This window comes from Pedobacter glucosidilyticus (assembly GCF_002483235.1).
Lineage (GTDB): Bacteria > Bacteroidota > Bacteroidia > Sphingobacteriales > Sphingobacteriaceae > Pseudopedobacter > Pseudopedobacter glucosidilyticum_B.
Map to the genome: position 1 here is coordinate 1 of NZ_DLHN01000006.1, position 115,343 is coordinate 115,343.

The window sequence follows — 115,343 nt, forward strand, 5'->3', positions numbered from 1 at the left end:
TTCAATGCCAAGATAAAAGCTTTCCGATCGCAGTTCAGAGGCGTAAGAAATGTGAAGTTCTTCCTTTTTAGACTAGCTAAAATATATGCTTAACGTCTCTCCCCAACTTTTACGCTTGATCCGGATTATATAAGCAGCTGTAAAGGCTGCTTTTGTTGTTCAAATAAGTAGAAGAACAAAAAAGCCCGATATTTTCATACCGGGCTTTTGTACTGAAGGCGGGAATCGAACCCGCACTCGCTTTAGGGCGAACAGGATTTTAAGTCCTGCGTGTCTACCAGTTCCACCACTTCAGCAGCTTTAAAAGCTGTAAAATAAAAACCTTCCTGGTAGGGAAGGTTTTATGGAGCGAAAGACGAGATTCGAACTCGCGACCCCAACCTTGGCAAGGTTGTGCTCTACCAACTGAGCTACTTTCGCATAAATTATATTCCTTACTTGCTAAAGAACAACAATCAAAGCCTTTTGATTGATTTTTTGTACTGAAGGCGGGAATCGAACCCGCACTCGCTTTAGGGCGAACAGGATTTTAAGTCCTGCGTGTCTACCAGTTCCACCACTTCAGCTTGTGTTTCCACAAATCAGGGTTTTCATCCCTTAGAGCGAAAGACGAGATTCGAACTCGCGACCCCAACCTTGGCAAGGTTGTGCTCTACCAACTGAGCTACTTTCGCATGATTTATTTATTAAAGAACGTTTTCCGTTTGAACGGAGTGCAAATATAGGCAGAAAAAAAGAGTTTGCAAGTCCTCTTTGCAAAAATTTTCAATTATTGCTTTAAGCCATTCTTATTCAGTACAAAAAAAATTAAATCATACTCGAAGCCTCTGCTTAAAGCATATTTTATCAGCTTATTTTTGGTGTTATAATCATCTTTAAATTGATATTCTTTATGTTTTTTCACAAGAACATCCTCAAGCTTATCTGCATACTCTTCTTTATTTATTTTTTGTAAGGCAGATTTGATAATCGGCACAGAAACACCTTTAGCTACCAAGCCCTGTTTAATTTTATTTCTTCCCCAGCCTTTCATTCTTAGCTTTCCTTGTGAATAAGCTTGAGCAAAACGAGCTTCATTCAAAAAATTATTTTCTATCAAAGCAGTAATTACTTCTTCTAGTTCTTGAAACTTTAAGCCCAGATTTAAAAGTTTTGTTCTCACTTCGTATTGACTTCTTTCCTGATAAGCACAATATGCTTCTGCCTTTTGTAAAGCTGTTTTTTTATCAATGAATTTGGATGGTTTTTCTTTTTCCATGATGAAGCATAAAATTAGTGTTATTCACATATAATCGCCAAATTTGCTGCAAATGAATTCAGAAATATATTCAATTCAGGAAATAGCTAGTTTGATAGGAGAAGGTGATAACCATTTAGATCAACCTCATCAAATTATTCATCATATTTTAACAGATAGCAGAAAGGTTACAGATGCCTCTTCTTCTGTTTTTTTCGTTTTAAAAGGAAGTAAAGATGCTCATCAATTCATCCCAACTTTATATCAAGCTGGTGTAAAAGCCTTTATTTATTATCAGAAAGATTTTAATATTAACGATTTTCCTGAAGCAAATTTTATTTATGTAAACGATACCTTACATGCGTTACAACAATTAGCAGCTCATCATAGAAGCAAATTTAATTACCCTGTAATAGGTATTACCGGGAGTAACGGAAAAACCATTGTTAAGGAGTGGCTTTTTCAGCTATTAGCCCCAGATTATCATGTGGTTAGAAGTCCTAAAAGTTATAACTCGCAAATAGGCGTACCATTGGCTGTTTGGCAAATGGATAAACAGTATGATTTTGCTGTTTTTGAAGCAGGCTTATCATTACCTCATGAAATGGCTAAACTTCAAAACATCATCAAGCCTGATATTGGTATACTAACCAATATTGGAAGTCCGCATGATGAAGGCTTTAAAAACAGGACCGAAAAAATAAAAGAAAAATTTGAGCTTTTTAAAGAAGTAAAATTGCTTATTTGTAATCAAGAATATGTTTCTTTTAAAGCTTCTCAGGTAAATGTCTTTACATGGAGTTTTAGTGAACATGCTGATTTAAGGATCAAAAATCAAACTATCATTGATCAACATACATGCTTAAATTGTACTTATCAGCAAGAAGATTTTGACATTCAAATTCCATTTACAGACAAAGCATCTATAGAGAACGCTATTACTTGTTTGGCAACTTTATTGGCTTTAAAAGTATCAATACCTGTAATTTCTATAAGATTAGCGAGGCTGCATCAAGTTAAGATGAGGCTAGAGCTTAAAAGCGGTATTAACCAAACTTCTATTATTGATGACAGTTACAACTCAGATGTTTCTTCCTTAGAGATAGCTTTAGATTTTCTTAACCAGCAAAATCAGCATCCTGTAAAAACGCTTATTTTATCTGATATTCAACAATCGGGTTTAAAGAGTGAGGTGCTTTACAGTAAAGTTGCTAAGCTTTTAAAAGCTAAACATATAGATAAATTGATTGCTATTGGCCCTCAATTAACAAGTTTTAAAACACTTTTTAATACAAGTAGTCAATTTTTTTTAGATACCGATACCTTTATTGAACATTATAATCTGGATAGTTTTAACAATGAAACCATTTTATTAAAGGGAGCAAGGCAGTTTGAGTTTGAGAAGATTTCTAAGATTTTAACCCAAAAGGTTCATGAAACTATTTTAGAAATAAACCTCAACGCTCTGGAGCAGAACTTAAATTACTATAAATCTAAACTGCAGCCAGGTGTAAAACTAATGGCTATGGTTAAAGCTTTTGCTTATGGTAGCGGGAGTTATGAAATAGCCAATTTACTTCAATATAATAAAGTAGATTATTTAGCGGTTGCTTACGCTGATGAGGGTATAGCGCTTAGACAAGCCGGAATAACGTTACCAATTATGGTGATGAGCCCAGAAGTTTCTTCTTTTGAAGCCATAGTGAAATATAATCTGGAACCAGAGATTTTTAGTTTTACGGCTTTATCATCCTTACATCAATATCTTAAAACGCTCAATAAAACACAATACCCAATCCATCTGAAGCTAGACACAGGTATGCATCGTTTAGGTTTTGAGGAGAAAGATTTATCTGCTATTAAATCATTTTTATTAGACAACGATACTGTAAAAATTAAAACTGTTTTTTCTCATCTAGCAGCCAGCGAAGCACCACAGCATGATGATTATACAAAGTCTCAAATTCATAAATTTGATAGTTTTTGTAAAAACCTGGAAGCAGAAATTGGTTATACCTTTATCAAACATATTTGTAACACGTCAGCCATAAGAAGATGGCCGAAAGCACAATTTGATATGGTACGTTTGGGAATTGGTTTATATGGTATTGATAATTTATCTAAAGACGATGTAAGTTTACATCAGGTAGCAACCTTAAAAACTACCGTATCACAAATAAAGGAATTAAAAAAAGGCGATACTATTGGTTATGGTAGAGTGGGCGTGATGCAGCAAGACGGTAAAATAGCCACGGTTAAAATTGGCTATGCCGATGGTTACCCGAGGGCTTTGGGTAAAGGTTTAGGTAGTATGTTTATCAATAACCAAGAAGTATTTACCATAGGAAATATTTGTATGGATATGTGTATGCTTGATATTACAGATAAAGACGTAAAAGAAGGAGATGAGGTTATTATTTTTGACTCGCAGCCACAGCTCTACAAAATGGCAGAACAGTTACATACCATTCCTTATGAAGTGCTTACCAATATATCACAAAGGGTTAAACGTGTTTATTATTACGAATAAGTTATGAAAAGATTAATTAATGCTTTGCTGAGATATTTTATTAAAGGTTTATTGCTGATTTTACCTATGGGGGCTGCAATTTTAATCTTATTCTGGGCTTTTACCTCTTTAGATTCTATTTTAAATTTTAGTGATAGCTTTATAACCGACCCTAATACAGGTAAGCCACTTTACATACCAGGTCTGGGTATACTATCTGTCATCATCATTATTCTATTTTTTGGAATTATAGCTACTTATCTCATTACAGAACCTATTTATAATTGGTTTGGGAAATGGCTTAACAAAATACCTGTTTTTAAATTCTTATACTCATCTGTAAAAGATATTACAGAAGCAATAGTTGGTGATGAAAAAAAATTAAATGAACCTGTTTTGGTAGAAGTTGCAGACGGCACAAAAAGAATTGGCTTTTTAACACAAAAGGATTTAAAGGTTTTAGGTTTAACCGATGAAGTAGCTGTTTATTTTCCGTGGTCTTATTCTTTTGCCGGCGAATTGGTTATTGTAAAAGCAGAAAAAGTTAAGCCATTACCTATATCGTCTTCACAAGCAATGAAATTTATAGTTTCTGGTGGGGTAAGCGCTTTACATGATTAATTTTTGAGCATATATTGATCAAAAAACTCTTTAGAAGATAAAACTTCTATCTCAGAAAAATAGAAATCTTCTTTATTTTCTGTAATGATGCATGAGCATTTTTTTTCTAAAGCTGCATAATATTCTAAGCCGTCTTCAAAATCATGTGATGCTTTGTTGATAAGTGCTTTCTGTACTGCTTCTGAAGTATTATCTGCAATTAAAATATACTCGCATAAAGTAGCTATCTTTTGTTTGGCTAAAGCAGATTTAGATTTTTTCTCAGCAAAGTAAAATGCTATTGCTAAGCAAACTGGAGATGTGTAAAGTTTGTATCTAGGCAGATTAGCCAAACTTAGAATCCGAGAAGAATAGGTAAATAAAGGATATTCTTTATTCAATACAGAAACTAGAATATTAGCATCAAGAAATATATTCATTTTCTTGATGCAAAAAAATCATCTTTAAGTTTTTTTCTGGAAGCTTTTTTTGTTTGATAGATAGCCTCACCTTCTGCAACGGCAGAAACCCAATCTGCAATGGGATAATCCTCTAATGATTTGTATTCTTTAGTGGTAATTTTTGTAAGTAAAAATTCTATTAGCCTTGATAAACTGATGTTGTTTTCAGCAGCATAAGCTTTAGCTTTTTTGATGATTTCTTCATCAAAAGAGAGTGTTATTTTTGTATCCATAACTTAGTAGAATAATAAACTCCCACAAAAGTAATACTTTATACGTGAAATAAAAATATCTTATACGTAAAATTTAATAAATCTCTCTTTTAGCTGCCGCTAAAGTATTTTTTAGTAAGCTCACGATTGTCATTAAGCCTACACCACCAGGTACAGGTGTAATATAAGAGCTCTTTGGCGCAACTCCATCAAAATCAACATCGCCAAATAATTTATATCCCGATTTAGTGGTTTCAGAGCTTTCTCTGTTCATGCCTACATCAATAATTACAGCACCTTCTTTAACCATATCGGCAGTAATAAAATTCTTCTTACCTATTGCAGCAATCAGAATATCAGCTTTTAAAGTAAAATCTTTAAGATTTTGCGTTCTGCTATGAGTTAAGGTAACCGTACAATTTCCAGGTTTAGCGTTTCTAGCCATCAAGATACTCATGGGGCTGCCTACGATATTACTTCTGCCAACAACAACACAATGTTTTCCAGCGGTTTCTATACCGTAATATTCCAACATCAGCATAATACCGTATGGTGTTGCAGGTAAAAAGCAAGGTAAATTACGCTGCATTCTGCCTAGGTTAATCGGATGAAAGCCATCCACATCTTTACGGTAATCAATAGCTTCCGTAATCACATCTGGGTTAATGTGTTTTGGCAAAGGAAGTTGAACGATAAAACCGTCTACTTCTTTGTCTTGATTTAATTCCTGTATTTTATTGAGTAACTCGGCTTCTGTTACTGTATTATCATATCTGATTAAAGATGATTTAAACCCAACTTTTTCGCAGTTACGCATTTTGCTGGCTACATAAGTTTCACTTCCTCCATCATTACCAACTAAAACAGCTACTAAATGCGGTTTACGACCAGTTTTTTCTAAAAGTTCTGCTGCTTCTACAGCTATTTGTTTTTTAAGTTCTTCAGAAACTAATTTTCCGTCTAATAATATCATTTTAGTATTGGGTATTGAGTATTGGGTATTGAGTTCATCGCAATACTCAATACGCAAATCTATGTACTAATCTAGTTTTAAAACCGCCATAAACGCCGATTGTGGGATTTCTACGTTTCCAACCTGGCGCATACGTTTTTTACCTTTCTTCTGCTTTTCTAATAATTTACGTTTACGAGAAATATCACCACCATAACATTTTGCGGTAACGTCTTTCCTTAATGCTCTAACGTTCTCACGAGCTATAATTTTAGCACCTATAGATGCTTGTATAGCAATTTCAAACTGTTGTCTTGGGATAAGTTCTCTTAATTTTTCGCATATTTTTTTACCAAAATCATAAGAATTACTTCTATGGATTAAAGAAGATAAAGCATCAACATGTTCTCCGTTAAGCATAATATCTAACTTCACTAAGTCCGATTGTTTGTAGCCAATCTGATGATAATCAAAAGAAGCGTAACCTTTAGAAATTGTTTTTAATCTATCATAAAAATCAAATACAATTTCTCCCATAGGCATTTCAAAAATCAGCTCAACACGGTCGGAAGTTAAATAGTGCTGGTTAACAATAACACCTCTTTTTTGGATACAAAGAGACATAACCGGGCCAACAAATTCTGCTTTTGTGATGATATTAGCTTTGATGTAAGGTTCTTCAACAAAATCAAGTTTTGAAGGGTCTGGTAATTCTGAAGGGTTGTTAACAACAATTGGGTCTCCTTTAGTAGAGTGTGCTATGTAAGAAACGTTAGGTACAGTTGTAATAACCGTCATATCAAACTCTCGCTCTAAACGTTCTTGGATAATTTCCATGTGTAGCATTCCTAAAAATCCACAACGGAAACCAAAACCTAAAGCTGCAGAAGATTCTGGCTCGAAAACCAAAGAAGCATCATTAAGTTGCAACTTGTGCATAGCTTCTCTAAGCTCTTCAAACTCATCCGTATCAACAGGGTAAATACCAGCAAAAACCATTGGTTTTACTTCCTCAAAACCTTGTATACCTTCAACAGGTTTATCTTTTAAAACAATGGTATCACCAACTTTAACTTCTCTTGCTTCTTTAATTCCAGAAATGATATAACCTACATCACCAGTTTTAACGACATCTTTAGCTTGTGGGGTTAATTTCAGTATACCTACTTCATCAGCAATATATTCTTTGCCTGTAGCCACAAATTTTACCCTGTCATTTTTTCTAATTTCTCCGTTAACAACTTTAAAATAAGCTATAATACCACGGAAAGAGTTAAAAACAGAATCGAAAATAAGCGCTTGAAGTGGTGCTTGAGGATCGCCAACAGGAGCAGGAACACGATTAATAACTGCTTCTAAAATAGCTTCAATACCTAATCCGGTTTTACCAGATGCAGGAATAATCTCATCTCTATCACAACCTATTAAATCAACAATCTGGTCTTTTACTTCTTCTGGCATAGCACCAGGCAAATCCATCTTGTTTAAGATAGGGATGATATGTAAGTCTTGCTCTAAAGCTAAATAAAGGTTAGAAATGGTTTGTGCTTGAATACCTTGTGAGGCATCAACAATTAACAAAGCGCCTTCGCAAGCAGCAATAGAACGGGAAACCTCATAGGAAAAATCCACGTGACCCGGAGTATCAATCAGGTTTAAGATGTATTCTTGACCACCATACAAATAGTTCATTTGTATAGCATGACTTTTAATGGTTATTCCACGTTCTCTTTCTAAATCCATATCATCTAGCAATTGGGCTTGCGCTTCACGCTGTGTAATGGTTTTAGTATATTCTAATAGTCTATCGGCCAGAGTACTCTTGCCATGATCTATATGTGCAATAATGCAAAAATTACGTATATGCTTCATATTGGAGAGCAAAGATAGATTTTTAGCTTCAAATAAATTATACAATTATGTTTAATAATCAATTAACTATTCTTGAGCTGTAAACTTTACAACTATGGGTAACTCGATATCTATATTTAAGCTTTCTATATATTTTTCCTGCGGCAAATCATCATGACTTAAATACCTGTATTTTGAGGTAAATATCTCTCCGGGTTTTATGGTAAAAGCAGCATTTACCATAGGAGAGAAGCTAAAATAAGGCATTGTAGGATGTAGTCTAATAGGTTGAGGGTAGGCTAAATTCTGTGGAAAGCCAAACACCGTTAAACCAGCAGTTTTTCCATTCAATAATCCAAACGCCGATACATATTTAGCCGCCTTAGCATTTGCTGTAGCAACACCATCGCCATTATTGGTTTTAATTTGCCATTTGTTTTGGTAATGTAAGCTGTCATCTATATTCCAGTGTTTAGATGCCCGGTAAGCCATCCCTCCATAATGGTATTTGTTTACAAATAAAGTATCTGTGGTAATATTTTGCAGTTTTGAAGTGATATCAAACAAGAAATAATTTTGAAAAGGATATACCGTTATTGTCCATATTTCGTCTAAAACGGCACCATGTTTTAGACTATAATGTTGATGTTTTACTTTAAAAGTACTAAATACATGACCTTCCTCAATACTCAAAACTTCACTATGTTTTACATTAGCCAATTTGCTGTGTTGATTCCAAAAATCATGTTTTTCACCTTTAAAAGTGGTATGGGTTAAGGCCATCATGATACCATGCTGATGCATGTGTCCTTTAGGGAAATCATCAGTTAAAATACTTCCATTGGGGCTATATAATGGATGAATAAAGCCACTTCTGGCATAATAATCAGGAAAGCCTTCTGGCGGATAAGCTGTTTGTATGTGGTAATCAAAAAGTTTTTTATTGGCTATTTTAACTTCTACTTTCTCGATACCTTTCAAAATAGAAACAGATTTTTTTAGCTTTTGCTCCTTTTTAATCGGGCTTATATTAAACAGAGCTGTGGTTTGCGCTTGCAAATCATCAGACAAGATAAAAGTATAATTGCTGTCTTCGTTTTGTTGAATGATGGTTTTTTTACCTGTTTTAATGTTTTTAAGCTGGTAATATTTTTGTTTATAAGAAGATGGTAAAGAAATATTTATGATACTCTGCTTTCTTGAATAGGCGCCTGCTTCAATTTTTATTTGTGATTCTTGAGCAAATATAGCTGATGTAAAAAAGATAAATCCTAAAAATCCAAATAGCTTATTTTTAATTTTCATGATGATTTTTGTTAATCATCAAATTAAGTAGAAATTCTTGTAAAAAAAGAAAATGGATAGATAAGTCTGATTAAGGTCAGCTTAAATATCCATTTCTTATGTCTGGTTTACTTAAAAACCAAATCCTATTGCAATACCAGCTCTTAAACCAAAACCATCTATTGCACCATTAACTTCGGGTTCTCCGCTACCATCATCTGCTTTAATTTTACCAGCATTGTAACTAGGTCCAAAGAATAAATCTAAAGTAAAACCGCTTTTGTAAACCCACTGACGACCCAAAACTGCTCCTCCGCCAAACGAAGTGTAAGAGCCTTCATTTACATCATCTTTAACTGTATAGTTTTGATAGCGTAAAAAAGGACCAAAATATAAGCCATTTAAAGCATTTGCTTTAGGATAATACCTAAGTTCGGGCGTAGTAGAAAAGCCGGAAAATTTGGTTTCATCTAATTTTAAGCCTGTATAAGCAACACCCAATTGAAGCGATAAATTATCACTCATTTTGCGCTCATAAAATACAGATCCAATCCTGAAAAGAGCACTTAAAGGATTAATTTTAACAGTGTTGTTTACTTCCTGTGCAGAAAGTTTAGATGTTAGCATTCCGGTAAATACCAGTGCAAATAGTAAAGTTTTTTTCATTGTATAATTATTGATTCCTCTTAAGACGAAGTAACATCCTGAAACGTTACAAAAGAAATCAATTAAAGGCTATGTAGTTTTTTCTTATAAACAATTATACAGGCTAATATCCTACAAAAGCTGGAGAACTTGATACAAATAAGTGTGTCTTTTCGATTTTATTTTTGTACAAACCTAAAGCTTGTTTTTCATAAGCACTTAAGATATAAACCAAGTTCTGTAGTATGGGTAAATTACTAAGCCTTATCTTCGTATTCATAAGTTTAGAGATAGGTGCACAACCTTTATTACAAATTTATGGACTTAAAGTAAATGATGCTAAACAACCAGAAGGTATAAATCCTAAGCATCTTTTTTTTAGCTGGAAATTATTAGCGCAACAAAGAAATACTATTCAAACATCCTATCATATTTTTGTTGCCGATGATTTAAAACTTTTAGAAGCTAACAAAGCTAATATTTGGGATTCTGGCGAACAGTTAAGTTCATCATCCATTCAAATCAAATACCTTGGTAAGCCTTTAGAGACTGTAAAAAGCTATTATTGGAAAGTTCAGATAAAAGATAATCATGGAAATATAGCTTGGAGCAAAGCTTCAAGTTTTTACACAGGTTTACATCAAACTCAAGATTGGAAAGGTGCTAAATGGATTGCTTATGAACGTCTAGCAGATTCTTTAATAGATGTTTTACCTCTTGATAATAAGAAGGATAAACATGTTGGTAGCAATGTTTTACCCTTGTTCAGGAGAGATTTTAAGGTGAAGAAGCCGTTAGCTTCAGCAAAGCTTTACATCAGCGGTTTAGGTCATTTTGAAGCTCGTATTAATGGGGAAAAACAAGGAGATCATTTTTTAGATGCAGGTTGGGTAAAATATCAAGATGAAGCACTTTATGTAGCTTTTGATGTAAGTAAAGCACTAAAAAATGGTAAAAATACCTTAGGTGTGATGCTTGGCAATGGTTTTTATTATGTGCCACCAGTTAGAGGCAGATTTAGAAAGTTAAAAACAGCTTTCGGATTTCCTAAAATGATGTGCCGTTTGGTGCTAAAATATCAAGACGGTACAGAAGAAAATATCATTAGCGATGAGAAATGGCAAACCAGCGCTAGTCCAATTACTTTTTCTAGCATTTACGGCGGAGAAGATTACGATGCCCGATTAGAACAAAAAGGGTGGGACAGTCCGCAGTTTAAAGTAAATAAAAGCTGGAAAAATGCTTTACTTGTAGATGGCCCAAAAAAGGTAAAACCCCAATTAGCAGAGCCTTTACGTGTTTTTGAGAATTTTGATGCTAAACTTCTTCACCAATTAAATGATAAAGAATGGGTGTATGATTTAGGTCAGAATGCTTCAGGTATCATCAGTATAAAAGTTCAAGGTAAGAGAGGTGATACGATTAGAATTTACCCTTCAGAATTGTTAAAAGACTCTAAAGTCAATCAAAAACCAACAGGCAGTCCTTTTTATTTCGAGTATGTTTTAAAAGGCGATGGTGTAGAAGAGTGGCAGCCTCGCTTCACTTATTATGGTTTTAGGTATTTGCAAGTTAAAGGTGCTGCACCTCAAGCAACAACTACTTCTTTACCTCAAATTATAGCTTTAAAAGGTTTACATGTAAGAAATTCGGCATCTCAAGCAGGAAGCTTTAGCTCATCAAATACATTGTTTAATCAAACCCATACTTTAATAGATTGGGCTATCAAAAGTAATATGATGAGCGTTTTTACCGATTGTCCTCACCGAGAAAAACTAGGCTGGTTAGAGCAATCGCACCTCATGATATCCTCAGTCATGTATAAATATGATGTAGCAACTTTAGCTTCTAAAGTAGTGGATGATATCATTTCGGCACAATTGCCCAATGGTTTAATACCAGAAATAGCACCAGAATATGTGCAGTTTACTTGGGGTGGCGATATGTTTAGAGATTCGCCAGAATGGGGTAGTACAGGCATTATTTTGCCTTGGTATCTGTATAAATGGTATGGCGATACGCAAGCTATGGAAAAGGCTTATCCAACCATGCAGCGCTACATCCATTATTTACAAAGCAAAGCCGATGGACATATTCTAAAACAAGGTTTGGGAGATTGGTATGATATCGGGCCAAACCGACCAGGTTTATCACAACAAACTCCAAAGGGTGTAACAGGTACCGCTATTTATTATTACGATTTAAGCATTTTACAGCAAATAGCCATTTTATTGGGTAAACCCGATGATGCTAAGTATTATCAAGAATTGGCAAAAGAAGTTAAAGCAGCTTTTAACAAGACCTTTTTTAATAAAGAAACAAAGCAATATGCTACAGGCAGTCAGGCAGCAAATGCCATGGCTTTGTATATGAATTTGGTGGAAGAGCCTGATAAAGCAGCAGTTTTACAAAACTTAATCCAGGATATCCAAAATAGAAATTATGCTTTAACAGCCGGAGATATTGGTTACCGCTACGTTTTAAGAGTGTTAGAAGAAGCCGGACGATCGGATGTGATTTTTAACATGAATAGCCGTTCTGATGTGCCAGGTTATGGCTATCAATTGGCTAAAGGTGCCACAGCTTTAACAGAAAGTTGGCAAGCCTTGCCTGATGTTTCTAACAACCATTTTATGTTGGGGCATTTAATGGAGTGGTTTTACAGTGGTTTGGCGGGTATACAACAAAGCAATAGCTCGGTAGCTTTTCAGCAAATAAAAATTCATCCTGTTGTTGTTGGCAATGTTACATCCGCGGAAGCGAGTTATGAATCTCCTTATGGCCGTATCAAATCATCATGGAAAAAGAATCCTCAAAACTTTCAATTACAAGTAGAAATTCCGGTAAATACAACAGCGCTTATTTATTTGCCAAAAGGTAAAAACAATAAAATTGATGAGGGTGGAAAAGCTATTTCCACGCTTCCAGAGATGATAAATCAAGGAGTTGAGGGTGATCATGTGGTGTTAAAAGTAGGTTCAGGAAACTACCAATTTACAATCGAATGAGAAAGATAAGTCTATATATTTTAGTTCTAATATTTGGTATTGATGCCCTTCTAGCGCAAGATAAAGGTGTTTCAAAGGAAGAAATGCAAGCCATTTATGAGGAGGTAAAAACACCTTTCAAATATGGTTTAGTATTAACCACTTCTTCTAAAGAAAAGAAAATGGATTGCCCAACCATTTACCGTAAAGCGGGCAAGTGGTATATGACTTATTTAGTTTTTGATGGTACAGGTTACGAAACTTGGTTGGCAAGCAGCGATAATTTATTGCAATGGAAAAGTCTAGGTAAGCAGCTTTCTTTTAGTGATGATAACAGTTGGGATGCACACCAGAAAGCAGGATATAATGCTTTGGTTGATACCAAATGGGCTGGTAAATACAAATTAAACCGTTTTGATGGTAAATATTGGATGTCTTATTTCGGTGGAAATAGCAAAGGCTACGAGCCAGAGCCATTATCTATCGGGATGGCTTACACTTCTAAGAAACCAATAGAGGCGCATGAATGGAACAGGTTAGCAAAACCAGTTTTAAGCTCTTCTGATAGCGATGTGCGTTGGTGGGAAAACCGTAATAAACTATTCAAAAGCTCGGTTATTGAAGATAAAAAGCGTTTAACCGGACATCGTTTTGTGATGTATTATAACGCTGTTGGCGATTCTTTAGCTAACAATAAGAAAACCCGTTGGTACGAACGTATTGGTATGGCGGTTTCTGATGACATGCTCCATTGGAAGCGTTTTCAGAAAAATCCTGTAGTTCATCATCCGGTAGGAATTACAGGAGATGGTGTCATCCAAAAAATAGGAAATACCTACGTAATGTTCTATTTCGGGGCTTTTTGGAAGGATAGAAACGGAGCTTTTAACCGTTTTGCAGCATCTAAAGATTTAGTGAACTGGACAGATTGGGAAGGCGAGAACCTCATACAATCATCAGAACCTTACGATGAATTATATGCCCATAAATCTTGGGTTTTAAAGTATAAAGGCATTGTTTATCATTTTTATTGTGCCGTTAACAAAGCTGGCGATAGGGGTATAGCTGTGGCCACATCCAAAGATTTAGGGAAAAGTAACATCAATTTTAAAGCCGATTAATCTAGCATCATGAAGAAACTCTGTAGCCTTATTTTTATTCTGAGTTTATACTTACAAGTTTTTGCGCAGCCTCGTAGTTACATCAATTTTAACCAAGATTGGAAATTTTCTTTAGGCGATTTTCCAGAAGCTAAAAACGCAACGTTTAATGATGATGCGTGGCGAAGCTTAAACCTACCTCATGATTGGAGTATCGAGGCGGATTTTGCTAAAGAACACCCGGCAACTAATCAAGGTGGTGCTTTACCGGGTGGCATAGGTTGGTATCGTAAAACTTTTAAAACACCCGGAAACATAAAAAATAAGCAGGTTTATATCCAATTTGATGGTATTTATCAAAATAGCGAAGTATGGGTAAATGGTGCTTTCTTAGGTAAAAGACCAAATGGATATATTTCTTTCCAGTACGATATTACATCATATTTAAAGCCCGAAAATCAGGAAAATATCATCACCGTAAAGGTTAATAATAGCGAGCAGCCAAACTCTCGTTGGTATAGTGGTTCGGGTATTTACAGAAATGTAAAAATGCTCATCACCAATCCTATAGCTATTGCAGAACATGGTGTTTTTGTAACCACACCAAAGGTTTCTAAAGAGGAAGCCATCATCAAACATCAGCTTCAGCTAGAAAATACCGATGCTTTAACAACTCCATTAGAAATAGAGGTTAAAGTTTTAAATGCAAAAGGTAAATTGGTAGCTCATAGTACGCAAACAGTACCTGTTAAGCAATTAAGTGGAATCGTTACACAAAATTTAAGTATAAAAAATCCTGCTTTATGGTCGCCACAAACTCCTCATTTATATCAAGTTATGACCAAAGTCTACCAAAACCAAACTTTGGTTGATGAGCTAAAGACCACTACAGGTATTAGAAGTTTTAGGTTTGATGTTAAAAACGGTTTTTATCTGAATGATGTACCTACCAAAATTTTAGGGGTTTGCTTACATCATGATTTAGGTGCTATTGGCGCTGCCGTAAATGTTAGGGCTATGGAAAGGCAGTTGGAAATGCTGAAAGCCATGGGTGCAAATGCCATCAGAACAGCACATAACCCACCAGCTCCTGAGTTTTTAGATTTATGCGATAAAATGGGCTTTTTAGTAATGGATGAAGCTTTTGATATGTGGAAGAAGCGTAAGAATAAGTTTGATTATCACCGAGATTTTGAAGAATGGCATGAACGCGATTTAGCCGATTTAGTGAAAAGAGACCGTAACCATCCATCGGTTTTTATGTGGAGTATTGGTAACGAAATTAGAGAGCAATTTGATAGTACCGGGACTAAAATAGCGGCTAAGCTGAGCAAAATTGTAAAGCAATATGATGATACCAGACCCGTAACTACTGCTTTAACAGAAACAGAGCCATCAAAAAATTTCATTTGGCAAAGTGGTGCTTTAGATGTTTTAGGCTTCAATTATAAGTATTTCGATTATGATAGTTTGCCTCAACGTTTCAAAAACGTTCCTTTAATTGCGGCAGAAACCACATCGGCCCTACAAACCCGTGGTGTGTATGATTTAGCCGATACTTTGCGTTTATGGCCAGCAAGTTCTAAAGACAAATTTGTAGTAAATGGAAATGCAGATTATACCGTAACCGCTTATGATAATGTTGCCGCTTATTGGGGTACCAGTCATGAAAAAGCATGGAAAGCCGTTAAAGACCGAAATTTTATATCGGGCATTTTTGTGTGGACAGGTTTTGATTATTTAGGCGAACCCGTTCCTTATGATTTCCCGGCAAGAAGCTCTTATTACGGCATTATAGATTTAGCAGGTTTTCCTAAGGATGTGTATTACATGTACCAAAGCGAGTGGACAAATAAGCCTGTTTTGCATCTTTTACCGCATTGGAATTGGGAAGAAGGGAAAGTAGTAGATGTTTGGGCCTATTACAATCTAGCCGATGAGGTTGAGCTATTCCTGAACGGTAAATCTTTAGGTAGAAAAAGCAAAACTGCTGATGATTTACATGCTTCATGGAAAGTCCCTTTTGAAGCAGGTGTGTTAAAGGCCATTTCTTATCAAAATGGGAAGGTTGTTTTAGAGAAAGAAATCCGTACGGCTGGCGCTCCACATCAATTGGTTTTAAAGGTAGATAGAAATAAGCTTAAAGCTGATGTAAACGATTTAGCTTTTGTTACTGCCACTTTGGTCGACGAAAAAGGTACCATCATCCCTCAGGCAGATCATCTCATTAAATTCAGCATTGTCGGAGAGGGTAAAATTGCAGGTACTGATAATGGCTATCAGGCCGATTTAAGCTCCCTAATTCATCCTAACCGTAAACTTTGGAAGGGTAAAGCTTTAGCGATAGTAAAAGCTGGTGATAAAGCAGGTAAAATAACTTTAACTGCTCAGGCGGATGGTTTTAAACCGGTAAGTATCAACATCAAAACCAAATGAAAAAGATGATTAAAATGAAATTCATAGCATTTCTTGCGGTATTAAGCTTACATCATCAAATCCTTTGGGCTACCGAGATTTTTGTATCTCCGAAAGGAAATAACCAAAATAAAGGAACTAAAGAACAGCCTTTAGCGAGTTTAGATGCTGCTTTAAGACAAGCAAGAGAACTCAGGCGATTGAAAAATCCGGCTATTAAAGACGGTATCACGATTTATTTAGAAGGAGGCGTTTATCCGTTAGCGCAGCCTGTTTTTATTCGCCCAGAAGATTCTGGAACGCTACAATCGCCAACCATTATCAAGTCTTTTGGTAAAGAGCAGGCTATTTTAAGTGGTGGTATCAATATCCAAAACTGGAAAAAAGTAACTAGTAAAATAGCAGGATTACCAGCAGTAGCACAAGGGAATATTTATGTTGCTGATGTACCTACCATTGCTGATAATGCCATAGATTTTAGGCAGTTATGGGTAGGAGGAGAGAAAGCCATTAGAGCAAAAAGCACACCGGGAGTTAAAATGGATAGAATTTTAGCTTGGAATAAAGCTACAGAAAGTTGTACCATAGAAATTCCAAAATCAGGTTTAAAATATACTCCCGGAATGGAAATGTTTATCCACCAATGGTGGGCCATTGCGGTATTAAGAATTAAAGAAATAAAAACCAAAGGCAATCAGGCAGAGTTGTTTTTCTATCAGCCAGAAAGTAAAATACAATCAGAACACCCTTGGCCAGCACCTTGGATTTCTAAAGAAACAGGAAATTCTGCTTATTACCTCAGCAATGTTTTGGCTTTCTTAGATGAGCCTGGCGAGTGGTTTTTAGATAAAGCCAACAGGAAAATTTACTACTGGCCTAAAGCAAATCAACAACTTAATAAAACCGAAGTTGTAGCACCGGTTCTAGAAAATTTAGTAAAAATACAAGGTACGACAGAGCATCCGGTAAGCCATGTAAAGTTTGATGGAATTGCTTTTCAATACAGCAATTGGCTACGTCCATCGCAACAAGGGCATGTGCCGCTACAAGCTGGATTATTTCTGTTAGATGCTTATAAACTAAAAACTCCGGGAACGCCAGATAAAGCAGGCTTAGAAAATCAGGCTTGGGTAGGCCGCCCAAAAGCTGCTGTAGAAGCAGGATATACCTATGCTACCAGCTTTCAAAACTGCCGTTTTCAATACCTTTCTTCTACAGGTTTAGATTACAAGAGGGGAAATTTACAAGATACCATCAATGGAAATTTATTTAAAGATATAGGTGGATCGGGTATTTTAGCGGGTGTTTTCTCTGATGATGCTATGGAGGCTCATTTGCCTTATCAACCTCAAGATGAGCGAGAACTTACCAGAAATTTACAAATCACCAATAACCTGATTACCAATGTAACCCACGAAGATTGGGGCGCTGTAGGTATTGGGGCTGGTTTTGTAAAAGGAATAAACATCGCTAATAACGAAATTAACGAAGTTTCTTATACAGGAATCTCGGTAGGTTGGGGCTGGACAAAAACCATCAATGCCATGAGCAATAATCGCATTCATGCTAATAAAATACACCATTATGCTAAGCATCTATATGATGTTGCTGGGGTGTATACGCTATCTGCCCAGCCAGGTTCTAGCATCACAGAAAATGTAATTGATAGTATCTACAAAGCGCCTTATGCCCACTTGCTAGAGCATTGGTTTTATCTGTATACCGATGAAGGCACAAGCTATTTTACGGTGAAAGACAATTGGTGTCCGGCAGAAAAATTCTTGCAAAACGCAAACGGACCTAACAACCAATGGACAAATAATGGCCCTATGGTAAAAATAGAAATTACACAAGCAGCTGGTTTACAAAAAGCCTATCAGCACCTATTAAAAGAGCAAGTTAAAGCTGATAAACGCTGGGAAATTAATATTCATCATGATGATAAAAAGTAGTTTTAAAAAGTCTATAAGTGCTGTTTTTCCCTTTTGGATGATGGTTCTGGTTTGTTCCTGCCAATCGCCAAAGCAAAAAGCTGATGAGCAAAAGCCATCTATCATAGAAATGGTTTATCAGGATACGAGTGAGGCAACCATCAATCAGCTTAAAGCTTTATTAAAACAAGATGAGCAGCTTTTTAGATGGAAAACACATTTCATTGTATTTGGCAAAGATATTCATGCCGCTTTAAGCGATAGCTTGAAAATGAAATTCCCCGAAGCAGAACTTAAACACTATGATGATTTGTTTTACGAGTTTAACCGTTCTTATTGTGCCGATACTGTTCATGCTTCTGAGTGGGAGCATAGCATCTTAACTGCCAATTTAGTTGCTGATACGGCTTTGCAAAAAGAATATTTACAATATCATGCCACACAGTTTCAAGAATGGCCAGAAGTTTCAAAAGGCTTTTGTGATGCCAGTTTCCAACAGCTGCTTTTGTTTAAAAACGGGCGACAATTAATGTTGGTGATTAGTATCCCTAAAGGTAAAAGCTTAGACGAGCTAAATCCCAAAACCACAGAAAATAACCCCAGAGTAAACGAGTGGAACAAGCTCATGAGCAAATACCAAGAAGGAATAACCGGAACGGCTGAAGGGAAAACTTGGGTGTTTTTTAATGGTGAAAAGTAATAAGTTAAAATTAAAAATTGCTTGTCTAACCAACTAACCAACTAATCAACTAACTAACTAACTAACCAACCAACTACACCATGTTAAAATTAGGAATATTAGGTTTAGGAGAAGGTAGAAGTACCATTGCGGCCGCCTTAAATAGCTCAAAAATTGAGTTAAAGATGATGTGCGATTTAAGCGAGGAGGCTTGCAAGCAGAGAGCCAAGGAGTTTGATTTTCATCAGTATACCACTAGCTATCAGCAAATGTTAGATGATGCGGAGATAGATGCCATAGCGATTTATACACCAGATAAATTACATGCCCAACATATTAAAATGGCGTTAAAGCATGGTAAACATGTGATCTGCACCAAACCATTTATTGATGATTTGGCCGATGCTAAAGAGCTTTTAGAATTGAGTAAACAAAGCGGAAAGAAAGTTTTTGTAGGTCAAAGCTCTCGCTTTTTCGAGCCAGCTAAAAGACAAAGGAAAGATTATGAAGCTGGTTTAATAGGCAATTTAATCACCATAGAAGCGCAATACCATGCAGACCATAGGTGGTTTTTAGAAAAACCTTGGGCATTAGAATCATCTTTTAAATGGTTATACGGAGGTTTAAGTCACCCAGTAGATTTTGTACGCTGGTATTTACCCCATATAGAAGAAGTAATGGGCTACGGCATGTTGAGTGAAAATGGAAAAGAAGGAGGCTTAAAAAATGAAGATACCATGCACTTTATCTTTAAAGCTACTGATGGCCGAATTGCTCGTGTAAGTGGCGCTTATACAGGGCCAACGCAACCAGCCCAAAGAGATAGCGGCATGAGCACCATTTTAAGAGGTACAGAAGGCGCTAGTCAGGCAGATTACCACGAATTACGCTATGCCATTACCGATAAAACTGGAGAAGAAAAAATCATCGTTTGGGGTGATAGCACTTTAAAATATTATTTCCGTTTTGAAGGGCAAAGTCACCACGCTGGCGAGTATCAAAACTATTTAGAATATTTCGCAGATAGCATAGAGCAAAATTTTACTGCTTATCCAGATATGCAAGAAGGTATAGGAACCGTAGCGTTATTACAAGCCATGGATAAATCTTTAAAAACAGGTATGCCGGTAAAAATTAAAGATATTCTTAACAATTACGGATTATAATTAAATAATAGAAGAACCAAATTATAAACTAAAATAATCAACCAACTCTCTCATCAAGAGGGACTTCGGGATGACGCTTATAAAAATCATGAAAGATATCCATCAATACCTTAATTTTCTGGATTACACTGTTATCATTGTTTATCTACTTAGTTTATTGGCTTTAGGCTATTGGGTAAGTTTTATCAAAAAGAAGCCGGAAGGAGAGAACCTATTTCTTGCCGGAAACTCTTTAAAATGGTACAGTATAGGTTTAAACATGTGGGGAACAAATGTGGGCCCTTCTATGCTTATTGCATCGGCCAGTATAGGTTATACCACCGGTTTGGTAGCAGGTAATTTTGCATGGTATGCTTTTGTATTCATATTTTTATTAGCAATGGTATTTGCACCACGTTATCTGAAAGCGCAAGTTTTAACTCTACCAGAATATATGGGAAAACGTTTTGGAAACTCAACCAGAAATATCCTAGCTTGGTATACACTCATCACAATTCTTATTTCATGGTTGGCTTTAACACTATTTGCAGGTGGTATACTTATTAGACAACTGCTAGGTTTTCCTATGTGGGCGTCCGTTATCACCATGGTGATATTAGCTGCATTTTTCTCTATTGCCGGGGGCTTAAAAGCCATTGCCTATACCAATGTTTTCCAAATGTTGTTACTGATAGCTGTTTCTTTATTATTGGTGATAATAGGTTTTAATAAAGCTGGAGGTGTGATGGCTGTTTATGAGCAAACACCTGCTTCTTACTGGAACTTATTATTACCAGCTGATGATAAAAATTATCCTTGGTTGGCTATCGTTTTGGGTTATCCCATTATGGGAGTATGGTTTTGGTGTACAGATCAATCTATGGTACAGTCTGTTTTAGGGGCTAAAAACTTGGAAGAGGGGCAAAGAGGAGTAAATCTCATCGGTTGGTTAAAAATTTTAGATGTGCCGCTATTCATCATTCCAGGTATATTATGTTATGTATTATATCCTGATTTGAAAAATCCCGATGAAGCCTATATGACTATGGTAACCCGTTTATTTCCTCCAGGTTTAACCGGATTAATTATTGTGGTATTGATAGCTGCATTGGTGAGTACTATTGGATCGGCACTAAATTCTTTAAGTACCGTTTACACGATGGATATCTATGTCAAGAAATATTATCCAAACGCTACACAAAAGCAAATTGTTAAAACAGGCAGGTTGGTAAATGTAATGGGTGCTATCATAGCTATCTTTTTAACTTTAGCTATAGATAGTATTAAAGGCTTAAACTTGTTTGATGTATTTCAGTCTATTTTAGGTTTTATAGCTCCACCTATGTCAGTAGTGTTTTTATTTGGTGTATTATGGAAAAAAACGACTACAAAAGCAGCAAATTTTACTTTAATAGGGGGTACGGTTATCAGCTTAGGTATTGGTGTTCTATATTTATGGGTTTATCCGGTTGCAAAATTTGATTTTTGGCCACATTTTCTTTTACTCTCTTTTTACATTTTTATATTGCTATCGGCATTAGCTTTTATCATTACTCTGGCAGATAAAAAAGGTATAACCCATAGCAACAATACTTTAGATAGTAGTAATTTAGCCAAACCCTCTCAAACGGTTTGGTTACTATGGGCTTTACTCATAGCTGTAATGATTATTCTATACACGGTATTTAATGGACATTAAGGTCTGATAATTTTATCAGCTTTTTTATTCTGGTATTTAAAAATTTATCAATGTTATGTTTAATTTTTAAACTGGCAGTGTCTCTTTTATAAATATTACCTTTCTTGTAAAAAAAACATCCTATAAATAAAAATACGCGTTAAAAACACTTTAAACTAATATTTACCCCTTAACAAACTAATTAATATCCCTTTTAAGAAGTAAAAGTTCTCCAAATTCGGTTAATGCTAACCAAGCATATTAAAACCAATAAATAAAATTTTTATGAGGAGACTTTTACTGATTATTCTTACGGGTATACAAACAGTTTCATGGGCGCAACAACGCTTTGTTGATTTTAATTCCAGTATTCCCAATAATTGGTCTACCAACAGTGGGCAAATTACGTTGAGTGATGAGCATGTAAAAGGCGGTGCTAAATCTTTAAAGTGGTTACCTCAAAGTGGTTCAGTTTTAACTGCAAATAACCTTAGTATTCCTTCCTCTGAAATAGGGAATTTTTCATCAAGCTGTGCTCAGTTTTTGGTTTACAGCTCTAGAAATAGTACTGATACTTTATTATTTAGATTTTATGATACTACTGGTGCTTTAAGAAGACAAGGCCGTATGTTACTAAATTATACCGGTTGGAGAGAGTATCATAGAAGTTATAGGTATGATTATAACAATGGTAACGAGTCTTCTTCTTTTACCTTAAACAGGATGGAAGTGGTTTATCGTCCGTCTTCTACTAGTCTAAATACACTTTACCTAGATGAAATGCTTTTTGTAGGAAATACAGAACAACGTATTCCGGGGCCACATTTAAGATTAGATGTGCAACATTTTGTTGTTACTTCGCCATATACTTCGGGTTTAGTAAATTGGTTAAACCAACCGCAGCAAAATATACCTAGTGCTACACAAGCAGAAATTTCTGCTATCCAAACCATCAGAAATACTTATAACAGAACACTTACTACACCCAATACAACAGTATTACAAGCGGCTAAAGATTATGTTAATAGTTTAGACATTACCACTAATCCTGATGGTTCTTTAAAAGGTGTAGGTGTAAACGTATTTGATGAAGCTACGCTACTAACTATTTCTACCCATTGTGGTGCTTTAGCCAGAGCGCATGCAGTAAATAATGATGTTACAGCCTATAATCTGTTACAAAAATTATTGGCTTATCTTGTTTTAGAGCAGGGTTTGGCAGAAGGAGCCAGAAATGTAATGCCTTATAATGATTATACTGCATCGCGTAATTTTCCGATAGGTTTTTTAGAAGCATATCCTTATATACAGGATGCGGCACTTCAAGCAGAAGTGTTAAAAATGTTGAAATGGTCTCATGAGTTTAATAAAATTTATGCAGTAAACCCAACGCCAGGACAAAATACAGACTTCATACACGTAAAGTCTAATTTTTTGATAGAATTAGCTTTACTAGGAGCTAATCATGATGAAATAGCCCGAGATTTAAGAGAATTTTCTGCTTTTTTAGAATATGCGGTAGAGATAAGTCAAGGTGCACTAGATGGGATAAAACCAGATGGTACTTTTTTTCATCATAACTCGCAACATATTAGCTATGCTTATGCCTATGCTACCTGGATAACCAGAGCTTTTGAACTCAGAGGAACACCTTTTAGAATTAGTCAGACAGCTTATGAAAAGATGTGTTTCTTTATGAAAAGTCTTTTTTTAGAAACCTCTAAAGGAGCAATTTATCCACATGCAGCATCAGGTAGAGGACCTTTCCCATCTGGCGTTCCGGTTAATGTAACTGCTTTTGAAAGATTAATTACTGTTGGCGGAGATTTGCTTGGAAGCAGTTTCGAGCCAGAAATGGCAAAGTTTTACAATTATATTTTTCAAACCAATAGGTATAGCGTTGCCAATATCAATTTAGATGGTTTCCATCAGTTTAATTACGGGCAAACCGGTATCATGCGCAAAGGCAGATGGATGGCAGCTATGCGAGGTTTTACTGATTATATGTTTGGAGCCGAAATTTATAGCGAGGCTAATAGATACGGACGTTACCAAAGCTATGGTTCTTTAGAAATATTGTACGACGGTAGTTTAGCATCATCTGGTTACATAACAAATGGTGCCGGTTGGGATTGGAATATGATGCCAGGCACAACCAGTTTACGTTTAGCGTATGATAATTTAAAACCTTTAATTGCGGGTACTGCATCAGAATATCAGGCAGATAATTTTGCTGGAGCCTTAGCAGATGGTAATTATGGAGTATTTGGGATGAATTTTATAGAAGACGCAGGCTCTAAATACACCGCTAATAACTTAAAATTTAAAAAATCTGTATTTACTTTTGATTCTTTATTGGTTTGCTTAGGTACTAATATTAGTGCTACCAATAACTCAAATCAAGTTATCACAACTCTTTTTCAGGGTGTTAATGCCAGTTCTAATCCGGCTATTTATTTAAATTCTTCAACACCAACAAGTGCTACGTATAGCGGCGAGATTTCTACAACAACTAATCCGGTATGGTTGGTAAACGCACAAACTACTGGTTATTATATCCCGGTAGGAAATGGAAATATACAAGTATTTAGAGGGCAGCAGTCTACCCCACAACATACTACTAATAATACCAGCACTACATCAACAGCAAATGCAAGTAAAGCTTGGTTATTACATGGTACCAGACCAACTTCAGCAAAATACCATTATACGGTGGTACCAAACATTTCTCCACAAAATATGAACGCATTAGCGCAACGCATAACAAACGGAGAAATTTATGAAGTATTAAAACAAACAGATTCTGTACATGCTGTACGCTATATTCCGGCAAATATCATATCCTACACTTGCTTTTTACCTCAACCTAATATCAATGTAGGTTATCTGAAAGGAATATCTGGAGGAGCTTTGTTAACCTTGAGAGAAGCCGGAGATACTTTAATTGTTAAAATTGCTAATCCTGATTTAAATGCCGTAAGCAACGCAACTAGCGGTTGGGTTTCATCTGCTAGCTTAATCACTGTAAACTTAACAGGTAAGTGGCGAGTGCTAAATAATGCCAATAATGCAGCTTTAGCACAAATTACTAATGGTTTAAATGCAAGTTTTACTTTAAAGGATGGTTTTTCTGCCAGTTTAGTATTGGTTAAAGATACAACCCTGCCCGTTGAGATGAATAATTTTGAAGGGACTGTTAAACCAGAAGGTATAGCTTTAAAATGGCAAAGTATTACAGAGCGTAATACCAATTTTTACACCTTGTTTAGAAGTGTAAACGGTATTGATTTTGAACCTATCTACACTATTGATGCAGCAAAAAACACCAATGCTGTAACTGATTATACTTTTAATGATAAAAATTACCCTAGCTATTATCCTCAGTTGTATTATAAACTCCTTTTAACAGATCAAGATGGTACTACTAGTTATGAGTCAATTATTAGTGTAAAATTATCAACAGCAGGATCAGAACTTATCTTGTATCCTAACCCTAGCGACAAAGAAATTTTCTTACAGTACCCTGATGAATTTAGGAAACAAATACGAGTACGTATCCATGATACACTTGGCAGAGAAGTATTTGATAAAACTTACAGCGTACAGGAACAAAAGCTCATACAGCTAGATATTTCTACCCTTGGTGCGGGTATGTATATGATAAGTGCATCAGAAAATCAAACCGTTATTACAAAAAAAATCATTAAAAAATAAAACCAAATAATTAAAATTATGAAAAGAAAACTACTTCTTGGCTTAGGCTTACTGTTAAGTACGGGTATGGCAAAAGCACAATTTTTACCTTTTAACAAAATTATAAATGTTAATTTAAACAGAGGGGCCTCGCCAGCTAATGATACAACTGCTTTGGGTGTAAATAATAAATATTTTGAATCTCCTCTGCCAAGTTCTTTAACAAGTATTCAAGGAAGATTTTTTCCAAATATTACAGATGGTGCTTACAGATTAAGAGCACTATGCTATGGAACAAATGGCGAGTTTAAATTAGAAGGAGATGTTTTATCTATTAAAAACTCTACTACGAGCATAGCTAAAGCTGCTGTTTTTAATATTGCTCATGCTAACCCTTTAGTTAAATTTAAGTTTACATTAGATATGCCTGCTTTTGCAACTGCAAATAGTGCCTTAGTTATTGCATTTGGTAATACAGGTGGTGGCTCAACTTTAATTAGCTCCAGTAGTCCTTTCAGTAGTGCAGGGGATATTTTTGGTACTTTTAGAGTTATTAGAAGTGGAAGCTTTATAACACAATATAGACCGCTCGATGGTTCTCCTGCTAATCAAGTTAATACAGCAACTCCCTATTTAATTAAAGCCAGTTTATCTCAAGTTGTTGAAATTTTTGCGAATAGTAATTCTACTCTCTCAACTTATAGTTATGGTACAAATCCTTCTATAAATATTCCAGCTAATACTTATCATGTTTATGTTGATGGTGTAAAATATGCCGAGGATTTTCCTAAAGCTTCATCAGCCTATACACAAACAAATATAAATGCAATTTCATTTACTCTTTCTTCAAATGCTACTCAAGAAACTGTTAAAATTTCTAATATTTCTGTAACCTATCCAGCAAGTACAGTACCAGTATCATTTACCTCTTTTACAGGAGAAAATACAGCTAGCGGTATTCTTTTAAACTGGAAAACAGCTTCAGAAAAAAGTAATTCTCATTTCGAAATTTTTAGAGCAGGAGAGGACAAAGACTTTAAATTTGTTTCACGCATAAATGGTAAAGGCAACTCAGACGCTGTACAAAATTATAGTTATACGGATAATAATCCTTTAAACGGCAATAACTATTACCAATTAAAACAAGTTGATTTTGATGGTACCGAAACTATTTATAACCAATTGGTGGCGGTTAAATCATCTTTAAACAACCAAAACTTTAAAGTGTATGTTAATGAAGAAGGTCTTTTAAATGCCTACATTAATGCTTCTTCTTCTACAATAGCTAAAATTACCGTTTATGATATTAGTGGTAAAAAAGTTTTTGAAAGTAGCCAAAACCTACAAGCAGGTGATAATGCAATTAAGATAGCAATCCCTACCATCCAAGCTGGTGTTTACGTTGCCAGAATAACAGCTAATGGCTTAAACGCACAAACAAAATTTGTTAAAAAATAAAATGATAATCATCATTCATCATGATGAATCAATTGATGAAAATTTTTATATTAGAAATAGCTTTAATGATAAGCTATTTCTAATATTTAAAGAATTTGCACCCCTATTCACACTAAATTTTACCCCTTTTTTAATGTAATCAATACCCAAATTTGGATAAGCTTTTACATCAACCATATACATGGTGTAAAAAATTAAAACCACTATAAACTAAAAATATATGATTAGGAAGATTTCAATATTAATCTTATTCATGCTTCCGCTAGTAAGTTTACAAGCACAGCAAACAAGGCAAATAACGGGTAAGGTTACCGATGCTGCTCTAGGAGACCCCTTAATTGGTGTAAGCGTAGCTGTTAAAGGAAGTTCATTAGGCGCTGTTACAGATATTAATGGTAAGTATACCATTAAAGTGCCTACAGCAGCCACCACTGTTTTACAGTTTCGTTATCTAGGTTTTACCACACAAGAGGTTGTAATTGGTAATAAAACTACCATAGATGTAGCGCTAAGAGCTGATAATAAGGCTTTAAGCGAAGTAGTTGTTATTGGTTACGGCGAAGTGCAACGTAGAGATTTAACAGGTTCTGTAGGCTCTGTAAACATGGAAGAGTTACAAAAAGCCCCAGTTGGTTCTGCTATAGAAGCATTGGCAGGTAGAATAGCCGGTGTACAAGTAAGCTCAGAAAGTGGTAAACCAGGTTCGGGTGTTAATATTGTGGTTAGAGGTGCAAACTCTTTAACACAAGATAACTCACCATTATATGTTATTGATGGTTTTCCTACTGAGGATGCAAATGCTGGAGTATTAAATCCGGCAGAAATAGAGTCTATAGAAGTATTAAAAGATGCTTCTGCAACAGCTATTTATGGCGCCAGAGGAGCAAATGGTGTAATCCTAATTACCACAAAAAAAGGTAAAGAAGGTCCACCGGTAATTAATTACCAAGGTTACGTAGGTGTTCAACAAATCATCAAAACCATTGATGTTATGGGACCTTATGAGTTTGTGAAACTACAAGCAGAGCGTGATCCGGTTGGCATACAGCTTAATTATTTTAGAGATGGTAAAACATTAGAAGATTACAGAAACGCAGAAGGTACAGATTGGCAAGATAGATTATTCCAAAGCTCGCCTATGCAAGACCATTCTTTATCTATAAGAGGAGGTACAAAAAACACCAAATATTCATTATCTGGAAATATATTTGATCAAAAAGGAATCATCATAAACTCTGGTTTTAACCGTAAACAGGGTAGGTTTACTTTAGACCAAACTTTTAATGATAAACTTAAAGTAGGTACCAATGTATTGTACTCTGGTACAAAAACATTCGGATCTAATCCAGCCACACCAGACCAAAATTTCTCGGCTATGAATTATCTGATGTATAGCGTTTGGGGATATCGTCCGGTTACGGCCACAGGGGTAGAGCTAGACGACTTATTGTTAGATCCTGAAATTGATAATCCATTAAACGATTATCGTATAAATCCTATTTTATCAGCAAGAAATGAGCTTAGAGAAACTTTTACCAACCGTTTAGTAGCCAACGGGTTTTTAGAGTATGTACTTGCAAAAGATTTAAAAATTAAAATATCCGGAGGGGTTAATAATACTTCTACCAGACAAGATGTTTTCAACAACTCACAAACCAGATATGGCTACTTTGGTAGTACTGATAAAGTAAATGGTGCTGTTACCTATACTGATAACAATACATGGTTAAATGAAAACATCATTACTTACAATAAAAAAATTAATAAAGACCACACCATTAACCTAGTGGGTGGTGTTACATTTCAGGAAAACACTTTTAAAAGATATGGTTTAAGAGCAACACAATTGCCTAATGAAATATTGGGTTTAGCAGGCTTAAGCCAAGGTATACAACAACCAGTAACCTCTTTAAATACAGATTGGTCTTTGATGTCTTACCTTTCAAGAATTAACTATAATTACAAAAGCAAATACTTAATAACAGCATCATTCAGGGCTGATGGTTCTTCAAAATTTAGACAAAATAACCAATGGGGTTATTTCCCTTCGGCAGCATTTGCATGGCGAGTGATTAATGAAGATTTTATGAAAAACCAAACCATATTTTCTGACGCTAAATTTAGGTTAGGATATGGCGTTACAGGTAATAACCGTGTAAATGATTATGCCACTTTTGCCGAAATAAATTTTGATAACACTGGCCCAACAAGTAATGGTTTCTATTCTTTCAATAATAATTTAGTACAAGGTATGTATTTAAGTTCTATTGCAAATCCAGATTTGAAGTGGGAGTCTACAGCCCAAACCAATATTGGATTTGATTTAGGCTTTTTAAAACAACGTATTACTTTTACTGCTGATTATTACAAAAAAGTAACATCAGATTTATTACTTAACGCTTTACTTCCTTACTCAACTGGATACAGTTCTGCATTTAAAAATATAGGTAAAACATCTAACGAAGGTTTAGAACTAAGCGTTATCAGTCAGAATATTGATACTAAAAACTTCTCATGGAGTACTTCTATCAATATCGCTTTCAATAAAAACAAAGTACTAGAGCTTAGCCAAAATCAAGAAAGTTTAATACGTACGGTGCCTTGGGATCAAAATTTCAGAGAAATACCAGCATATATTACCAAACTGGGCCAGCCTTTAGGTCAAATGTATGGTTACATCTGGGAAGGTGTATACAATTATGATGATTTTGATTTATTACCAGGCGGAACTTATAAACTAAAGGATAATGTTGCTACCAATGGTAACACATCAATGTTACCTGGTGATATCAAATACAGAGATTTAAACGCCGATGGTGTTGTAAACGATTTAGATAGAACAGTAATAGGAAGAGGTTATCCTATACATCAAGGAGGTTTTAGCAATAATTTCAGATATAAAAACTTTGATTTAAACCTATTTTTCCAATGGTCTTATGGTAATGATATTTTAAATGCAAACAGACTTTTGTTTGAAGCAGGTAACAGGCCAGGCTTAAACCAATATGCAACTTTTTCAAACAGATGGACTCCAGAAAATACCAATACCACCATGTTTAGAGTAAACGGGCAAGGTCCAAACGCTTACTCAAGTCGTATTGTAGAAGATGGTTCTTATTTAAGGTTAAAAACAGTAGCGTTAGGATATAACATTTCGCCAAGTTTATTAAAAAGGTTAAAAGTTAAATCGGTAAAAGTTTATGCTTCTGCGCAAAATTTATTAACCTTTACTAACTATACTGGCTTTGATCCTGAAGTTGCCGTTTATTACTCGGCCTTAACACCAGGGTTTGATTATTCTGCATATCCTCGCCCTAAAACAATTGTGTTTGGATTTAATGTTTCTTTATAAACTGATTGATATGAAAACTCAACATAAAAATTTTAAAACAAAAACTAAGTCTTTCTTAGTTTTAAATCACTCGGTAACTGCATTTAAGAAAACAGTTTTATTAAGCTTTAGCACAATCTTGTTGTTAACCCAAAGTGGCTGCGAAAAATTCTTAGATAAAGAACCCAAATTTATTGTTAAAGAGAACTATTATAACAATGAAACCGACGTTAATATAGGCCTTGCTGGTGTTTATGAAATATTAGGTAGAGAAGAGGTTTATGGTGGTGCTTTACTATTAGATTTAAATGTTGCCGATGACGGTTTTTACTCTAGAAGTGCTTTTACTACAGGTACTGCCGTTTACAATTTCGACGCATCAACCAATACAGTAACCAGCTTATGGAGGTATTTATATGAAGGTATAGAAAGAGCCAATGTTTTTTTAAGTAGGATAGACCAAGTACAAATGTCTGAGGAGAATAAAGCAGTGGCCAAAGGTGAAGCTAAGTTTCTGAGGGCATATTACCACTTTTTATTGGTAAGTAACTGGGGTGATGTTCCTTTAAAAACACAACCTACCGCTTCAGTAAATGATGTAAATATTAAAAGAACGCCACAAAGAGAAGTTTACAACTTTATTGTAAGCGAAATGGAAGAAGCCGAGGGCTTAGTAAGAACAGCAACACAAGTAGGTGCCGGTGGTAGAATTTCAAAATCTGCCGTGAGAGGTATTTTAGCTAGGGTTTACTTGAAAATGGCAGGTGCACCTTTAAATGATGTTAGTAAATATGCAGAAGCTTTAAAATGGGCCAGAAAAATTGTTTATCCTGATAACGGTCCTAAAGAACACCGTTTAAATCCAGATTTTAAACAAATATTTATCAATTACGCTGCTGATAGATATGATATTGGAGAGTCTATTTGGGAAGTAGAATTTTTTGGAAACAGAGGTGGCACTTTTGAAGCCGGCCGTGTAGGCAATACTTTAGGCTTACAATGTAATGATGAAGTATTTGGTTATGGCTACGGTTTTATAAATGCTACTCCAAAATTATATAACCGCTATGGTGCTACAGATAGCAGAAGAGACTGGACAATTGCTCCGTATCAATACGTTTATAATAACGTAAATAACCTTCAGGTGGTTAGAGATTCTACCTTCTGGACAAGCGTACAACTTTATAATAGAAACTGTGGAAAATACAGAAGGGTTTATGAGGTTGTAAAACCAAAGAATAAAAACTATACTCCTATGAATTATCCTTTATTACGCTATGCCGATGTATTGTTGATGTTAGCAGAAGCAGAAAACGAGGTTAATGGGCCAACAAGCATTGCAACTACAGCACTTAAAGAAGTAAGAGATAGAGCCGGTGCTACAGATGTTACCGCCCTGGCTACCAGTAAAGAAGAGTTACGTAGATTAATCAGAGAAGAACGTTTTCTTGAATTGGCTTTTGAAGGTTTAAGGAAGTTTGATTTGATAAGATGGGATATTTTTACATCAGAAATGAACCAACTTGCCAGTGATATACAAAATACAGCACCTACTAATTTTAGGTTTGCTGCGCTAGCTGGTAGTAATGTTACGCCCAGACATAACTTATTACCTATTCCAATCTTAGAACTCTCTCTAAACGGTGGAATGACACAAAATACAGGATGGTAAAATTTAAATTTAAAACGTCATGATAAGAAAAATATATATCATACCTCTTTTAATCATGCTGTTCTCAGCATGTAACAAAAAAGAAGTTACCGAGCTTAGTTTCTCTGTTAAAACAGAAAAAAATAGCTACAAAGTAGGAGATACCGTTAGATTTTTAATCTCTGGAAATCCAGAACAACTTATATTTTATTCTGGATTAGAAGGCAGCAGATACATCTATAAAGACAGAACAGTAGCAGAAAGCGATAATATTACAGTAGAATTTGCTACCAATAGAAGATACGGTTCTGACGTTCAGCAACCTCGATCTTTTAGGGTTTTTGCTTCGCAAAAATTTAATGGACAATATACAGAAGCCAATATCAATGAATCTGCAGATTGGACAGATATTACAACAGCATTTACCTTATCCGGATTGCAATCAAACGATAATACTTATGTTTCTTCTGGTGTGGTTAATTTATTAAGTCTTAGTAGTTTGGGTTTAACATTAGATAAAAGTAAGCCTGTTTACTTTGCATTTAAATATAATGGCGTTACTGGCTCTACACAGCCACGTTGGTGGGTAAATAAGTTTGATATAAAAATGACTACTACAGACGGACAACTTTTAACCGTTGCAGATATTGGAACTGCCGGTTGGACATCAGTTAGATTTGGAACTTCTTCTGTATCGTGGTTATTTGGTACCGATAGAATTTTAAAATTTGCAGGTGGGGCAGCTAATATTTCAAGCAATCAAGTTTGGGCCGTGTCTAACGCTTTAAATGTTACTAAAGTTAAGCCAGATAGAGGCTTAGCACTTAAAAATATGAGTACCCGTTTAGATGAGTATACATTTATTTACAACCGAGCAGGTACCTACACCGTTACATTTGTAGGTTCTAACGTTAATATTTACGGAGAAAGTAAGACTGTTAAAGAACTAGAACTTACCATCAACCCTTAAAAAAACAGCCATAAGCACAAAAAATTAAAGATTAGTTTGGTTTAATAATAAGCATAGGTTAGCCATGTAAAATGGCTAGCCCTGCTATACAACACGCAAAAAAATAACATCAATAGATAATCATGATAAAGGTATCAGCCTCTGGCGCTAAGCGCATTTTTTTATTAGCAAGTTTAACATTTACAATGGCATCTTGTAGCACCCAAAAAGTTATTGAAAAAGACTTTGAGGTAGCTCAAAAGCAATACACCGTTTTGTTAAACAATTCTAAAGATTTAACTGCTTTTCCACGGTCTATCTATCCTGACGGTACTATGAAAACAACTGATGTTTGGGATTGGACGGGCGGCTTTTTCCCAGGAGGGTTATGGTATATCTATGAGTATACCCAAAAGCCAGAATGGAAAGCGGCAGCAAAACAGTGGACAGAAGCATTAGAGGCAGGTAAATTTTTAACGCAACACCATGATGTAGGCTTCGTGATGTATTGTTCTTACGGCAATGCTATACGTTTTGAAAAAGATCCTCAAAAAATTAAAGAATATCAGGATATATTAATACAATCAGCAGAATCAGCTTTAACCCGTTACGATGAGAAAGTAGGTCTTATCAAATCATGGAATCCAAAAATGTCTTGGGATAAGAAAACTTTGTGGCAGTACCCTGTGATTATTGATAATATGATGAATTTGGAATTGTTATTTTATGTTTCTAAATTAACTGGTAATCCAAAATATAAAAATGCCGCTATCAGTCATGCAACTAAAACCATGCAAAATCATTTTAGAGCTGATTATAGTACTTACCACGTGGTAGATTATGATGAGAAAACTGGTAAAGTTTTACATCAACAAACTAACCAAGGCTATGCCGATAATTCTACATGGTCTAGAGGGCAGGGATGGGCAATTTACGGTTTTACATTAATGTATCGTGAAACACAAAACCCAGAATTTTTAGCTGCTGCAGAAAAAGCTGCTGATTTCTTTATCAATCATCCAAACCTACCAAAAGATAAAATTCCGTATTGGGATTTTAACGCCAACCAAGAAGGCTACACGCCAGAATGGATGTATCCAGAGTATAAAAAGTTAGATTATATTCCAAGAGATGCTTCTGCAGGTGCTTTGGTAAGCTCTGCTTTGTTCGAGTTAAGTACTTTTAGTAAATCAAAAGGAGAAACTTATTTTAAAACAGCAGAAGAAATGCTACAATCTTTATCTAACAAACCTTATTTGGCAGAAGAAGGTACAAACTTAGGTTTTATTCTTAAACACTCTGTAGGTAGTATTCCTCATAAATCAGAAATTGATGTACCACTTATTTATGCTGATTATTATTTCCTAGAAGCACTTTTACGCTATCAAAAATTAAAAGAACAATAAAATTATTCTTTTTAAAATATTTAATAAGTTTGGATAATATCCTTACACATTTCAAATTATGAATAAAAAGCCCTTTTTAGCATTATTAGCCGTAACAACCATTTTAGTATCCTTTACCAATCCTATTAAAATTTATAAAAAAGATTGGATAGACCTTAATAAAAACGGTAAAAAAGACATCTACGAAGATAAAACACGCTCTCTTGATGAACGTGTAAATAATTTGCTTTCGCAGATGAACCTGAACGAGAAAACCAATCAAATGGCTACTCTTTACGGATGGAAAAGGATACTAAAAGACTCTTTACCTACAGCTAATTGGAAAAACGAGATTTGGAAAGATGGTATTGCCAATATTGATGAGCATTTAAACGGCTTTTTAAACTGGAATAGTGTAGAAACCAAACTTGATTTAGTTACCGATATTAAACGACATGTTTGGGCTATGAATGAGACACAGCGTTTTTTTATAGAGCAAACTCGTTTAGGTATCCCGGTAGATTTCACCAATGAAGGCATTCGTGGTATAGAGGCTTATGAAGCTACTGGTTTTCCTACGCAATTAAATATGGGCATGACCTGGAATCCTTCTTTGGTAAACCAAATGGGGGTTATTACAGGTAAAGAAGCCAGAGCTTTAGGTTATACCAATGTTTATGCACCAATTTTAGATGTTGCCCGCGACCAACGCTGGGGTCGTTTAGAAGAAGTTTATGGCGAAGACCCATATTTAACCGCTCGTTTAGGTGTAGAGATGGCAAATGGCATACAATCTGCCGGTGCAGCATCAACCCCAAAACATTTTGCTGTTTATAGTGCAAATAAAGGTGCTAGAGAAGGTTTAGCCCGTACAGACCCCCAGGTATCTCCTCGCGAAGTAGAAGATATTTTGCTTTATCCCTTCAGGAAAGTAATTAAAGAAGCCAATATTATGGGGGTTATGAGTTCTTATAATGATTATAATGGCATCCCAGTTTCTGGTAGCAAATATTGGTTAATAGATAGGTTAAGAACCGATATGGGTTTTACCGGATATGTAGTGAGTGATAGCGACGCTTTAGAATATCTTTATAATAAACATCATGTTGCAGCTAATTTAAAAGAAGCTGTTTACCAGGCTTTTATGGCTGGGATGAATGTGAGGACAACTTTTAGAGCTCCGGATAGTATTATTTATGCTTTAAGAGAATTGGTGCAAGAGGGTAGGATCCCGATGGATACCATTAACAGCCGTGTAAAAGATGTTTTAAGAGTAAAATTTAAACTAGGTTTGTTTGATGAACCTTACGTTAAAAATGCCGATGAAAGCGCAAAATTGGTAAACAACTTAAACCACCAAAATGTAGCTTTACAAGCATCCAAAGAAAGTTTAGTGCTTTTAAAAAATAGCAAAGGTGCTTTGCCAATTTCAAAGAAATTAAGTTCGGTAGCAGTTATTGGTCCAAATGCAAAAGATAATGATTATGCACATACCCATTACGGGCCGCTAAAATCGGCTAGTGTTACCATTTTAGAAGGTATCCAAAATAAAATCGGCAAAGCCAAAGTTTTATATGCCGAGGGTAGTGCTTTAATTGATCGAAACTGGCCAGAGAGCGAAATTTTCCCTGAAGCACCAAATGCCGAAGAGCAAGCGGCTATAGATTTTGCCGTTAAGCAGGCTCAAAAAGCAGAGTTAACCATTTTAGTACTGGGCGGAAATACCAAAACTGCTGGCGAAAATAAAAGTCGTACTTCTTTAGATTTGCCTGGCCATCAAATGGCTTTAGCCAAAGCTATTCATGCTACTGGGAAACCTTATGTGGTGGTTTTAACTGGTTCGCAACCCATGACTATCAATTGGTTAGACCGCTATGCGCCAGCTATTGTGTATGCAGGTTATCCAGGTGTAAAAGGTGGTTTGGCTGTTGCCGATGTTTTATTTGGAGATTATAATCCTGGAGGGAAATTAACTTTAACTTTTCCAAAATCGGTAGGGCAGTTGCCACTTAATTTCCCAACCAAACCAAATGCACAAACAGATGAAGGCGAGTCTGCCAGAGTTAAAGGTTTGTTGTATCCTTTTGGCTATGGTTTAAGTTACACTACTTTTAAATACAGCAACATTAAAATTGATAACCAATTAGCTACTAAAGATGAAGTTATGGTAAGTGTTGATATAACCAATACAGGCACATTAGCTGGAGACGAGGTTGTACAATTATACACCCGAGATTTATTAAGTACAGTTACTACATACGAGAAAAATCTAAGAGGCTTTCAACGTGTAACTCTTAATCCCGGTGAGACTAAAAAACTCGTTTTTAAACTCGTTTCTGATGATTTAATGCTTTGGAATAGAGATATGAAACGTGTTGTAGAGCCCGGAGATTTTAAAGTCATGTTGGGGTCTTCATCAGAAGATATTAGACAAAGTGAAGTTTTTACGGTTAAATAAAATCCAGACATCATGTATCAACCTGTTAAACTTTTATTTGTCATTTTCTTCATCAGCTTTAACTTAGCCAGTCAAGCTCAGGATCATGATTTGGCTATCATCCCAAAACCTTTTTCTTATGAAAAGGTAGCTGCTTCTTTTTTGGTTCATCAGGCTACAGCCATACAAACTGATGAGAAAAGTAATGCACAAGCAGCTTATTACTTTCAAAATGAGGTTTTAAAAGCTACAGGATTAAGTTTAGGGATAAAAAAGTCTGCAACTCACCATGTCATCAGCTTTAAGCTAGTTCCGCTAAAAAGTAAAGAAAGCCATCTCTATCAAATAAAAATGACTGCCCAAAAGGTAGAAGTTATTGCGGCAACAGAAGAAGGTTTATTTAGAGGTGCTACTACTTTATTACACGTTTTAAAGCAATCTAAAAACGTTAACGGTGCTTACGCACTTTCTTGTTGGAATATGACAGATAAAGCTTTTTTCGAGTGGAGAGGTTTGATGTTGGATGAATCAAGACATTTTTTCGGTAAAGAAAAGGTGAAACAAATTTTAGATTGGATGGCTTTTTACAAGCTTAACAAGTTTCATTGGCATTTAACAGACCAACCAGGCTGGCGTATAGAGATTAAAAAATATCCACGTTTAACAACCGTTGGTGGTGTAGGTAATTATAGCAACCCCAATGCTAAAGCTCAATATTATAGTCAAGAAGATATTAAAGAAATTATAGCTTATGCAGCCAATAGGTTTATAGAAGTTATTCCAGAAATAGATATGCCGGGTCATGCTACAGCGGCTAATTTAGCTTATCCTCAGTTTAGTGGTGGTGGTTCGCCTAAATATCCAGAGTTTACTTTTAACCCTGGCAAAGAAACAACTTACCAGTATCTTACAGATATATTAAAAGAAGTAAATGTGTTGTTTCCATCGCAAAAATTACATATCGGTGCAGACGAAGTACATTTTGGAAATCAACATTGGAATGTGGATGCTGATGTTCAAAAATTAATGAAGGAAAAGAATTTTACCTCATTAAAAGAAGTAGAACATCATTTTTTATATAGGATGGGAGATAGCATCTTAAAAATGGATAATGAGATTTTAGCTTGGGATGAGGTGGTAGATTCTAAATTGCCTACAGCGCAAACAACAATTTTTTGGTGGCGACATGATAAGCCAGAAATCCTGAAACAAGCCTTAGCTAAAGGATTTAAGACAGTTTTATGTCCACGTTTACCTTTATATTTTGATTTTGTACAGGATGAAAAACACCAGATAGGGCGTAAATGGGATGGTAAATTTGTAACTATAGAGCAGGTTTATCAGTTCCCTAGTCAAGATATTTTAGGTTTAGATGGTGCTGCAAAATTGGTGCAAGGTATACAAGCTAATATCTGGACAGAGTCTATCTCTACAGAAAATCACTTAGATTATATGCTTTTCCCAAGAATTACTGCTTTGGCAGAATCTGCATGGGTTAAGCCTGATGCTAAAGATTTCACGCTATTTAAACAGCGTTTAAACCTTCACTTAAAATACTTTGCAGAAGATAGCTTGTACTATTTTCATCCATTCTCTCCAGAGAAATTTCAAGAATTTCAAGGGCCAGTACAACGTAAAAAACAAAGTACCAGTACTGATGATTTAACCAAACAAGAAAAAGGCTTATAATGTCTAAAAAGATTAACATTTCAGAAGTTCAGCATATCAATTTTTTAAACGATATAAGCTTGGTTTCATCAGTTTTAAATCAAGAAAAAAAGCACAAAATAAGTGAGACTTTTTGGCCAAACCTAGCATATAAAGGCACATGTGATGTTTCTGTTTTGTACACTGCCGATATGCTTGCACTAAGATTTGAAGTGCAAGAGAATGACTTTTTAGCTCGTTACATAAACCCAAACGAGCCTGTTTATGAAGATAGTTGTGTGGAGTTTTTTTTAGCTTTTGATGATAGTGGTTATTATAATTTCGAATTTAACAGTAACGGAGCTTGTTTAGCCCAGTTTGGTACAAGTAAATATGATAGAAGATTTATATTAGCTGCTGATCTTCGTAAAATAAAAATTCAGAAAAGCTTTAGGCAAAATCAAAATAGCGAACTTTCGTATAGTTGGGAGCTTACCATAGTATTACCTCTAACCGTTTTTACTCATCATCAATTAAAAACTTTAAAAGGGAAATGCTGCAAAGCAAATTTCTATAAATGTGGAGATGATTTAAAGCATCCTCATTTTCTTTGTTGGAATAAAGTAGAAAATCATGAACCTAATTTTCATTTACCGGCCTATTTTGGCGAGCTGATTTTTGAATAGCAAATAGACCCTATATAAAGCTACACATAACCAGTAACCTAAAAATTGTATATGTATTTATGTAGATGATGATGGCTTAATATCTGTTTTAAAATTAATAGGTATACATATTGCTGTAGATGAGTTATAAAAAAACCTGAATAAAGCTTGTTTCAGATTTGAACTCATCCCAACTATGATAAATATTATACTTGCAGAAAATCATCATACTGTTAGGAATACTTTAAAAAATTTATTAGAAAAAGATGCTGATTTAAAAATTGTAGCAGATACAGCATTTGGAAATGAATTGCTTAACCTGCTTAAAACCGGGTGTATAGCTGATATATTATTAGTAAACATCAATAAAATCGATATTGAAGGGTTAAGTTTAATAAAATTAATTAAGCAACAATATCCTCATCTTTCTATCATTATGCTTTCTGTTATAGATAATGAAGAATTTATAATAGCATTTTTTAAAGAAGGTATATCAGCCTATTTATTCAAAGATATAGAACCATTAGAATTAAAATTTGCTATAAAACATGTTCATAGCGGTCAAAGGTACATCTGCTCAGAGTTTTCATTAAGTTTATTAGATAAGTTCACACGTTTATCTAAGCAAGAGAAAGACAAAAACTTAAAACATAATTTTTCTTCCAGAGAAATCGAAATCTTACGTCTTATTGCAGACGGTTTTACCAATCAAGAAATTTCTAATAAGCTTTTCATCAGCAAAAGAACGATAGAGGGTTATAGGCAAAACCTTATTCAAAAAACCAAAGTAAAAAATACAGCAGCCCTTGTTAAATACGCCTTTTTAAACGGAATTTTAAATGAACAGAGGTCTTCTCTTTAAATTGAATAGTATTTTTATCATCATAATTGGAGATTTTAGAGCTATTATTTTTTAATTTGGTGAGGTATTATTACCCAAGTTAGTTCGAGCTTATATCTCGGATTGTTACAAAAACAAAACGCCCAGTTCAATTAAGAACTGGGCGTTTCTGTTAATGAGCGAAAGCTTTTTTTGTCCTGTTGTAAGCCAGCGCCATATCAATAAAATAATATACTTTGTCTTTTTCCTCGCTGGGCAAGGCTTCAATATCTTCCATCCTGCGCACTAAATTCTTATCCATAATCAAATGATCAGATTGCCCGATCAGGTAATCCACGGTAACATTCAACGCATCGGCAATCTTGGCAGCCACGTCAATAGAAGGGGTGATTTTCAGACTTTCTTAAACGGTTACCTAATATGTTGCTTAACTCATTCTCGAGGACTTACCTATTTTTAAATTCTATATTAATTTTACCTTTTCACAATCAATATTCTGGTTATTGTTTCTTGATTGCCTACTAATTTGATTAAATAGCTTGATGATGGTAAATCTTTTACTTCTAATGTGGTCTCCGAGGCTTTTGATAATACTTCCTTTTTCTGTATTAATCTACCGTTTAAGTCTATTAGTTCTATGCTGATAAACTTTCCTGCCTCAAATACTATATTCACTAAATCTGTACTTGGATTTGGATAGATTGTTACTTTTGAATCATTTGCTAATGCTACTTTCGCACTTCTTATCCCTAACTCTTCTCTAGCTCCATCTAAATCTACCTGTACCAATTTGTAATAATTATCTCCACTTTTTGGTGTTCTGTCTGTATAGTTATATAAGCTGCGTTGAGTGGTTGTTTCATTTCCTTTTATTGTACTTAACAATACAAAGTTTTGTCCGTCTGTTGATTTTGATATTTCGAAATAATCATTGCTTTGTTCTGCAAAGGTATCCCACGTTAACAATACTGTTCTGTCTGTTTGTAATTTAGCTGAGTATTGGTTTAAAGTTACTGGTAATGTTACTCCAACTACAATATTAAAAATAGCAGTAATTGTTCCTCCACTTCCATCGTTTGCAATTACATCTATACTAATTGTACCAATATTCGCATTTAATGGTGTGCCAGAGAATGTTCTTGTTGCCCCATCAAAACTTAACCACGTTGGTAAAGTTCCACCACCATTTAATTGTGCCGTGTAGGTTAAAGTTGTTCCCGCATCTACATCATTAAATGTATTATCTGCAAATTGGAAGTTGAATAATTGATCTTCTGTTGCGTTTTGATTCGCGATAGGGTTGGCAACCGTTGGGGCATTGTTTACTCTAGTTACTGTTAAGGTATACGTTTTTGTTGTTGTTCCATCTTGTGCGGTTACTACTATTGTAATGGTATTTGCTCCTACTGTTAAGGCTATAGCTCCTGAGGGACTGCCGCTGGCAACTGCTGTTCCATTTACTGTGATTGTTGCATTCGGCTCTGCCCTAGTTGGTGTAACCGTGATGCTTGTGGTTGCGTTTGCTACACTAGCTGTGTAAGCTAACGTTCCTGCGTCAAATGTAGGTGAAATTGCTCCTGCTGTAGTAGTTAAAGCAGATAAGTTGGCATCAGTTGATGTTACTATCATCGTAATCACACTACTGGTTGCCGTAGCAGTTGAAGCACAAGGGTCATTACTCGTTAACACACAAGTAATGATATCACCGTTTTCTAAAGCGGCATCGGTGTAGGTAACACTATTGCTGCCCACATTGTTATTATTTTTTTTCCATTGATAAGCTGGTGTGCTTCCCCCATTGGTAGGTGTAGCTGTAAAAGTTACAGCTGTACCCGTTGTAATGCTATTGCCTGGATTAGCAGCAATAGTTACTGAAGGCGTTACTAGCGGCTGGGAGCTTGTCATTACTCTATTGCTTATGCCATTATCAGCTACAGCCACAAATAAATCATTGCCGTAGGTTACTGAAGCCCAAGAATTATCTGCTGCTGAGGTCCGGATTGTCCAAGTAATCCCATCGGGGCTGGTCATTACTCTATTGCCTGTGCCAGTACTAGACACTGCCACAAATAACCCATTGCCGTAAGTTACGGAATTCCAACCATTATTTGCTGCCGAGGTGCGGCTTGTCCAAGTAATCCCATCGGGGCTGGTCATTACCCGATTGCCTGTACCAGAACCTGCTACAGCCACAAATAACCCATTGCCGTAGGTTACGGAAAACCATAGATTATTAGCTGCCGAGGTTCGGCTTGTCCACGTAATCCCATCGGGGCTGGTCATTACCCTATTGCCTGTGCCATCTGCAGCTACAGCCACAAATAAACCGTTGCCGTAGGTTACGGACCACCATTGATTATCAGCTGCCGAGGTACGGCTTGTCCAAGTAATCCCATCGGGGCTGGTCATTACTCTATTGCCTGTACCGTTTGCAGCTACAGCCACAAATAACCCATTGCCGTAGGTTATGGAATACCATTGATTATTAGCTGCCGAGGTTCGACTTGTCCAAGTAATCCCATCTGGGCTGGTCATTACTCTATTGCCTGTACCATCTGCAGATACAGCCACAAATAACCCATTGCCGTAGGTTACAGAAGTCCAAGCATTATCTGCTGCTGAGGCTCGGCTTGTCCAAATAATACCATCGGGGCTGGTCATTACTCTATTGCCTGTGCCACTACCAGCCACAGCTACATATAAACCATTACCGTAGGTAACGGAATTCCAAAAATTATTTGCCGCTGGGGTGCGGCTTGTCCAGGTGGTGCCTGCTGGGCAAGGAAAAGTTACCGCCATTGTAACCCCAGTACTTGTTGCTTTTGTAGGCGAAGCGCAAGCGTCGTTACTCGTTAACTCACAAGTAATGATGTCACCGTTTTCTAAAGCTGCATCGGTGTAGGTAACACTATTGCTACCTACATTGTTATTATTTTTTTTCCATTGATAAGCTGGTGTAGTACCCCCATTGGTAGGTGTAGCTGTAAAAGTTACAGCTGTACCCGTTGTAATGCTATTACCAGAATTAGCAGCAATAGTTACTGAAGGCGTTACCAATGGCGGGGAGCTTGTCATTACTCTGTTGTCTGTGCCAGTAGTAGACACAGCCACAAATAACCCATTTCCGTAGGTTACAGAATTCCATTCATTATTTACTGCCGAGGTTCGGATGGTCCAAGTTATCCCATCAGAGCTGGTCATTACTCTATTGCCTGTACCAGTAGAAGATACAGCCACAAATAAACCATCGCCGTAGGTTACGGAATACCATTCATTATTTGCTGCCGAGGTGCGGATTGTCCAGATAATCCCATCGGTGCTGGTCATTACCCTATTGCCTGTGCCAGTACCAGCCACAGCCACAAATACACCATTGCCGTAGGTTACGGAATTCCATTCATTATTTGCTGCCGAGGTTCGGATGGTCCAAGTTATCCCATCGGGGCTGGTCATTACTCTATTGCCTGTGCCAGACCATGACACAGCCACAAATAAGCCATTGCCATAAGTTACGGAATACCAACTATTATTTGCTGCGGAGGTGCGGATTGTCCAGGTAATCCCATCGGGGCTGGTCATTACTCGATTGCCTGTACCAGATTCAGCCACGGCCACAAATAAACCATTGCCGTAGGTTACGGAAGTCCATTGATTATCTGTTGCTGAGGTTCGGCTTGTCCAGGTAACCCCATCGGGGCTGGTCATTACTCGATTGCCTGTGCCAGTATATGCCACAGCCACAAATAAACCATTGCCATAGGTTACAGAAGTCCATTGATTATCTGCAGCCGAGGTTCGGCTTGTCCAAGTAATCCCATCGGGGCTGGTCATTACTCTATTGCCTGTGCCACTAAATGCCACAGCCACAAATAAGCCATTGCCGTAGGTTACGGAATTCCAATTATTATCTGCTGCGGAGGTGCGGATTGACCAAGTGGTACCGGCAGGGCATTGTGCCTGCGCTACTTCCCATAAAAAGAAGCCACATAAAAGGGTAAGAAATGAGCGGCGAAGTGTTTGGTTTTCTAATAGTTTTTTCATTTAAAAAAAATTAAATTTAGATAGGGATGTTAAGAAATGTATAATTTTGTGCCGTACTTCCTGTTGTAGTTACACTTGTTCCTCCTGTTGTGGAGCCTGGCATTACCATGGTTGCTTCCATGATTACTCATTGGAATGGCTTTAGAGCCGCCAATGGTGATAGATGTGGGGTTATTTAAATTTGTAATTGTTACTAGTGTGCCAACTGAACCTGTTGTCGGTGTAAAATTGGTGATGGTTGGGGCTTGTGCTAATGCTCTTGTTAATTGGAATGTCAATGAAATAAAAAAGAATACACAAGTTAAATGTTTTACACGCTTTAAATTAACAATAAGTAAATTGAGAAGAGGGTAAAGATGTTGCATGCTTTGATGAATTTATTAGTAGATAGATTTTTAGTTCGTAAATAGTATAAGGGCTAAAACTAAACGTATATAAAACGGCAAAATTAAAATTTAGCTAAAAAGGCGGTTAACGATATTGAAAAGGCGATTTTTACCGCCTTTTTTTGTTTATTATGCAAAAAAACGAATCGTTAAAAATTACCATTCACTACCATTCAGGTACCATCCTTAGAGCGATACTGCTAATATAAGGTTATTAGATTACTATTTTCGGCTTAAAATGCGATTTAAAAGGCATTTAATGAGAGTTTAAAACAAATAATTTTATCAAACCTTATTCTTATTTTAATAATTGATTAATAATGAGTTAACTAAAATTCAAAAAAATGGGCTATCTATTGTCTAGAGAATCTATTCATTACTTATGGTTGTTGTGCGCTAGTATGATTACCGCTTTACAACCATTTTTTTAGCTATAAAAGTGTAATTTTTGATCGTTTTAATTAAAAAAAAAGCCTACAATCATTTGATTTGCAGGCTTCAAGTAGTTTTTGATATGCTTATCCGCGGAGAGTGAGGGATTCGAACCCCCGGACCTGTTACAGTCAACAGTTTTCAAGACTGCCGCAATCGACCACTCTGCCAACTCTCCGCCGCAAAAGTACAAAAGCTATGGCTTTACGCAAATTTAATTTTAACTATTTTTTAATGTATTGATAATCTTATAGATAAAGTCTAAAAATCGAAATTTAAACTTAATGACAGATAGCTCCTTCACTTAAAACCGGACTTAAAAAGGGGATATTTAAATTAGCGCCTCTTAAAATAAGCCATAATCCCATCAAAAGCATAAACCAAGGAAGGGTATTGTTAATGGCTTTTCTTAAACTAGGTTTAGCAAAATCAAAACCTAAGGTAGCTATAAGCATCAACGGGAGAGTTCCTAAACCAAAGAAAAACATAAATAAAGAAGATTGCGTAGCGCTGCTGGTATTTAAAGCGGTAGCAAGGGCTAAATACACAAATCCGCATGGTAAAAAACCGTTTAGCATCCCAATTATAAAATGCCCGCTTTTAAATTTTATAGCTTTAATTATCAGCGATTGTACAGGATTGAAACTGTTTAGGTTATTAAAACCAATTTTAGTATTTAATCTAGGAATAAGCTGAGTAAGTGCTGCAATAAGTATCAAAACTCCACTGATGATACTTAGGCTTTGTTGGAAGCCTGCAATCCATAGTTGTTTGCCCAATAAGCCTATCAACAAGCCTAAAAAAGCATAAGAAATGGCTCTCCCTAAATTATAGCTAAGTTTTTCAAGTATTAAAGCTGTTTTATTGGTGTTACTTGGTATAGCAAAAGCCAATGGACCACACATACCAACACAGTGCCAACTACCCAATAAACCTATAATAAAGGCTAATTGTAAATGGTTCATGGCAAAAATAAATTTTCTTCATGCCAATAGCTTTTATCTTGGTTTTGCCATCTGATGATAAGTTTCCATTCGCCTTTAGTTAAACTTGCTCTTGGTATTTGTACTTGCTTATCTTTTAAATCAAAGGTTTTGTCTAAAGCTTTGTCAGAAGGTCTTTTAAATTCTACAGTACCTGTGCTTAAACCTTTAAAGCTGATGTAAACAAAATCATCATTCACCTGTACTTTTGGTGTAGCTTGGTCTGTTACAACCTGCTTTTTCTGATCAAATTCTTTATCATAAGCCAAGCCTTTTTCATAATAGTCTTTATCGTAGCTATCGTCTGGTGCTTTAAACATCATCACTACAAGAAATATCACAAAGCTCATAAAAAGCCCCAATCCAATAACTAATCCTTTTCCCCAATTCATATTCTGAAATTAATTTACCGGTCCTAAAAAATTTGTTTTAATGGTGTATTGTTTCTCGTCACCACGATACACATCTAAACTGATATTGGTTTTACTTTCCTTTATCATGTTTGAAGGTACTAATAAAAAGAATGTTGTCTTACTAACGCTTTCTTTTTCTACATCGTTTACGGCTTGTATCCATTTTATTTTGATTCGGTCATCAAGCGGTTTAATAGAAATATGAAGTTTTTCTGTTGTTTTATTGATGATTTCGGCATGATACAGGTTACTTACATAGCCTCCAGGTTGCTCTTGATAAAGCATACCTGCGGCTCTTAAAACGGTAATATCAATATCTTTTCTGCTCATGATGAAATAGGTAAGTACAGAAGCTAATAATAAAATAATCACAGAATAAGCTTTCATCCTTGAAGTAAACCTAGGGCTAGTTTGGTTTTTAATCATCTCTTCAGAATAAAAACCTATTAAGTTTCTAGGCTTATGAATTTTATCCATCACTTGGTCACAAGCATCAATACAAGCGGTACAGTTTACGCATTCTAATTGCGTTCCTTTTCTGATATCTATCCCGGTAGGACAAACAGCTACGCATAAATTACAATCAACACAATCGCCAAGATTTTCTTGTTTCTCTGCTTTTTTAATTCTTCCCCTGGGTTCTCCTCGGATATAATTATAAGCAACAACCAGAGAGTTTTTATCTAACATTACACCTTGTAAACGGCCGTAAGGGCAGGCCACAATACAAACTAATTCTCTTACTTTGGTAAATACCAGATAAAATACTAAGGTAAATATCCAGATACCAATAAAACCTACCATGTGTTGGGCAAGAGGCTCCATCATGATTTGAATCAACTCATCGCTACCAATAATATAAGCTAAAAAAGTATTTGCAATGAGGAAAGATATGATTAGAAATAAGCTATGTTTAATTGTTTTTTTGATGATTTTATCCGTTGTCCATGGGCCTTCATCTAGCTTTTTTCTTGCAGCAGGTTCGCCTTCTATCCAAATTTCAATTTTTCTGAAAACCATTTCCATAAAAATGGTTTGAGGACAAACCCAGCCACAAAATACCCTGCCAAAAGCAATGGTAAAAAGCACAATACACACCAAAAATAGGAGTGTGGCTAATACAAAAATGAAAAAGTCTTGCGGCCAAAAAACATGAGAGAAGAGAATAAATTTTCTATCGATGATGTTGAAAAGTAGAAGTTGATGCCCTTGTATTTTGATATGTGGCGCAGCAAATAAAAATAAAAGAAGGAAATAGCTTAAATAGCTTCTGTATTTATACCATTTATCTTTCCTTACTAATGGATAAAGCCATCTTCTTTTCCCGGTTGCTTCTACAGTGCTATGATAAGTTATTTCTTCCATATAGATTTAAGATTTTGAAGCCTTGTTTTTAGGTAGATGATGTAAGATTTACGATTTTAGAATCATCCTAAAATCGTAAATCTAAATGCTAAAAATCCTTAGGATTCTTTATCTCCTTGCGGTTCTTTCCCGTTAGGCGGATTGGTACCTGCTAAAGATTTGATGTAGTTAGCAACATCAGAAATTTGTTTTGGTGTAAGCTGTTTCTCCCAAGAAACCATACCTTTTTCTGGTACACCATATTTAATGGTTTTAAATACGTTATTGATTTTACCGCCGTGTATCCAATAATCATCAGTAAGGTTTGGTCCAACAGTACCTTCGCCATTTGCACCATGGCATGCTACACAGTTTTTAGTGTAAATAGCTTTCCCTTCTGCAATAACACCAGCATCTGTACTTAATGCCACAGTATTTTCATCAACATTATTGGCAGATTGTGCTAAGAAAGCTGCTTTTGCAGTTTCTGCTTCTTTAACCTCAATAGCGTATTCTTCATCTTGTAACTTCCCTAAATTAAACACATGGAAGTTTAAGATATATACAAAAGCAAAAGCAATAGTTGCATAAAATAGGTACATAAACCATCCTGGTGTAGGGTTATCCAACTCTTGGATTCCATCATAATCATGGTCAATCATCATGTCTTTTTCCTCTGATAAAGGTTTTAAAGACAGTACTTTTTGCCAGAAGGTTGGTTTAGCAGGTTGTTCTGCTTTTAAAACAAACTCATAATCTGGATGATTCTCAGTTGCAACTACTTTTGCTTCTTCTGGTTTTAGCAGTAAAGCAGCCATCACTCTAAAAGTTTTAAGCAATACCAAACATACGATACCAATTAAAACCAGCATAGCTAAAATGGCAACCAATGCTATATTATTCATCAACTCGCCACTAGCGGCAAAGGTTGATTGTGCTGTTAACAGCAACATCATGAAAACAAATATGGGTTTTATAAATTTCATGTTCTTGAGTATTAATCGTTATCAGATGCTAATGGAATGTTTTCCATATAGTTTACATGGCTCTTTTTCATTTTGATAAGTGCTATGGTAGCTCCAACAAAGAAGCTAAAAAAGATGAATAGCGATAATAACATGTATATTTCGTTTCCGTTTAGATCATTCAATTGTTTAAACATGGCCGTAATTTTTAATTTTTAGCTTTAATATCTGTTCCTAATCTTTGTAAATAAGCAATAATGGCTATGATTTCTTTATTGCTACCTACTTTAATCTTGTCTTTAGCAAGGTTATCACTAATACCTTTAGCTTGTTTATCTAAATCTTGATTCGCGGTAAGCTCATATCCATCAGGATAAGGAACACCTAAAGAGCGTAGTGCTTTAATTTTAGATGCCGTAGTAGTGGTGTCTAACTCTTGTGTAATTAACCAATCGTAAGCTGGCATTATACTACCTGGCGACATGGTTCTAGGGTCTAACATGTGGTTGTAGTGCCAAGCATCGCTATATTTACCACCTTGTCTGTGTAAATCTGGTCCGGTACGTTTAGAACCCCATAAGAATGGATGATCGTAAACAAACTCACCAGCTTTACTGTACTCGCCATAACGTTCTGTTTCAGATCTAAATGGTCTAATGGTTTGCGAGTGACAGTTTACACAACCTTCTCTGATGTATAAATCTCTACCTTGTACTTCTAAAGCTGTATATGGTTTTACAGAGCTGATTGTAGGTACGTTAGAAGAGATAAAGAAAGTAGGAATCATCTCTACTACACCACCAATTAATATCACAATTAAGCTGAATACCAATAAAGCCATAGGCTTACGCTCCAATTTGCGGTGCCAGAACTCTTTTTTAGCCTCAGTTTCATCCATTTTAGGTAATGGTAAAGCCTCCGCAGCTTCGTTTTCTACCAATTTACCTAAAGTCATGGTTTTATAGATGTTATATGCCATTACAATAACTCCGGCTAGGTACATGGTACCACCAATAGAGCGCATGATGTGCATTGGAATAATTCTTAAAGTAGTTTCTAAGAAGTTTGGATATTTTAATAAACCTTCTGGCGTAAACTCTTTCCACATTAAACCTTGGGTAAAACCAGCCCAATACATCGGTATGGCATAAAATAAGATACCTAAAGTGCCAATCCAGAAGTGGAAAGAAGCTAATTTTTTTGAGTATAAACCCGTTTTATACATTCTAGGTATCATCCAATAGATCACACCAAATGTTAAAAATCCGTTCCATCCTAAAGCACCCACGTGTACGTGTGCTACTATCCAATCTGTAAAGTGTGCTACCGCATTTACTTCTTTTAAAGAAAGCATTGGACCTTCAAATGTTGCCATACCATAAGCGGTAAGTGCAACTACCATAAATTTAAGGGTTACATCATCTCTAACTTTATCCCAAGCGCCACGTAGGGTTAATAAACCATTGATCATACCGCCCCAGCTTGGTGCAATTAGCATGATAGAGAAAACAACGCCTAAAGATTGCGCCCATCCTGGCAAAGAAGTATATAATAAGTGATGTGGGCCCGCCCAGATATAAATAAATATTAAAGCCCAAAAGTGTAAAATACTTAAACGGTAAGAATAAACCGGTCTGTTAGCCATTTTAGGCAAGAAGTAATACATCATCCCTAAATAAGGTGTGGTTAAGAAAAACGCCACCGCATTGTGCCCATACCACCATTGTACCAAGGCATCTTGCACACCAGCAAATAAATAATAGCTTTTAAATGCAGAAATTGGTAATTGAAAAGAGTTTACAATGTGTAAAACAGCAACAGTTACAAAAGTAGCAATGTAAAACCAGATAGCTACGTATAAGTGTCTTTCTCTTCTTTTAATAATGGTACCAAACATGTTGATACCAAATACTACCCAAATTAACGTAATAGCAATATCAATAGGCCATTCTAGCTCTGCATATTCGTGAGAACTGGTAAGTCCTAAAGGTAAGGTTATAACAGCCGAGACAATGATTAATTGCCATCCCCAGAAATGGATGCGGCTTAAAACATCGCTAAACATTCTGGCTTTTAATAACCTTTGTAAAGAGTAATAAACGCCCATAAAAATGGCATTACCAACAAAGGCAAAAATTACCGCGTTGGTGTGTAAAGGACGTACACGCCCAAAAGTGGTGTACTGCGAGTCTAGGTTTGCTGCTGGTGCATACAATTGTACGGCTACCAATAAACCAACCAACATACCTATAATACCCCAAACTAGGGTGGCAATGGTAAAGTCTCTTACAATTTTGTTGTCGTAATAAAATTTATCTGGCTGCATAATTAAAGATTAGCTTTTTTGATGGTGTAAAATTACTTTGGCTCTGATGACAATAGAATGACTTTGCTTATTCATAAAAGTGAGCCATATCACATTTTTAAATAAGTGCTATTTAGAAGTAGGAGATTGCTCTTCTACTTGAGGCTTATCGTCAGCGTCATCCATTAAAATTCTTATCGATGGGGTGTATAAATCTGTATGCTGTCCGTTGTTTTGTGCCCATAAAAAGGCTAATAAAAAAACAATAGCTACCAAAACGCTGCAGCCAATTAAAAAGAAAATGGTACTCATGATAATTGATGTTTTTTAGCCATGTAATGTGTTGCAAGGCTGGTGAATGATATAATGGTGACCGTACTCAAGGGCATTAAGATAGCTGCAAAAAGTGGGGATAATTGCCCTGTAACCGCTACGCTTAATCCTATGATGTTGTAGGTAAGAGATATCCCAAAGGAAATATGAATAACCCTTACGGCTGATTTAGAGAATTTCAAAAACTGCGGTAGCAAGTGTAAAGCCGAGCCATCTAAAATAGCATCACTACCAGGAGTGAAATTATTGATATGATCTGTAACGGCAATGCCAGCATCACTTTGTTTTAATGCACCAGAATCATTTAAGCCATCGCCAATCATCATGACCTTAGCTTGCTGATTTTGCTTTTCTTTAATGAAATTAAGCTTGTCTTGCGGCGTTTGCTTAAACTGTAAATGAAACGGACTGCTAAAATAAGATTGCAATACTTCGGCATCCTGATTAGAATCTCCAGATAATAAATAAGTGTTATAATTTTTATTGATGTTGCTTAAAAGCTGATTTAGATCTTTCCTAAACCTTTGCTTAAGCTCGAAGAAACCTATGTATTGCTCACCAATTTTAATATGTACTTCGGGGAACTCTTGTAAACCATCTTTCTGACCGGTAATTAATGCTCTGCTACCTATGAGTACTTCTTTTCCATCATACACAGCAGAAATTCCTTTTCCGGTAAGTTCTTGATAGTGGGAGATAGCCACTGCTGTTCTGTGTCCTAAATAAGAGCAAATTCTTCTGCTATGTGGGTGAGATGAGTTTTTACAAACCGTATAAACAATATCTTTTGTTAAACTAGATAATTGCCCTTTAAAGATAACACCTTGGTTTTCTGCTATACTTACGGTACCTGTTTTGTCAAAAACGATAGTGTCTATTGCGGCTAATTGCTCTACAACATCGGTGTTTTTAAGGTAGAATTTGTTTTTGTCTAAGATGCTTAAAGCGGCCGACATGGTAAAAGGGGTGCTTAGCGCTAAAGCACATGGGCAGGCAATAATCAATATCGCTGTAAAGGCAGATAAACCTGTACGCCAATCTTGCGGTAACCAAAATAATAAAGTACCAAAGGCCAAAGCTAATAGTACAATGCTAAAATAATGGCTCACCTTGGTAGAGAAGGTTTTTATTTTGGTTGATTCTTGCTTTTGGAAAACCTCGTTATTCCACAATTTGGTTAAATAACTTTGCGAAACTGGCTTAATAACCTCCAATTCTAAAGCGCTACCTGTTTGTCGGCCCCCGGCATAAATAATTTCGCCTAAAGTTTTGCTAACAGGTAAAGATTCTCCGGTTACGAAACTAAAATCAATTAAAGCATCACCTTTTAATAAAATGGCATCAGCAGGTATAATTTCTTGGTTTTTAATCAAGATTCTATCGCCTTGAGCTAATTTTTCAAGAGGAACAGCTTTTTCGCTTCTATCCTCATTTAAAACTTGTACCGCAACAGGGAAGAAAGAGCGATAATCTCTTTCAAAAGATAAATGATAATAGGTTTTTTGTTGCATAAACCTACCTATCAATAAGAAAAATACCAAGCCGGTTAATGTATCTGCAAAGCCATGGCCGGTATTAAAAACATATTCTACAATGGTTCTTATAAAGAGCACAAAAATGCCTAGCGCCAGAGGGAAATCAATATTTAAAACCCTAACTTTTAGGTTTTGCCAAGCATTAACAAAATAATCTTTACCAGAATAAAAGAAAGCCGGAATACAAAACAGGATATTCAATAAGCTAAAGAACTCGCCAAACTTAGCCTCAGTTTCTGATAAACCAAAATAAGCCGGAAAGCTTAATAACATCACATTGCCAAAGCAAAAACCAGCAACAGCTATTTTTTTAGAGAGGTTATCTTTTTGTTTTCCACTTTTCTTAACAACGTCTTGCAAACTTATTAAAGGCTCGTAACCCACGCTAGTCATCAACTCAACTAATGCTCTTAAGCTTATCTGTTGCGGATTAAACTGGATATAAACCTGTTTTTTAAGGAAATCAACACGGTTTTCTAATATGCCAGGATGCAAAGTATATAAATGCTCTAAGAGCCAAATACAAGAGCTACAGTGTATTGCTGGTACATATAAAGAAATGATAGTTTTTTGTTCATCCGTATAATCAATAAGCTGTTGGATAATATCTGGTTCATCCAGATAAGCAAATTGTTTATTTCCTGATGCTTGAGTTTCTCCTGGATGTTGGTTTAACTGATAATAATTACCCAGTTTACTTTTAGATAGGATGGTGTAAACACTTAAGCAGCCTGTACAACAAAACGATTTCTCATCTTTTTGATGTTCTTCTGTATAGCAATCATTACCACAGTGGTAGCATGTAGTTCCGGTTAGTATAGCCATAATACAAAACTGCTGATTTGGGGTGGGCAGAGAAATGATTGAATTAGTTAACAAAATATGATTATCGTCATATTTATACTGTTAAATTGGAGATGAGGTTTTAACCCCTGTAAGATGATGAAGTCAATGAAGCTTGGTAAGCTAAGGCTTCAGCTTAAAAATAATTGAAATGTATTTCTATATTTGCAGCTATTGCCTCCGTAGTTTAATGGATAGAATGATGGTTTCCGGTACCATTGGTAGGGGTTCGAATCCCTTCGGGGGCGCAGATTTATTTTAGAGGGATTGATTTTTGATTGATTGATTGAAGGATTGATTTTTTAATTTTTAATTTTCCTTTTTAATTTTCTTAGTTGATGATTTAAGCCTTCTGCTTTTAGCCTTCTGCATTCAGCCCTTCTCCGTACCATGTTCGAGACTTGTTCGGGAAATGGCCCCGTTTTTCTGAAGGTGTTACGAATAAGTCTGGGAGAAGCACCGAAGGAGATATGGATAAAACGTGGATAAAAGGTGGAGTATAGGTGGGTTATACGTGGACTTAGATTAATAAATTTTCTTGATGATGTGTTTTGTTATAATGGAGGTTAAGTAAACATAAGCAATAAAACGTAAATTTCAAATGAAATTTGTATTTATTAGAGAAATCTTTCTGCATGGTTTAAAAGTGACATTTTACGTTCTTAAAACAGAAATACTTAATACCTATGTGAAGCATCAAAAAAGCATTTCTTTAAACTCGTTATTGAAATTAAATCCAGCAGTTATTGATTATTTAATTAAAATTATCCGTTTAAACCCGGATAATAGTTGTCTTAATTCTTATAATGGTTAGATTTTGTATTTCAAGTATTGAAAATCGCTTTACAAGATAGGTAGTAAGAATAAAAAAAACCAAAATATAGATGATTATAAAGCATATTAGCCAAATAAAAAGTCCTTTAGATCATTTGAATATTTAAAATCTAATACTAAATTGTAACTTAATCGAAAAATATGCGCTATAGGATAGCGGATATTTACTAGTTGTACGCAATTATAAATCAACGAACTAAAGAAACTATATGGAAATAGAGTACTTAAATGATGTAAAAAATTATCCTTCAAAATATTCAACTGGATATACTGCAACAAATAAACCTATAACACTAATTGAAATTTTGGAGTTAGAGAAAAAATATAATAATGGAAATTATTTCCCAAAATCTCTAAGAGAACTTTTATTTCTTGCTGGAAATTACTGCAATGTTTTAGATTATGGTATATGTAAATCTCAAAATGAGTTACAAGAACTTGTTAAAGAAAACTTAGAAGAAGAAAATATTAATTTAGATAAGCCATTTTATATCATTGACGTATATATTGCTGGAACCCAATTCTTTTTCGTTTATTTAGATATAAATGATAACCCGCCTGTATATGAAGGGATAATTAATTTTAAAGATAATAAGATTGAAATAAAAGAGATAAGTGAATCATTATCGAAATTCTTATCACATCTTATAGAACTTGAAAAAGAAGATATTGAAAGGAGAAATCAAAAATAACTGCGCACAACAACAGGTTTAAAAAATTGCGGGTGACGTGGTTTTACTTCCTTCATCTGTTTTCATTAAGTTTATACTGGCAGACGAATTTCTTGCAAGTAATTCCTCAAATTCTTAAACCCGCAAAACGTCAAACTGTCTAAAAACCTCAAAATTGAAATTCCATATACGGACACCTATCTTACAAAATTCTTGTATATTCAATTCTCAGCGATTAGATTTAGGTTTTTAGACGAACTGCCGTTAGCCGTGATTTTAAGACAGAATCAAATAAACAATGAAGACTGCGACAGAAATAAAATTTGACAAAGTAATTAAGGACGGATTTCACGAAATTTTAAAGCCACTTGGATTTAAAAAGAAGGCTAACAACTTTTATTTACAAAGACAAGAGTTAGGACAAATAATTAATATCCAAAAAAGTTCCTTTTACTCAAAAGACCATATAAACTTTACAATTAACACAGGACTATTTCTTCCTGAACATTGGACTGGCTCGACATATAATGAAGGTAAAGAAATCCCAGCCTTTCCGACAGAACCAGAATGCCTAATTAGGAAGCGAATTGGTGAACTCAGAAATCAACACGACACTTGGTATGATATTGACGAAAAGACAGATGAGAACACGTTGATAGTTGAAATGCGGACGAACCTTACAAAATATATTTTACCCTATTTTGACAGGACAAAAACAAAGAAAGAATTTTTGAATCTACTTGACTCCGAAAAACTAATTTTAGCACCTTTGGGTAAACTTATTGTTTATGCTGAATTAAAGCAATTTGACAAAGCAAAGACAGAATATTTGACCATTTTGAAAGAGAAGACTAACCCACATTTTTTAGAGACAGTAAAAGAATACGGAGAGAAATATGGACTTACTTGAAAGAAAAACCACAGCTAACACTTGGGCGAAAATCAGTGCTATTAAACCGGCACAAATCAAACTAGCCAACCGTTGGCAGTAATATTAAGAAAACATTACAAAAAACAAAGTTTCTTCGTTCACTTACTTTAATAATATCATTTAATTATTCTATTAACGATGAAAAAACTGAATGATATAATTAATAATGTAATAAATAATATCTCAAGCATGATATATTCTTAGATTCGGAAACAAATACATTCTATGAAAAAATTACTTAATATAACTTTCTTTTTCTTAATCGTTTTGTTGGGAAGTGGCTGTGTTGCAAACCGACTTAAATATAACCATACTGCGCTTTATACAAAAATGCAGCAGCTAAATGGAAACCCCGTATCCATTGATGCTACATTGATGAAATCGTTCCACGCGTATGTCAAAGAATATAATGGCAAAAAGCAAGGGGAATTGGTAAGTGGTCCTCATGGACATCTGGCCATGAAACCTGATAGTAATACATTCTTTTCTGGCTTATCAAATACTTATTACTTAGATAAGTATTCTAATAAAGGACAGCTACAAAAACAATGGGTAATTGGGTATAAGTTTGATGAAATAGCCTGGGATATAAAACTAACGGAACGCATAGACGATTTGTTTAGCTACAAAGAGGTTTATTATCCTAGCGGAAAAATAAAAAGCAAAGCCATATTCTGTGAAAAGGGCTTTTATATTTCTAAAACCTACAGTTTTGATGAAGATGGAAATGTAATCAATATTAAAGATAATGATGCGGGTTACAACTTTACTTTTGATGATGTTTTTAGGTTCTGCAATAGGGAACGCTTGCTTGACAATAGTAAAAAAGGGAATGCCCCTTATGGCCAAAGACTGTCCATAGGCAAAGGGTTAAATGGAAGTTGGATAGTAGGAATTTCCACCCCATCTACTTTTTTATTTACGTTAGATCAAAATTCTGGTAAGATACTTTCTTTGGTGTTAATGGCACATGCCCAACCTATTAAAAATATACCCATAAAGCCCAATAGAAAGCGGGTTAAATATATTAAGCCCGAGCCATGGTACCCTTAGTTCTACAAAAAGACCTTATGAAAAATAGATGATAACAAATATTAATGTAATGCTCAATTTTTAGATATGCCAGATAATTATAAATACTCACACTTAATTATGGGTGCTAAAAAATACTGGTACTAACCACAAATTTGTTTTAAAATGGCTGAACTGTTTTACGTTATTTCATCACAATTAATTAAATTTAGACATGCAGACAAGTTTGTGCTTTGTATGCCATTACAACACAAATCCGCCCAAACGTTATTATTATTCTAAATAAATCTGAATTTTACATTGGTTTGTTAAGGACTTGATTGAAATTGATTATTTGCCTCATACTTGTAAAATTTTAGGTTACAAAAAAATAGAGATGTAAAAATATAGTTGCGAACAGAAAATTTTTGCAAAAATTTCAAACCGTAACTGCAAATCAAAAAACTAAACAATGTTAAAATTTAAGTTAATCCTTCTAAATTGGTTAATTGTAGGCAATGTTTATGGTCAAAAAATGGAAGTGGTTTTCTTGGATAAAACTGACTCAACACGAAATAACTACACCATTATTTATCCAGAAAATAAACCTTATTCTGGCTTAATTCTTATTATACCTGGATTTGGCCATTCTGCCGAATTAACCTTAGAACAAACAGACCTACCCTTAAAAACAGCTAAAAAAGGATTATTGACAGTAATTCCGACTCTGCATGATGGTGTCTTTTCATTTGGAGTAGATATTTTAAGTCAAAAGTCTTTGAATAATATTGTTGAAGACCTAAGATATAAATACAAGCTATCAGAACTTCCATTTTATATTGGAGGCTTTTCCATCGGTGGAAGTTGTGCAATAAAATATGCACAAAATGCAAAAATTAAACCAACTGCTGTGTTCGCTATAGACCCGCCTTTAGATTTTGAACGGTTTTATAATTCCAGTAAAAGAGATATTAGGCTTTCTGTTAATAAAGAACCTAGTCCTGAAAATATGTACATGGTTGAAAGAATCGAAAAAGAGTTTAATGGGACACCTCAAACAGCTTTAAGAAATTTCCATGAAATTTCTCCATATTCTTTTTCAGACTATAATCAAACAGCGGTAAAAAAGTTTGGAAATATTCCTTTACGGATTTACACAGAGCCAGATGTAGATTGGTGGCTTAAAGAAAGAAGTTTTGACTTTTTTAATATGAATGCGCCAGATTGTTCGGCTATGATTAACGAACTTAACAGACTTGGAAATCATAAAGCAGAGTTAATTGTAACAAAAAATATGGGATATAGAAAACCAAATCATGTAAGGCATCCTCATTCTTGGAGTATTGTTAATCATGAAGATTTATTAATTTGGTTAAATCAACAAAAGAAGCTTACTACTGAAATTTCTAAATAGTTATATATAAAGGTTATACAATAATATAGCTGATGTTAAAGTCTAACCTTATACTAATGTACTACCATAAATTTGTTATGCTTTATAATTTACCTTTCTAAAAATATTTATTTCCTTAGTCTTAGTCATATTTACCATAAATTTTTAATCAATGAAAATGTAATATCTCAAAAAATTTAAAGAAGGTATGATGCTTGAGTTTGTATGATAGATTGTTAAAATAAAATACTGATGAATATGAAAGCTAAATTTTTAACCACACTTTTCGTGTTGATAGGATGGATGTCTTTTGCACAGGAGAAACACTTAACTTTTAAAGGTGTTCCCATAAACGGAACTATGGCTGAGTACATTTCTAAAATGGAGGAAAATGGCTTCGATCATTTAGCATCAAACCTCAGAATAGCTACGCTAAGAGGTGATTTTGCAGGTTATAAAAATTGTATGCTAGAGGTTTCAACCTTATGGCAAAAAGATTTGGTTCATAAAATAGATGTTATTTTTCCTTTTAAAGAAACATGGTCGGCACTTTACGGAGATTATAACAATTTAAAAGTTATGCTGACAGAAAAATATGGAAAGCCAACTGAGTTTGTAGAAAAATTTGAAGGGCCTCATGCAATTGATGATGATAGAGCGAAGATGAGCCTTGTTAAAATTGGTAACTGTAAATATTACGCTATTTGGCGTTCAGATCAGGGAGATATTAAATTATCTATAGAACATAGAAATCACCAAAATTACCAATGTTTTGTACAATTAACTTATTCAGACAAAGTGAATAGTCAAATCGTAAAAGAAAAAACCTTAACAGATTTATAGTTTTCTTATTTTTATGATAGCCAAGCGATGAATACTTTGTTAGGATGTAAGCTCAGGAAAAAAATAATTAAATAATAGATGGAATTGTATCACCAAATAAAAATAAACCTCTCTTATGATGACCATTATGTAGATGGCGATTATGATGATTACAGTAAGTTAAATGAGCTATTAATGAGTTGGGTAAAAAAAGAGAAGCCAGCTTCTTATCGTTTATTAAATGCTCAAACCTTGTTTATAGAAGAAGTGAAAGAGGGTTGGTTTACTTCGCCACCTATAATTCAACAGATATTACATATTGCTTATACCGTGAAGGATAAGTAATATCTAGCTAAAACTATATATGAGTAATTTAAATGAGATAGTGGCTTAGGGACTACCATCAACAACATCCCCAATAGAATGCTTAACAAAAAAAGACCAAAAGGTATCAAATTTTATTTTGACAATGTTCCATTATTAGTTAACTTTGATGAGTGGAAATAATTAGAGAAATCGTTTTTTATAAAGATTACTTTGACGACTTTTTTGAAACCTTAACTGACAAAGTAAAGGAAAAAGTTGATGAAGTGCTTTTTATGATGACTATTCTTGAACGTGTTCCGACCAAATTTTTTAAAAGTATTGAAGGAAAAAAAGGGCTTTTTGAAATTCGGGTTGAATATGAAAGCAACATTTATAGAATATTTTGCTGTTTTGACAAAGGAAATTTAGTTATTCTTTTTAATGGATTTCAAAAGAAAACCCAGAAAATACTAACTAAAGAATTAAACAAGGCGGAGAAAATAATGGAAGAATATTTTAACGAACAAAAAGGAAATAAAAATGGAAACAAAAAATAAAAATATCAAAACTTTCGCCCAACATCTTGATAAAAGATATGGAGCAACAGGAACAAAAGAAAGAATTGAGTTTGAAATAAAAGCGAAGTCTTTTGCTATTGGAGAACTAATTAAGGAAGAAAGAAAATTAGCTCAAATGACTCAAGAACAGCTTGCTGAAAAGATTGGAGCAAAAAAAAGTTTCATTTCGAGAATTGAAAACGGACACAGCGATATACAACTTTCAACACTTTATAAACTTATAGAGCTTGGACTTGGACGAAAAATCAACTTCACTATCAAATAAAAACTGACACCATTAAGGGTAATTGTTGCACAGCCTCTACACCTTTCCAAACCTCAAACCCTTTCCGTTCTATTCACAAAAGCTACTTTAGTGCTGTTAAACTCTGGTTGATGAACAATTTTAGTGATAGAGCTATAGTTGATTTCGAGATTAAAAGCGTTCTCTAAAGGGAAATCTAATACATAAGCTAAAATAGAGCGTATCACACCGGCATGGGTTACCACCATGATATCTTTGTTTGCTGTAGCTAAAATATCCTCAAAAAAAGCGGTAGAGCGTTCGTAAAGTTCGATAAAATTTTCTCCTTTATCGATTTTATAGTTTACAAAATCTGCCATCCAGGCTTCTAATTCTTTGGGCTTAATTTTATCCCAAGCCTGCATTTCCCATGCTCCAAAATGAAGTTCAGCAATACGCTCATCTGTGATGAAATTACCGTTAGATAGGTAATCAGCTAGTTTGCTACATCTTCTAAACGGACTGCTATAATAGGCAGCAGGGCTTTCTAAAGAACTGGCTAAGCTATCTTGTAACCAATCAAAATGTGCGGTAAAATTTTCTGCTAAAGGAATTTCTGATTGCCCGTAACAAAGTTTGTTGGGGTTGTAAACCTCTGTATGTCTAATGAAATAGATATTCATGATTAAGCAAAATATTTAAAAATGAGGATGGTACTAAGGTAAAATACCACTTCAGAAACTTGTTGTACGGTGCCTAAGCAATCGCCAGTGTATCCGCCAATCCATTTATTAAAATACCTTCTGAAATATACTTTAACGAATATCAATGGAACAATGCTTAACAAAATCCACATATTGGGTATAAGCAGGAGAGGTGCAAGACCAAAAATCATAGCGATGAAGAAATCATCTTTCCTCATTTTAGTAGCTAAGGGTTTGGCTTTACTCAATAAATCTTCACGAGCATATTCATCTGTAAAAATTAAAATAGTGCTGTTGAAACGACTGATGGCATGTCCGGCAATCAATACAGGAATGATAAGCGTTGGTCCGATTTCTTTTAAAGCCGTAAATTTTAAAGCTAAAATTAAGACTAAACCTGCAACGCCATAGGTACCTACTCGAGAATCCTTCATGATGGTAAGGATTTTCTCTTTGGTCCAGCCACCACCAAAGCCATCACAAACATCGGCAAAGCCATCTTCATGAAAAGCACCTGTAATCAATAAAGATGCTATCATACTCAATAGCAAGGATAATTCTAAAGAAAATACAAAAGAAGTCAGCCAGAACACCAAAGCACACAAAGCGCCTACAATAATACCAATGAGAGGGAAGTACTTAGTAGAACGGTTTAAATACTCCTCAGAATGGTCTGTAGAAGGCGGACAAGGTATTCTAGTAAAGAACATCATCGCCGTAAAAAATATCCTGATTTCTTTTTTCATTGTTGAGTTAGGTGGTTAGTTAGTTAGGTTGTTAGTCATTAGTTGGTTAGGTTGTTAGTCATTAGTTCATTAGGGTATTAGGTTGTTAGTCATTAGATAATTAGGCTTCTCTTAATCTTTACCCAGTCTTTCTACTTTATACGCTATACTTTTTACTTTTATCTCCAGACAACAGTCCTCGGTCTTCGGACTTTTTACTCTCCACTCCGGTCTTCGGACTTCGGACAGCGGTCATCGGACTCCCTCACTTCCTACTCACTCCAGCGCTTTCAAAACTAGACATTTCATTGATAAAGTTTACGGATGCTTGAACAATAGGTAAAACTAATGCAGCACCAGTGCCTTCACCTAAACGCATATTTAAGTTTAAAAGAGGTTTTGCTTTTAAAAATTGAAGCATTTGTTTATGCCCGTTTTCGTCTGATTGATGTGCAAAAATACAGTAATCTAAAATTTGAGGATGTAATGCATGTGCGATTAATAAAGCAGAACTTACAATAAAGCCGTCTACCAAGACGAGCATTTTTTGTTCCGCAGCGCTTAACATAGCCCCAACCATCATGGCAATTTCAAAACCACCAAAGGTTTGTAATATTTCTTCGGGACTGTAAGCAGGATTATTGATGATAGCCTGTTTTAAAACAGCAATCTTCCTGTTGAGTCCTTCATCGTTTAAGCCAGTACCACGTCCGGCACAAGCTTCCATTGCAATACCTGTAATTTTATGCATGATAGCTGCCGCGGCAGAAGTATTGCCAATACCCATTTCACCAAAGGCGATGCAGTTGCTGCCACGAGCATGAATTTGTTGAACCAAACGAGCACCTTTTTCCAAAGCTTCATCAAGTTGCGCTTTAGTCATGGCTGGGCCGTTTAAAAAGTTCTGTGTTCCTTTAGCAACTTTCAAATGTTGTAAGGGTAAAGCCGGATCAAAGTCGTGGTTAACTCCAGCATCTACCACCATAATATCCCAACCATTTTGTTTGGTGAAGACATTAATAGCAGCACCGCCAGCAATAAAATTCATGACCATTTGCCAGCTTACTTCTTGTGGGTACGGACTAACACCTTCTTGGGTGATGCCATGGTCGCCAGCAAAAACCACCATGGTAGGAGATGCAATTTTAGGACTTACCGTTTCTTGAATAAGGCAGATTCTTAAGACCAATTCTTCTAAGATTCCGAGGGCGCCAAGAGGCTTTGTTTTATGATTAATGATGTGTTGTACTTGCTCTTTGATGTAGGTGTTGAGGCTATTAATTTCGAACTTACTTGTCATTTATTTGGTGTTTTAGTAGTGCAGAATTATATTTTTTAATAGTACTTAATAAATTGTTTAACAGTATTTTATAAATTTTATCTAATTCTTTTATTTTGGTTGATAGATATTTTAAGTATGTTTTTATTTGTCCTTACAAAATTATATTCTGTTTAAGGTGTTTTTATAATGTAACTATCTATTTTATAGGATTTTATATGTTTTGTATGAAGTGCTAGTTATACTTTTTCCAAGCAGTCATAAAATCGGCTCTCATGTCTTGAAATCTGGCGCTCACCTGCTTGATGAAGTCTTCATCTAAGATTTCGAAAACGCTATCAACGCCGTTAATTAAATCCATTTCAGAAAGCTTATAGGTTTGCTCTAAAGTACCTTGTTCAAATTTGATGATGTACTTCATATTCATAGAAAAGATGGTAATCTTACAATCCGGATGTGGTAATTCTGCTACTACTCGCATAAGGGTGTTTGGTTAAATAAAAATTTAAAACTTATAAATTCAAAAGGAAAAATTCAAAAATCGAAACCCAATCAATCTTCTGAGCTGAAAGCTTAATGCAAAAGGCGAAAAGCTTAATAAATCAATCATTCAATCCATCAAAAATCAATAAATAAAAAATCAATCAATCTTCACTGGATTTTTCCCCATCAAAGTGCCTTCGCTACTGATGATTCTAAAGCGGGCGAAAAGCTCCTCGCTGTACCAATCTTCGCTACGGGTAAGCTTTACAACATCAGCGTGTTCTTTATCGCGATAAGCGAATTTTTTGACATCTTCTAAAGAATTCCATACCGAAAAGGTAGCCTGTCTAATGAAAGGAGCTTCACCAATACCAACAGAAGTAATAAAACCTTGAGAGCTATTCATGATAGCGGATACCTTAGGTACATTAGCCCAGAAATTTTTAAGTCTTGATGGTCTTATGGTTGCTCTTGTAAGTACGCCCACCATACCTTCATGGCCTTTTATTTTGGGTTTGCCAAAAGGTTCTTGGCCATCCCATTTGCCATGTGCTTCAACAGGCTCACATAAAACAGTCCACTGCTCTGTCGTGAATTTTTGCCACCATTTGGCTATGAAAGAGTTGTTTTGAAATTTTCTGAAATCATCTTCATGGTACCAAACAGCAAATAAGCCCCATTGTTGGTAATCTGGATGAATATCAAAAGTGCCATTTTTACCGCAGCCCATCAACTTCCAAAATGTACATGCTTTGTTTATCCAGAGCGGGAAGCGGTGTATCGCCATAGCGAAAAAAGCTAATGGGATATAGCGTTTAGGGTATCTTACAATAGTGATAGAAACAATCATGGTTGGCTAATTTCGGGAATTTAAAGCCAACCATGATGTAAAGTTGATAAGTTTTTGAATGTTAAGAATTAATGCGCTTTACACACCTAATTCTTTCAGTACGCCGCTTGCTTTATCAATTTTTGATGCCACCCAAAGTACATAACGGATATCTACACCAATAGAGCGACTGTAGTTTTCGTTCCAAGCGTAATCATTAATGGTAGCTTCATAAGCTCTATCGAAGTTTACACCAATAAGCTCGCCATAAGCGTTTAAAACCGGAGAACCAGAATTACCACCAGTCGTATCCATATCGTATAAGAAACATACCGGAACATCGTTTAACTCGGCCATTTTAAAAGAACCGAAGTCTTTCTGCTCCCATAAGGTTTTAATTTGTTCTGGGTATTGATAATCTACATTTCCGCTTCTTCCTTTTTCTATAATTCCTTTGATGCTGGTAAACGGAAGCATATAGCTGCCATCCACAGGAGAGAAGCCTTTAATGTGACCATAAGTTAAACGTAAAGTGCTGTTGGCATCTGGGATGAAGTTCTTTTGTAAGTATTGTTCTTTAACCGTCACATAATCAGCCATGAGTTTGCTCAGCTTAGCTTCTCTTTTATCTTGGCTAAGCTTTTTTAAAGCTATTTCTTTAGAAAGCTCTTGCTCAAAACTTAGGAATGGATCATGATAAACCACCAACTGCTTCATGTCTTTGATTAAGGTTTTGGTGAAGTTTTCATTACTTAATCGGCTATGAGCAAACAGGTTATTGATGAATTTTTGAGCTTGTTCTGAACTATTAAAGCCACGGGTATGCTTATCTATAACAGCAATTTTTTGGTTAAGTGGAAGTTTAGATGCTCTTTCTAACATATTATTTAGTAGTTTTTTATCAACATCTAAATCATAAGAATCATATAAACTGGAGATAGCTTTTTCTAAACGAGGAAGGTTAGCCTGATATAAAGTCTCTCGTTTATCCAAAGGCTGTTTTAATAAGGCATCTTTAAAAGCATTAATCTGTGCTGCTACCCTTAACAAATTACTTGAACCATAAACCTGAGCATACCATAACTCTTGGTAAGCGCTATTGTTAATTTGTTTGTAAATGTCATCTATCTCATACATCAAATTACCATAAAGCTTTTTCAAATCGGCATTTTGGTTGATATAGCTTACCAATTGATTGTCTTCTTCTTGTTTTTGCTTTAACAGTTCAATGTTGTTTAGGCCTTTCAACTTACCGCGATAATTCTTTAAAACGTTGGCATTACGCTTTATACGTGTTGCTAATTTAAGCTCTGTGGTACGTCCTTTATCTTTCCCAATTTCTTCCATGGTTTTATTTTGGAACTCGTATAAATCGGCCGTATAAGGCAATTGATAGTTTTGTTGGTAGGCGATGAACTGAGCCGGACGATGTCTGAATGTTCTGCCAGGATAACCCAGCATGAAGGTAAAATCACCATCTTTAACGCCGTTAGCATTTATTTTAAGATACTTTTTAGGCTTGTAAGGAACGTTTTCTTTAGCGTAACTAGCAGCACTACCATCAGGAGCAACATAAGCCCTCATGAATGAGAAATCGCCAGTATGTCTTGGCCAAACCCAATTATCGGTTTCACCACCAAATTCGCCCACATTTTGCTTGGGGATGTAAACCAATCTAACATCCCTAATGATTTTATATTTGAACAAAACATAGCTTTTGCCGATAAACATTTCAGACACTTCAGCATCAATACTTTTATCTGCAGCTTCTGTTCTGGCTTCTATAATTCTGATTTTTTCCTGAATAATTTTCTGGCGTTCCGATACATCATCAACACCGCTAACGGCTGTTAATATTTCTTCAGATACGTTTTCATAAGAATCTGTAATACGGCAGGTTAAGCCTTTTGCTTCAATTTCTTGTTCAGGTTTGTTGGCAACAAAACCATGGGTTAAATAATCATTCTCGGCAGTACTTGCTAGCTGTACAGCAGAGAAAGCGCAGTGGTGGTTGGTAATGATTAATCCGTTCTCAGAAACAAAAGAACCTGTACAACCGCCAACGTTAACTAAAGCGTCTATCAAGCTGGTACTATCGGGGTTATAGATTTCTTTTTGCGGGATTTTTAATCCGGCTTTTTGTAGGTCTAGTTTAGAAACCTCGCTTAGCGGAAACATACCTTCATCAAAAGGTTTGGTGCTGATGTTTCCTAAGGCTAAAGCACTTAATGAAAATGTAAAAAGGACTTTTTTAGCTATCATCATGATAAAAAATTATAAACGTGAGATGGAGAAAATTAAGTAAAATAGGCTTAAAAGCATTTATTAATTCTGTTACAATTGTAAAAAGGCTCTATTTTATTTAGGATTTTTAAACGCTTTAACAAGAGGCAATGTTATTTTTGTGCTATGGCAGAGGATTTAAAAATTGTTAAAGGACGTAAAGAAGAGCAATATCAATCTATTTACCCACAGATAGAAGCATTATTAAGGGGCGAGACCGATGTGATTGCAAATCTGGCGAATATCGCGGCAGCGCTAAAAGAACAGTTTAATTGGTTTTGGGTAGGCTTTTATTTAGTTAAAGATGAAGAGTTGGTTTTAGGTCCGTTTCAAGGTCCGGTGGCTTGTACGCGAATACAAAAGGGCAGAGGCGTTTGTGGAACATCATGGGCACAAGCTAAAACACTTATTGTTGAAGATGTGGATGCTTTCCCTGGACATATCGCTTGTAGCAGTTTATCAAAATCAGAAATTGTAGTTCCTTTGATTAAAAAGGATGTTGTTTGGGGCGTGTTAGATGTAGATAGCGATACTTTAGCTGCGTTTGATGAGCAAGATAAATTGTGGTTAGAGAAAATCATCAACTTATTATAGAAAATATCAACAAAGCTGATTCATGATTAATTACAATCCTAAAGAGTGGTTCACTTTTATTTTTCAGGTACATAAAGCAGATACTTTTAGGAAGCTTTTACCTTTGATGCTGGCTGTGAGTATTTATGCTGGTTTGGTAGCTTACCTAGAACTAGAATATTGGCAGCTATCAGAAAGTAGTCATGTGAAAAATCTAAGCTTAATGCATAGCATGTTAGGCTTTGTGATTTCACTTTTGTTGGTTTTTAGAACCAATACGGCTTATGATAGGTGGTGGGAAGGTAGAAAACAATGGGGTGCTTTAACCAATAATTCTAGAAATTTTGCCATCAAATTAAAGGCTTTTTTAACTACCGATGATAGGAAGTTTTTTAATAATATGATTCCTAATTATGCCTTTGCTCTTAAAAGCCATTTAAGAGAGAATGAAGATTACCACGACGCAGACCCTGTGTTAGATTTACATAAAGAGAAGCATTTACCCAACCAAATAGCAAATGCAATTTATGATAGGCTTTTTAAACTGCATCAAGAGCAAAAACTATCAGCAGAGCAATTGTTAATTTTAAATAGCGAAGCAATGTCTTTTACAGATATTTGCGGTGCTTGTGAAAGAATTAAAAATACCCCAATACCTTTTTCCTATAGTGTTTTTATCAAAAAGTTTATTTTCTTTTTTGTGATGACTTTACCCTTCGGTTGGGTTTTCAGCTTAGGTTATTACATCATCCCGGTAGTGGTTTTTATCTTATATGCCTTTGCCAGTTTAGAGCTTATCGCAGAAGAAATAGAAAATCCTTTTGGTACAGATGCCAACGATTTACCCCTTGATGCCATTTGTGCCAATATTAAAAAACATGTTGGTGAGATTTTAGAGTAAGAGTTGTTTTTTTTTAATATTGATTGATTTTTGATTGATTGATTAAGCTTTTTTTTGCTTTCAGCTCAGAAGATTGATTGATTTTTGATTGATTTTTTTGCGATGAGGAACGAAGAAGCAATCTTTTTTATTTATTGATTTTTGATGGATTGAATGATTAATTAATTAAGCTTTCAGCTCAGAAGATTGATTTGGTTTTGAATTTTTAATTTTTCCTTTTGAATTTATAAGTTATGAACTTTTTACTTTAAAACTCTCATGCTAACATCATACAATAGCTTGAAAAAATAGTGCAGAAAAGCGTTTGCTTTAGTTGATAGCTTTAACTTATAAACCTTTAGTGTGTTAAAGAATTGGTTAACACCTATTTATATGTTAAGCTATGCAAATTTTCTACAAAAGATTTTTTTTAAGCTGTTTTGTATCGGTATGGATATTAAGTGTTTTCGTATTTATTCCCGAGTTAAAAGCCCAAAATAAAGCTACACAAGCCACATGGATATGGTATCCCGGAGATTTTGAAGTTTGGTTAAGCAACCAAATGCAAAACAGAAGAACAGAGCGTGGTACTTTCTTTCCACCTTTCTGGCGTATGGATAGCCATTATGTTTTGGTAGAATTTCATAAAGAATTTAACCTTACACAGCCAGAAGAAGTAGAGCTATTTACAGAAGGGCAGTATAATGTTAAAATCAATGGGAAAATGCTTTCTGGTTATCCTAAAAAGCTACAATTAGCTGCCGGAAAACAGAAAATCAATATTAAAGTTTATACACAAGATAGGGTTCCTGCTATCTATATCAACGGGAAAACCGTAAAGACTGATGCTACTTGGTTAGCAACTTTTGAGGATAAAGAATGGATAGATGAAACTGGCAAAGCTTCTGATGCTTCTGGTACAACTTATGTAAATGCCGGAACATGGAATTTTAACTCGCCATCACAAAAACCATCAGCTTTTAAGCTTAGCACCAAAGCTAAGCCTGCCATTAATACTGAGGTTAAAGCTTCTTCTAGACTGATTGATTTCGGTGAAGAAACTTTCGGATTTATCAAACTACATGGTTTAAAAGGAAACGGACAAGTCAGGATATTCTATGGCGAATCTAAAGAAGAAGCTTTAAGTCCGTTAAAATGCGAAACCTTTGATTTTATAGATGTTAATCTTGCTAAAGCTCAAGACTCTACTTTAGAACTTTCTAAAGCTTTTAGATATGTACAGGTAGAAACAGATGCAGGCCTGAAACTCGACTCGGTTTCTATGCTTTATGAATACTTACCGGTGAAAGATAGAGGCACTTTTAATTCTTCGGATGCCGAGTTAAATAAAATATGGGAAGTTTCTAAATACACCATGGAGCTTACCACACGTGAATTTTTTATTGATGGCATTAAACGTGACCGATGGATATGGAGTGGCGATGCTTACCAAAGTTATTTAATGAATTATTATCTGGCTTTTGATGAAGCTAGCGTGAGAAGAACCATTTTAGCGTTAAGAGGTAAAGACCCGGTGACTAGCCATATCAATACCATTATGGATTATACTTTTTATTGGTTCTTAAGCATTCAAGACTATTACCAGTACACAGGCGATAAGCAATTTATCAATTTAGTATATCCTAAAATGAAAACCTTAATGGATTTCTGCTTACAGCGTAGAAACCAAAACGGCTTTATGCAAGGACTTTCTGGCGACTGGATTTTTATAGACTGGGCCGATGGTTTGAGCAAACAAGGCGAAGTAAGTTTTGAGCAATTGCTTTTATGCAGAAGCTTAGAAACCATCGCTTTATGTGCGGATTTAGCTGTCGATAGCAAATCCTCAGCCTATTATAAAAGTGAAGCAGCACAACTTAAAACCAAGTTTTTTGATAATTACTGGAATGAGGATAAACAAGCTATTGTACACAGTAGGATAAATGGTAAGCAAACAGAAAATGTGACTCGTTATGCCAATATGTTTGCTATTTTCTTTGATTATTTAAACGCTCAGCAAAAAGAAGGAGTAAAGAAAAATGTCTTGCTGAATGATAAAATCCAGAAAATTATGACGCCTTATATGCGCTTTTACGAGCTAGAAGCTTTATGTGCTATGGGCGAGCATGATTATGTGATGAAAGAGATGAAAAACTATTGGGGTGGTATGTTAAAACTAGGCGCTACTTCATTTTGGGAAGAATACAATCCTAGCAAAAAAGATACTGAGCATTATGCTATGTACGGCCGCGATTTTGGTAAAAGCCTTTGCCACTCTTGGGGCGCTAGTCCGGTTTACCTTCTAGGTAAGTATTATTTGGGTGTAAAACCATTATCAGCAGGTTATCAGCAATATTTGGTAGAACCACATTTGGGTGGTTTACAATGGATGCAAGGAACTGTACCAACACCTAATGGCGATATCAGTTTATACTGCTCAACATCAGCAATAAAAATCAAAGCAGATAGCGGTACAGGAACTTTACGCCTGAAAAGTAAAATCAAACCTCAGGCAAAAGGCATCAGCGTTAAGCAAATTGGGCAAAACTATTACGAGTTAAGCATCCCATCAAATAAAGAATATAACATTAAATACAAATTATAATTTAAGCATGCATTCCATTAAAAGCTATGCTGTTTTTACGGCAAAGGCTAAACTAGAGAAACCCATAGCAGATGCTACCCATACTTTAACAGAGATTTCTTTTATCGTTTTACGTATCAGGCTTAAAAATGGTGTCATTGGTGAATCTTATCTGTTAAGTTTTCAATACAACCCTCAAGCTATTGTTGGGGCTATAAAAGATGCCGGAGAATTGCTTATTGGCGAGGAGGTTTATGATACTGTAAAGGTTTTCGATAAACTTAACCATGCCAATGAATATTTTGGTATGGAGGGCTTAAACAGATGGGCACAGGGTGCTTTTAATATTGCCATGTGGGATGCTTGGGCTAAGATATTGGGGCAGCCTGTTTGGAAAGTTTTAGGCGCATCAAAAAGACAAATTCCTATTTATGGTAGTGGCGGTTGGATTTCTTATACGCCAGATGAGCTGATTGATGAAGTTACTCAATATAAAAATAGAGGATTTAAAGCAGTTAAAATAAAGGTAGGTAAACCAGATTGGAAAGAAGATTTAGAACGCTTAAGATTGGTTAGAGAAGCTGTTGGGAATGAAATCAATATCATGATGGATGCTAACCAAGGAATGAATGTGGCTAATGCTTTACAACTCGCTCAAGCCGCCAAAAGCTTGCATATCAATTGGTTTGAAGAGCCTATTTTACATGATGATTATCAAGGTTTTGAGTTGTTGAGAAACCAAGCAGGTATATCTATTGCCATGGGTGAGCGTGAATATTCTTTAACCCCTTTAAGAGAGCTTTTACAAAGAAATGCTATTGATATTTGGCAGCCCGATATTTTAAGATTAGGCGGGGTAGAAGCCTGGAGAAATAGCGCTGCACTTGCAGCAAGTTTTAATGTACGTGTTTTACCACATTACTATAAAGATTACGATATCCCTTTGCTATGTACCATTTCTAATGGTGCTGGTGCCGAGTCTTTTGATTGGATAGATACGCTTATTGATCATCCTCTGGAAATAAAAGACGGTATGGCAACACCTCATCAAACACCGGGCTGGGGCTTTAAATTTAAAGACGAATACTTAAGACAGGTATAAAAAATCTTATATGAATGATCAAAAACATAAATTTAACATACCTCATCCATGTATGAAGCGAGTTTCTTTAGCTTTAGTTTTGTTTGCTCTTGCTTTTTGCCAAGCGCAAGCACAAACAGTTGATGGTTTGCCAGCCACAGTACCGCCTGTACCAAGTATTTTTAATGCCGAACCTTGGGAACAGCCAGAAATTACCAGTATCAACCGTGATGCTGCTAGAGCTACCGCTTATTCTTATGCCAGCGAAGCCGATGCTTTGGAAGGTAAGAGAGAGAAATCTAGAATGTTACTGCTTAATGGCGAATGGGATTTTAAATTTGCTTTTAAACCCACCGATGCTCCTCAGGATTTTTATAAACAAAGGGTGCAAAATTGGGATAAAATAGAAGTTCCATCCAATTGGGAATTAAAAGGTTATGATATCCCGATTTATAAAAGTGCGGTATATCCGTTTCGTCCGGTAGACCCGCCACGTGTACCTAGAGATTACAATGCTGTTGGCTCTTTTCAAAAAACTTTTACTTTGCCACAAAACTGGCAAGACATGAATATCACCCTGCATTTTGGTGGGGTAAGTTCGGCTTTTAAAGTTTGGCTAAACGGTAAATTTTTAGGTTATGCAGAGGATAGTTGCTTACCATCAGAATTTAACGCCACACCTTATTTGAAAAGTGGCGAAAATATCATTTCTGTTCAAGTTATTCGCTGGAGCGATGGCGCTTATCTGGAAGACCAAGACCATTGGAGAATGAGTGGTATACAACGTGAAGTGATGTTATTGGCAGAACCTAAAATCCGTATTGCCGATTTTCATTATCAAGTTAAACTGGATAAAAATTATCAGGATGCAAAATTTAGCTTAAGACCACGTTTAGATAATTTTACCGGTGTTGCCCCGGATGGTTACATCCTCAAAGCACAGCTTTACAATCAGCAAAAGCAGCCTGTGTTTCATAAAGCTTTAGAACGTAGTGCAGAGTCTATCATTAACGAGGCTTACCCACGTTTAGATAATGTGAAATTTGGCTTATTAGAAGCAGAAGTTAAAAATCCCTTAAAATGGAGCGATGAAACGCCAAATTTATACACCCTTGTTATTTCTTTGCTTGATAAAAATGGCAAACTCTTAGAAGCTAAAAGCTGTAAAGTAGGTTTCAGAAGTGTAGAGTTTTCTAAAACCAATAGTAAATTACTCATTAATGGTAAAGAAACCTTGTTGTATGGGGTAAATCGCCATGATCATGATCCAAGAAGGGGTAAAGCGCTTACGCGTGAGGATATTAAAAGAGATGTACAGCAACTGAAGCAATTCAACTTTAACGCCATCAGAACAAGCCATTATCCAAACGACCCTTATTTTTATGAGTTATGTGATGAATATGGTATTTTAGTGATGGATGAAGCCAATTACGAAACTCATGGTTTGGGAGGTAAATTGGCTAATGACCAAGCTTGGGTGGCTGCACATTTAGAGCGTGTTACCAGAATGGCTTACCGCGATAAAAATCATCCTTCAATCATTATGTGGAGCTTAGGAAATGAAGCTGGGAGAGGCCCAAGTACCGCTGCTATGGCCGCTTGGTTGCATGATTTTGACATTACCAGGCCAGTGCATTACGAGCCAGCTATGGGAAGCCATGCAGAGGAGGGTTACGTAGAACTTGGTGATCCGCGTTATCCTAAAACTAACGACCATTCGCACCGTTTGCAAAACCCCGTAGACCAATATTATGTAGATATGGTGAGCAGGTTTTACCCTGGAGTTTATACGCCAGAGCTTTTGCTTAATCAGCAAAACGGAGACAAAAGACCAATTCTTTTTGTAGAATACTCGCACTCTATGGGCAATTCTACAGGCAATATGAAAGAGTTTTGGGACATCTTTAGAAGTCACCCACGTTTAATAGGTGGTTTTATCTGGGATTATAAAGACCAAGGCTTATATAAAAAAGATTCTACAGGAGTTGAATTTTTAGCTTATGGCGGAGATTTTGGTGAGAAAAGTCATAGTGGAAACTTCAGTTTAAACGGCATTGTTGATGCTACCGGAAGACCAAAAGCCGCTATTTATGAATGTAAAAGAATTTACCAGCCTGTAGAAACAACTTTAATAGATACAAAAAAAGGTGTTTTAAAAGTCCAAAATCGCCATGCTAGTAAATCATTAGCAGATTATAGCATTCATCTTATCATCAGAGAAGATGGCGAAATCATTACGAATAAGCTTTTGCCAAGTTTGAATCTGGAAGCAGGTAAAGAAACAGAAATCAACATTTCTAAATATTTACCAAGTTTTAAAGCAGGTAGCGAGTATTTAGCTGATATACATTTCACCCTTACTAAAGATGAGATTTGGGCAAAAAAAGGTCATGAAATAGCTAATAACCAGTTTGCTTTAACAGGATTGGCCGAGCATAGAATGTATAAGCGTAACTATGCTAACATCACTGTTGAAGAAAACTCACAAGAGTTCCAGCTGAAAGGTAAAACGTTCACAGCTAAATTCAATAAGACTAATGGCGCTTTAGTTTCTTATGTAATGGCAGGGAAGGAGCAAGTTTTCCAACCTTTACTGCCAGATTTCACTCGCCCTCAAACAGATAACGACCGTCGCGGTTGGAAACCAACAAAAAAACTTAAACCTTGGTACGAGAGTGAAATTAAATTAATAGCTACCAGTTTAGATCAAACAGTAAGTAATATCATCAAAATAAAAAGTACCTATAGCTTAATTCAGGATAGCGCAAAAGTAAACGTTTTATACAGCATCAATGGAGATGGTGTTATTAAAGTAGATTATGCTTTAGAAGCGCATCCGGCACTGCCTAACATCCCAAAAATTGGTATGCAAACGGCAACCGCTCGTGATTATAGCCAAATCAAATGGTATGGCCGTGGCGAGCTAGAAAATTATGTAGATAGGCGCTACGGTTTTGATGCAGCCATTTACAGTCAACCCTTAACTCAATTTATGGAGCCTTATGTATATCCGCAAGAAAACGGTAACAGGACTGATGTACGTTGGATGTTCCTCAATAACAATAAAGGGCAAGGTTTAATGGTGGTAGCCGATAGTTTATTGAGCATGAGCGCTTGGCCTTTTACAGAGAAAAACATATCAGAAACTAAACATTGGCATAAGTTAAAAGACGCTGGTTTTATTACCCTAAATATAGATTTGATACAAATGGGCGTTGGCGGAAATGATACCTGGTCTGATGTTTCTCAGCCTTTAGCGCAATATCAAAACAAGGCTAAAAACTATCAATACAGCTTTTATTTATATCCAACAATAGCATTAAAAGAAAAAGAAGGTGCATTGGCTAAAAAGTTGATTTTTTAGTTAAGCCCAAAGAAATAGTAGAAATAACATGTCCACAAAGAAAATATTAAAAGGAATAACTTGGAATCATAGCAGAGGCTTTACCTCTGTGGTAGCAACGGCACAACGTTTTACAGAGCTTTACCCAGAGGTAGATATCATCTGGGAAAAACGTTCTTTACAGCAGTTTGCAGATATGTCTATCCAGCAATTAGCAGAAAAATACGATTTATTGGTGATTGATCATCCTTGGGCGGGTTTTGCTGCCGGTACAAAATCTATCCTTCCTTTAGATGAGTATCTGCCTGCTGCTTTTATCAAAGACCAAGAAGAAAACTCGGTTGGCCGCTCTCATGAAAGTTATAATTTTAATAATAACCAATGGGCTTTAGCCATTGATGCGGCAACGCCAGTGGCATCAAGCAGGCTAGATTTATTGGCGCAACAAGGTTTAAGTTTACCTAAAACTTTTGATGATGTTTTGGCTTTAGCCGATAAAGGTTTGGTAGCTTGTGCACTTATCCCAATTGATGTTTTAATGGCTTTTTATGGTTTTTGTGCCACCTTGGGCGAAAATCCATGCTTGCAGGATGATGTTGTCATCAGTCCAAAAACAGGTATTAAAGCCTTACAATTATTTAAAAGTTTAAGCGATAGGATAGACCGTTCTTTCTTTGATAAAAACCCTATTCAGGTTTACGAAACAATGGTAAATACCAACCAAATAGCTTATTGTCCTTTTGCTTATGGCTATTCTAACTATGCTAGAAATGGCTATGCAGCCAACTTACTGCATTTTCATGATACGGTTGAGGTAGAAAATTTTGGTCACTTAATTACTTCTTTAGGCGGTACAGGCTTGGCAGTTTCATCCTCATCTAAATACATTCAAGAAGCGGTTAAATATGCCGAGTTTACCGCTCAACCTCATACACAGGAATTCTTGTTTTTTGATAACGGAGGGCAGCCAGGACATTTAAAAGCGTGGGAAAGTGAGCATACCAATGCTGTATCTCATCAATATTTCAAAAATACCTTGCCAACCTTACAAAGGGCTTATTTAAGGCCACGTTATCAAGGGCACATGTATTTTCAAGACCATGCAGGAGATATTGTAAGAGATTATTTGCTAAAAGGCGGAGATGAAAATGCTGTTCTAGAGGCTTTAAATCAATTGTATATCCAATCTAAAAATCTGGAAACGGCTTAATATGAAACCATTAGAGGGATTATTGGTGTTAGAATTTGCTCAGTTTATGGCCGCACCTTCAGCAGGTTTAAAACTGGCCGATTTAGGTGCTCGGGTTATCAAAATAGAACGCCCTGTGAAAGGAGAGGCGGGAAGGCAAATTGCTATTAAAAACTTGTTTATTGATGGTGATAGCTTGGTTTTTCATACCATTAACCGCAATAAAGAGTCTTACGCTGCCGATTTAAAAAATCCTGAAGATTTAGAACGTATCAAAAAGCTTATCCAAAAGGCTGATATCATCACCCATAATTTTCGTCCGGGTGTAATGGAAAAAATAGGATTAGCTTATGAGCAGGTAAAAAAGCTTAATCCTAAAGTTATTTACGCTATTGTAACAGGTTACGGAAATAAAGGTCCTTGGGCCAATAAGCCGGGACAAGATTTACTAATACAGTCTTTATCGGGTTTAACCTGGCTATCTGGTACTAAACAAAAAGGCCCTGTTCCTTTTGGTTTGGCCGTTGCCGATATGGTTTGCGGCGCTCATCTCTGTCAAGGGATTTTGGCGGCTTTAATCAGGAGAGCTAAAACCCAAACAGGTGCTTTGGTAGAGGTAAGTTTAATGGAATCTATCCTAGATGTACAGTTTGAAGTTTTAACAAGTTATTTAAATGATGGAGGTAAACTACCTGATAGAAGCTTAGTTAAAGGTAACGGACATGCCTATTTAAGCGCTCCTTACGGGATTTACCAAACGGCCGATAGCTACATCACTTTAGCTATGGGTAATTTAATTCATCTTGGTGAGGTTTTAGATGTAGATTTATCTGCCTACAGCAACAAAGCCGACTGGTTTAGCAAGAGAGATGAGATCAACACCTTAATTGCTCAGCAGCTTATTAAAAAAGAAACCGATACTTGGATTTTTATCCTAGAAGAGCAAAAAATATGGTGTTCAAGAGTTTATAATTATCAGGAAATTTTAAACCACGAAGCTTACAAGATTCTGGATATGCAACAGCAGCTTAACCTGCCTGATGGTACACAGCTTACCAGCACAAGAAGTCCCATCCAAATCAATCGTCAGAAACTATTTTCAGCAAAAGCAGCACCTAAAGCAGGGGCGCATACGGTAGCTATCAATCAGGAATTTAACTTATGATGCCTTTAAAAGATTATTTAGTTGTAGACTTTAGTCAGTTTCTTTCTGGTCCATCGGCGAGCTTACGCTTGGCTGATTTAGGCGCTAGGGTTATCAAAATAGAACGACCAGAAACAGGTGATATTTGTAGGCATTTATACACTTCTAACGTTATTTTAAACGGAGAGTCTTCTGTTTTTCATGCTATTAACAGAAACAAAGAAAGCTTTGCTGTAGATATTAAAGATGAAAAAGACCGCGAGTGGATTTGGAAATTAATACGCAAAGCTGATGTAGTGATGCATAATTTCAGACCCGGTGTTATGGAAAGATTGGGTTTTGATTATGAAAGTGTGAAAGCCCAAAATCCGCAAGTAATTTATGGTGAAATATCTGGTTATGGTACTGATGGTATTTGGCGAGGTAACCCGGGGCAAGATTTACTCTTACAATCTTTAAGCGGTTTAACTTGGTTAAGTGGCGATGCCGATGATGGCCCCGTTCCCATGGGTTTATCCATCATTGATATGCTGGCTGGGGCAAACTTAGCGAATGGTTTATTGGCTTGTTTGGTAAAAAAGGCTATCAGCGGTGTAGGGGCTTTGGTCCAAGTAAGTATGTTAGAAACTGCTTTCGATTTTCAGTTTGAAGCCATCACTACGTTTAATAGAGATGGTGGTGAATTACCCCAAAGAACCGCTAGCAACAATGCTCATGCTTATTTAGGAGCTCCTTACGGGATATATCAAACCCAAAATGGTTGGTTGGCCTTGGCGATGGGGCAAATACCCGTTTTGGGAAATTTATTAGGTTGTGATGCCTTATTAGCCTATCAAGAAACTGCCGAAGCTTTTGATAAAAGAGATGAAATAAAGGCTGTTTTGGCTGCGCATCTCAAGACCAATACAACAGAAAAATGGCTATCCCTACTAGAACCAGCAGATATTTGGTGTGCTGATGTTTTAACTTGGGATAGGTTGATGGCGCATGATGGTTTTAAAGCTTTAGAGATGCTGCAAGAAGTTACCATGTTAGATGGCTTCTCTTATAAAACCACACGTTGCCCTATTCGTATTGATGGCGAGCTATTAACTTCATCTAAAGCTTCTCCTGCATTAGGTCAAGATAATGTAAAGATTATAAAGGAGTTATCTGATGAGTAAATTTAGGTTTGCGGTAAGAAAGTTCGATCCTTTTGAGCGCAGTATGCAAAAGATTTGGGAAAGCTTTTGTGTAGAAACAGGCTGTAAATTAGAGGTCGAGTTTATCGCAATGGATTTACCCGATTTGCATCATGAATTAATTACCAATAAGGGACTAAAAAATGGAAAATGGGATGCTGCCCATTTAGTAACCGATTGGATATTAGAAGCCTATCATGATGATGCCGTTACGGATATAAAGCCTGTGTTAAATCAACAAGAGCTAGATGCTTGGAGTAATTCTTTATTAGCACTTCAACAATTTGATGGTAAGCTCTTGGGTTTACCTTTTCATGATGGTCCTCAGTGCTTAATCTACCGTAAAGATTTATTTGAATCTCTAGAAGAACAGCAAAAGTTTAAAAGCTTATATGGCAAAGATTTAAAAGTACCAGTTAGCTGGGACGACTTTATAGAAGTAGCGGAGTTTTTCCAAAGACCTGAGGATAATTTATATGGTACTGTGGTAGCTGCTTTCCCTGATGGGCATAATACCGTTTTTGATTTCTGTTTGCAGTTATGGAGCAGAGGCGGAGCATTGCTTGATGCTGATCGAAATATCCAGATCAATACGCCAGAAGCCGCTGCAGGCTTAAATTTTTATAGAGAATTATTAAAAAACGAGAAGGCTATTCATCCACAATCAGCTCATTATGAATCGGTACAAGCGGGTGAAGCTTTTGCCCGTGGAGAGGTTGCTATGATGGTGAATTGGTTTGGCTTTGCTGCTGTTTGCGAAGTTTCAGAAAGCTCAAAAGTTAAAGGCAAAGTTGATGTTACAGGCTTACCAAAAGCAGGCGACGGAGAAGCTTGTTCTTTAAATGTATATTGGATGTATGTAGTAGGCGCTGGAAGTCAAAAACAAGATATAGCATTGTCTTTTGTGAAGTATGCTACACAAGCCCAACAAGATAAATTACTTACGCTAGAAGGTGGTATAGGTTGTAGAAAATCTACTTGGCAAGATACAGATATTAATCATATCATCCCTTATTACCATAAGTTAGAAACCTTGCATACACACGCTAAAACATTGCCACAAAGCAAACATTGGTCTGCCATTGCAAGCCTTATAGATGAGTTGGTTATGAAAGCATGTTCAACTGATGATGTAGGTGATTTGCTAAAATATGCTCAGTATAAAATAAATAATTTCAATACTTTATAGTATTTGATTAAATAAAATATTTAATAATTATGAATATTCAATATCATCCTATTTTGCCTCAACAAAAGCTACCCATCATCATCATTGGAGCAGGTGGAATTGTTAGGGATGCTCATTTACCCGCTTATCAGAAAGCAGGATTTGAGGTAGTAGGAATTACCAATCGTACCAGAGAAAGAGCTATAAAGGTGGCACAAGAATTTCATATTCCAAATGTTTATGATTCTGTTGCTGATGCAGTAGCGAAAGCGCCTGCACATACGGTGTATGATATCACCACCATGCCCGAAAGCTATATTGGTATATTAGAGCAATTGCCAAATGGTAGCGCCGTTTTGATACAAAAGCCTATGGGGGATGACTATCAGCAAACACAAGATATTATAGAAGTTTGCAGAAGGAAAAATCTTGTAGCCGCTATTAATTGCCAGTTACGTTTTGCTCCCTATGTAAGTGCAGCCAGATACCTTATAGAACAAGGTTTTTTAGGCGATTTATACGATATGGAAGTAAGGGTAACAGTTAAAACACCTTGGGAGTTATTTCCGCATGTGATGGTTCATCCTCGTTTAGAAATCCAATACCACAGCATCCATTATATAGATTTAATGCGCTCTTTTTTAGGAGAGCCCAAAGCAGTACTGGCAAAAACTCTTAAACATCCTGCTAAAAAGCTTTCTTCGTCTCGCTCAACCATCATTTTAGATTATGGCGATACCATGCATTCGGTTATTAATACCAACCACGACCATGATTTTGGACCTCATCATCAAGAAAGTTTTATCAAATGGGAAGGCACCAAAGGAGCTATTAAAGCTAAAATGGGTTTATTAATGGATTATCCTCATGGTGTACCCGATGTTTTTGAATATTGCTTATTAGAAGAAGGCAAAGCACCAGAATGGAAAAGCATCATTTTAGAAGGCTCTTGGTTTCCTGATGCGTTTATCGGAACTATGTCTAGCCTCATGCGCTATAAAAACGGTGAAACTAAAGTTCTACCCACCAGCGTAGAAGATGTTTTCCAAACCATGATGCTGGTAGAAAAGGCTTATGAAGTGAGTTTGAAGTAAGGAGTCCAAGGTCCTAAGAAAGAAAGCAGAAGCAGTAACCAACTAACTCCCGATAGCTATCGGGACTAACCAACTAATAACTAACCACCTAACCAACTAATAACATGTATTTCAAATCAATTTTTTTTGAGGATTACCAATTAGAAGATAAAAGAGTAACCTTAGGTAGAACCATAACCGAGACAGATTTTGTTGTTCATGCTGGGCATACGGGAGATTTTTTTCCCCACCACATGGATGCAGAATGGTGTAAGACACAGCCTTTCAAACAGCGCATTGCACATGGTACTATGATATTTAGCATCGGTATTGGCTTAACTGCTTCGGAGATAAATCCAGAGGCCATGTCTAAAGGTTATGATAGATTAAGATTTATAAAGCCTGTTTTTATTGGTGATACCATCCATTCAGAAATTACCATTTCTGCCAAATCTGATGCTAAAAAGCCCGAATATGGTAATGTTACAGAGCATGTAGAAGTTATTAACCAACATGGCGAGGTGGTTTTAGTGTGCGATCATATCTTATTGGTAAAAAGAAAATCCATGTAGTATGAACACAAATTCAATCAACCAGCCTGTGGTATCAGCGCAAAGCGATGGTGCAAAGCAAAAGTATCTCTTACCTTTCATTTTAATTATTTGCTTGTTCTTTTTATGGGGGATGGCTCATAATTTAGATTCCATCCTGATTCCGCATTTGAAAAAGGCCTGTCAGTTAAATAACAGACAATCTACTTTAATAGATACCTCTATTTTCTTAGCCTATTTTTTAATGGCTATCCCTGCCGGGATGATGCTAAGGAAATTCGGCTATAAAGCCAGTATGATTATTGGTTTATTGGTATTTGCAATGGGAGCATTTTTGTTTATTCCGGCAGCTAATACGCTTTCTTACGGTGTTTTCTTAATAGCACTATTTATTATTGGTTGTGGTTTAACGGTATTGGAAACAGCAGCTAATCCTTATGCCGCCATCTTAGGAGAGCCAGAAGGTGCAACAACCAGATTAAATCTAGCTGCATCATTTAACGGCTTGGCTGCTATGGTAGCACCCATTATTGGGGCAAATTTTATCCTATCCGGAAAAGAATATACAGCCAGCCAGTTAGCTGCAATGCCAGAGGGTGAAAAAATGAGCTATTTATTCTCTGAAGCAGCAGCAGTAAAAACGCCATATTTAGTCTTAGGAATAATTGTAATACTGGTGGCATTATTGTTTTATTTTATCCATTTCCCAGAAATTAAGCCTAATAAAGAAGAAAAAGCTAAAACCGGATTTTTTGCTGTCTTAAAACATCGTCATTTAAGATGGGCCGTAATAGCGCAGTTTTTTTATGTAGGAGCACAAGTATGTGTAACCAGTTTTTTTATCAGGATGGCGCAACAAGGAGCCGGTTTAGATGAAAAATCAGCAGCTTACTATTTAACTATTTATGGTTTCTTGTTTATGGCAGGCAGGTTTGTAGGTACTTTCTTTTTAAAATATACAACAGCACAAAAGCTGTTATCATTATACGCGGTATTAGCAGCTCTAATGTGCTTGTTAGCTGTTATTACGCAAGGTATTTTCGTGATTTACGCTTTAGGAATCATTGGCTTTTTAATGTCTATCATGTTTCCAACCATTTTTTCTTTAGGCATTAAAAACTTGGGCGAGGAAACTAAACCAGGTTCATCATGGCTGATTATGTCTATTGTTGGAGGTGCTATTTTACCTTATCTCATGGGTACTGTTATTGATTATAATGGAGATAATATCCAAATAGGGTATCTTATTCCTTTTTGCTGTTTCATCATCATCTTATTTTTTGGATGGAAGAAAAGTGATGTTGCGTAGAAAGTTTAAAATTAAAATTCAGGAATGTTGAGTTGTTAGTTTCACCATCATCTTTAAACTAACAACTCATTTTCCTTGATGTATTATCTATCTAACTCCAAATAGCTAACAACCCAACCAACTAACCACCTAACTACACAACACCACCGCTAGGTAAGCAGGCATCCCAATAGTAATATTTACAGGAAAAGTTACCGCTAAAGCCATCGGGATGAAAATACCCGGGTTAGCTTTAGGGACTGCAATTTTCATGGCTGCTGGTACCGCTATGTAAGAAGCACTAGCCGCTAAAACAGCCATAATAAATCTGTCGCCAGGTTCATGAGTAATAATTCTGCTTAAATAAGCCACAATCAATCCGTTTATTAAAGGTGTAAGGGTAGCAAAAACTACAGTAAATTTACCGCTATTTAAGAAGTCTTGTAGTTTTTTACCACTAACAATCCCCATATCTAGTAAGAAAATTGCTAGAAAGCCTTTGAAAATATCAGTAGTAAAAGGTTTAATACCCATCGCTTGCTCATCACTAGCTAAAAGCCCAATAATTAAGCTTCCTAAAATAAGCAGCACACTACCGTTGGTTAAAGAGTGCTTAATAATTTGACTAAGACTTTGTTGTGGTTTCAGAGGGTCGTTTTTAGCAAATATCCTAATCAAAATAACACCTATAATAATAGCTGGAGCCTCCATTAATGCCATAACTGCAACCATATGGCCATTAAAACCTATATTTTGTATCTCTAAGAAAGAAACGGCCGTTACAAAAGTAACCGCACTTACCGAGCCATAAGCTGCTGCAATAGCTCCAGCATTATATACAGAAAGCTTTTTCTTTAAGATAAAGAAGGTGTAAAAAGGTATGGCAGTGGCAGTACAAATACCGAAGATTATGGCGTAAATAATCGACATAGAAAACTCGCTATGCGCTAATTCTTGTCCGCCTTTAAAACCAATAGAAAATAATAAATAAAGAGAGATAAATTTTGAAGTTTGGTCTGGTATGGCTAAATCGCTTTTGAGTCTTACAGCTACAATTCCAAGAATAAAAAATAAAAGAGCAGGGTTTGTTAAATTGTCAATTAAAAGATGGAAATCCATTGGTTAAGGTTTAATTAGGGAAAATTGCTTTGTTGGCAATGCTATAACTATCGTTATGATCAAGCTGTGCTACTTCTAAACCATACTGTTCAGGGTTATTTTTTTTATAATTATAATCATCCATCTTTTTCAATAGCACTTTTTTTCTATGATTTTTGGCGGATTTTTGGATAAAGTTATTTTTTGGTTTTTCATCATCATCACTATTAAAACCCCAGTCTAAATTATTTCCAAAAGCGCTTTTAAATGCTAAATCATCATTTTTACTGTCTAGAAGTTTTTTTGCTGATAGATTTAAATTTAATTCTGTTTGATTTTTACTTAGCCATACTAATATGATAATGGCTAGCCCTATAGCCAATTTGCTCAACAAATAATCTGATATAAAACTCACAGCAATTAATATTGTCATCATAACAAAAAGGGTAGGAGCTAATAATTTTTGAATATCGTAGCGTTTTTGCTTCATATTTAAAGTTTTTGACACTCCAAAATTGAAACTTATAACTCATAAATTATTATTTATACTTTATATGTTTATGATAAGAAAAACTTATGATAGTTTTGCTTTAAAAGCAGTAAGAAACCATCATGAGAATAAAAATTTACAACCCTAAGTGATAGGATTTATTGATGGATGAGATGAAACTACCTTATAAGAATCGTGAATTTTAAGCGGATCAAATACTCACCTAATTCTTATATTCTACAAGCACTTCATTAGCATGTTGAATGGCTTAGAATCGGTTTAATTAGAAAGGCGAACTTTCCAAAAGTTCGCCTCTCTTTTAAATATCAACAATTCACAAAAAGCTTAATTTGAAGGGAATGTAACCCTGAGATGTGATACATCTGCTTGGATTTCTTATTTAATCGCCTCTTTTTAAACCAAATTTCTCTATTTTAGAGTAAAGATGACTTCTTTGAATATCAATATCTTCAGCTGTTTTAGAAACGTTCCAATTGTTTTTTTCTAGCTTAAATTTGATATATTCTTTCTCTGCATAATCTTTATAATCCTGGAAATTTGCAAATTCATCAAAATTTATTCCTGATGATTTATGGGTTGTATCAGGTGCGTAAATACTACCACTTGGATTAGAAAAAGCCTTAACATCATCCTCAGTAATGGTTTTATCGCTTAAAATAATTAAACGTTCTATCACATTTCTGAGTTCGCGTATGTTACCTGTCCAGGGTAAATTTTTTAGAGCTTCATAAGCTCCAGCTGATATTTTTTTCACCGGCATCCCATAATCATTGCAAATTTCTTCACAGAAAGTTTCAGATAATAATGGAATATCACTTTTTCTTTCTGCCAAAGGTGGTACATGGATATGTATAACATTTAATCGATGGTAAAGGTCCATCCTAAAATTACTGGCTTCAATTTCTTTAAGTAAATCTTTATTGGTAGCGGCAACAACTCTCACATTAACATCTATTTCTTTTTCACCGCCTACTCTGGTAATTTTGCTTTCTTGTAAAGCTCTTAAAACTTTTGCTTGCGCAGATGCACTCATGTCGCCAATTTCATCTAAAAATAGCGTACCCCCATTAGCTTGTTCAAACTTTCCGATACGTTGTTTTACAGCCGATGTAAATGAACCCTTTTCGTGTCCAAACAATTCGGATTCTATTAATTCTGATGGGATAGCAGCACAGTTAACCTCTACCATAGGACCTTGAGCCCGGTTAGATTTCTCGTGTAACCATCTTGCTACTAGTTCTTTACCGCTTCCATTGGCACCGGTTACCAAAACACGAGCTTCTGTAGGAGCAACTCTTTCTATCGTTTCTTTAATTTTACTGATACTTGGAGATTCGCCTAAAATTTCTCTGGTTTTGGTTTTACTTACTTTTTGCTTTAATACTTTGGTTTCTGTAACCAAAGAACCTCTATCTAAAGCATTTCTTACGGTAATTAATAAACGATTTAAATCTGGTGGTTTGGAGATAAAATCAAAGGCACCTTTTTTAGAAGCTTCAACAGCAGTTTCTACCGTTCCATGTCCTGATATCATGATGAAAGGTAAATCAGGCCTTATTTCTAAACCTGCAGACAGTACTTCCATTCCGTCCATTCTATTCATCTTAATATCACAAAGAACTAAATCATAATTCTTTCTTTTGATAAGGTCTAAACCGTCAACGCCATTGTCTACATCTTCAATTTCAAAATCTTCATACTCTAAAATTTCTCTTAGTGTATTTCTGATAGCTCTTTCATCATCAATAATTAAAATTTTTGCCATACAAGTATTTAACGTTTGGGTTTAAAATTGTATACTAATCTATACAATTGTGCATAAAAAAAGTCCTGCGTTGGAAGCAGGACTATCAGAAATTAGTTATAAAAGCAAATCTATAAGCCGGGTTCTGTCATCCTGATCCAAATTGCTTCGGATTTCAGGATTCTCTATCATTTATCTTGCCATAATATTGCTATTATGATCTAACGACCTACCCTCCTTAATAGCGATAAACGCAGCGGAACGAGCAGCCCCGACGGTTAAGGTTTATTTGGTCTTTCAACTCCTGAGGTTTACCACGATGTATGTCGCCATACAAAGTCGTGAGCTCTTACCTCACGTTTTCACCTTTTCTCCCGTTAAACGGAAGTAGTTTATTTTCTGTAGCACTTTCTGTCACCTTTAAGGGGTGCCTTCCCGTTAGGAAGCAGGATGCTCTGTGTTGCCCGGACTTTCCTCCATCCCGATATTAATCGGGACAGCGATAGAGCGATTTGCCCTGTAAAGATAACCTTTTTACTTACAGTTATTGATGTTTTTTTCTACTTCCTTAACATCATAAATGCCTTGTTTATTGCCAAACGAGTTGGTGATGTAAGTTAAAACCTTAGCAACATCAATAGCTGCTAAATGCTTTTCTGCTGGCATTGGCGTTTGGTAAGTTACACCGTTTACCACAATAGTATCTGATAAACCATAAACAATATAGCAAGCCAAATCTTTTCGGTTTTCTCTTAAAAAAGTACTATCTGTTAATGGAGGAATAACATTTACCAAGCCGCTTCCGTCTTTCATGTGGCAGTTTTGACAGTGTACCTGATAAATTTGAGAACCATCTGCATAATAGCGTTGATATTTCACTTCCTCCTCACTACAAGCACTTAAAAAAATGCAGATAATCAGTAAACTAAATATCAAGCTTATAATTTTTGCTCTCATTTATACTCGGCTAATAAAACATCCATATCATCCATCAATTGGCTTACTTGCTTTTCATCTGTACCATCGTAAGCGCCTCTTATATGTTTATTTTTATCTACTAAAATGAAATAACCTGAGTGACTGATACCTCCCGGAGCTAAAGAATCTCTATCCGCATAATTCATGTAACCATTACGAGCCATGTTGTAAATTACATCTCTTTCACCATATAAAAAGTGCCATTTTTTGCTGCTTACGCCGAGTTTATCAGCATATTTTTTTAAAACAGGAACACTATCATGTTTTGGATCGATGGTGTGTGAGACGATGGCTACTTGGTTATTGTCTTTATACTTATCATGAATACGCAATAATTGCTTCTTCATAATTGGGCAAATAGAAGGGCAGGAGGTAAAGAAAAAATCAGCTACGTAAATTTTATCCTTTAAAGAGTCATTATTAATGTAAACACTGTCTTGATTCAATAAATTAAAATCCGGAATGGTTTGGTAAATCGTATCCTTTCCGTTAGCAGCCAACTCACGATGACCTAAAACAGGTAGTTTAGCATCATTTTGCTTGCAAGAACTTATCAATAAGAATAAAAAGGAAATAACTAATAGAATATTGGTTTTCATATTATTTATATTGTTGAATAAGGGTGTTGCTGTGTGCTAATGATTTATCAAATAGCGTTTTTACAGAATCTATTTTTTGTTCCTGATTTCTTAGATAATCAAAAATTTCTGTACTTGATTTTCCTGTATAATCTGGATTAAACTGTTGCATCCAATTCATCATAGCATCATCGGCATTGTTTAATAAGTTTTTAGCACTATCAATTTTTGCTATAAGTGTGTTGATATCAAGACTAGGATTTTCTACTTTGATTTTTTTATATTTCAGCGTAATACTGTCTAATCTTAGCTGGTTTTCTGTTAAAGAATCCATCTTTGCCATTAGAACATCATGTTTATCTATCACTACTTTTTGAAGCTTTTGTTGCTCTTCTTTATCATTATTACAAGCAAAAATACTTAGCAAAGCTATTAGAGTTAAAAATTTCAAACTATTTCTCATCTTCAATGGGGTTATTTTTTAGTAAATATGGCTAGACCAAACAAACTTACGATTAATACACCTAGTGCTGAAATTAACATAGTTAAATCTCTAATGTTTTTGCCAGCCCAGTCCATAAATAAGAATTTATGAAATATGGCAAAACTATAACCTTCGGTTCTATTATCATTAGTTACATGTGAAGCTAAAGTTGAAAATTGGGTATCAATAAAATAAGTGTCTTGGTCTGGAGTATCATAATCTAATTGCACAACAGGTAGTCTTTTAAATACAAAACCGTAATCTCTTGAAAAAGAATACAGTGTTTTAGTATTTAACAGTTTTGCTTCAAATAAACTATTGTCTTCATCGGTTTTTAAACAACAATCTGGCAAAATAATATCCTCTTGTTGTAGGTTTGTAGTAAACTTTTTAACTAAATATTTAGCATATTCAACATCAGCATTTACAACTTCTTTACCGGCTTTTGCATTAAAATATAAAATTTCTTGAGGCTCGTCTTCTGTTTTATTATATACAACTTGATATAAAGTATCTTTTTTTAAAACAACAATTGCGATATTGGAAAGTCTTTCCCAACGTAAATTAAGCTTTAAAAAGTCTTTTTTAAGGTGTTCTGCTTTAATAATGGGTTCATGTTTTAATCCTGTTTCTCTGTCTGGATTCCATTTTTTGCTGGCATGGTAAGCACCACTAGCAGCAAAAGTTAAGGTAACAAAAGCGGTTGCAATACCAATTTGCCTATGGTACTTTTTCAGAATACTTTTATTGTTGGATGTATTCTTCTTGAATTTTCCCCACATAAATCCATAAATAATAACTCCGCTTAGCGCTGATAATATGATGATGCTTAAGCAAATCATCATCACTACAATACGTATTTGGTTATTACTTATAGCATCTAAAAAAGACCAATTATGAAATAAATCAAAAATTAAGAGGAAATTTTTACGGTTTTGATTATTAAAAGTAGCTAAACGGCCACTTGTGGTTTCAATAAATAAATCTGTACCGTCATTTTTATCAAAAGATAATTTCCAAACAGGTAAAAGCCTGTTGATGTATTTATAATCTTGCGAAAAGCTATTTTGTAAGGTAATTTTTTCTGGTTTTGCGCTAACGTCAGCTAAGTAGTACTGAGCCAAATATGTAGCATATAATTTATCTCCATTTACAAGTTCTTTACTGTTAGAAGTATCAAAATATCTGATGCTTTTATCTACAGTTTTTACCTGATAATAACTTTTATCTTGAAACTCGATAATTCTAAAGTTTAGGAAACGATGTATTTGATTTGCTTTTAAAACTTCTTGTAAACTAAAGTTGATTTTAGAGGTATCAACAACCGTAATTTCGAGTTTATCTTTAGGCAATGTAGGTTTAAACCAATGTGCCATAAAGGGATGCATAAGACCAGAAAGTGTCCAGAAAATTACGGGTATAATGGTTATTAAACCTATAACTTTGTGCCATTTATAGATGTTTTGTTTAATGTATTTTTTCATTTTCATGATGCTAAAAAAGAGCTTGCTTTAAATTCAAAGCAAGCTCTTTTAGTTAATTGATTTTATTGTTACCTGTAAAATTATATTGAATACCCATCACAAAAGTTCTTGGGGCGCCAGGATTAAATGTGCTTCTATCTGTAAGATTATTACCTCTGGATACAGAGTTGGCAAATAACTCATTCGTAATATTCATGATATTAGCGTAAAGCTCAATGCTTTTCCATTTATAACCAACTCTGTAATTTAGGAGATGATAACCTTCGTATTTTACCGTATTAATTTGGTTTTGATACCAAGACGATAAATACTGCCATTCTATAGAAGTTCTGAAATTTTTAAACCATTTAGGATAATAAGTAAACTCGCTATTCCAAGTCCAACGAGGCGAACTAGGCATTTCAAAACCTGCTAGGTTTTGAAAAGGATCATTTGGTCTATCACTAATTTTAAAATCCTCAAACCGATGGATGGCAGTTGTACCTCCAAATCTAAACCAATATTCTTCGCTTGGTTTGGCGTTAAATCCAAATTCTAAACCACGGTGTAGGGTTTTTCCTGCTGATTGAAAATCAAAAGAATTATCTGCTTGTCGGATACTTAACAACTCATTTCTACCATCCATTTGATAAGCAGTAATATCTAAGTACAACTTATTGTTAAGAAATGAAATCCATCCGCCTAGCTCATAATTATTAAAGTAGGCAGGGCTTAAATTGGTATAAAATTCAACCGGATTGGTATTTGGCCTAGGCCTAAAAATTGAGGTTAAAGATGGCGGCGAAAAGCCCTGCGAAAAATTAGCATAAACACCTTTGTTTTTATCAATCTCATAAGTTACACCAATTTTAGGCGTAAACCTTTGGTAGGTAATGTTACCCGATGTAGTATTTACGTTGTTGATATAATCCAAATCCATCACATCATATCTGCCACCAACAGAAAAACGTAATTTATTTACTGGTTCAAAATCATACTGAAAGTATGTAGCGTAATTTTTAATATCTCCATTATAATTAGCTATCTGAAATTCTGGTCTTTCTCTGGCTATACTATATTTTTCTACAAACCTATTACTTGGATCTAGTTGTGCATTTAAATCAATTAAATAAGACCAATACGTATTTTGTGTTAAGTCTAAAACTGCACCAGTAAGTAATTTAGCATTTAAAAAATTAAACTTTTGACTATGTTGAGCAATAAAGCCATAACTCTCAAAATCATTAGAATTAATTTCTCCTCTGGCTTTTGTTGGGTCGTTTGTTGCACTTGGTACAGAATTCCACCTGATGGCATAACTTGGGTTTTGACCGTGTTTATTACTTCTTTGAAATAGCGTAATAAAAGATTTAGAATGACTATTCCAATCATGTTCTAAGGTTAAACGAGAACGGTAGGCATCAGATTTTCTATAAGTAAAATCTGATGTACTTACATAATTTCTACTGTAAAACATGGTACTATCCACACTTCCGGCCATTTGAGAATAATAAGTACCGTAGATAAAGTTTCCTACAAGACGGGTTTTGCTATTGAAATTGTACTCTAATCTTGCATTTACGGATGTTTTATCATAATCAGAGCTAGCCATCCAAGAATTGGTTTGTTTACTACTTAAGCCTCCAATATAAAAGCCAAACTTTTTTATTTGAGCTCCGGCTCCAAATTGTATTCGCCTAAAACCCCAATTATCAAACTGAACGCCCACTTTTGCAGTAGGTACGGGTGTAGGCCTTTGCATAATAAAATTAATAGCCCCACCAACAGCTTCGGGTCCGTAAATAGAGGAAACAGGTCCTTTAACAACTTCAATGCTGTTGATAACAAATTGGTTAACTTCCAATAAAGCATTATGATTAAAAACTCCTAAGGGTCTTATAGGTACACCGTCTTCCAGATATAAATAATAAGCACTTGTGCCCATAGGCTGTCTAATAGACATGCCATGTTGCTCGTTATTATAACTCGGCATGATAACTCCTGGCGTTTTATTAATAATTTCAAAAACCTGATTTGCCTTTGTCTCATCAATAAGTTTTGCCGATAATTTGCTTATTGCCATAGGAGTTTGACTTCTTAAAGAAGCTTCTCTATTTGCTGTAACAACAACTTCATTTAAGTTGTCTGAGTTTTGCTTTAAAGCGATATAAATAGGTTGATTGTTTTTAACCAAAAACTCCTTATTTTCATAACCTAGTGCGGTAATAAATAGGTTCATACTATCTTTTGAGTTTTTGATAAAAAAAGTTCCTTGAGCATCAGTAAAACTTATTTGATTTTGGTCTTTCACTTTAATGATAGCTCCACTAATGGGAGTTTTAGTAAACTCCTCATATACAATTCCACTTAGGTCTTGTGCATAAGTGTTTAACATGGTAAGGATATACCAAACCAGTATTAAATAAAATTTCATGTGATTTTAATTAAGTCTGCAATAAAAAATATCATCCAAACGCTTGAGGTGATATTGAATAAAATTTACGCAGGCTTAAGCCGGAGGATGGAAAATAGGAAATGCTCTTACTAAGTTGTAGTGGAGTTGAACTGGGGTGTTAATTTCAAGAATTAAACTTGTATTAAAGCAAAAAGCATAGTTATTTACAGTGGCAATTTCTTGAAATAAGTTTTTCTGATTTTGCCTTTCCTGTTGTGCTTGCTTTTTTTCTGCTTGTTCTAGTTTTTTCTTCAAAAAACATTTCCCAAAACATTGTAATTGCGGCTTGTTTTTGTTTTCGCAAAGTTGTGCTGCAATATAATTTTTGTTCAACTCGAAACCTGCAAACACATATATCTTACTAAAATGAGTAGAAATAATAGTGCAGATTAATAGATATGCAATAATGCGTTGAAACATGGCGCAAATATAAATTTAGTATGGCAAAACCAAAGAAAATAAACCGTATATTTCTTAGATTTAAGGAAAATAATACGCACATGAAAAAATCACTCCGTATTTTTAAAATCTTTTTATTTTTATTGATGATGATGACTACACAAGATTTATTAGCCCAGTTAAAAGGTGCTTGGCATTTAAAAGATGGTGATACCAACCATTTGTTATTGATAGAGCATAACTTTATTTTCCATACCATTTATAAGGATAACGAGTTTATTAATTTACACGGCGGTACTTTTGAGCGTACAGAAAAGGAATTGGTGATTAATATGCTTGTTCATAATTTAAATGCCGATGCTGTGGGTAAAAAAACACATTTGCCTTATACTTTCTTAAATGATGAACTTACATTAATGCCTGGCAATAAGATTCTAAAATTTAAAAGAGTAGATAGTGGCAACGCTCCTTTGGCTGGTGTTTGGCGGATAACGTCCAGAATGCAAGCCGATGGTAAAGTTGTTCCAATACACCAAACAGGTACCAGAGTAACCTATAAAATATTAACAAGCAGTAAGTTTCAATGGTTAGCTATAGACCCAGCTGTTAAGCTTTTTAATGGTACTGGTGGTGGTTCTTATACCTTTAAAGATGGTAAATATGTAGAAACAATTGAGTTTTTCTCTAGGGATAATAATAGGGTAGGTGCCTCTTTAAGTTTTGATGGTAAACTAGAAAATGGCGATTGGCATCATAGTGGTTTAAGCTCTAAAGGAGAAAAAATTTACGAAATCTGGTCGCAGGTTAAATAACATGAACAGGAAAGAAGAAAATAATACCCTTTACAAAAGCTTCAGCTTTAAAGATTTTGCTGAAGCTTTTGCTTTTATGACTAAAGTTGCCATTTTAGCAGAAGAAGCCCAGCATCATCCTACATGGAAAAACACCTACAATAAGGTGGAAATTTGGCTTCAAACACACGATGAAGGAAACATCGTTACAGAAAAAGATAAAGCTTTAGCCCAAGCTATTGATGCGCTTTTATAAGATTTTTAAAACAGCTAAATAAAGTTGGGCACATAAAATACCCATGCCAAAGCTTAGTAAAGTTCCTATCAGGATATATTCTGTTAACTTAATGTCTTTGGCATCTTTTAAATCGCCAAACCTAAAAATAGATTTAGCAGCTAGCAGAAAACCAATACCTTCCCAAAAATTTATCACCACAAAAAAGAAGATAAATAAGCGTTCTAAAATGCCAATATACTTACCTGCATGATTACTATTATGCTGAATAAGTTCTGATGTTTCTTGTTTAATTTGAACACTCCACTGCGTTAACAAAATCCTTAAAACAATGGCGCTTACATAAGTCACACTCAATACAGCTGTAACCATTAATAAAAATGGTGGCGTTTGCAGGTATTGGAGATTTAGCTCGTAAGGATGATAAGCATAAACCACTGCTGCTATTACAAGCAAGTGTAAAAGCTGGTCTGCAAAAAAGTATACTTTGCTATATTTGGGTTTCTCTAGGTAAATTTTAAGGAAATCTATAATTAAATGACTGATTACAACGACTGCAATACCTAATAAGTATTGCGTTTTAAAAGCTGTTATCAATAACAAAAGCAGCAAATGTATAGCTGCATGAAAATAAAGGTATTTAGATTTTATTTTTAACGATTTCTTATGTTCAACCCATTTGTTGGGTTGCAGAACAAAATCGCCAATAAGATGAGCTAATAGCAGTTGTAATAATAATGTTAACATAGGTTTTTTAGCTGTTGCTGATAATAATTTAGCAGTTTTAGCAATTCATCATAACCGCCTCTTTTTAAGCCTGCACTTATAGCACTTTGGCTTTTCTTGTTTAACGCGGCAGCAAGCTGTTGCTGATTAAGTTCTGGATGCTGTAAAGCCTTCAATATCATTTCTGCTGATGTTGATGTCCAACCATCAGCGGTAAGCGCAAAAATTTCTAACATGGTGTTGATGGTTAAATCAAACTGTGGCCATGTAGTTTTTATTGCCAAAGTATTAGTCTTTAAGCTATCAAAACACTCACCAGCAAAAATAAAAGCATTACCATTAGATTCTGATAGCTTATCGCTTTGATAATTTATATCCCCAACACCAATACCAATTCTTGCATCTAATTGGCTTAACTTTTTAATATTAGCTTTGATGATATAAGCCAATTTAAGCGCAAATGCAGGTTCTGTTTTAATTTGGAAACTATCTCCACGGTAAATTTCCCAGTCTTTAGGCTGTACACCATATTGCGAAAACAGCGCTTTTAAACTGTTGAGCCATATTTCAGAATCAACTTTTCTTGAGCTGATGATATCTCCGGTTAAAATTGCTTGCATCATAATATGCAATATAGTAATTATCGCTTAATTACACGATATTTTTAATTATCGCTTATTTGTGCGATATTTTTAATTATCACTGATTTAAACGATAATTTGCATTTTAAAATTAAAATGTAGCTTATAAAAAAAGCCCGCTTCTAAACGGGCTTTGATTTTTAAACTCCTAAATCAGTCATAATCTGATTGATTTTTTCATTTAACAAAGCATCAGTTTCTTTAAATGCTTCTTTATGGGCTAAAGGCGTGTTTACGCTGCAATAGAATTTAATTTTTGGCTCTGTACCAGACGGACGAGCAGAAATGATACAACCATCCTCGGTAACAAACTGTAAAACATCAGATTTTGGTAAATCTATTTGTTTAATGATACCCGAATTTAAATCAGTTTCTTTTCTTAAAGTATAATCTTTTAAAGTAACAACCTTAGAGCCACCTAGACTTTGTGGCGGATTATTTCTAAAACGCTCCATCATGGCTACAATTTCTTCGGCACCGGTTTTACCTTTCTTAGTGATAGACACTAACTTCTCTTTATAGAAACCGTATTTCACATACATATCAATTAAAGCATCATACAAGCTGCTTCCTTTATCTTTGTAGAAAGCCGTCATTTCTGCTATAAAAGCACAAGAAATTACAGCATCTTTATCTCTTACAAACTCGCCAACTAGGTAACCATAACTTTCCTCGCCACCTACAATAAAGGTTTCCTTACCTTGTAATTGCGTCATAATCTGACCAATAAATTTAAAGCCAGTTAGCGTATTGTAGCAAGTAACATTTTTAGAAGCAGCAATTTTATCAATCAAGTAAGAAGTAACAATGGTTTTAATTACATATTCTTTTCCTGTGAATTTTCCTTCTTTCTCCCAAGCTTCAAGCATATAATTAACCAGTAAACAGCCGGTTTGGTTACCGTTTAAAAGTTCAAACTCGCCATCGTGGTTTTTAACAGCAATACCTACACGGTCTGCATCAGGGTCTGTTGCTAAAACTAAATCGGCATTAACTTCTTTGGCTTTTTGTAGTGCTAAAGTTAGTGCTTCTTTTTCCTCAGGGTTTGGATAAATAACGGTAGGGAAATTACCATCAGGTTTAACCTGTTGCTCAACCAAAGTAATATTGGTAAAACCAAATCTTTCTAAAGCTGGCGGCACTAAAGTAATACCGGTACCATGGATAGGAGAAAACACGATTTTTAAATCATGCTGACGTTTGATAGCATCAGGCGAAACCGATAAGGAAACTATTTTGCTTAAGTAGCTCTCATCAATTTCTTCGCCTATGTAGGAAATATGCTCAGGCTTAACTATAAATTTAACATCATCTATATTGGTAATTTTTGCTACTTCATCCATCACCATTTTATCGTCAGGAGCTACAAATTGTCCACCATCTGCACCATAAGCTTTATAACCGTTGTATTCTTTTGGGTTATGAGATGCGGTTAACATCACACCACTTTTGCAACCTAATTCTCTTACAGCAAAAGAAAGTTCTGGCGTTGGTCTTAAAGCCTTAAAGAAATAAACATGGATATCGTTAGCTGATAATACCTCGGCAGTAATTTTGGCGAAGTAATCAGAATTATTACGACTATCGTGTGCAATAGCAACTTTTATAGTTTCGCCCGGATATTTTTTTATTAAATAGTTGGCTAAACCTTGTGTTGCAACTCCAATGGTATATTTATTAATACGATTAGAACCTGGACCCATAATACCACGTAAGCCTCCGGTACCAAATTCAAGATCTTTATAAAAGGAATCGGTTAATTCTGTAAAAGATTTTTCATCTAATAAACTTTGGATTTTTTGCTTGGTTTCGGCATCGTAATTTCCTTGTAACCAAGTGTTAATTTTAGATTGGACAGATTGTTCTAATTGCTGCATGTTTGAAAACTTTTTAAAAGAAAAAATAGGATGGATAAAATTATAATTATTAATGTAAATTCTTACAATTAATCAAAAATCGTACAATTTTATTTTATTCGTTCCTGATAATACCAAGCTTTTATCTATTTTTAGCGCCTGAATTAAAAATCATATAAATAGTATAAAAATGAAAGTTCTAAAGTTCGGAGGTACATCTGTAGGAAGCCCTGAAAGAATGAAAAAACTTTTAGACATCATCAATCCGTCTGAAAGACAGATAGTCGTACTATCTGCAGTTTCTGGTACAACAAATAGCTTGGTAGAAATATCTCAAGCTTATCTTGCGTCTGATAAGGCCAAGGCTAAGGAACTTGTAAAGGCTTTAAAGGATAAGTATGAGGTTTTCATTAAAGAACTATTTCAAAAAGACGAATTTTTAGGTAAAGGTAAAGAAGTAATTGATTCTCATTTTGATTTATTAGATGCTTTTTCGCATGATTTATTTACAGCTATTGAAGAAAAAGTTGTTTTAGCACAAGGCGAGCTTTTATCAACAACCTTATACCATATTTACTTAGAGGAAATTGGTGTTCCATCTGTGTTGTTGCCGGCTTTAGAATTCATGAAGATAGATGAAGATAATGAGCCTATTGTTGATTTTATCACAGAAAAACTCACACCACTTTTAGATGCACATCCTTCTATCAACCTGTTTATTACACAAGGTTACATCTGTAGAAATTCTTTTGGTGAGATTGATAATTTAAGAAGGGGAGGAAGTGATTATACAGCGTCTTTAATTGGTGCTGGTATTCGCTCTGAAGAAGTTCAAATTTGGACAGATATTGACGGAATGCACAATAACGACCCTCGTATTGTAAAAGGTACTAAGCCCATTGCTCGTTTATCTTTTGATGAGGCTGCCGAGTTAGCTTATTTTGGTGCTAAAATTTTACACCCACAGTCGGTATTCCCAGCACAACGCTATAAAATTCCGGTAAGGTTGTTAAATACAATGGAGCCTAAAGCTTTTGGTACATTAATAAGTTCTGAAAGTGAAAAAGGAAAAATCAAATCTATAGCAGCAAAAGATGGTATTACAGCTATTAAAATACAATCTAGCAGAATGCTGTTAGCTTATGGTTTCTTGAGGAGAGTTTTTGAAGTTTTTGAGCGTTACAAAACACCAATTGATATGATTACAACATCAGAAGTTGCTGTTTCTGTTACTATTGATGAAACTAAATATTTAGGAGAAATCACCAAAGAACTAAGTGATTTTGGAACTGTTGAAGTTGATGTAAATCAATCTATCATTTGTATAGTAGGAGATATGGGTGCTGATACACATGGTTTTGCTTCAAGAGTTTTTGAATCTTTAAAACATATCCCTTTAAGGATGATTTCTTACGGTGGAAGTAACTACAATATCTCTTTATTGGTTAAAACCGAAGATAAAGTAGAAGCATTAAGAAGTTTACACAATCGTTTATTTGAATAATATAGTGCAGATGGTAAGGCAAATGTTTAATGCCCAATTAGTAGATTCATTTAAAGATAAAGAGACACCTTTTTACTATTACGATTTAAAGTTGTTGAAAGACACTTTAACGGTATGTAAAGAGGCTTCTGCATCGCACCATTTTCATATACATTTTGCATTAAAAGCTAATTTTAATGACCGTGTTTTACAGCTTATTAAGGATGCTGGTTTAGGTGCAGATTGTGTTTCTGGCGGCGAGGTTAAAAAAGCCATTGAAACAGGTTTTGATACTAAAAAAGTTGTTTTTGCTGGTGTAGGAAAATCTGATAGAGAGATAAACTACGCATTAGATAACGATATTTTTTGTTTCAATGTAGAGTCTATTCAAGAATTAGAGGTTATTAATGAATTAGCTGCTAAGAAAGGTAAAAAAGCCTCGGTTGCTATTCGTGTAAACCCTAATGTGGATGCGCATACCCACCATTACATTACTACAGGTTTAGATGAAAATAAATTTGGTATTAATGCTTGGGAACTTGCTGATGTTTCTGAAACATTAAAGAAATGCAATCATTTAGAGTTCTTAGGTATTCATTTCCATGTTGGCTCTCAAATTACGGATATGAATGTTTTCAAAAGCCTTTGTGTAAAGGTAAATGAAGTTCAGTCTTGGTTTGAGGAACGTGGCATGCCAGTAAAAGTTTTAAATGTTGGCGGTGGTTTAGGTGTAGATTATCATCAACCAGATGAAAATGCGATAGCAGATTTTAACAGCTATTTCCAAATTTTTAAAGATTTCTTAGAAATAAAACCTTATCAAGAAGTTCATTTTGAATTAGGTAGAGCTTTAGTTGCGCAGTGTAGTAGTTTAATAACCAGTGTTTTATATGTAAAACATGGTATTAAAAAGAACTTTGCTATTGTAGATGCTGGTATGACAGAATTAATGCGTCCAGCTTTGTACCAGGCTTATCACAAAATAGAGAACATTTCCCGACAATTAGATAATTCTGAAATCAAAAATCAAAAATCAAAAATTGTTAATTATGATGTTGTTGGACCAATTTGCGAATCGTCTGATTGTTTTGGGAAAGAAGTTGCTTTACCAGAAACCCAAAGAGGCGATTTAATAGCGTTGAGAACAGCTGGTGCTTATGGCGAGGTTATGGCTTCTGCTTATAACTTAAGGCCTGATATTAGACATGTTTACACTGAAGCATAAAAAAATACATATTCTTATTTATTGCCCAGTTAAAATTCCGGCGATACATTACGGCGGAATAGAACGGGTGATATGGGATCTAGGAAAAGCTCTTCATCAACAAGGTTATCAAATAACTTATTTGGTGAAGAGCGGTTCTTATTGTGATTTTGCTAAAGTAATACCTTACAATCCTTCGGTTGATATCAACCAACAAATACCTGATGATGTAGATTTGGTTCATTGCCATGATATTGTACATCCAAAGCCACAAAAACCTTATTTAATTACTATTCACGTAAATCCTGGATATAACCATACTTTAGATCAGCAATGTGTTTTTATTAGTAAAAATCATGCGGAAAGGCATCAATCTGATGCTTTTGTATATAATGGTTTAGATTGGGATAATTATCCAAAACCTAATTTTAATATTAACAGAACATATTTTCATTTCTTAGCTAATGCAGCATGGAAGGTTAAAAATGTAAAAGGAGCTATTGAGATTACTAAACAAGCAAATGAAAAATTAGAAGTTTTAGGCGGATACAGATTTAACTTTAAAATGGGCTGGCGTTTTACCTTTGATACCCATGTAAGGTTTAGGGGTATGGTTGATAATTTAGAGAAAGCAAAATATTTAGAGAAATCTAAAGGACTTATTTTTCCTGTTTTATGGGATGAGCCTTTTGGATTAGCCATTATAGAAAGCATGTACTTTGGATGCCCAATTTTTGCGACTCCTTATGGTGCCATTCCAGAACTAGTGAGCAAAGAAACAGGGTTTTTAAATACATCGGCAGAAGATTTAGCTTATGTACTGAAAAAGGCAGATGATTTTGATAGATTCAAATGCCACGAAAGAGCTAAAGATTTATTTTCGGCTACTTTTATGGCCAATCAATATCTTAAGTACTATGAAAGAGTTTTAAACGGAGAGGCCCTAAACGAAAATGTTCCCACTTTAAAAGAGGAAGTTAAATCAAAGTATTTACCTTTTGATTATTCTTCAAAAAACTCTAATAACTCTCCAAAATAAGAGCTATCCCAGCCATCAACAAATTCTTCGTAGTTTTCAGAAGGGATATTGGTATGTATTAATTCAACTGAAGTACCTTTTTTATGTTCGTGTAGTTTAATGGTTACGATAGATTTTTCATCTTGCCCATCAAAATACCATTCTTGTACAATTTTTTGATTTTCAACAAATTCAAGATTTTTACCTACGATATCTCCATCAAATAATGAAAATTCTGTATCCGGACTAGTACTCATTTCTGCTTCAGCACCTGTCCAAAGTTTAATACTAAGAGGGTTAGTTAAAGCCAAATAAACTTCTTCTTGGGTGGCAGGGATAAGGTAATATTTTTTATAATCTTTCATTTTATAAATAAAAAAAGCAGAAATGGTTAAATCTCTGCTCAAAATTAGAATAAAATTCGGTTATGTAAACCTTTATCATCTTGTTAAGATCAGGTTTTCTTAGCTGTAACTAATAAAACAATACCCGCAATTAAAACTGCTCCGCCTACATAAGGAGGCCAATTAACAGTTTCTTTTTTATCTGCTGAAACCTGTATAGGTCCTGCATCAATAACTTTTTCTTGTTTGGTGTAAGAAAAGCCACCCCAAACCAGCATAACAATGCCAATGATGGTTAAAATAATTCCTAATGATTTGTTCATAGTATTGGTGTTTTAATGTAAATAATTTAACTTTTGTTATACAAACACTATACCATCAACATCATGAAAAAGCATTCTCACCTGTTACATCTAAACCTGTTATTAAGAGATGTATGTCATGAGTACCTTCATAAGTAATAACACTTTCTAAATTCATCATGTGGCGCATGATAGAGAAATCTCCCGTTATACCCATACCGCCCAAAATTTGTCTAGCTTCTCTGGCAATATTTAAAGCAGTTTCTACCGAATTTCTTTTAGCCATAGAAATTTGAGCAGGAGTGGCCCTGTTCTCATTTTTCAGAACACTTAAACGCCATACTAATAGTTGCGCTTTGGTGATTTCTGTAATCATTTCTGCTAATTTTTTTTGTTGCAACTGAAAACCAGCCAAAGGTTTACCAAACTGCTTTCTTTCTTTAGCATACCTAAGAGCAGTGTCATAACAATCCATAGCTGCACCTAAAGCACCCCAGGCAATGCCAAATCTAGCTTGATTTAAACAACTTAAAGGCCCTTTTAAGCCTTGTATATGGGTTAAAATATTTTCTTTAGGGATTTTAACGTCCTGAAATATAAGTTCACCTGTGGCTGAGGCTCTTAAAGACCATTTTCCGTGTGTTTCTGGTGTGGTAAATCCTTCCATGCCACGTTCTACAATTACTCCTCTTATGGTTTGTGTATCGTCTTTAGCCCAAACAACAGCTATATCCGCAAAAGGAGCGTTAGAAATCCACATTTTAGCGCCATTGAGTAAATAATAGTCTCCTTGATCTTGAAGACGGGTTTCCATACCGCCAGGGTCAGAACCATGATTTGGTTCTGTTAAACCAAAGCAACCCATCATTTCCCCAGAAGCCAATTTCGGTAGGTATTTTCGCTTTTGCTCTTCAGAACCAAAAGCATAAATAGGATACATGACCAAAGAACCTTGAACAGAAGCTGTAGAACGTAAACCAGAATCTCCACGTTCTATTTCTTGCATCATTAAACCATAAGCGATATAATCTAAACCAGCACCGCCATAATCTTGAGGAATAGTTGGCCCAAATACACCTAAATTTGCCATTCCGCCAATTAAGTGTTTAGGAAATTGTGCTTTTTGGGCATAGTCTTCAATAATTGGACTTACTTCTTTTTTTATCCAATCTCTTACAGCACTTCGTATTAATTTGTGTTCATCTGTAAGCAACTCATCCATTAAGTAATAATCAGGATGTTGATATAAATCGGTTTTTGAGGATTTTTGGTTCATGGCAATGGCTTTTGTTAAATTTAACAAAACAATATTTTATTTGTTCCCTTTGATATCATTAGTTTTTCATCCATATTTATAACATGTCTGTGATTAAAAGAAAAATTGCATTAGAAGAAGTTAAATTTAATGCTCCGATAGGTTTTTTTGAGGAAGAAAGAATCTTAAAGAATAACTTTTTATTTTCTGCTTATGTAAGCTATACTCCTAATCATCTACGGGTACAAGATACAGATGATTTAGAACATACGGTTGATTATAGTAAAATTTATGATATTGCTAAACATCATTTTTCTAAAGAGGCTAAATTATTAGAACATGTTGCGCATGGTATTTTAAATGATATTGTAGCAACCTATCCGTTTTTAGAGCATATCAACATCCAAATAAAAAAATTGAATCCTCCTATACAGGCAGAAATTAAAAATTCTTTGGTTGAATTAATTTACCAAGCAGATGCTGTTTAAAATAAATTGAGCATTCGCCTTAGAGGTAGTTTTAAATTTTATAAAAAACTTAAAATAAAAAAGGTAAGTCTTTAAAAAAGGAAACTTTTTGTTTAAGAATAAATTTCCTGTACATAAAAGTACTTAATACAGCGATATTATAAAATATAAATATCGAAAGTAGAATAAGGGTAGCTGTGTCTGTCATACTTTAAATATAGTTTAATAAGTTGTAAAAATAAAAAAGGAAGAAGGAATTTCTTAAACTTAAGATTATAGTTTAAAATGTATGGGTGTTTTGTTTTTAGTTTTCAGTAATTCTAAATATGTTTTGTTAACCAGAAACTCCAATATAATTGTCAAAAAAAATGGGGGAATTTTTAAAATTCCCCCATTTATGGCATAGTTTCGATAAATGGTAACCTTATGGGTTACTATTAGTTTGCTCTTTTGTGAGAACTGTAGTTTTTGTACTCTGCCCCTTTTAGTTTTTGTTGCTCGCTACCGATAGTGGCTACAGTTGCCATTTCAGTTTTCTGAGTATTTCTGTTAAAACGTTGATTTTTAAACGCCGGTCCTTGAAGTTCGGTTGCAGTAGAAGCTGACTGTACATTTGTTGGTACAGCTTTATGCATCCAAGATTTAAAATTTTTATATTCTGGACCTTTCAAATCACTTTGTTTCACTTCACTTTTATCTTGTGCTAAAGCACCAAATGAAGTTACAAATAGTACTAAAATTAATGTTGCTTTTTTCATAACTATTATTTTTAATTTCTTATTTAAAATTACAGTCTGAAAGAAGGTTTTAGTATTATAAGAATTTACGCTATTTATATCCGTATTTATACGGATAAAGTTGACGTAATAAATTAAATCAAATTAATTTCTGTAGCTTTTTTAATAAGCTCGGCAGTGTTTTTTACTTCAAATTTTTTAAGAATGCTAGTGCGATGGGTTTCTATGGTACGTGTGCTAACAAATAATTTAGCAGCAATTTCTTTTGTAGTTAAACCTTTAGATATTAATCCTAAAATCTCGTTTTCTTTATTTGATAATACATTTTCGCTAATGCTTTGAGTAGACATAAAGTTTATCATTTTTTCAGAAATTTCTGAGCTAAAATGTTTTTTTCCTTTGTAAACATTTCTAATGGCAAACACCAATTCAGACTCATCAGTATTCTTTAATAAGTAACCGTATGCACCCATTTTTGCACATTTTGCAATGTAGTTACCAACGTTGTGCATAGAAATTACTATAGGTTTTATGTTCGTGTTTAAGTTTTTTATTTCTTTCAGAACCTGAAAACCATCCATATTTGGCATAGTAAGATCTAACAGGACTATATCTGCTAGAAGTTGGCTATTGAGTACTTTCATCAACTCAACACCATCAGCAACACTTTTAACAATTTTAATATCGTCATGCTTTTTTAGTAACTCTGCAAGCCCAATCCTAAAAAGCTCATGGTCATCAGCTATTATTAATTTAATTTCGTTCATCATTCAATTGGTAATTCAATTTCAAAAGTTGTATTTCCAGGTAAAGCATTGATTAAAATATTACCGTTACAAATTTCTACTCGCTCTTTAATGTTAATAATTCCTGACCCTAGTTTAACGGTATTTATATCAAAACCAATTCCATCATCAAAATAAAAAAGCGAAATAAACTCATCAAATTCTGAAAGCGTTATTCGGATGTGTTTTGCTTTAGCATGTTTTAAAGAGTTATTGATGAGCTCTTGGCTTATTCTAAAGAGATTAATACCCTGATGACTAGAAATGTTTGAATTTTCTTGTTTGGTTAAATCTTCATACTCAATGTTTATACTGGTTGATTTATTTAAGTTTTCTATATAGTTGGTAAGTGTTACTCCAATTCCAAAATCATCAATTGAAGCAGGCATTAATGCGTTAGACATCAATCTGATTTCGGAAATGGCATCATCCACTATTTTTTTCATTTCAGTCTTCTTCAATTCATTTTTAACATTATTTTCTATATAATGCTTCAAAGAAGTCAAATAAGGTCCTAAGCCATCATGAAGTTCTCTTGAAAGTCTACGTCTTTCGTTCTCCAATCCGTTTACCAATAATCGTTTTGCCATTATCCTGCTATCATCTTCTTTATTTTTATAATCAATGAGCTTATTTCTCATGGTTACCAGGCTTTTTCCGAGTACATCGTTGGCGCTACTAGGTTGATATTTGGTTTCTAAATTCATGTTGCCAATTTCATAAGAAAACTTTACAGCGCCTTGTAAAGAAGCTTTTAGGTTAGATAGCGCATCAAACATTTCTTTTATTTCATTACTACTTTTTTTATATTCAATAGTTTGATCATAGTTGCCTTTAGCCATAACTTTTAGGCTGTTTTGCATGTTTTTTATTGGGTCAACAATAATTTTTGTTAGAAAAAGAGATAGGGTAACAGCTACTAAAAAAATAACAAGAGTTAAGGTCATAAGTCTCAACTTTAATTTTTCTAAAGGCTTAGCAACCTCACTTACGTCAATTTCTGAGAGGATAACCATTTTTAAATTGGAAATTTTAATAAGACTATATACACTGTAAACTGGTATACCTCTATAATCATTAAAAATTCCTCTTCCATTAATACCTTTTAATGCGCTTATTACCCCTTGTGTTTTTACTGAAATATCGCTAGGTTTTTTATGAGGAAAAAACCGCGATTCAGAGCGCATCCGAAAATCTTCGCCAACAAGATAGGTCTCTCCACTCTCGCCCATACCTGTTCGTTCTAGAAGAATATTTTGTATATTTTTAAAATCTAGTATTTTGATTTTTCTACCCTTATTAGAATTTAACACAAAACCTATTGTTGTTTTTTTATATTTATGATAGGGTGTGAAATCATGAATGCCATCTGTTTTTTTGATACTGTCTGAAAGCATTAAACTTGCACTATCAATATCTTCGTTATAATTTTCAGACAATTCAAAACTTTTCCATTCAGACTTTATATAATTTTCTATTTGGACACTTTCTAGGGTTTCAATTGAATTCAATTGCATTAAAATACGATCATTTAAAACACTTGAAAACTGTTCGTAAAACGAAAAAGATAACAAACCTATCACCAATACAATCAAACTATTAATTATAATGAGTACTAGTGTTTTGATATTCATTTAAATCTGATTAAATATATTGTTATCCAATTTAATTATTGCTGTTTGAAACATGCTGATAGGCGTTTCTAATATAGCTTATTAAAGGTAATAATTACACAAGTGCTAAACCATTATTTTAAAAAAAAAGCCTCGAGAAAACTCCCGAGGCTTAAAAATAATATATGATTGAATTAGAATTTCACTCCTAAAGAAAGATAAGCAATACGGCCATCAGCAGGCATAATACCAGGACCTGGATAACCACCAGCTCTACGCGTAAAATAACGTTCATCGGTTAAATTATTAACACCTGCTTTAATATTATAGTGTTTTAAAAATTTATAGCTTGCTGATAAATCTTGTACGCTGTAAGCAGGAATTAAACCCGTTGTAGCAGCAGAGTTTGGTGCTTCAGTATTAGAAGCATCGGCGTAAGCCTTACCAATTTGACTTAATTGCCATGTCATAGAGAAACCTTTTAAGCTGTAAGTAGCACCAAAACGATTGATACTTCTTGGAGCATTTTCAACTCTTTTTCCTGCTAAATTACTTTCAATAATTTGACCGTTGTTTACTGAGGTAGTTTTGAAATCTTGGTAAGTAGCATCAATATAGGCTAATGAGGTAAATAAGCTTACATAACCTATTTTAGAGCTTTTAAAAATAGCAGTCACTGGGTCTACTTCTACATAAGCTTCAAAGCCTTTACTTACTGATCTACCTAAATTTGTACGGAATTGGAAGTTTTGCGAGTTGGCATTTGATTGTGTAATTGTTCCAATACGGTCATCATAATTTAAATGGAAATAATCAATATCAAAATTTAAGAAATTACTTACTTGACCACGGTAACCAAAATCAAAATTGTAACCTCTGGCATCTTGCAAATTAGGATCTATTACATCTGTAGTAGCTGGTGGCGTTAAATCAGAAATTAACACAGGACGATAAGCTTGCGAAATGTTTGAGTAAAATTTAGTTGTTGGTGTAATTTTATACTCAGCACCTGCACCAAAAAGTAAGAAATTACGCTTACGAGTGCTAGGGGATAAGTTAGTTGTTACATTAAACTGCCCCTCTATAGTAGAGCTAATATTTTCTAAGCGTACACCACCTGTAACTAGGAATTTATCAGTAATATGAAAAATATTTTCTACAAAAGCTGCTGAGTTCACGTTAGCAAAATCAAGGTCGCGTGGGTAAACGCCGCTAGATAAGTTAAAATCCATATCTGTACCAGCTGTACCAACCCCTTGTTGTTTACGGTCTATGTGTCCATTAAAATATCTTACACCTGCCGCTAAAGTATTATTTAAGCCTAATGCTTTATATGCTGTTAATAAACGTAACTCGGAACCGTAAGTGGTGTAATAATCGCGGTCTACTTGTCTGGTGCCTAAATTATCTGGCGTAGTGATGGCACTTACAATACCAACACTATTGCGCTCTGCAATAGTTCCAAAAGCTTTCCAGCTGAGTTTAGTTTTTTCGTTAAATACATATTCTGCATGAAGCGATGGAACCAACCAAGGTGTACTAAACCAGTTTCTACTTCTATTACTCTGACGAGCATCTTGATTAAACTGTACATCAGTTAAACCACCAGGTTGCTGACTTTCAGTAGTCATATAAGTAATCTCTGTTCCTATTTTAAACTTTTTAGAAACTGCGTAGCTTAATTCAAAATGTGCGTGGTCTGTATCAAAAAAACCATTGTCTCTCCATCCATCACCTCTACGTTTTTGGTAGTATGCGGTGTAGCTTAAACGACCAACAGTACCACCGATATAGTTAAAGGTACTGAGTAAACCATTGCTGCCCACTGTATTTTGAGATTCAAATGTTAAGCGTGTAGAAATATCTGGTTTACGTAATACAAAATTCATTAAACCACCAAACTGAGGACCATATTGTAATGATGATGCGCCGCGAATAATCTCGATACGGTCTACAACTTCCATTGGAGGTGTATAGTAAGCTTCAGGATAACCCATTGGGTCTGGCGTAATATCATATCCGTCCATTCTTACGTTAAATTCCCAAGACCTATTAGGGCTTAAACCACGTGAAGCAACACCTAATTGTATACCAGAACCATCATTTTCCCAAACAGAAATACCAGGTGTACGGCCAAAAATTTGGCGACTGTTATTCATCGCTAAATTAGCATTGATATTATCTAACTTAATCAATTCGTTTTTCTTTGCTGCATTGATTCTGAAATCTGTAACATCCGGAAGAGTTTCATTACCTTTTATTCCTTTTCTAGTAGATACCTCAACTTCGTTTAAAGAGATCCCATCATCATCAAGTTTGAAATTAATAGTACTGTTTTGGTTATCTGATAAATTAACTTCGGAAGTTTTATTTTGCATACCTATAAAACTTACCATAATAGTATAAGTTCCTTTTTCAAGTCCTTTAATTATATATTCACCTTTATGATTAGTTTGTGCAACTCTAACTGTTCCTTTTAAAAAGATGTTAGCTCCAACAATAGCTTGTTCGTTACTGTCAACAACTTTACCACTTAAAGATGCTTTCTGTGCAAATACTATAGTTGTTAATAAAAGTAGGAGGGATAGAAAAGTAAAACGCAATTTCATATACGCCAGATTAAATTAGATTAATTATAAATAATGCGGCAAACGTATATATTATTTAGATTAAATACAAATAAAAATATAAGAAATTTATATCTGAAAAGAGGGTAGACTTTGGTGCTTAAAATAGCTTAATAACCAGTATTTTAAGATATAGTGATGTTTATTATTAATAAACATACTAGAAGAATAAAAACAATGAAATAATATCAAATAAGAAATATAAAGGGTGCTAAAGCAAAAAGCCATCGCAATAATTGCGATGGCTTTGTAATGACTTTAAATGTTTAATTATATAAAAAGCTGCAATTAAGCAAGTCTTACATTAGCAGCATTTAATCCTTTTTTACCATTTTGAAGGTCGAAAGTTACTTCGTCATTTTCTCTGATATCATCTACCAGACCCGAAACGTGTACAAAATACTCATTGTTTGTTCCGTCTTCTTTAATAAAACCAAAACCTTTGGTAGAATTAAAGAACTTTACTGTTCCATTATTCATGTTATAATTTTTAATTGAAGCAAATATAATAAAAATAAAAATGTAAAACTAATTTTTAACAAATTTAATATTTGATTAAATTTAAAAGCTTTATATTATTTGATTAATTCTAATAGACATTTAAGTTTTTTTTAAAACAAAAAAGCCCTCGTTTCTTAAAAACGAGGGCTTTGATGACTTTAAATGTGATCTATATTAAGAGACCTGCAATTAAGCAAGTTTAACATTCACTGCATTTAATCCTTTTTTTCCGTCCTGTAGGTCGAAAGTAACTTCGTCATTTTCTCTGATTTCGTCAATCAGACCCGAAACGTGTACAAAGTATTCTTTGCTCGTTCCATCTTCTTTAATAAAACCAAATCCTTTGGTTGAGTTAAAGAACTTTACTGTTCCATTGTTCATTGTAATTGTTATTAATTGTATCAAATGTATACATAATAATTTAAAATTACTATTGTTTTAAGTTTTCTAAAAAAATATCATAAAAAAAACCATGAAGATTATTCATGGCTTTATATCATCTATAGGTAGTTATTAAATCTCAAAAGAGAAATCATCATCTACTTTTTGCGGAGCACCGTCAGGATTATACTCATATCTTTTTTCTATAACTTCTTGGTGTGCTTTTATATAATCTACAGTTTCAGCAAGACCTTCAGCAAATTTTTCAAAATCTTCTTTATATAAAAAAATCTTATGTTTTACAAATACGCCGTCTTCTAGTCTTTTTTTGCTTTCGGTTACAGTAATGTAATAATCATTTGATCTTGTTGATTTTACATCAAAAAAATAAGTTCTTTTTCCTGCCCTTACTTTTTTAGAAAAAACCTCTTCTCTCTCTTTGTTTTCGTAATCTCCCATTGCTGTTGTCAAGTTTTTAGTTTTGATTGGTTAAATAAAGAAAGAAAAAACTAAAGTTCCAAATAATTGTTAAGGCAAATTCGTTAAAAATTAACTAACCTGTTCTTCTTCTAGTAGTTGCTTCTCGTATAAATCATAATACAAGCCTTTTTTAGCCAATAAACTTTCATGATTGCCAATTTCTGCAATCTCACCATCTTCTAAAACAATTATTTTATCGGCATTTTTAATGGTAGATACCCTGTGCGCAATCATAACACTGGTTTTATGGCGCATAATCTTACCTAAATTATTTAAAATAGTTTCTTCTGTTTTGGTATCAACAGCAGATAAGCTATCATCAAAAATGAGTATTTGTGGCGAGTTTATAATAGCCCTAGCTATAGAAACGCGTTGTTTTTGTCCTCCTGATAATGTGATACCACGTTCGCCAATAAAGGTTTCAAATTGCTGGTCAAACTCCATAATATTATGGTAAACAGCAGCATCTTTAGCAGCTTGTTCTACTTTAGACATATCCATTTTATCTAAACTGAAGGAAATATTACGGGCAATGGTATCAGAAAATAAAAAAACTTCTTGCGGTACAAAACCAACCTGGCTACGATAGTTTTCTAAATTTAATTGATGGATAGGAGTACCGTCAATTAAAATTTCTCCTTCATCGATATCATACATTCTTAATAAAAGATTGGCCAATGTAGATTTACCAGAGCCAGTTTTACCGATAACAGCTAGCATTTCTCCAGATTTCACTTCAAAGCTTATATTTTTTAAAGCTTTTATACCGGTATCTGGATAAGTGAAACTAACATTTTTAAAGGTTATATCACCTGTGATTTTTTTTGTAATAGCTTCGGATTCACTATAAATATCTGGCTTTATACTTAAAAAATTATTGATTCTTTTTTGTGATGCTGCTGCTCTCTGAATTAAAGATGTTACCCATCCTAAAGACATCACCGGAAAGGTTAATTGGTTTACATAGATAATGAATTCAGCAATATTACCAGCTGTAATTTTTCCTTCCATAACCTCAATACCTCCCATGTAAACGGTTATAATGGTACTTAAGCCAATCATCAATAACATAAAAGGATAAAACAAAGCTTGTACCTTAACTAAGGATAAAGATTCTGTTTTATAGCTTTCACTTTCCTCTGCAAAACCTGCTCTTATTTGTTCTTCTCTCCCATAAGATTTAATTACCCTAATGCCTGCAAAAGATTCTTGAACGTAAGATGATAAATCGCTTAAGCGCTCCTGTATTTTCTCGCTTTTTAAGTTGATGATGCTGTTTACATAATAAATAGCAATAGCTAATATTGGTAAGGGAGCTAAGCAATATAAAGCCAATTTTAGGTTTACACCCACCATAGCTATAATGATGAGTGCAAAAAGTACTGTGGTATTGATGGCGTACATGATAGCCGGACCTACGTACATTCTTACTCTACTCACATCCTCGGTTACTCGGTTCATTAAATCACCAGTATTGTTTTTCCTGAAGAAAGCCATATCCAATTTCTGATATTGGTTATAGATATCATTTTTTAAATCATACTCTATATGTCTTGAGGTAAGAATAATAGTCTGCCTCATGAAAAACAAGAAAATACCACGTGTTAAAGCCATCAATAGCACCAATAAACCAAAAAACAGTAGGCTAGTACCAAATAAATCGTAGATGATTTCTTGCCTATTGAAACCAAAAAATAATCTGTACAAGGCAATATTTTCATTTACCAAGTCTAATGCTAGACGAATAATTTGAGCAGGTACAACAGCAAAAAAATTAGATATGATGACGAATATAATACCTGGTATAAGTTTCCAGCGGTACTTAAAGAAAAATTTATTGAGATAAGCTAATTCTTTCATGGATTTCATCCAAAGTTACAGCATTATTTTGGTTATCACATTCAGTTTTTAAAACAAGACACAAAAAGAGCTATCCATTAAAATTGTTACGGTCTTAGCTGTTACTGTATATAAAATTCAAAAAAAACAGCTACTTTTGTCAAAGATCTTCGGGTTCAATTATATTGATTTTATGTCATCTGTTCGTTTAGAAGAAAGTTCCGTATTTAGCCAATTAGGGTTATTAAGTCACCAGCAAGTTGTATTTTGTAATGATGAAGAAACTGGCTTAAAGGCTATTATCGCTATACATAATACTGTATTAGGTCCTGCTCTTGGTGGTACCAGAATGTGGGATTACGCTACAGAAGCAGAAGCTTTAAATGATGTTTTGCGCTTATCACAAGCGATGACTTATAAAGCGGCTATCACCGGCTTAAATTTAGGTGGGGGCAAAGCAGTTATTATTGGCGATAGCAGAAAAGACAAAACCGAAGTGATGATGCGCAGATTTGGACGTTTCATCCAAAACTTAAATGGAGCTTTTATTACCACACAAGATGTAGGAACCAGTCCTAAAGACATGGAATACATCCGTATGGAAACTAAATATGTAACCGGTATACCAGAAGTAATGGGAGGCAATGGCGATTTATCTCCAGTTACAGCAAAAGGTGTTTTCATGGGGATAAAAGCTTGTGTTAAAGAAATGTTTGGGACAGATTCTTTAGCTGGAAGAACTGTTGCCGTACAAGGAACAGGACATGTAGGCGAAAATTTGGTAAGTCTTTTAAGAGCAGAAAACGCTAAAGTTTATGTAAGTGATATCAATGAAGAGCGATTGATTAAAGTAGCTCGTCAATACGGTGCAGAAGCGGTAAACAACAGTCGTTTATTTGATATAGATTTTGATATTTACGCACCTTGCGCTTTAGGTTCTACTGTAAATTCAGAAACTATAGCTAAAATGAAATGTGCTATTATAGCTGGTTCTGCCAATAACCAATTAGCAGATGAAAAAGCGGATGGGCAACTACTTTTAGAAAAAGGCATCTTATATGCGCCAGATTATTTAATTAATGCTGGAGGCTTAATCAATTGCTACTCTGAATTAGAAGGTTACTCTAGAAAAAGAACCATGCAATTGGCAGAAAATATTTACGAGGCAACCAGAGAAGTGTTAAGAAAATCAAAACAAGAAGAAATTCCAACTTATTTAGCTGCTAATAAAATAGCAGAAAAGAGAATTGCAGATATTAGAAAGATAAAATCATCAAATTAATTATACCCATATACAAATTAGGTTTTTTAAAAACCAAATCGTTCTTTAAAATATGTTAAATAGAAGGCATTTAAGAGTAAAAGTAATGCAAACGCTGTATGCGTTTCAACAAACCGAATCTACAGATTACAGGCTGCAAGAGAAAAACTTATTGGCAAGTGTAGATAAAGTTTATGAAATGTATATTGGCTTGTTAGCTTTAATTAATGATGTTGTGCAATATGCAGATATTGATGCAATAGAAAGGGCTAATAAACATTTGCCTTCGGAGGAGGATTTAAATCCCAATCTTAAAATTTTAAACAACCTATTTATAAAACTTTTATTAGAGTCTGAAGATTATCAACAAGCTATAAAAAAGTACAAAACTTCATGGGATTTTGATCCAGAACTTGCTCGTTCTTTATTTGCGTCTTTAAAAGCCTCAACAGAATATCAGGAATACATCAAAGCTGAAGGCCAGGATTTACATACAGATAAAGACATTATCAAATTTATTTTCAAGAAAATCATCTTAAAATCTTCTTTAGCTCAATCTGCTTTAGAAGAAAAGCATATCAATTGGCAGGTAGACCAAGATGTTTTACAAGCCATGATAGCTAAAACATTAAAGAACTTTTCTTCTTTAAACGGAGACCATAAATTAGCACAAATTAGTTCTAATTGGGCAGAAGATAAAGAGTTTATCACAGATTTATTCCATAAAACTGTTGCTAACGAAACCACTTTTCAGGGGCTTATTGCTGGTAAAACCAAAAATTGGGAAGCAGATAGAATTGCCATGATGGATGTTATCATCATGAAAATGGCTATAGCAGAAATGATATATTTCTCAAGTATCCCGGTTAAGGTTACCATCAATGAATATCTAGAAATAGCAAAAGAATTTAGTACGCCTAAGAGTAATTCATTCATAAATGGTATTTTAGACAAAATATTTGAGGAATTAAGCTCCCAAAATAAAATAAGAAAATACGGAAGAGGTTTAAATTAAGAAGCGATATGAAAAAATGTTTTTTAGTACTAGGTGTTGCTATTTTTCTTTTCACAGGATGTAGCAATAATGGTTCAACAAAAGGTGATGCTAATAGTACTGATACCACAAACGTATCAACAGATGGTGCGGCAGCTATTACTTTTGAAGAAGGAACTTATGATTTTGGTAAGATAAAAGACGGCGAGAAGGTATCTCATGATTTTATATTTGAAAATACTGGAGAAGCGCCATTAATTATTTTGAATGCGAGTGCAACTTGTGGTTGTACGGTACCAGAATGGCCAAAAGAACCTATTGCAGTAGGTGGCACTGCAAAAATCACGGTAGTTTTTGATAGTTCAGGTAAAGTTGGTTTACAAGATAAAGTGGTAACCATTTTGGCTAATACTGTTCCAAATACGACACAAATACACCTTATAGGAGAAGTAACTCAATAAATTAAATGATAGATATGTTAAATTTTGTTTTATTACAAGCAGGTAGTGGGGTAATGCAATTCCTTCCGATGCTATTAATCGTAGTGGTTTTCTATTTTTTCATGATAAGACCACAAATGAAAAAAGCTAAAGACCATAAAAAGTTTGTTGCTGAATTAAAAAAAGGAGATAAAGTAATTACTACTGCTGGTATACACGGTAGAATTGTTGATTTAAATGAAACTACCATTGTTTTAGAAACAGAAGGTGGTGGTAAAATCAGATTTGAAAAAGCGGCAGTTTCTTTAGAATCTTCTAAAAGCTTAAATAGCTAATCAAAAAAATAAATTAAAGGTGCCGTTTTGATATATTCGAAACGGCATTTTTGTTGTAAATAAACAAATAGCCTTAATTTTTAATCTATGGCAATCATCCGGTTATCTGCAGCAGAGCGTAAAAGAATAAGTATCTTTATTACTTGTTTGTTATTAGCTGTTACCGCCTGGATGTTTTATTCCTTATCTCTTAAATACGATTATCAACTTAAAACGTTAGTAACCTTTAAAAATCTTCCTCAAAATAAAGCGTTTTATCCTTTACAGTCTGATACAGTTATACTAAACGTACAAGGTACTGGCTGGCAGCTTTTGTTTAACAGAATAGGGGTGGGCTCTAAAGAGATTAAAGTAGATTTAGCTTCATTACAAAGGCAGCATTTTGTAACTTTTACTGAGCAATTGCCAGCTATAAACCAGCAGTTTTCATCTTTACAGAGAATCATTAGTGTACAGCCCGATACCCTTTTCTTTGATTTTACAACTCGGAAAGTTAAGCGTGTACCTGTGAAGTTTATTGCTGATGTCAATTATAAAAAGCAGTTTGGACAATCAAAAGATATTCAATTAAAGCCAGCTTATATAACCATAACGGGTCCTTTAGAACAATTGCAGCGTATTAGTTATTGGGAAACAGATACCTTCAGAAAGAAAAATGTAGATGCTTCTTTAGCTGCAAAAGTAAATTTAAAACAACCTTTAGAACCTAATATTAGCTTATTCCCGCTATCAGTAGAAATGCAGTTACCTGTAGAAGAGTTTACGGAAAAAGTTATCACCATACCAGTTAGAGTGATTAATAACCCAGAATATCATCAGGTTAAAATTATTCCCGAAAAGGTTACCCTTACGGTAATGGTTGCACTTT

The 115,343-nt window shown here is 34.9% G+C and carries 99 protein-coding genes, 6 tRNA genes and 1 other RNA gene (1 of these 106 running past the window's edge); 53 read left to right on the forward strand and 53 right to left on the reverse strand.

Annotation, left to right across the window (positions count from 1 at the left end; genetic code table 11):
- Positions 1-210: 210 nt before the first annotated feature.
- The 5 genes from B2745_RS00725 to B2745_RS00745 form a co-directional block, all read right to left on the reverse strand.
- Positions 211-296 (reverse strand) — tRNA-Leu (locus B2745_RS00725).
- Between the two features lie 48 nt (positions 297-344).
- Positions 345-420: transfer RNA gene (locus B2745_RS00730), tRNA-Gly, on the reverse strand.
- A 60-nt stretch (positions 421-480) separates the two neighbouring features.
- Positions 481-566 (reverse strand) — tRNA-Leu (locus tag B2745_RS00735).
- 35 nt (positions 567-601) lie between these two features.
- Positions 602-674: transfer RNA gene (locus B2745_RS00740), tRNA-Gly, on the reverse strand.
- Positions 675-769: 95 nt separating this feature from the next.
- Positions 770-1,258, reverse strand: coding sequence for a regulatory protein RecX (locus tag B2745_RS00745; RefSeq protein WP_304062342.1), 489 nt, complete (start codon positions 1,256-1,258; stop codon positions 770-772).
- Between the two features lie 52 nt (positions 1,259-1,310).
- On the opposite strand from B2745_RS00745, the gene B2745_RS00750 reads away from it, so the two are divergent.
- Positions 1,311-3,767: a bifunctional UDP-N-acetylmuramoyl-tripeptide:D-alanyl-D-alanine ligase/alanine racemase gene (locus B2745_RS00750; protein ID WP_304062344.1), complete on the forward strand. Its 2,457-nt coding sequence runs from the start codon at positions 1,311-1,313 to the stop codon at positions 3,765-3,767.
- A gap of 3 nt (positions 3,768-3,770) precedes the next feature.
- Positions 3,771-4,367, forward strand: a complete 597-nt coding sequence (locus tag B2745_RS00755) for a DUF502 domain-containing protein (protein ID WP_304062346.1) — start codon at positions 3,771-3,773, stop codon at positions 4,365-4,367.
- Here the strand turns inward: B2745_RS00755 and B2745_RS00760 are convergent.
- The 6 genes from B2745_RS00760 to B2745_RS00785 all read right to left on the reverse strand — a co-directional run bounded on the left by B2745_RS00760 (position 4,364) and on the right by B2745_RS00785 (position 9,772).
- Positions 4,364-4,786, reverse strand: a complete 423-nt coding sequence (locus B2745_RS00760) for a type II toxin-antitoxin system VapC family toxin (RefSeq protein ID WP_026904976.1) — start codon at positions 4,784-4,786, stop codon at positions 4,364-4,366. The genes B2745_RS00755 and B2745_RS00760 overlap by 4 nt on opposite strands.
- The gene (locus tag B2745_RS00765) at positions 4,783-5,040 is read right to left on the reverse strand and encodes a DUF6364 family protein (protein ID WP_039452483.1); all 258 of its coding nucleotides are present in this window, start codon (positions 5,038-5,040) and stop codon (positions 4,783-4,785) included. The genes B2745_RS00760 and B2745_RS00765 overlap by 4 nt, the downstream gene beginning before the upstream one ends.
- Positions 5,041-5,113: 73 nt before the next feature.
- Positions 5,114-5,992 carry a bifunctional 5,10-methylenetetrahydrofolate dehydrogenase/5,10-methenyltetrahydrofolate cyclohydrolase gene (locus B2745_RS00770; protein ID WP_026904974.1) on the reverse strand — a complete coding sequence of 293 codons (879 nt, stop codon included), beginning with the start codon at positions 5,990-5,992 and terminating at the stop codon, positions 5,114-5,116.
- 66 nt (positions 5,993-6,058) lie between these two features.
- Positions 6,059-7,843, reverse strand: a complete 1,785-nt coding sequence (lepA, locus tag B2745_RS00775; protein WP_304062348.1) for a translation elongation factor 4 — start codon at positions 7,841-7,843, stop codon at positions 6,059-6,061.
- Positions 7,844-7,909: 66 nt separating this feature from the next.
- Positions 7,910-9,127: a PmoA family protein gene (locus tag B2745_RS00780; RefSeq protein ID WP_304062350.1), complete on the reverse strand. Its 1,218-nt coding sequence runs from the start codon at positions 9,125-9,127 to the stop codon at positions 7,910-7,912.
- Positions 9,128-9,238: 111 nt separating this feature from the next.
- Positions 9,239-9,772, reverse strand: coding sequence for a DUF3575 domain-containing protein (locus B2745_RS00785; protein WP_304062353.1), 534 nt, complete (start codon positions 9,770-9,772; stop codon positions 9,239-9,241).
- Between the two features lie 224 nt (positions 9,773-9,996).
- Here B2745_RS00785 and B2745_RS00790 point away from each other — a divergent pair, with 224 nt between their 5' ends.
- The 17 genes from B2745_RS00790 (at position 9,997) to B2745_RS00870 (ending at position 39,764) form a co-directional block, all read left to right on the forward strand.
- Complete coding sequence (locus B2745_RS00790; protein ID WP_304062356.1) at positions 9,997-12,759, forward strand: family 78 glycoside hydrolase catalytic domain; 2,763 nt, start codon at positions 9,997-9,999, stop codon at positions 12,757-12,759.
- Positions 12,756-13,859 (forward strand): glycosylase, encoded by a 1,104-nt coding sequence (locus B2745_RS00795; RefSeq protein ID WP_304062359.1) that lies wholly within the window; start codon positions 12,756-12,758, stop codon positions 13,857-13,859. Before B2745_RS00790 ends, B2745_RS00795 begins: the two co-directional genes overlap by 4 nt.
- A gap of 9 nt (positions 13,860-13,868) precedes the next feature.
- Entirely contained in the window at positions 13,869-16,274 is a 2,406-nt protein-coding gene (locus tag B2745_RS00800; protein WP_304062362.1) for a glycoside hydrolase family 2 TIM barrel-domain containing protein, read from the forward strand.
- On the forward strand, positions 16,271-18,205 hold the full coding sequence (locus tag B2745_RS00805; RefSeq protein ID WP_304062365.1) for a right-handed parallel beta-helix repeat-containing protein: 1,935 nt from the start codon (positions 16,271-16,273) through the stop codon (positions 18,203-18,205). The genes B2745_RS00800 and B2745_RS00805 overlap by 4 nt, the downstream gene beginning before the upstream one ends.
- Entirely contained in the window at positions 18,189-18,884 is a 696-nt protein-coding gene (locus B2745_RS00810) for an L-rhamnose mutarotase (RefSeq protein ID WP_304062368.1), read from the forward strand. Before B2745_RS00805 ends, B2745_RS00810 begins: the two co-directional genes overlap by 17 nt.
- Before the next feature lie 80 nt (positions 18,885-18,964).
- Positions 18,965-20,029, forward strand: a complete 1,065-nt coding sequence (locus B2745_RS00815) for a Gfo/Idh/MocA family protein (protein ID WP_304062371.1) — start codon at positions 18,965-18,967, stop codon at positions 20,027-20,029.
- 88 nt (positions 20,030-20,117) lie between these two features.
- Positions 20,118-21,707 (forward strand): sodium:solute symporter family transporter, encoded by a 1,590-nt coding sequence (locus tag B2745_RS00820; protein WP_304062374.1) that lies wholly within the window; start codon positions 20,118-20,120, stop codon positions 21,705-21,707.
- 264 nt (positions 21,708-21,971) lie between these two features.
- Positions 21,972-25,400, forward strand: a complete 3,429-nt coding sequence (locus tag B2745_RS00825; protein ID WP_304062376.1) for a polysaccharide lyase family 8 super-sandwich domain-containing protein — start codon at positions 21,972-21,974, stop codon at positions 25,398-25,400.
- Between the two features lie 18 nt (positions 25,401-25,418).
- Positions 25,419-26,837, forward strand: coding sequence for a T9SS type A sorting domain-containing protein (locus B2745_RS00830; RefSeq protein WP_304062380.1), 1,419 nt, complete (start codon positions 25,419-25,421; stop codon positions 26,835-26,837).
- A gap of 220 nt (positions 26,838-27,057) precedes the next feature.
- Complete coding sequence (locus B2745_RS00835; RefSeq protein ID WP_304062382.1) at positions 27,058-30,189, forward strand: SusC/RagA family TonB-linked outer membrane protein; 3,132 nt, start codon at positions 27,058-27,060, stop codon at positions 30,187-30,189.
- Between the two features lie 10 nt (positions 30,190-30,199).
- Entirely contained in the window at positions 30,200-31,840 is a 1,641-nt protein-coding gene (locus tag B2745_RS00840) for a RagB/SusD family nutrient uptake outer membrane protein (RefSeq protein WP_304062385.1), read from the forward strand.
- 19 nt (positions 31,841-31,859) lie between these two features.
- Positions 31,860-32,789 (forward strand): DUF5017 domain-containing protein, encoded by a 930-nt coding sequence (locus tag B2745_RS00845; protein ID WP_304062388.1) that lies wholly within the window; start codon positions 31,860-31,862, stop codon positions 32,787-32,789.
- Positions 32,790-32,911: 122 nt separating this feature from the next.
- Entirely contained in the window at positions 32,912-34,174 is a 1,263-nt protein-coding gene (locus tag B2745_RS00850) for a glycoside hydrolase family 88 protein (RefSeq protein ID WP_304062390.1), read from the forward strand.
- A gap of 58 nt (positions 34,175-34,232) precedes the next feature.
- Complete coding sequence (locus tag B2745_RS00855; RefSeq protein WP_304062393.1) at positions 34,233-36,611, forward strand: glycoside hydrolase family 3 N-terminal domain-containing protein; 2,379 nt, start codon at positions 34,233-34,235, stop codon at positions 36,609-36,611.
- A 12-nt stretch (positions 36,612-36,623) separates the two neighbouring features.
- A complete protein-coding gene (locus B2745_RS00860; RefSeq protein ID WP_304062396.1) occupies positions 36,624-38,279 on the forward strand; it encodes a beta-N-acetylhexosaminidase in 1,656 nt (551 codons plus the stop codon).
- Entirely contained in the window at positions 38,279-38,923 is a 645-nt protein-coding gene (locus B2745_RS00865; RefSeq protein WP_304062399.1) for a carbohydrate-binding family 9-like protein, read from the forward strand. The genes B2745_RS00860 and B2745_RS00865 overlap by 1 nt, the downstream gene beginning before the upstream one ends.
- 175 nt (positions 38,924-39,098) lie before the next feature.
- On the forward strand, positions 39,099-39,764 hold the full coding sequence (locus B2745_RS00870) for a LuxR C-terminal-related transcriptional regulator (RefSeq protein ID WP_304062402.1): 666 nt from the start codon (positions 39,099-39,101) through the stop codon (positions 39,762-39,764).
- A 151-nt stretch (positions 39,765-39,915) separates the two neighbouring features.
- Here the strand turns inward: B2745_RS00870 and B2745_RS00875 are convergent, their stop codons facing one another.
- The 3 genes from B2745_RS00875 to B2745_RS16965 all read right to left on the reverse strand — a co-directional run bounded on the left by B2745_RS00875 (position 39,916) and on the right by B2745_RS16965 (position 44,020).
- The gene (locus B2745_RS00875) at positions 39,916-40,116 is read right to left on the reverse strand and encodes a hypothetical protein (protein WP_304062405.1); all 201 of its coding nucleotides are present in this window, start codon (positions 40,114-40,116) and stop codon (positions 39,916-39,918) included.
- A gap of 101 nt (positions 40,117-40,217) precedes the next feature.
- Entirely contained in the window at positions 40,218-43,784 is a 3,567-nt protein-coding gene (locus B2745_RS00880) for a cadherin-like beta sandwich domain-containing protein (RefSeq protein WP_304062409.1), read from the reverse strand.
- Positions 43,785-43,813: 29 nt separating this feature from the next.
- A complete protein-coding gene (locus tag B2745_RS16965) occupies positions 43,814-44,020 on the reverse strand; it encodes a hypothetical protein (protein ID WP_414691915.1) in 207 nt (68 codons plus the stop codon).
- Between B2745_RS16965 and B2745_RS00885 the strand changes: the two genes are divergently transcribed.
- Positions 43,920-44,138: a hypothetical protein gene (locus B2745_RS00885; protein ID WP_304062412.1), complete on the forward strand. Its 219-nt coding sequence runs from the start codon at positions 43,920-43,922 to the stop codon at positions 44,136-44,138. The two genes, B2745_RS16965 and B2745_RS00885, sit on opposite strands and share 101 nt — an antisense overlap.
- Before the next feature lie 557 nt (positions 44,139-44,695).
- Here B2745_RS00885 and B2745_RS00890 read toward each other — a convergent pair.
- The 9 genes from B2745_RS00890 to B2745_RS00930 form a co-directional block, all read right to left on the reverse strand.
- Positions 44,696-44,780: transfer RNA gene (locus B2745_RS00890), tRNA-Ser, on the reverse strand.
- Positions 44,781-44,883: 103 nt separating this feature from the next.
- Complete coding sequence (locus tag B2745_RS00895; RefSeq protein WP_304062416.1) at positions 44,884-45,567, reverse strand: sulfite exporter TauE/SafE family protein; 684 nt, start codon at positions 45,565-45,567, stop codon at positions 44,884-44,886.
- A complete protein-coding gene (locus B2745_RS00900) occupies positions 45,564-45,977 on the reverse strand; it encodes a FixH family protein (protein ID WP_304062419.1) in 414 nt (137 codons plus the stop codon). The genes B2745_RS00895 and B2745_RS00900 overlap by 4 nt, the downstream gene beginning before the upstream one ends.
- A gap of 9 nt (positions 45,978-45,986) precedes the next feature.
- Complete coding sequence (ccoG, locus tag B2745_RS00905; RefSeq protein ID WP_304062421.1) at positions 45,987-47,363, reverse strand: cytochrome c oxidase accessory protein CcoG; 1,377 nt, start codon at positions 47,361-47,363, stop codon at positions 45,987-45,989.
- 98 nt (positions 47,364-47,461) lie between these two features.
- Positions 47,462-48,328, reverse strand: coding sequence for a cbb3-type cytochrome c oxidase N-terminal domain-containing protein (locus B2745_RS00910; protein WP_304062424.1), 867 nt, complete (start codon positions 48,326-48,328; stop codon positions 47,462-47,464).
- Between the two features lie 11 nt (positions 48,329-48,339).
- Positions 48,340-48,504, reverse strand: coding sequence for a hypothetical protein (locus B2745_RS00915; protein WP_304062426.1), 165 nt, complete (start codon positions 48,502-48,504; stop codon positions 48,340-48,342).
- 11 nt (positions 48,505-48,515) lie between these two features.
- On the reverse strand, positions 48,516-50,633 hold the full coding sequence (ccoN, locus tag B2745_RS00920; RefSeq protein WP_304062428.1) for a cytochrome-c oxidase, cbb3-type subunit I: 2,118 nt from the start codon (positions 50,631-50,633) through the stop codon (positions 48,516-48,518).
- 108 nt (positions 50,634-50,741) lie between these two features.
- Positions 50,742-50,924 carry a cbb3-type cytochrome oxidase assembly protein CcoS gene (ccoS, locus tag B2745_RS00925; protein WP_304062430.1) on the reverse strand — a complete coding sequence of 61 codons (183 nt, stop codon included), beginning with the start codon at positions 50,922-50,924 and terminating at the stop codon, positions 50,742-50,744.
- Positions 50,921-53,305, reverse strand: a complete 2,385-nt coding sequence (locus tag B2745_RS00930; protein WP_304062432.1) for a heavy metal translocating P-type ATPase — start codon at positions 53,303-53,305, stop codon at positions 50,921-50,923. Before B2745_RS00930 ends, ccoS begins: the two co-directional genes overlap by 4 nt.
- Before the next feature lie 194 nt (positions 53,306-53,499).
- Between B2745_RS00930 and B2745_RS00935 the strand changes: the two genes are divergently transcribed.
- The 10 genes from B2745_RS00935 to B2745_RS00980 all read left to right on the forward strand — a co-directional run bounded on the left by B2745_RS00935 (position 53,500) and on the right by B2745_RS00980 (position 60,134).
- Positions 53,500-53,571: transfer RNA gene (locus tag B2745_RS00935), tRNA-Arg, on the forward strand.
- A gap of 353 nt (positions 53,572-53,924) precedes the next feature.
- On the forward strand, positions 53,925-54,137 hold the full coding sequence (locus tag B2745_RS00940; RefSeq protein ID WP_304062434.1) for a hypothetical protein: 213 nt from the start codon (positions 53,925-53,927) through the stop codon (positions 54,135-54,137).
- 229 nt (positions 54,138-54,366) lie between these two features.
- Complete coding sequence (locus B2745_RS00945; protein ID WP_304062436.1) at positions 54,367-54,849, forward strand: SMI1/KNR4 family protein; 483 nt, start codon at positions 54,367-54,369, stop codon at positions 54,847-54,849.
- A 277-nt stretch (positions 54,850-55,126) separates the two neighbouring features.
- The gene (locus B2745_RS00950) at positions 55,127-55,738 is read left to right on the forward strand and encodes a DUF4304 domain-containing protein (RefSeq protein WP_304062438.1); all 612 of its coding nucleotides are present in this window, start codon (positions 55,127-55,129) and stop codon (positions 55,736-55,738) included.
- A gap of 246 nt (positions 55,739-55,984) precedes the next feature.
- Positions 55,985-56,812, forward strand: a complete 828-nt coding sequence (locus B2745_RS00955; RefSeq protein WP_304062440.1) for a hypothetical protein — start codon at positions 55,985-55,987, stop codon at positions 56,810-56,812.
- Between the two features lie 430 nt (positions 56,813-57,242).
- Complete coding sequence (locus tag B2745_RS00960) at positions 57,243-58,184, forward strand: hypothetical protein (protein ID WP_304062442.1); 942 nt, start codon at positions 57,243-57,245, stop codon at positions 58,182-58,184.
- A 237-nt stretch (positions 58,185-58,421) separates the two neighbouring features.
- Positions 58,422-59,006: a hypothetical protein gene (locus tag B2745_RS00965; RefSeq protein WP_304062444.1), complete on the forward strand. Its 585-nt coding sequence runs from the start codon at positions 58,422-58,424 to the stop codon at positions 59,004-59,006.
- Positions 59,007-59,084: 78 nt separating this feature from the next.
- The gene (locus B2745_RS00970) at positions 59,085-59,330 is read left to right on the forward strand and encodes a hypothetical protein (RefSeq protein ID WP_304062446.1); all 246 of its coding nucleotides are present in this window, start codon (positions 59,085-59,087) and stop codon (positions 59,328-59,330) included.
- A 152-nt stretch (positions 59,331-59,482) separates the two neighbouring features.
- Positions 59,483-59,848 carry a type II toxin-antitoxin system RelE/ParE family toxin gene (locus tag B2745_RS00975; protein ID WP_304062448.1) on the forward strand — a complete coding sequence of 122 codons (366 nt, stop codon included), beginning with the start codon at positions 59,483-59,485 and terminating at the stop codon, positions 59,846-59,848.
- Positions 59,832-60,134, forward strand: a complete 303-nt coding sequence (locus tag B2745_RS00980) for a helix-turn-helix domain-containing protein (protein WP_304062450.1) — start codon at positions 59,832-59,834, stop codon at positions 60,132-60,134. Before B2745_RS00975 ends, B2745_RS00980 begins: the two co-directional genes overlap by 17 nt.
- Positions 60,135-60,187: 53 nt before the next feature.
- Here the strand turns inward: B2745_RS00980 and cobC are convergent, their stop codons facing one another.
- From cobC to B2745_RS01010, 6 genes are all read right to left on the reverse strand, one after another.
- Positions 60,188-60,775, reverse strand: a complete 588-nt coding sequence (gene cobC / locus B2745_RS00985) for an alpha-ribazole phosphatase family protein (RefSeq protein ID WP_304062452.1) — start codon at positions 60,773-60,775, stop codon at positions 60,188-60,190.
- Between the two features lie 2 nt (positions 60,776-60,777).
- Entirely contained in the window at positions 60,778-61,542 is a 765-nt protein-coding gene (locus B2745_RS00990; protein WP_304062454.1) for an adenosylcobinamide-GDP ribazoletransferase, read from the reverse strand.
- Between the two features lie 244 nt (positions 61,543-61,786).
- Positions 61,787-62,821 carry a nicotinate-nucleotide--dimethylbenzimidazole phosphoribosyltransferase gene (gene cobT, locus B2745_RS00995; RefSeq protein ID WP_304062456.1) on the reverse strand — a complete coding sequence of 345 codons (1,035 nt, stop codon included), beginning with the start codon at positions 62,819-62,821 and terminating at the stop codon, positions 61,787-61,789.
- Positions 62,822-63,035: 214 nt separating this feature from the next.
- Complete coding sequence (locus B2745_RS01000; protein ID WP_304062459.1) at positions 63,036-63,281, reverse strand: hypothetical protein; 246 nt, start codon at positions 63,279-63,281, stop codon at positions 63,036-63,038.
- A gap of 159 nt (positions 63,282-63,440) precedes the next feature.
- On the reverse strand, positions 63,441-64,133 hold the full coding sequence (locus tag B2745_RS01005) for a DUF3291 domain-containing protein (protein ID WP_304062461.1): 693 nt from the start codon (positions 64,131-64,133) through the stop codon (positions 63,441-63,443).
- Positions 64,134-64,211: 78 nt separating this feature from the next.
- Complete coding sequence (locus B2745_RS01010; RefSeq protein ID WP_414691916.1) at positions 64,212-66,371, reverse strand: S46 family peptidase; 2,160 nt, start codon at positions 66,369-66,371, stop codon at positions 64,212-64,214.
- Positions 66,372-66,521: 150 nt separating this feature from the next.
- Between B2745_RS01010 and B2745_RS01015 the strand changes: the two genes are divergently transcribed.
- The 12 genes from B2745_RS01015 (at position 66,522) to fucP (ending at position 82,471) form a co-directional block, all read left to right on the forward strand.
- Positions 66,522-66,989, forward strand: a complete 468-nt coding sequence (locus B2745_RS01015) for a GAF domain-containing protein (RefSeq protein ID WP_304062465.1) — start codon at positions 66,522-66,524, stop codon at positions 66,987-66,989.
- A 22-nt stretch (positions 66,990-67,011) separates the two neighbouring features.
- Entirely contained in the window at positions 67,012-67,869 is an 858-nt protein-coding gene (locus tag B2745_RS01020; protein WP_304062469.1) for a bestrophin family protein, read from the forward strand.
- A gap of 382 nt (positions 67,870-68,251) precedes the next feature.
- Positions 68,252-70,453, forward strand: a complete 2,202-nt coding sequence (locus tag B2745_RS01025) for a trehalase family glycosidase (protein ID WP_304062470.1) — start codon at positions 68,252-68,254, stop codon at positions 70,451-70,453.
- Positions 70,454-70,460: 7 nt separating this feature from the next.
- Complete coding sequence (locus B2745_RS01030; RefSeq protein WP_304062473.1) at positions 70,461-71,534, forward strand: mandelate racemase/muconate lactonizing enzyme family protein; 1,074 nt, start codon at positions 70,461-70,463, stop codon at positions 71,532-71,534.
- Positions 71,535-71,544: 10 nt separating this feature from the next.
- On the forward strand, positions 71,545-74,877 hold the full coding sequence (locus B2745_RS01035) for a glycoside hydrolase family 2 TIM barrel-domain containing protein (RefSeq protein ID WP_304062476.1): 3,333 nt from the start codon (positions 71,545-71,547) through the stop codon (positions 74,875-74,877).
- 28 nt (positions 74,878-74,905) lie between these two features.
- The gene (locus B2745_RS01040) at positions 74,906-76,066 is read left to right on the forward strand and encodes an ABC transporter substrate-binding protein (RefSeq protein WP_304062479.1); all 1,161 of its coding nucleotides are present in this window, start codon (positions 74,906-74,908) and stop codon (positions 76,064-76,066) included.
- 1 nt (position 76,067) lies between these two features.
- Positions 76,068-77,210 (forward strand): CaiB/BaiF CoA transferase family protein, encoded by a 1,143-nt coding sequence (locus tag B2745_RS01045; RefSeq protein ID WP_304062482.1) that lies wholly within the window; start codon positions 76,068-76,070, stop codon positions 77,208-77,210.
- A complete protein-coding gene (locus B2745_RS01050) occupies positions 77,207-78,352 on the forward strand; it encodes a CaiB/BaiF CoA transferase family protein (protein ID WP_304062484.1) in 1,146 nt (381 codons plus the stop codon). Before B2745_RS01045 ends, B2745_RS01050 begins: the two co-directional genes overlap by 4 nt.
- Positions 78,345-79,559, forward strand: coding sequence for an extracellular solute-binding protein (locus tag B2745_RS01055; protein WP_304062486.1), 1,215 nt, complete (start codon positions 78,345-78,347; stop codon positions 79,557-79,559). The genes B2745_RS01050 and B2745_RS01055 overlap by 8 nt, the downstream gene beginning before the upstream one ends.
- A 29-nt stretch (positions 79,560-79,588) precedes the next feature.
- Positions 79,589-80,632, forward strand: a complete 1,044-nt coding sequence (locus tag B2745_RS01060; protein WP_304062489.1) for a Gfo/Idh/MocA family protein — start codon at positions 79,589-79,591, stop codon at positions 80,630-80,632.
- 104 nt (positions 80,633-80,736) lie between these two features.
- Positions 80,737-81,183: a MaoC/PaaZ C-terminal domain-containing protein gene (locus B2745_RS01065; RefSeq protein WP_304062492.1), complete on the forward strand. Its 447-nt coding sequence runs from the start codon at positions 80,737-80,739 to the stop codon at positions 81,181-81,183.
- A gap of 1 nt (position 81,184) precedes the next feature.
- Positions 81,185-82,471: an L-fucose:H+ symporter permease gene (fucP, locus tag B2745_RS01070; protein ID WP_304062496.1), complete on the forward strand. Its 1,287-nt coding sequence runs from the start codon at positions 81,185-81,187 to the stop codon at positions 82,469-82,471.
- Positions 82,472-82,600: 129 nt separating this feature from the next.
- Here the strand turns inward: fucP and B2745_RS01075 are convergent, their stop codons facing one another.
- From B2745_RS01075 to B2745_RS01120, 10 genes are all read right to left on the reverse strand, one after another.
- The gene (locus B2745_RS01075) at positions 82,601-83,569 is read right to left on the reverse strand and encodes a sodium-dependent bicarbonate transport family permease (protein ID WP_304062500.1); all 969 of its coding nucleotides are present in this window, start codon (positions 83,567-83,569) and stop codon (positions 82,601-82,603) included.
- A gap of 10 nt (positions 83,570-83,579) precedes the next feature.
- Positions 83,580-84,056 carry a hypothetical protein gene (locus B2745_RS01080; protein ID WP_304062501.1) on the reverse strand — a complete coding sequence of 159 codons (477 nt, stop codon included), beginning with the start codon at positions 84,054-84,056 and terminating at the stop codon, positions 83,580-83,582.
- A 382-nt stretch (positions 84,057-84,438) separates the two neighbouring features.
- Positions 84,439-85,824: a sigma-54-dependent transcriptional regulator gene (locus tag B2745_RS01085; RefSeq protein ID WP_304062503.1), complete on the reverse strand. Its 1,386-nt coding sequence runs from the start codon at positions 85,822-85,824 to the stop codon at positions 84,439-84,441.
- Between the two features lie 97 nt (positions 85,825-85,921).
- Positions 85,922-86,322, reverse strand: an RNA gene (gene rnpB, locus B2745_RS01090) — RNase P RNA component class A.
- Between the two features lie 15 nt (positions 86,323-86,337).
- On the reverse strand, positions 86,338-86,760 hold the full coding sequence (locus tag B2745_RS01095) for a c-type cytochrome (RefSeq protein ID WP_304062505.1): 423 nt from the start codon (positions 86,758-86,760) through the stop codon (positions 86,338-86,340).
- Complete coding sequence (locus tag B2745_RS01100) at positions 86,757-87,380, reverse strand: SCO family protein (protein ID WP_304062508.1); 624 nt, start codon at positions 87,378-87,380, stop codon at positions 86,757-86,759. Before B2745_RS01100 ends, B2745_RS01095 begins: the two co-directional genes overlap by 4 nt.
- A gap of 1 nt (position 87,381) precedes the next feature.
- Positions 87,382-87,786: a hypothetical protein gene (locus B2745_RS01105; RefSeq protein ID WP_304062510.1), complete on the reverse strand. Its 405-nt coding sequence runs from the start codon at positions 87,784-87,786 to the stop codon at positions 87,382-87,384.
- Positions 87,787-87,833: 47 nt separating this feature from the next.
- On the reverse strand, positions 87,834-89,327 hold the full coding sequence (locus B2745_RS01110) for a PepSY domain-containing protein (protein ID WP_304062513.1): 1,494 nt from the start codon (positions 89,325-89,327) through the stop codon (positions 87,834-87,836).
- A gap of 52 nt (positions 89,328-89,379) precedes the next feature.
- On the reverse strand, positions 89,380-91,740 hold the full coding sequence (locus B2745_RS01115) for a TonB-dependent receptor (RefSeq protein ID WP_304062516.1): 2,361 nt from the start codon (positions 91,738-91,740) through the stop codon (positions 89,380-89,382).
- Positions 91,741-91,815: 75 nt separating this feature from the next.
- Complete coding sequence (locus B2745_RS01120; RefSeq protein WP_304062519.1) at positions 91,816-92,181, reverse strand: hypothetical protein; 366 nt, start codon at positions 92,179-92,181, stop codon at positions 91,816-91,818.
- An 80-nt stretch (positions 92,182-92,261) separates the two neighbouring features.
- On the opposite strand from B2745_RS01120, the gene B2745_RS01125 reads away from it, so the two are divergent.
- Together B2745_RS01125 and B2745_RS01130 are read left to right on the forward strand one after the other, a co-directional pair.
- The gene (locus tag B2745_RS01125) at positions 92,262-92,972 is read left to right on the forward strand and encodes a hypothetical protein (RefSeq protein ID WP_304062522.1); all 711 of its coding nucleotides are present in this window, start codon (positions 92,262-92,264) and stop codon (positions 92,970-92,972) included.
- Position 92,973: 1 nt separating this feature from the next.
- Positions 92,974-93,207 carry a 4a-hydroxytetrahydrobiopterin dehydratase gene (locus B2745_RS01130; RefSeq protein WP_304062525.1) on the forward strand — a complete coding sequence of 78 codons (234 nt, stop codon included), beginning with the start codon at positions 92,974-92,976 and terminating at the stop codon, positions 93,205-93,207.
- On the opposite strand, the gene B2745_RS01135 is transcribed toward B2745_RS01130, so the two are convergent.
- The 3 genes from B2745_RS01135 to B2745_RS01145 all read right to left on the reverse strand — a co-directional run bounded on the left by B2745_RS01135 (position 93,202) and on the right by B2745_RS01145 (position 96,430).
- Positions 93,202-93,933 (reverse strand): DUF3307 domain-containing protein, encoded by a 732-nt coding sequence (locus B2745_RS01135; protein WP_304062528.1) that lies wholly within the window; start codon positions 93,931-93,933, stop codon positions 93,202-93,204. The two genes, B2745_RS01130 and B2745_RS01135, sit on opposite strands and share 6 nt — an antisense overlap.
- Positions 93,927-94,535: a hypothetical protein gene (locus B2745_RS01140; protein WP_304062531.1), complete on the reverse strand. Its 609-nt coding sequence runs from the start codon at positions 94,533-94,535 to the stop codon at positions 93,927-93,929. Before B2745_RS01140 ends, B2745_RS01135 begins: the two co-directional genes overlap by 7 nt.
- A gap of 158 nt (positions 94,536-94,693) precedes the next feature.
- On the reverse strand, positions 94,694-96,430 hold the full coding sequence (locus tag B2745_RS01145; protein ID WP_304062533.1) for a phospho-sugar mutase: 1,737 nt from the start codon (positions 96,428-96,430) through the stop codon (positions 94,694-94,696).
- Between the two features lie 169 nt (positions 96,431-96,599).
- On the opposite strand from B2745_RS01145, the gene B2745_RS01150 reads away from it, so the two are divergent.
- Genes B2745_RS01150 through B2745_RS01160 form a run of 3 tightly spaced genes read left to right on the forward strand, consistent with a single transcriptional unit; the run spans position 96,600 to position 100,135 of the window.
- Positions 96,600-97,913, forward strand: coding sequence for an aspartate kinase (locus tag B2745_RS01150; RefSeq protein WP_304062536.1), 1,314 nt, complete (start codon positions 96,600-96,602; stop codon positions 97,911-97,913).
- A 22-nt stretch (positions 97,914-97,935) separates the two neighbouring features.
- Entirely contained in the window at positions 97,936-99,117 is a 1,182-nt protein-coding gene (gene lysA / locus B2745_RS01155) for a diaminopimelate decarboxylase (protein WP_304062723.1), read from the forward strand.
- Positions 99,098-100,135 (forward strand): glycosyltransferase, encoded by a 1,038-nt coding sequence (locus tag B2745_RS01160; protein ID WP_304062539.1) that lies wholly within the window; start codon positions 99,098-99,100, stop codon positions 100,133-100,135. Before lysA ends, B2745_RS01160 begins: the two co-directional genes overlap by 20 nt.
- Here B2745_RS01160 and B2745_RS01165 read toward each other — a convergent pair.
- The 3 genes from B2745_RS01165 to B2745_RS01175 form a co-directional block, all read right to left on the reverse strand.
- Positions 100,099-100,479 (reverse strand): SRPBCC domain-containing protein, encoded by a 381-nt coding sequence (locus B2745_RS01165; RefSeq protein WP_304062542.1) that lies wholly within the window; start codon positions 100,477-100,479, stop codon positions 100,099-100,101. The two genes, B2745_RS01160 and B2745_RS01165, sit on opposite strands and share 37 nt — an antisense overlap.
- A gap of 89 nt (positions 100,480-100,568) precedes the next feature.
- The gene (locus B2745_RS01170; protein WP_304062545.1) at positions 100,569-100,781 is read right to left on the reverse strand and encodes a hypothetical protein; all 213 of its coding nucleotides are present in this window, start codon (positions 100,779-100,781) and stop codon (positions 100,569-100,571) included.
- A 61-nt stretch (positions 100,782-100,842) separates the two neighbouring features.
- The gene (locus B2745_RS01175) at positions 100,843-102,036 is read right to left on the reverse strand and encodes an acyl-CoA dehydrogenase family protein (RefSeq protein WP_304062548.1); all 1,194 of its coding nucleotides are present in this window, start codon (positions 102,034-102,036) and stop codon (positions 100,843-100,845) included.
- An 83-nt stretch (positions 102,037-102,119) separates the two neighbouring features.
- Here B2745_RS01175 and folB point away from each other — a divergent pair, with 83 nt between their 5' ends.
- Entirely contained in the window at positions 102,120-102,503 is a 384-nt protein-coding gene (gene folB / locus B2745_RS01180; protein WP_304062551.1) for a dihydroneopterin aldolase, read from the forward strand.
- A gap of 416 nt (positions 102,504-102,919) precedes the next feature.
- Here folB and B2745_RS01185 read toward each other — a convergent pair whose 3' ends face one another.
- The 8 genes from B2745_RS01185 to B2745_RS01220 form a co-directional block, all read right to left on the reverse strand.
- On the reverse strand, positions 102,920-103,240 hold the full coding sequence (locus tag B2745_RS01185; protein ID WP_304062554.1) for a hypothetical protein: 321 nt from the start codon (positions 103,238-103,240) through the stop codon (positions 102,920-102,922).
- A gap of 113 nt (positions 103,241-103,353) precedes the next feature.
- Positions 103,354-103,986, reverse strand: a complete 633-nt coding sequence (locus tag B2745_RS01190) for a response regulator (protein ID WP_304062557.1) — start codon at positions 103,984-103,986, stop codon at positions 103,354-103,356.
- Entirely contained in the window at positions 103,986-105,638 is a 1,653-nt protein-coding gene (locus B2745_RS01195) for an ATP-binding protein (RefSeq protein ID WP_304062561.1), read from the reverse strand. Before B2745_RS01195 ends, B2745_RS01190 begins: the two co-directional genes overlap by 1 nt.
- Before the next feature lie 173 nt (positions 105,639-105,811).
- Positions 105,812-108,226 carry a TonB-dependent receptor gene (locus B2745_RS01200; protein ID WP_304062564.1) on the reverse strand — a complete coding sequence of 805 codons (2,415 nt, stop codon included), beginning with the start codon at positions 108,224-108,226 and terminating at the stop codon, positions 105,812-105,814.
- Between the two features lie 306 nt (positions 108,227-108,532).
- On the reverse strand, positions 108,533-108,724 hold the full coding sequence (locus B2745_RS01205) for a cold-shock protein (RefSeq protein WP_026904784.1): 192 nt from the start codon (positions 108,722-108,724) through the stop codon (positions 108,533-108,535).
- A 210-nt stretch (positions 108,725-108,934) separates the two neighbouring features.
- Positions 108,935-109,126 carry a cold-shock protein gene (locus tag B2745_RS01210; RefSeq protein ID WP_026904785.1) on the reverse strand — a complete coding sequence of 64 codons (192 nt, stop codon included), beginning with the start codon at positions 109,124-109,126 and terminating at the stop codon, positions 108,935-108,937.
- A gap of 132 nt (positions 109,127-109,258) precedes the next feature.
- Positions 109,259-109,585, reverse strand: coding sequence for a DUF3276 family protein (locus B2745_RS01215; protein WP_304062568.1), 327 nt, complete (start codon positions 109,583-109,585; stop codon positions 109,259-109,261).
- Between the two features lie 90 nt (positions 109,586-109,675).
- The gene (locus B2745_RS01220) at positions 109,676-111,466 is read right to left on the reverse strand and encodes an ABC transporter ATP-binding protein (RefSeq protein WP_304062571.1); all 1,791 of its coding nucleotides are present in this window, start codon (positions 111,464-111,466) and stop codon (positions 109,676-109,678) included.
- 172 nt (positions 111,467-111,638) lie between these two features.
- On the opposite strand from B2745_RS01220, the gene B2745_RS01225 reads away from it, so the two are divergent.
- The 5 genes from B2745_RS01225 to B2745_RS01245 all read left to right on the forward strand — a co-directional run.
- Positions 111,639-112,727, forward strand: coding sequence for a Glu/Leu/Phe/Val family dehydrogenase (locus B2745_RS01225; RefSeq protein ID WP_026904788.1), 1,089 nt, complete (start codon positions 111,639-111,641; stop codon positions 112,725-112,727).
- Positions 112,728-112,779: 52 nt separating this feature from the next.
- Positions 112,780-113,721, forward strand: a complete 942-nt coding sequence (gene nusB, locus B2745_RS01230) for a transcription antitermination factor NusB (RefSeq protein ID WP_304062574.1) — start codon at positions 112,780-112,782, stop codon at positions 113,719-113,721.
- A gap of 8 nt (positions 113,722-113,729) precedes the next feature.
- The gene (locus tag B2745_RS01235; RefSeq protein ID WP_304062578.1) at positions 113,730-114,161 is read left to right on the forward strand and encodes a DUF1573 domain-containing protein; all 432 of its coding nucleotides are present in this window, start codon (positions 113,730-113,732) and stop codon (positions 114,159-114,161) included.
- A 14-nt stretch (positions 114,162-114,175) separates the two neighbouring features.
- Positions 114,176-114,475 (forward strand): preprotein translocase subunit YajC, encoded by a 300-nt coding sequence (yajC, locus tag B2745_RS01240; RefSeq protein WP_026904791.1) that lies wholly within the window; start codon positions 114,176-114,178, stop codon positions 114,473-114,475.
- 87 nt (positions 114,476-114,562) lie between these two features.
- A protein-coding gene (locus B2745_RS01245) for a YbbR-like domain-containing protein (protein ID WP_304062580.1) crosses the window boundary here: on the forward strand, positions 114,563-115,343 show its 5' portion. It continues 167 nt past the right edge of the window; the window shows 781 of its 948 coding nt (coding positions 1-781); the start codon lies at positions 114,563-114,565; the stop codon falls past the right edge of the window.

Excerpts from the sequence above, each read along its gene's own strand:
- folB (WP_304062551.1), top strand. The coding sequence starts at position 102,120 with ATGTCTGTGATTAAAAGAAAAATTGCATTAGAAGAAGTTAAATTTAAT.
- B2745_RS00830 (WP_304062380.1), top strand. The coding sequence starts at position 25,419 with ATGAAAAGAAAACTACTTCTTGGCTTAGGCTTACTGTTAAGTACGGGT.
- B2745_RS00965 (WP_304062444.1), top strand. The coding sequence starts at position 58,422 with ATGAAAGCTAAATTTTTAACCACACTTTTCGTGTTGATAGGATGGATG.
- ccoN (WP_304062428.1), bottom strand. The coding sequence starts at position 50,633 with ATGCAGCCAGATAAATTTTATTACGACAACAAAATTGTAAGAGACTTT.
- B2745_RS00835 (WP_304062382.1), top strand. The coding sequence starts at position 27,058 with ATGATTAGGAAGATTTCAATATTAATCTTATTCATGCTTCCGCTAGTA.
- B2745_RS01095 (WP_304062505.1), bottom strand. The coding sequence starts at position 86,760 with ATGAGAGCAAAAATTATAAGCTTGATATTTAGTTTACTGATTATCTGC.
- B2745_RS01110 (WP_304062513.1), bottom strand. The coding sequence starts at position 89,327 with ATGAAAAAATACATTAAACAAAACATCTATAAATGGCACAAAGTTATA.
- yajC (WP_026904791.1), top strand. The coding sequence starts at position 114,176 with ATGTTAAATTTTGTTTTATTACAAGCAGGTAGTGGGGTAATGCAATTC.
- B2745_RS01165 (WP_304062542.1), bottom strand. The coding sequence starts at position 100,479 with ATGAAAGATTATAAAAAATATTACCTTATCCCTGCCACCCAAGAAGAA.
- nusB (WP_304062574.1), top strand. The coding sequence starts at position 112,780 with ATGTTAAATAGAAGGCATTTAAGAGTAAAAGTAATGCAAACGCTGTAT.
- B2745_RS01050 (WP_304062484.1), top strand. The coding sequence starts at position 77,207 with ATGATGCCTTTAAAAGATTATTTAGTTGTAGACTTTAGTCAGTTTCTT.
- B2745_RS01060 (WP_304062489.1), top strand. The coding sequence starts at position 79,589 with ATGAATATTCAATATCATCCTATTTTGCCTCAACAAAAGCTACCCATC.
- B2745_RS00900 (WP_304062419.1), bottom strand. The coding sequence starts at position 45,977 with ATGAATTGGGGAAAAGGATTAGTTATTGGATTGGGGCTTTTTATGAGC.
- B2745_RS00760 (WP_026904976.1), bottom strand. The coding sequence starts at position 4,786 with ATGAATATATTTCTTGATGCTAATATTCTAGTTTCTGTATTGAATAAA.
- B2745_RS00915 (WP_304062426.1), bottom strand. The coding sequence starts at position 48,504 with ATGTTTAAACAATTGAATGATCTAAACGGAAACGAAATATACATGTTA.
- B2745_RS00800 (WP_304062362.1), top strand. The coding sequence starts at position 13,869 with ATGAAGAAACTCTGTAGCCTTATTTTTATTCTGAGTTTATACTTACAA.
- B2745_RS01170 (WP_304062545.1), bottom strand. The coding sequence starts at position 100,781 with ATGAACAAATCATTAGGAATTATTTTAACCATCATTGGCATTGTTATG.
- B2745_RS00780 (WP_304062350.1), bottom strand. The coding sequence starts at position 9,127 with ATGAAAATTAAAAATAAGCTATTTGGATTTTTAGGATTTATCTTTTTT.
- B2745_RS01075 (WP_304062500.1), bottom strand. The coding sequence starts at position 83,569 with ATGGATTTCCATCTTTTAATTGACAATTTAACAAACCCTGCTCTTTTA.
- B2745_RS00845 (WP_304062388.1), top strand. The coding sequence starts at position 31,860 with ATGATAAGAAAAATATATATCATACCTCTTTTAATCATGCTGTTCTCA.
- B2745_RS01025 (WP_304062470.1), top strand. The coding sequence starts at position 68,252 with ATGCAAATTTTCTACAAAAGATTTTTTTTAAGCTGTTTTGTATCGGTA.
- B2745_RS01115 (WP_304062516.1), bottom strand. The coding sequence starts at position 91,740 with ATGAAATTTTATTTAATACTGGTTTGGTATATCCTTACCATGTTAAAC.
- B2745_RS01065 (WP_304062492.1), top strand. The coding sequence starts at position 80,737 with ATGTATTTCAAATCAATTTTTTTTGAGGATTACCAATTAGAAGATAAA.
- cobT (WP_304062456.1), bottom strand. The coding sequence starts at position 62,821 with ATGACAAGTAAGTTCGAAATTAATAGCCTCAACACCTACATCAAAGAG.
- B2745_RS00960 (WP_304062442.1), top strand. The coding sequence starts at position 57,243 with ATGTTAAAATTTAAGTTAATCCTTCTAAATTGGTTAATTGTAGGCAAT.
- B2745_RS00820 (WP_304062374.1), top strand. The coding sequence starts at position 20,118 with ATGAAAGATATCCATCAATACCTTAATTTTCTGGATTACACTGTTATC.
- B2745_RS00815 (WP_304062371.1), top strand. The coding sequence starts at position 18,965 with ATGTTAAAATTAGGAATATTAGGTTTAGGAGAAGGTAGAAGTACCATT.
- B2745_RS00850 (WP_304062390.1), top strand. The coding sequence starts at position 32,912 with ATGATAAAGGTATCAGCCTCTGGCGCTAAGCGCATTTTTTTATTAGCA.
- lysA (WP_304062723.1), top strand. The coding sequence starts at position 97,936 with ATGTTTAATGCCCAATTAGTAGATTCATTTAAAGATAAAGAGACACCT.
- B2745_RS01000 (WP_304062459.1), bottom strand. The coding sequence starts at position 63,281 with ATGCGAGTAGTAGCAGAATTACCACATCCGGATTGTAAGATTACCATC.
- B2745_RS00870 (WP_304062402.1), top strand. The coding sequence starts at position 39,099 with ATGATAAATATTATACTTGCAGAAAATCATCATACTGTTAGGAATACT.
- ccoG (WP_304062421.1), bottom strand. The coding sequence starts at position 47,363 with ATGGAAGAAATAACTTATCATAGCACTGTAGAAGCAACCGGGAAAAGA.
- B2745_RS01145 (WP_304062533.1), bottom strand. The coding sequence starts at position 96,430 with ATGCAGCAATTAGAACAATCTGTCCAATCTAAAATTAACACTTGGTTA.
- B2745_RS00950 (WP_304062438.1), top strand. The coding sequence starts at position 55,127 with ATGAAGACTGCGACAGAAATAAAATTTGACAAAGTAATTAAGGACGGA.
- B2745_RS00930 (WP_304062432.1), bottom strand. The coding sequence starts at position 53,305 with ATGGCTATACTAACCGGAACTACATGCTACCACTGTGGTAATGATTGC.
- B2745_RS01160 (WP_304062539.1), top strand. The coding sequence starts at position 99,098 with ATGTTTACACTGAAGCATAAAAAAATACATATTCTTATTTATTGCCCA.
- ccoS (WP_304062430.1), bottom strand. The coding sequence starts at position 50,924 with ATGAGTACCATTTTCTTTTTAATTGGCTGCAGCGTTTTGGTAGCTATT.
- B2745_RS01045 (WP_304062482.1), top strand. The coding sequence starts at position 76,068 with ATGAAACCATTAGAGGGATTATTGGTGTTAGAATTTGCTCAGTTTATG.
- B2745_RS00980 (WP_304062450.1), top strand. The coding sequence starts at position 59,832 with ATGGAAACAAAAAATAAAAATATCAAAACTTTCGCCCAACATCTTGAT.
- B2745_RS00865 (WP_304062399.1), top strand. The coding sequence starts at position 38,279 with ATGTCTAAAAAGATTAACATTTCAGAAGTTCAGCATATCAATTTTTTA.
- B2745_RS01015 (WP_304062465.1), top strand. The coding sequence starts at position 66,522 with ATGGCAGAGGATTTAAAAATTGTTAAAGGACGTAAAGAAGAGCAATAT.
- B2745_RS00770 (WP_026904974.1), bottom strand. The coding sequence starts at position 5,992 with ATGATATTATTAGACGGAAAATTAGTTTCTGAAGAACTTAAAAAACAA.
- B2745_RS00880 (WP_304062409.1), bottom strand. The coding sequence starts at position 43,784 with ATGAAAAAACTATTAGAAAACCAAACACTTCGCCGCTCATTTCTTACC.
- cobC (WP_304062452.1), bottom strand. The coding sequence starts at position 60,775 with ATGAATATCTATTTCATTAGACATACAGAGGTTTACAACCCCAACAAA.
- B2745_RS01130 (WP_304062525.1), top strand. The coding sequence starts at position 92,974 with ATGAACAGGAAAGAAGAAAATAATACCCTTTACAAAAGCTTCAGCTTT.
- B2745_RS01215 (WP_304062568.1), bottom strand. The coding sequence starts at position 109,585 with ATGGGAGATTACGAAAACAAAGAGAGAGAAGAGGTTTTTTCTAAAAAA.
- B2745_RS01195 (WP_304062561.1), bottom strand. The coding sequence starts at position 105,638 with ATGAATATCAAAACACTAGTACTCATTATAATTAATAGTTTGATTGTA.
- B2745_RS00970 (WP_304062446.1), top strand. The coding sequence starts at position 59,085 with ATGGAATTGTATCACCAAATAAAAATAAACCTCTCTTATGATGACCAT.
- B2745_RS00860 (WP_304062396.1), top strand. The coding sequence starts at position 36,624 with ATGTATCAACCTGTTAAACTTTTATTTGTCATTTTCTTCATCAGCTTT.
- B2745_RS00765 (WP_039452483.1), bottom strand. The coding sequence starts at position 5,040 with ATGGATACAAAAATAACACTCTCTTTTGATGAAGAAATCATCAAAAAA.
- B2745_RS01140 (WP_304062531.1), bottom strand. The coding sequence starts at position 94,535 with ATGATGCAAGCAATTTTAACCGGAGATATCATCAGCTCAAGAAAAGTT.
- B2745_RS00945 (WP_304062436.1), top strand. The coding sequence starts at position 54,367 with ATGGAAATAGAGTACTTAAATGATGTAAAAAATTATCCTTCAAAATAT.
- B2745_RS00750 (WP_304062344.1), top strand. The coding sequence starts at position 1,311 with ATGAATTCAGAAATATATTCAATTCAGGAAATAGCTAGTTTGATAGGA.
- B2745_RS00840 (WP_304062385.1), top strand. The coding sequence starts at position 30,200 with ATGAAAACTCAACATAAAAATTTTAAAACAAAAACTAAGTCTTTCTTA.
- B2745_RS01100 (WP_304062508.1), bottom strand. The coding sequence starts at position 87,380 with ATGAAAACCAATATTCTATTAGTTATTTCCTTTTTATTCTTATTGATA.
- B2745_RS00795 (WP_304062359.1), top strand. The coding sequence starts at position 12,756 with ATGAGAAAGATAAGTCTATATATTTTAGTTCTAATATTTGGTATTGAT.
- B2745_RS00990 (WP_304062454.1), bottom strand. The coding sequence starts at position 61,542 with ATGAAAAAAGAAATCAGGATATTTTTTACGGCGATGATGTTCTTTACT.
- B2745_RS00895 (WP_304062416.1), bottom strand. The coding sequence starts at position 45,567 with ATGAACCATTTACAATTAGCCTTTATTATAGGTTTATTGGGTAGTTGG.
- B2745_RS00855 (WP_304062393.1), top strand. The coding sequence starts at position 34,233 with ATGAATAAAAAGCCCTTTTTAGCATTATTAGCCGTAACAACCATTTTA.
- B2745_RS00790 (WP_304062356.1), top strand. The coding sequence starts at position 9,997 with ATGGGTAAATTACTAAGCCTTATCTTCGTATTCATAAGTTTAGAGATA.
- B2745_RS01225 (WP_026904788.1), top strand. The coding sequence starts at position 111,639 with ATGTCATCTGTTCGTTTAGAAGAAAGTTCCGTATTTAGCCAATTAGGG.
- B2745_RS01030 (WP_304062473.1), top strand. The coding sequence starts at position 70,461 with ATGCATTCCATTAAAAGCTATGCTGTTTTTACGGCAAAGGCTAAACTA.
- B2745_RS01120 (WP_304062519.1), bottom strand. The coding sequence starts at position 92,181 with ATGTTTCAACGCATTATTGCATATCTATTAATCTGCACTATTATTTCT.
- B2745_RS00825 (WP_304062376.1), top strand. The coding sequence starts at position 21,972 with ATGAGGAGACTTTTACTGATTATTCTTACGGGTATACAAACAGTTTCA.
- B2745_RS00745 (WP_304062342.1), bottom strand. The coding sequence starts at position 1,258 with ATGGAAAAAGAAAAACCATCCAAATTCATTGATAAAAAAACAGCTTTA.
- B2745_RS01150 (WP_304062536.1), top strand. The coding sequence starts at position 96,600 with ATGAAAGTTCTAAAGTTCGGAGGTACATCTGTAGGAAGCCCTGAAAGA.
- B2745_RS01190 (WP_304062557.1), bottom strand. The coding sequence starts at position 103,986 with ATGAACGAAATTAAATTAATAATAGCTGATGACCATGAGCTTTTTAGG.
- B2745_RS01005 (WP_304062461.1), bottom strand. The coding sequence starts at position 64,133 with ATGATTGTTTCTATCACTATTGTAAGATACCCTAAACGCTATATCCCA.
- B2745_RS00885 (WP_304062412.1), top strand. The coding sequence starts at position 43,920 with ATGGCTTTAGAGCCGCCAATGGTGATAGATGTGGGGTTATTTAAATTT.
- B2745_RS01135 (WP_304062528.1), bottom strand. The coding sequence starts at position 93,933 with ATGTTAACATTATTATTACAACTGCTATTAGCTCATCTTATTGGCGAT.
- B2745_RS00955 (WP_304062440.1), top strand. The coding sequence starts at position 55,985 with ATGAAAAAATTACTTAATATAACTTTCTTTTTCTTAATCGTTTTGTTG.
- B2745_RS01205 (WP_026904784.1), bottom strand. The coding sequence starts at position 108,724 with ATGAATAATGGAACAGTAAAGTTCTTTAATTCTACCAAAGGTTTTGGT.
- lepA (WP_304062348.1), bottom strand. The coding sequence starts at position 7,843 with ATGAAGCATATACGTAATTTTTGCATTATTGCACATATAGATCATGGC.
- B2745_RS01210 (WP_026904785.1), bottom strand. The coding sequence starts at position 109,126 with ATGAACAATGGAACAGTAAAGTTCTTTAACTCAACCAAAGGATTTGGT.
- B2745_RS01125 (WP_304062522.1), top strand. The coding sequence starts at position 92,262 with ATGAAAAAATCACTCCGTATTTTTAAAATCTTTTTATTTTTATTGATG.
- B2745_RS00810 (WP_304062368.1), top strand. The coding sequence starts at position 18,189 with ATGATGATAAAAAGTAGTTTTAAAAAGTCTATAAGTGCTGTTTTTCCC.
- B2745_RS01175 (WP_304062548.1), bottom strand. The coding sequence starts at position 102,036 with ATGAACCAAAAATCCTCAAAAACCGATTTATATCAACATCCTGATTAT.
- B2745_RS01220 (WP_304062571.1), bottom strand. The coding sequence starts at position 111,466 with ATGAAAGAATTAGCTTATCTCAATAAATTTTTCTTTAAGTACCGCTGG.
- B2745_RS01035 (WP_304062476.1), top strand. The coding sequence starts at position 71,545 with ATGAATGATCAAAAACATAAATTTAACATACCTCATCCATGTATGAAG.
- B2745_RS00805 (WP_304062365.1), top strand. The coding sequence starts at position 16,271 with ATGAAAAAGATGATTAAAATGAAATTCATAGCATTTCTTGCGGTATTA.
- B2745_RS01185 (WP_304062554.1), bottom strand. The coding sequence starts at position 103,240 with ATGAAAAAAGCAACATTAATTTTAGTACTATTTGTAACTTCATTTGGT.
- B2745_RS01020 (WP_304062469.1), top strand. The coding sequence starts at position 67,012 with ATGATTAATTACAATCCTAAAGAGTGGTTCACTTTTATTTTTCAGGTA.
- B2745_RS00785 (WP_304062353.1), bottom strand. The coding sequence starts at position 9,772 with ATGAAAAAAACTTTACTATTTGCACTGGTATTTACCGGAATGCTAACA.
- B2745_RS01040 (WP_304062479.1), top strand. The coding sequence starts at position 74,906 with ATGTCCACAAAGAAAATATTAAAAGGAATAACTTGGAATCATAGCAGA.
- B2745_RS00940 (WP_304062434.1), top strand. The coding sequence starts at position 53,925 with ATGAAATTTGTATTTATTAGAGAAATCTTTCTGCATGGTTTAAAAGTG.
- fucP (WP_304062496.1), top strand. The coding sequence starts at position 81,185 with ATGAACACAAATTCAATCAACCAGCCTGTGGTATCAGCGCAAAGCGAT.
- B2745_RS01085 (WP_304062503.1), bottom strand. The coding sequence starts at position 85,824 with ATGGCAAAAATTTTAATTATTGATGATGAAAGAGCTATCAGAAATACA.
- B2745_RS00755 (WP_304062346.1), top strand. The coding sequence starts at position 3,771 with ATGAAAAGATTAATTAATGCTTTGCTGAGATATTTTATTAAAGGTTTA.
- B2745_RS00910 (WP_304062424.1), bottom strand. The coding sequence starts at position 48,328 with ATGAAATTTATAAAACCCATATTTGTTTTCATGATGTTGCTGTTAACA.
- B2745_RS01200 (WP_304062564.1), bottom strand. The coding sequence starts at position 108,226 with ATGAAATTGCGTTTTACTTTTCTATCCCTCCTACTTTTATTAACAACT.
- B2745_RS01235 (WP_304062578.1), top strand. The coding sequence starts at position 113,730 with ATGAAAAAATGTTTTTTAGTACTAGGTGTTGCTATTTTTCTTTTCACA.
- B2745_RS01055 (WP_304062486.1), top strand. The coding sequence starts at position 78,345 with ATGAGTAAATTTAGGTTTGCGGTAAGAAAGTTCGATCCTTTTGAGCGC.